This window comes from Pseudomonas sp. F220 (genome assembly GCF_057813935.1).
Window position 1 is genome coordinate 1 of the sequence record NZ_JBVASJ010000007.1, and the last position, 113945, is coordinate 113945.

The 113945-nt window shown below is 58.5% G+C and carries 103 protein-coding genes, 2 tRNA genes and 4 pseudogenes (1 of these 109 running past the window's edge); 55 read left to right on the forward strand and 54 right to left on the reverse strand.

The features are described 5' to 3' along the window. Window positions 1-540: 540 nt before the first annotated feature. Complete coding sequence (locus tag ACZYSM_RS08850) at window positions 541-3612, reverse strand: efflux RND transporter permease subunit (RefSeq protein WP_489070849.1); 3072 nt, start codon at window positions 3610-3612, stop codon at window positions 541-543. Between the two features lie 6 nt (window positions 3613-3618). Further along, the gene (locus ACZYSM_RS08855) at window positions 3619-4719 is read right to left on the reverse strand and encodes an efflux RND transporter periplasmic adaptor subunit (protein ID WP_489070850.1); all 1101 of its coding nucleotides are present in this window, start codon (window positions 4717-4719) and stop codon (window positions 3619-3621) included. Window positions 4720-4813: 94 nt separating this feature from the next. On the opposite strand from ACZYSM_RS08855, the gene ACZYSM_RS08860 reads away from it, so the two are divergent. After that, on the forward strand, window positions 4814-5458 hold the full coding sequence (locus ACZYSM_RS08860; protein WP_489070851.1) for a TetR/AcrR family transcriptional regulator: 645 nt from the start codon (window positions 4814-4816) through the stop codon (window positions 5456-5458). Window positions 5459-5593: 135 nt separating this feature from the next. Here ACZYSM_RS08860 and ACZYSM_RS08865 read toward each other — a convergent pair whose 3' ends face one another. Next, window positions 5594-6376: a class I SAM-dependent methyltransferase gene (locus tag ACZYSM_RS08865; protein ID WP_489070852.1), complete on the reverse strand. Its 783-nt coding sequence runs from the start codon at window positions 6374-6376 to the stop codon at window positions 5594-5596. A gap of 93 nt (window positions 6377-6469) precedes the next feature. Here ACZYSM_RS08865 and ACZYSM_RS08870 point away from each other — a divergent pair, with 93 nt between their 5' ends. Continuing rightward, window positions 6470-7090, forward strand: coding sequence for an energy transducer TonB (locus ACZYSM_RS08870; RefSeq protein ID WP_489070853.1), 621 nt, complete (start codon window positions 6470-6472; stop codon window positions 7088-7090). Window positions 7091-7140: 50 nt separating this feature from the next. Here ACZYSM_RS08870 and ACZYSM_RS08875 read toward each other — a convergent pair whose 3' ends face one another. From ACZYSM_RS08875 to ppc, 6 genes are all read right to left on the reverse strand, one after another. After that, the gene (locus ACZYSM_RS08875; RefSeq protein WP_489070854.1) at window positions 7141-7962 is read right to left on the reverse strand and encodes an isocitrate lyase/PEP mutase family protein; all 822 of its coding nucleotides are present in this window, start codon (window positions 7960-7962) and stop codon (window positions 7141-7143) included. Window positions 7963-7994: 32 nt separating this feature from the next. Beyond that, window positions 7995-8855, reverse strand: a complete 861-nt coding sequence (locus ACZYSM_RS08880) for a DUF72 domain-containing protein (protein WP_489070855.1) — start codon at window positions 8853-8855, stop codon at window positions 7995-7997. Then, window positions 8855-9160 (reverse strand): hypothetical protein, encoded by a 306-nt coding sequence (locus ACZYSM_RS08885; RefSeq protein ID WP_489070856.1) that lies wholly within the window; start codon window positions 9158-9160, stop codon window positions 8855-8857. Before ACZYSM_RS08885 ends, ACZYSM_RS08880 begins: the two co-directional genes overlap by 1 nt. 329 nt (window positions 9161-9489) lie before the next feature. Then, on the reverse strand, window positions 9490-10164 hold the full coding sequence (gene tsaB / locus ACZYSM_RS08890) for a tRNA (adenosine(37)-N6)-threonylcarbamoyltransferase complex dimerization subunit type 1 TsaB (protein ID WP_489070857.1): 675 nt from the start codon (window positions 10162-10164) through the stop codon (window positions 9490-9492). Window positions 10165-10254: 90 nt separating this feature from the next. After that, complete coding sequence (gene adk / locus ACZYSM_RS08895; RefSeq protein ID WP_489070858.1) at window positions 10255-10902, reverse strand: adenylate kinase; 648 nt, start codon at window positions 10900-10902, stop codon at window positions 10255-10257. A gap of 288 nt (window positions 10903-11190) precedes the next feature. Next, on the reverse strand, window positions 11191-13821 hold the full coding sequence (gene ppc / locus ACZYSM_RS08900; protein ID WP_489070859.1) for a phosphoenolpyruvate carboxylase: 2631 nt from the start codon (window positions 13819-13821) through the stop codon (window positions 11191-11193). A 202-nt stretch (window positions 13822-14023) separates the two neighbouring features. Here ppc and ACZYSM_RS08905 point away from each other — a divergent pair, with 202 nt between their 5' ends. Together ACZYSM_RS08905 and ACZYSM_RS08910 are read left to right on the forward strand one after the other, a co-directional pair. Continuing rightward, window positions 14024-14368, forward strand: a complete 345-nt coding sequence (locus tag ACZYSM_RS08905) for a pilin assembly protein (protein WP_489070860.1) — start codon at window positions 14024-14026, stop codon at window positions 14366-14368. A gap of 63 nt (window positions 14369-14431) precedes the next feature. Then, window positions 14432-14587, forward strand: a pseudogene (locus ACZYSM_RS08910) (OprD family outer membrane porin); the annotation flags it as partial. A 90-nt stretch (window positions 14588-14677) separates the two neighbouring features. On the opposite strand, the gene pcaC reads toward ACZYSM_RS08910, so the two are convergent. The 11 genes from pcaC to pcaR all read right to left on the reverse strand — a co-directional run bounded on the left by pcaC (window position 14678) and on the right by pcaR (window position 25691). Further along, window positions 14678-15067 carry a 4-carboxymuconolactone decarboxylase gene (pcaC, locus tag ACZYSM_RS08915; RefSeq protein WP_489070861.1) on the reverse strand — a complete coding sequence of 130 codons (390 nt, stop codon included), beginning with the start codon at window positions 15065-15067 and terminating at the stop codon, window positions 14678-14680. A 23-nt stretch (window positions 15068-15090) separates the two neighbouring features. Continuing rightward, entirely contained in the window at window positions 15091-15894 is an 804-nt protein-coding gene (gene pcaD / locus ACZYSM_RS08920) for a 3-oxoadipate enol-lactonase (RefSeq protein WP_489070862.1), read from the reverse strand. Between the two features lie 11 nt (window positions 15895-15905). After that, complete coding sequence (locus ACZYSM_RS08925; protein ID WP_489070863.1) at window positions 15906-17270, reverse strand: 3-carboxy-cis,cis-muconate cycloisomerase; 1365 nt, start codon at window positions 17268-17270, stop codon at window positions 15906-15908. A gap of 48 nt (window positions 17271-17318) precedes the next feature. Then, entirely contained in the window at window positions 17319-18614 is a 1296-nt protein-coding gene (locus ACZYSM_RS08930) for an MFS family transporter (RefSeq protein ID WP_489070864.1), read from the reverse strand. Between the two features lie 159 nt (window positions 18615-18773). After that, window positions 18774-19340 carry a protocatechuate 3,4-dioxygenase subunit alpha gene (gene pcaG / locus ACZYSM_RS08935; RefSeq protein WP_489070865.1) on the reverse strand — a complete coding sequence of 189 codons (567 nt, stop codon included), beginning with the start codon at window positions 19338-19340 and terminating at the stop codon, window positions 18774-18776. Between the two features lies 1 nt (window position 19341). Beyond that, window positions 19342-20046 carry a protocatechuate 3,4-dioxygenase subunit beta gene (gene pcaH / locus ACZYSM_RS08940; protein ID WP_489070866.1) on the reverse strand — a complete coding sequence of 235 codons (705 nt, stop codon included), beginning with the start codon at window positions 20044-20046 and terminating at the stop codon, window positions 19342-19344. Window positions 20047-20086: 40 nt separating this feature from the next. Further along, entirely contained in the window at window positions 20087-21292 is a 1206-nt protein-coding gene (gene pcaF / locus ACZYSM_RS08945; protein WP_489071151.1) for a 3-oxoadipyl-CoA thiolase, read from the reverse strand. Further along, a complete protein-coding gene (locus ACZYSM_RS08950) occupies window positions 21289-22071 on the reverse strand; it encodes a CoA-transferase subunit beta (protein WP_489071153.1) in 783 nt (260 codons plus the stop codon). Before ACZYSM_RS08950 ends, pcaF begins: the two co-directional genes overlap by 4 nt. Further along, window positions 22068-22925, reverse strand: coding sequence for a CoA transferase subunit A (locus ACZYSM_RS08955; RefSeq protein ID WP_489070867.1), 858 nt, complete (start codon window positions 22923-22925; stop codon window positions 22068-22070). The genes ACZYSM_RS08950 and ACZYSM_RS08955 overlap by 4 nt, the downstream gene beginning before the upstream one ends. A gap of 269 nt (window positions 22926-23194) precedes the next feature. After that, window positions 23195-24541, reverse strand: coding sequence for a 4-hydroxybenzoate transporter PcaK (gene pcaK / locus ACZYSM_RS08960; RefSeq protein ID WP_489070868.1), 1347 nt, complete (start codon window positions 24539-24541; stop codon window positions 23195-23197). 307 nt (window positions 24542-24848) lie between these two features. Further along, a complete protein-coding gene (gene pcaR, locus ACZYSM_RS08965; RefSeq protein ID WP_489070869.1) occupies window positions 24849-25691 on the reverse strand; it encodes a pca regulon transcriptional regulator PcaR in 843 nt (280 codons plus the stop codon). Window positions 25692-26398: 707 nt separating this feature from the next. On the opposite strand from pcaR, the gene ACZYSM_RS08970 reads away from it, so the two are divergent. Further along, the gene (locus ACZYSM_RS08970) at window positions 26399-26599 is read left to right on the forward strand and encodes a hypothetical protein (RefSeq protein ID WP_150641610.1); all 201 of its coding nucleotides are present in this window, start codon (window positions 26399-26401) and stop codon (window positions 26597-26599) included. Window positions 26600-26977: 378 nt separating this feature from the next. Then, on the forward strand, window positions 26978-28453 hold the full coding sequence (locus ACZYSM_RS08975) for an inorganic phosphate transporter (RefSeq protein ID WP_489070870.1): 1476 nt from the start codon (window positions 26978-26980) through the stop codon (window positions 28451-28453). 683 nt (window positions 28454-29136) lie between these two features. Here ACZYSM_RS08975 and ccoM read toward each other — a convergent pair. The 3 genes from ccoM to ACZYSM_RS08990 all read right to left on the reverse strand — a co-directional run bounded on the left by ccoM (window position 29137) and on the right by ACZYSM_RS08990 (window position 30036). Next, window positions 29137-29253, reverse strand: a complete 117-nt coding sequence (ccoM, locus tag ACZYSM_RS08980; RefSeq protein WP_007926603.1) for a cytochrome c oxidase subunit CcoM — start codon at window positions 29251-29253, stop codon at window positions 29137-29139. Window positions 29254-29397: 144 nt separating this feature from the next. Beyond that, a complete protein-coding gene (locus ACZYSM_RS08985) occupies window positions 29398-29559 on the reverse strand; it encodes a hypothetical protein (protein WP_392886021.1) in 162 nt (53 codons plus the stop codon). Between the two features lie 135 nt (window positions 29560-29694). Continuing rightward, a complete protein-coding gene (locus ACZYSM_RS08990; RefSeq protein WP_489070871.1) occupies window positions 29695-30036 on the reverse strand; it encodes an aspartate-semialdehyde dehydrogenase in 342 nt (113 codons plus the stop codon). Between the two features lie 221 nt (window positions 30037-30257). On the opposite strand from ACZYSM_RS08990, the gene rapA reads away from it, so the two are divergent. Then, the gene (gene rapA / locus ACZYSM_RS08995; protein WP_489070872.1) at window positions 30258-33104 is read left to right on the forward strand and encodes an RNA polymerase-associated protein RapA; all 2847 of its coding nucleotides are present in this window, start codon (window positions 30258-30260) and stop codon (window positions 33102-33104) included. Window positions 33105-33314: 210 nt separating this feature from the next. On the opposite strand, the gene ACZYSM_RS09000 is transcribed toward rapA, so the two are convergent. Next, window positions 33315-34661, reverse strand: a complete 1347-nt coding sequence (locus ACZYSM_RS09000) for a spinster family MFS transporter (protein WP_489070873.1) — start codon at window positions 34659-34661, stop codon at window positions 33315-33317. 296 nt (window positions 34662-34957) lie between these two features. Here ACZYSM_RS09000 and ACZYSM_RS09005 point away from each other — a divergent pair, with 296 nt between their 5' ends. Then, window positions 34958-37246 (forward strand): putative bifunctional diguanylate cyclase/phosphodiesterase, encoded by a 2289-nt coding sequence (locus ACZYSM_RS09005; RefSeq protein WP_489070874.1) that lies wholly within the window; start codon window positions 34958-34960, stop codon window positions 37244-37246. Here ACZYSM_RS09005 and ACZYSM_RS09010 read toward each other — a convergent pair. Beyond that, window positions 37137-38033: an NAD(P)-dependent oxidoreductase gene (locus ACZYSM_RS09010; RefSeq protein ID WP_489070876.1), complete on the reverse strand. Its 897-nt coding sequence runs from the start codon at window positions 38031-38033 to the stop codon at window positions 37137-37139. The two genes, ACZYSM_RS09005 and ACZYSM_RS09010, sit on opposite strands and share 110 nt — an antisense overlap. 198 nt (window positions 38034-38231) lie before the next feature. Between ACZYSM_RS09010 and ACZYSM_RS09015 the strand changes: the two genes are divergently transcribed. Next, complete coding sequence (locus ACZYSM_RS09015) at window positions 38232-40427, forward strand: hypothetical protein (protein ID WP_489070877.1); 2196 nt, start codon at window positions 38232-38234, stop codon at window positions 40425-40427. Window positions 40428-41018: 591 nt separating this feature from the next. On the opposite strand, the gene ACZYSM_RS09020 is transcribed toward ACZYSM_RS09015, so the two are convergent. Further along, the gene (locus tag ACZYSM_RS09020; RefSeq protein ID WP_489070878.1) at window positions 41019-41324 is read right to left on the reverse strand and encodes a DUF2288 domain-containing protein; all 306 of its coding nucleotides are present in this window, start codon (window positions 41322-41324) and stop codon (window positions 41019-41021) included. 339 nt (window positions 41325-41663) lie between these two features. On the opposite strand from ACZYSM_RS09020, the gene ACZYSM_RS09025 reads away from it, so the two are divergent. From ACZYSM_RS09025 to ACZYSM_RS09065, 9 genes are all read left to right on the forward strand, one after another. Beyond that, the gene (locus tag ACZYSM_RS09025; RefSeq protein WP_489070880.1) at window positions 41664-42791 is read left to right on the forward strand and encodes a branched-chain amino acid ABC transporter substrate-binding protein; all 1128 of its coding nucleotides are present in this window, start codon (window positions 41664-41666) and stop codon (window positions 42789-42791) included. Window positions 42792-43022: 231 nt separating this feature from the next. Beyond that, entirely contained in the window at window positions 43023-43946 is a 924-nt protein-coding gene (livH, locus tag ACZYSM_RS09030; RefSeq protein ID WP_489070882.1) for a high-affinity branched-chain amino acid ABC transporter permease LivH, read from the forward strand. Further along, window positions 43943-45199 (forward strand): high-affinity branched-chain amino acid ABC transporter permease LivM, encoded by a 1257-nt coding sequence (locus tag ACZYSM_RS09035; RefSeq protein WP_489070884.1) that lies wholly within the window; start codon window positions 43943-43945, stop codon window positions 45197-45199. The genes livH and ACZYSM_RS09035 overlap by 4 nt, the downstream gene beginning before the upstream one ends. Beyond that, window positions 45196-45963, forward strand: a complete 768-nt coding sequence (livG, locus tag ACZYSM_RS09040; RefSeq protein ID WP_489070886.1) for a high-affinity branched-chain amino acid ABC transporter ATP-binding protein LivG — start codon at window positions 45196-45198, stop codon at window positions 45961-45963. Before ACZYSM_RS09035 ends, livG begins: the two co-directional genes overlap by 4 nt. Then, window positions 45964-46665 carry an ABC transporter ATP-binding protein gene (locus ACZYSM_RS09045; protein ID WP_489070888.1) on the forward strand — a complete coding sequence of 234 codons (702 nt, stop codon included), beginning with the start codon at window positions 45964-45966 and terminating at the stop codon, window positions 46663-46665. It begins immediately after the preceding gene. A gap of 288 nt (window positions 46666-46953) precedes the next feature. Then, window positions 46954-47259 carry a BufA1 family periplasmic bufferin-type metallophore gene (locus ACZYSM_RS09050; protein WP_489070890.1) on the forward strand — a complete coding sequence of 102 codons (306 nt, stop codon included), beginning with the start codon at window positions 46954-46956 and terminating at the stop codon, window positions 47257-47259. Window positions 47260-47282: 23 nt separating this feature from the next. Next, complete coding sequence (bufB, locus tag ACZYSM_RS09055) at window positions 47283-48176, forward strand: MNIO family bufferin maturase (protein WP_489070892.1); 894 nt, start codon at window positions 47283-47285, stop codon at window positions 48174-48176. Further along, window positions 48173-48949, forward strand: coding sequence for an HvfC/BufC N-terminal domain-containing protein (locus ACZYSM_RS09060; protein ID WP_489070894.1), 777 nt, complete (start codon window positions 48173-48175; stop codon window positions 48947-48949). The genes bufB and ACZYSM_RS09060 overlap by 4 nt, the downstream gene beginning before the upstream one ends. Further along, the gene (locus tag ACZYSM_RS09065; RefSeq protein WP_489070896.1) at window positions 48946-49452 is read left to right on the forward strand and encodes a DoxX family protein; all 507 of its coding nucleotides are present in this window, start codon (window positions 48946-48948) and stop codon (window positions 49450-49452) included. The genes ACZYSM_RS09060 and ACZYSM_RS09065 overlap by 4 nt, the downstream gene beginning before the upstream one ends. Window positions 49453-49471: 19 nt before the next feature. On the opposite strand, the gene ACZYSM_RS09070 is transcribed toward ACZYSM_RS09065, so the two are convergent. After that, window positions 49472-50380, reverse strand: a complete 909-nt coding sequence (locus tag ACZYSM_RS09070; RefSeq protein WP_489070898.1) for a LysR family transcriptional regulator — start codon at window positions 50378-50380, stop codon at window positions 49472-49474. A 104-nt stretch (window positions 50381-50484) separates the two neighbouring features. Between ACZYSM_RS09070 and ACZYSM_RS09075 the strand changes: the two genes are divergently transcribed. The 3 genes from ACZYSM_RS09075 to ACZYSM_RS09085 all read left to right on the forward strand — a co-directional run bounded on the left by ACZYSM_RS09075 (window position 50485) and on the right by ACZYSM_RS09085 (window position 53770). Then, window positions 50485-51084 (forward strand): short chain dehydrogenase, encoded by a 600-nt coding sequence (locus ACZYSM_RS09075; protein ID WP_489070900.1) that lies wholly within the window; start codon window positions 50485-50487, stop codon window positions 51082-51084. Between the two features lie 290 nt (window positions 51085-51374). Then, entirely contained in the window at window positions 51375-52046 is a 672-nt protein-coding gene (locus tag ACZYSM_RS09080) for a COG3650 family protein (protein ID WP_489070902.1), read from the forward strand. 110 nt (window positions 52047-52156) lie between these two features. Continuing rightward, on the forward strand, window positions 52157-53770 hold the full coding sequence (locus ACZYSM_RS09085; RefSeq protein ID WP_489070903.1) for an NAD(P)/FAD-dependent oxidoreductase: 1614 nt from the start codon (window positions 52157-52159) through the stop codon (window positions 53768-53770). 121 nt (window positions 53771-53891) lie between these two features. Here ACZYSM_RS09085 and ACZYSM_RS09090 read toward each other — a convergent pair whose 3' ends face one another. Continuing rightward, window positions 53892-54986 (reverse strand): PLP-dependent cysteine synthase family protein, encoded by a 1095-nt coding sequence (locus ACZYSM_RS09090; protein WP_489070905.1) that lies wholly within the window; start codon window positions 54984-54986, stop codon window positions 53892-53894. Window positions 54987-55308: 322 nt separating this feature from the next. Here ACZYSM_RS09090 and nhaA point away from each other — a divergent pair, with 322 nt between their 5' ends. After that, a complete protein-coding gene (nhaA, locus tag ACZYSM_RS09095; RefSeq protein ID WP_489070907.1) occupies window positions 55309-56496 on the forward strand; it encodes a Na+/H+ antiporter NhaA in 1188 nt (395 codons plus the stop codon). A 78-nt stretch (window positions 56497-56574) separates the two neighbouring features. Here nhaA and ACZYSM_RS09100 read toward each other — a convergent pair whose 3' ends face one another. Further along, window positions 56575-57039, reverse strand: coding sequence for an outer membrane lipoprotein (locus ACZYSM_RS09100; RefSeq protein WP_489070909.1), 465 nt, complete (start codon window positions 57037-57039; stop codon window positions 56575-56577). 168 nt (window positions 57040-57207) lie between these two features. Here ACZYSM_RS09100 and ACZYSM_RS09105 point away from each other — a divergent pair, with 168 nt between their 5' ends. Then, window positions 57208-57444, forward strand: coding sequence for a hypothetical protein (locus ACZYSM_RS09105; protein WP_489070910.1), 237 nt, complete (start codon window positions 57208-57210; stop codon window positions 57442-57444). A 5-nt stretch (window positions 57445-57449) separates the two neighbouring features. On the opposite strand, the gene pdxH is transcribed toward ACZYSM_RS09105, so the two are convergent. From pdxH to dinG, 5 genes are all read right to left on the reverse strand, one after another. Beyond that, window positions 57450-58097 carry a pyridoxamine 5'-phosphate oxidase gene (pdxH, locus tag ACZYSM_RS09110; RefSeq protein WP_489070911.1) on the reverse strand — a complete coding sequence of 216 codons (648 nt, stop codon included), beginning with the start codon at window positions 58095-58097 and terminating at the stop codon, window positions 57450-57452. A gap of 23 nt (window positions 58098-58120) precedes the next feature. Continuing rightward, window positions 58121-59197, reverse strand: coding sequence for an OmpA family protein (locus ACZYSM_RS09115; protein WP_489070912.1), 1077 nt, complete (start codon window positions 59195-59197; stop codon window positions 58121-58123). A gap of 142 nt (window positions 59198-59339) precedes the next feature. Further along, window positions 59340-60485 carry a serine hydrolase domain-containing protein gene (locus ACZYSM_RS09120; RefSeq protein ID WP_489070914.1) on the reverse strand — a complete coding sequence of 382 codons (1146 nt, stop codon included), beginning with the start codon at window positions 60483-60485 and terminating at the stop codon, window positions 59340-59342. A 263-nt stretch (window positions 60486-60748) separates the two neighbouring features. Continuing rightward, window positions 60749-63172, reverse strand: a complete 2424-nt coding sequence (locus ACZYSM_RS09125; RefSeq protein ID WP_489070916.1) for a beta-agarase — start codon at window positions 63170-63172, stop codon at window positions 60749-60751. 94 nt (window positions 63173-63266) lie between these two features. Continuing rightward, a complete protein-coding gene (dinG, locus tag ACZYSM_RS09130) occupies window positions 63267-65411 on the reverse strand; it encodes an ATP-dependent DNA helicase DinG (protein ID WP_489070918.1) in 2145 nt (714 codons plus the stop codon). A gap of 98 nt (window positions 65412-65509) precedes the next feature. Between dinG and ACZYSM_RS09135 the strand changes: the two genes are divergently transcribed. Further along, on the forward strand, window positions 65510-65974 hold the full coding sequence (locus ACZYSM_RS09135; protein ID WP_489070920.1) for a CopD family protein: 465 nt from the start codon (window positions 65510-65512) through the stop codon (window positions 65972-65974). Between the two features lie 89 nt (window positions 65975-66063). Here the strand turns inward: ACZYSM_RS09135 and ACZYSM_RS09140 are convergent, their stop codons facing one another. The 3 genes and pseudogenes from ACZYSM_RS09140 to ACZYSM_RS09150 form a co-directional block, all read right to left on the reverse strand. Further along, a complete protein-coding gene (locus tag ACZYSM_RS09140; RefSeq protein ID WP_489070922.1) occupies window positions 66064-66822 on the reverse strand; it encodes a collagen-like protein in 759 nt (252 codons plus the stop codon). Beyond that, window positions 66815-67078: a DUF1145 domain-containing protein gene (locus ACZYSM_RS09145; RefSeq protein WP_489070924.1), complete on the reverse strand. Its 264-nt coding sequence runs from the start codon at window positions 67076-67078 to the stop codon at window positions 66815-66817. The genes ACZYSM_RS09140 and ACZYSM_RS09145 overlap by 8 nt, the downstream gene beginning before the upstream one ends. Continuing rightward, window positions 67075-67275: pseudogene (locus ACZYSM_RS09150) on the reverse strand (OmpA family protein); the annotation flags it as partial. The pseudogene ACZYSM_RS09150 and the gene ACZYSM_RS09145, both read right to left, overlap by 4 nt. A 132-nt stretch (window positions 67276-67407) precedes the next feature. On the opposite strand from ACZYSM_RS09150, the gene ACZYSM_RS09155 reads away from it, so the two are divergent. The 4 genes from ACZYSM_RS09155 (at window position 67408) to ACZYSM_RS09170 (ending at window position 69225) form a co-directional block, all read left to right on the forward strand. Then, window positions 67408-67905 (forward strand): DUF6231 family protein, encoded by a 498-nt coding sequence (locus ACZYSM_RS09155; RefSeq protein WP_489070926.1) that lies wholly within the window; start codon window positions 67408-67410, stop codon window positions 67903-67905. Between the two features lie 4 nt (window positions 67906-67909). Continuing rightward, window positions 67910-68386, forward strand: coding sequence for a YchJ family protein (locus ACZYSM_RS09160; RefSeq protein WP_489070928.1), 477 nt, complete (start codon window positions 67910-67912; stop codon window positions 68384-68386). 129 nt (window positions 68387-68515) lie between these two features. After that, window positions 68516-69001 carry an LEA/WHy family protein gene (locus tag ACZYSM_RS09165; RefSeq protein ID WP_489070930.1) on the forward strand — a complete coding sequence of 162 codons (486 nt, stop codon included), beginning with the start codon at window positions 68516-68518 and terminating at the stop codon, window positions 68999-69001. A 5-nt stretch (window positions 69002-69006) separates the two neighbouring features. After that, entirely contained in the window at window positions 69007-69225 is a 219-nt protein-coding gene (locus ACZYSM_RS09170; protein ID WP_489070932.1) for an SEC-C metal-binding domain-containing protein, read from the forward strand. Window positions 69226-69390: 165 nt separating this feature from the next. Here the strand turns inward: ACZYSM_RS09170 and ACZYSM_RS09175 are convergent, their stop codons facing one another. Continuing rightward, window positions 69391-69948: a cysteine hydrolase family protein gene (locus tag ACZYSM_RS09175; protein ID WP_489070934.1), complete on the reverse strand. Its 558-nt coding sequence runs from the start codon at window positions 69946-69948 to the stop codon at window positions 69391-69393. Window positions 69949-70223: 275 nt separating this feature from the next. On the opposite strand from ACZYSM_RS09175, the gene ACZYSM_RS09180 reads away from it, so the two are divergent. The 6 genes from ACZYSM_RS09180 (at window position 70224) to ACZYSM_RS09205 (ending at window position 77204) form a co-directional block, all read left to right on the forward strand. Further along, on the forward strand, window positions 70224-72674 hold the full coding sequence (locus ACZYSM_RS09180; RefSeq protein WP_489070936.1) for a penicillin acylase family protein: 2451 nt from the start codon (window positions 70224-70226) through the stop codon (window positions 72672-72674). Between the two features lie 335 nt (window positions 72675-73009). Continuing rightward, a complete protein-coding gene (locus ACZYSM_RS09185) occupies window positions 73010-73789 on the forward strand; it encodes a transporter substrate-binding domain-containing protein (RefSeq protein WP_489070938.1) in 780 nt (259 codons plus the stop codon). 57 nt (window positions 73790-73846) lie between these two features. Beyond that, window positions 73847-74575 carry an ABC transporter permease gene (locus ACZYSM_RS09190; RefSeq protein ID WP_489070940.1) on the forward strand — a complete coding sequence of 243 codons (729 nt, stop codon included), beginning with the start codon at window positions 73847-73849 and terminating at the stop codon, window positions 74573-74575. Then, a complete protein-coding gene (locus ACZYSM_RS09195) occupies window positions 74572-75282 on the forward strand; it encodes an ABC transporter permease (protein ID WP_489070942.1) in 711 nt (236 codons plus the stop codon). Before ACZYSM_RS09190 ends, ACZYSM_RS09195 begins: the two co-directional genes overlap by 4 nt. 24 nt (window positions 75283-75306) lie before the next feature. After that, window positions 75307-76425, forward strand: coding sequence for a succinylglutamate desuccinylase/aspartoacylase family protein (locus ACZYSM_RS09200; protein ID WP_489070944.1), 1119 nt, complete (start codon window positions 75307-75309; stop codon window positions 76423-76425). Window positions 76426-76439: 14 nt separating this feature from the next. Continuing rightward, entirely contained in the window at window positions 76440-77204 is a 765-nt protein-coding gene (locus ACZYSM_RS09205) for an ABC transporter ATP-binding protein (RefSeq protein ID WP_489070946.1), read from the forward strand. A gap of 206 nt (window positions 77205-77410) precedes the next feature. On the opposite strand, the gene ACZYSM_RS09210 is transcribed toward ACZYSM_RS09205, so the two are convergent. Both ACZYSM_RS09210 and dcd read right to left on the reverse strand, forming a co-directional pair. After that, window positions 77411-77620, reverse strand: a complete 210-nt coding sequence (locus ACZYSM_RS09210) for a hypothetical protein (RefSeq protein ID WP_489070948.1) — start codon at window positions 77618-77620, stop codon at window positions 77411-77413. Between the two features lie 107 nt (window positions 77621-77727). Then, window positions 77728-78294 (reverse strand): dCTP deaminase, encoded by a 567-nt coding sequence (dcd, locus tag ACZYSM_RS09215; protein WP_282376893.1) that lies wholly within the window; start codon window positions 78292-78294, stop codon window positions 77728-77730. A gap of 353 nt (window positions 78295-78647) precedes the next feature. On the opposite strand from dcd, the gene ACZYSM_RS09220 reads away from it, so the two are divergent. After that, the gene (locus tag ACZYSM_RS09220; protein WP_014336857.1) at window positions 78648-78857 is read left to right on the forward strand and encodes a cold-shock protein; all 210 of its coding nucleotides are present in this window, start codon (window positions 78648-78650) and stop codon (window positions 78855-78857) included. Window positions 78858-78989: 132 nt separating this feature from the next. Next, window positions 78990-80438 (forward strand): toxin-antitoxin system YwqK family antitoxin, encoded by a 1449-nt coding sequence (locus ACZYSM_RS09225; protein WP_489070951.1) that lies wholly within the window; start codon window positions 78990-78992, stop codon window positions 80436-80438. Window positions 80439-80511: 73 nt separating this feature from the next. On the opposite strand, the pseudogene ACZYSM_RS09230 reads toward ACZYSM_RS09225, so the two are convergent. After that, window positions 80512-81520, reverse strand: a pseudogene (locus tag ACZYSM_RS09230) (DUF481 domain-containing protein). A 202-nt stretch (window positions 81521-81722) separates the two neighbouring features. On the opposite strand from ACZYSM_RS09230, the gene ACZYSM_RS09235 reads away from it, so the two are divergent. From ACZYSM_RS09235 to ACZYSM_RS09250, 4 genes are all read left to right on the forward strand, one after another. Further along, on the forward strand, window positions 81723-82037 hold the full coding sequence (locus tag ACZYSM_RS09235; RefSeq protein ID WP_489071155.1) for an MGMT family protein: 315 nt from the start codon (window positions 81723-81725) through the stop codon (window positions 82035-82037). A gap of 42 nt (window positions 82038-82079) precedes the next feature. Continuing rightward, a complete protein-coding gene (locus ACZYSM_RS09240) occupies window positions 82080-83684 on the forward strand; it encodes an AmpG family muropeptide MFS transporter (protein WP_489070953.1) in 1605 nt (534 codons plus the stop codon). A gap of 128 nt (window positions 83685-83812) precedes the next feature. Next, window positions 83813-85528 (forward strand): proline--tRNA ligase, encoded by a 1716-nt coding sequence (locus tag ACZYSM_RS09245; protein ID WP_489070955.1) that lies wholly within the window; start codon window positions 83813-83815, stop codon window positions 85526-85528. A 19-nt stretch (window positions 85529-85547) separates the two neighbouring features. Next, a complete protein-coding gene (locus tag ACZYSM_RS09250) occupies window positions 85548-86498 on the forward strand; it encodes a hypothetical protein (protein ID WP_489070957.1) in 951 nt (316 codons plus the stop codon). Between the two features lie 82 nt (window positions 86499-86580). Here ACZYSM_RS09250 and dinB read toward each other — a convergent pair whose 3' ends face one another. Then, window positions 86581-87642 carry a DNA polymerase IV gene (gene dinB, locus ACZYSM_RS09255; RefSeq protein ID WP_489070959.1) on the reverse strand — a complete coding sequence of 354 codons (1062 nt, stop codon included), beginning with the start codon at window positions 87640-87642 and terminating at the stop codon, window positions 86581-86583. Window positions 87643-87941: 299 nt separating this feature from the next. On the opposite strand from dinB, the gene ACZYSM_RS09260 reads away from it, so the two are divergent. The 4 genes from ACZYSM_RS09260 (at window position 87942) to ACZYSM_RS09275 (ending at window position 92551) form a co-directional block, all read left to right on the forward strand. Then, window positions 87942-88018, forward strand: a tRNA-Met gene (locus ACZYSM_RS09260). A gap of 239 nt (window positions 88019-88257) precedes the next feature. Further along, window positions 88258-88334: transfer RNA gene (locus tag ACZYSM_RS09265), tRNA-Met, on the forward strand. Between the two features lie 279 nt (window positions 88335-88613). After that, on the forward strand, window positions 88614-91256 hold the full coding sequence (gene mprF, locus ACZYSM_RS09270; RefSeq protein ID WP_489070961.1) for a bifunctional lysylphosphatidylglycerol flippase/synthetase MprF: 2643 nt from the start codon (window positions 88614-88616) through the stop codon (window positions 91254-91256). Further along, window positions 91256-92551 carry a virulence factor family protein gene (locus ACZYSM_RS09275; protein ID WP_489070963.1) on the forward strand — a complete coding sequence of 432 codons (1296 nt, stop codon included), beginning with the start codon at window positions 91256-91258 and terminating at the stop codon, window positions 92549-92551. Before mprF ends, ACZYSM_RS09275 begins: the two co-directional genes overlap by 1 nt. 63 nt (window positions 92552-92614) lie before the next feature. Here the strand turns inward: ACZYSM_RS09275 and ACZYSM_RS09280 are convergent, their stop codons facing one another. Then, window positions 92615-94516 (reverse strand): potassium transporter Kup, encoded by a 1902-nt coding sequence (locus ACZYSM_RS09280; RefSeq protein WP_489070965.1) that lies wholly within the window; start codon window positions 94514-94516, stop codon window positions 92615-92617. 290 nt (window positions 94517-94806) lie between these two features. Here ACZYSM_RS09280 and rimO point away from each other — a divergent pair, with 290 nt between their 5' ends. The 6 genes from rimO to tsaA all read left to right on the forward strand — a co-directional run bounded on the left by rimO (window position 94807) and on the right by tsaA (window position 99891). Beyond that, window positions 94807-96141, forward strand: a complete 1335-nt coding sequence (gene rimO, locus ACZYSM_RS09285; RefSeq protein WP_489070967.1) for a 30S ribosomal protein S12 methylthiotransferase RimO — start codon at window positions 94807-94809, stop codon at window positions 96139-96141. A gap of 128 nt (window positions 96142-96269) precedes the next feature. Continuing rightward, window positions 96270-96743 (forward strand): GNAT family N-acetyltransferase, encoded by a 474-nt coding sequence (locus tag ACZYSM_RS09290; RefSeq protein WP_489070969.1) that lies wholly within the window; start codon window positions 96270-96272, stop codon window positions 96741-96743. A 114-nt stretch (window positions 96744-96857) separates the two neighbouring features. Continuing rightward, on the forward strand, window positions 96858-97568 hold the full coding sequence (locus tag ACZYSM_RS09295) for an rRNA pseudouridine synthase (protein WP_489070971.1): 711 nt from the start codon (window positions 96858-96860) through the stop codon (window positions 97566-97568). A gap of 76 nt (window positions 97569-97644) precedes the next feature. Further along, window positions 97645-98106 carry a YehS family protein gene (locus ACZYSM_RS09300; RefSeq protein WP_489070973.1) on the forward strand — a complete coding sequence of 154 codons (462 nt, stop codon included), beginning with the start codon at window positions 97645-97647 and terminating at the stop codon, window positions 98104-98106. Window positions 98107-98239: 133 nt separating this feature from the next. Further along, the gene (locus tag ACZYSM_RS09305) at window positions 98240-99010 is read left to right on the forward strand and encodes an SDR family oxidoreductase (RefSeq protein ID WP_489070975.1); all 771 of its coding nucleotides are present in this window, start codon (window positions 98240-98242) and stop codon (window positions 99008-99010) included. A 185-nt stretch (window positions 99011-99195) separates the two neighbouring features. Beyond that, window positions 99196-99891 carry a tRNA (N6-threonylcarbamoyladenosine(37)-N6)-methyltransferase TrmO gene (tsaA, locus tag ACZYSM_RS09310; protein WP_489070977.1) on the forward strand — a complete coding sequence of 232 codons (696 nt, stop codon included), beginning with the start codon at window positions 99196-99198 and terminating at the stop codon, window positions 99889-99891. Between the two features lie 174 nt (window positions 99892-100065). Here tsaA and fpr read toward each other — a convergent pair whose 3' ends face one another. Further along, on the reverse strand, window positions 100066-100845 hold the full coding sequence (gene fpr / locus ACZYSM_RS09315; RefSeq protein ID WP_003443014.1) for a ferredoxin-NADP reductase: 780 nt from the start codon (window positions 100843-100845) through the stop codon (window positions 100066-100068). Window positions 100846-100979: 134 nt separating this feature from the next. On the opposite strand from fpr, the gene ACZYSM_RS09320 reads away from it, so the two are divergent. Beyond that, window positions 100980-101906 carry a LysR family transcriptional regulator gene (locus tag ACZYSM_RS09320; protein ID WP_489070979.1) on the forward strand — a complete coding sequence of 309 codons (927 nt, stop codon included), beginning with the start codon at window positions 100980-100982 and terminating at the stop codon, window positions 101904-101906. A 7-nt stretch (window positions 101907-101913) separates the two neighbouring features. Here ACZYSM_RS09320 and ACZYSM_RS09325 read toward each other — a convergent pair whose 3' ends face one another. Beyond that, window positions 101914-102276 (reverse strand): diacylglycerol kinase, encoded by a 363-nt coding sequence (locus tag ACZYSM_RS09325; protein ID WP_489070981.1) that lies wholly within the window; start codon window positions 102274-102276, stop codon window positions 101914-101916. A 73-nt stretch (window positions 102277-102349) separates the two neighbouring features. After that, the gene (gene erdR / locus ACZYSM_RS09330) at window positions 102350-103000 is read right to left on the reverse strand and encodes a response regulator transcription factor ErdR (protein ID WP_489070983.1); all 651 of its coding nucleotides are present in this window, start codon (window positions 102998-103000) and stop codon (window positions 102350-102352) included. A 237-nt stretch (window positions 103001-103237) separates the two neighbouring features. Between erdR and ACZYSM_RS09335 the strand changes: the two genes are divergently transcribed. Beyond that, a complete protein-coding gene (locus tag ACZYSM_RS09335; RefSeq protein ID WP_489070985.1) occupies window positions 103238-104131 on the forward strand; it encodes a DMT family transporter in 894 nt (297 codons plus the stop codon). 4 nt (window positions 104132-104135) lie between these two features. On the opposite strand, the gene ACZYSM_RS09340 is transcribed toward ACZYSM_RS09335, so the two are convergent. After that, the gene (locus tag ACZYSM_RS09340; protein ID WP_489070987.1) at window positions 104136-104846 is read right to left on the reverse strand and encodes a tRNA-uridine aminocarboxypropyltransferase; all 711 of its coding nucleotides are present in this window, start codon (window positions 104844-104846) and stop codon (window positions 104136-104138) included. 189 nt (window positions 104847-105035) lie between these two features. On the opposite strand from ACZYSM_RS09340, the gene ACZYSM_RS09345 reads away from it, so the two are divergent. Continuing rightward, window positions 105036-105452, forward strand: a complete 417-nt coding sequence (locus ACZYSM_RS09345; RefSeq protein WP_489070989.1) for a quorum-sensing-regulated virulence factor family protein — start codon at window positions 105036-105038, stop codon at window positions 105450-105452. Here ACZYSM_RS09345 and ACZYSM_RS09350 read toward each other — a convergent pair whose 3' ends face one another. Further along, on the reverse strand, window positions 105453-105647 hold the full coding sequence (locus ACZYSM_RS09350; RefSeq protein ID WP_489070991.1) for a hypothetical protein: 195 nt from the start codon (window positions 105645-105647) through the stop codon (window positions 105453-105455). Between the two features lie 506 nt (window positions 105648-106153). Between ACZYSM_RS09350 and ACZYSM_RS09355 the strand changes: the two genes are divergently transcribed. Continuing rightward, window positions 106154-107272 carry an LOG family protein gene (locus ACZYSM_RS09355; protein ID WP_489070993.1) on the forward strand — a complete coding sequence of 373 codons (1119 nt, stop codon included), beginning with the start codon at window positions 106154-106156 and terminating at the stop codon, window positions 107270-107272. A gap of 71 nt (window positions 107273-107343) precedes the next feature. Here the strand turns inward: ACZYSM_RS09355 and recX are convergent, their stop codons facing one another. From recX to ACZYSM_RS09385, 6 genes and pseudogenes are all read right to left on the reverse strand, one after another. Beyond that, on the reverse strand, window positions 107344-107811 hold the full coding sequence (recX, locus tag ACZYSM_RS09360) for a recombination regulator RecX (protein ID WP_489070995.1): 468 nt from the start codon (window positions 107809-107811) through the stop codon (window positions 107344-107346). An 8-nt stretch (window positions 107812-107819) separates the two neighbouring features. Then, window positions 107820-108872, reverse strand: coding sequence for a recombinase RecA (recA, locus tag ACZYSM_RS09365; RefSeq protein WP_489070997.1), 1053 nt, complete (start codon window positions 108870-108872; stop codon window positions 107820-107822). An 83-nt stretch (window positions 108873-108955) separates the two neighbouring features. Then, window positions 108956-109456 carry a CinA family protein gene (locus ACZYSM_RS09370; RefSeq protein ID WP_489070999.1) on the reverse strand — a complete coding sequence of 167 codons (501 nt, stop codon included), beginning with the start codon at window positions 109454-109456 and terminating at the stop codon, window positions 108956-108958. Between the two features lie 81 nt (window positions 109457-109537). Next, window positions 109538-109677: pseudogene (locus tag ACZYSM_RS09375) on the reverse strand (lysis protein); the annotation flags it as partial. A gap of 121 nt (window positions 109678-109798) precedes the next feature. Beyond that, the gene (locus tag ACZYSM_RS09380) at window positions 109799-110146 is read right to left on the reverse strand and encodes a phage holin family protein (protein ID WP_489071001.1); all 348 of its coding nucleotides are present in this window, start codon (window positions 110144-110146) and stop codon (window positions 109799-109801) included. A gap of 293 nt (window positions 110147-110439) precedes the next feature. After that, on the reverse strand, window positions 110440-111183 hold the full coding sequence (locus tag ACZYSM_RS09385; protein ID WP_489071003.1) for an XRE family transcriptional regulator: 744 nt from the start codon (window positions 111181-111183) through the stop codon (window positions 110440-110442). Window positions 111184-111370: 187 nt separating this feature from the next. Between ACZYSM_RS09385 and mutS the strand changes: the two genes are divergently transcribed. Next, window positions 111371-113945: the 5' portion of a DNA mismatch repair protein MutS gene (mutS, locus tag ACZYSM_RS09390; protein ID WP_489071005.1), read on the forward strand. It continues 5 nt past the right edge of the window; only the first 2575 of its 2580 coding nucleotides appear in the window; it begins with the start codon at window positions 111371-111373; its stop codon lies off the right edge, out of view.

Genomic DNA, 113945 nt, shown 5'->3' on the forward strand with positions numbered 1-113945 from the left:
CTTACCGCAGCCAACCGGCCGATGGCCGGCCAGCTGCGCCAAGTTACTGATCGACAGCGTTCTGCCTCCGGGGCGCCAAGGCGCTCCAGCCCCTGCTAGAAAACATTGACCCCAGGTCAGACCGTCGCGGATCGATGCCTGCGCCCTTACCGGCCTTCGAGGCCTGAACGTAATCGGCATGCCGCGAGCTCAACCAATGTTGGCCAGAAGCCGAAGACAGCTTCCTCGAACAGGCCTTATACATAGATGCAACCGGGTAGCAGTGTTTGAAAAGCAGGTAGACCGTGGGGGCGAGTCCATACATAAGGGCGGAACCCTAAGTGGCCGTTACCGCAGGAATGGATATGTACACCAGCGAGAGCCAGGTCGGCTGTCAGGCCGCCATCGCGAGCAAGCTCGGCTCCTACAATGGATTTGGTACACCAGCAAGAGCCAGGCCGGCTGTAAGGCCCGCCTTCAGGCAGGCCCCACAATGGATCTGTGTACATCAGCAAGAGACAGGTGAGGGTCAGGACGATACCTACACCTGTACCCCCTTGATCAAACCTGCTCTTTCTTCACCCGGAACCACGCCGCGTACAGCGCCGGCAAAAACAGCAGCGTCAGCGCTGTTGCGACAATCAGCCCGCCCATGATCGCCACGGCCATCGGCCCGAAGAACACGCTGCGTGACAGCGGGATCATCGCCAATACGGCGGCCAGTGCGGTGAGTACGATGGGCCGAAAACGTCGCACTGTGGCCTCGATGATCGCTTGCCATGGCCGCAGCCCGGCAGCGATGTCCTGTTCGATCTGGTCCACCAGAATGACCGAGTTACGCATGATCATCCCGGACAGCGCGATGGTCCCGAGCATCGCCACGAAGCCGAACGGCTGGCGGAACACCATCAGGAACAACGTCACGCCGATCAGCCCCAGCGGCGCGGTGAGAAACACCATCACCGTGCGCGAGAAGCTGCGCAGTTGCAGCATCAGCAAGGTCAGCACGACCACGATGAACAACGGCACCCCGGCCTTGACCGAGTTCTGCCCCCGGGTCGAGTCCTCGACCGTGCCGCCGACATCCAACAAGTAGCCGTCAGGCAGTTCTGCGCGGATCGGCTCCAGGGTCGGCAGGATCTGCTGGACCAGACTCGCCGGTTGTTCCTGACCGTAAATGTCCGCGCGCACCGTCACGTTCGGCAGGCGATTGCGGTGCCAGATAATGCCTTCTTCAAAGCCATATTCCAGGGTCGCGATCTGTGACAGCGCCACGCTTTTGCCGTTATCGGTCGGCACCGCGAGGCTCGGTAACAAGGTCAGCTCAGTGCGCTCATGCATCGTTCCGCGCAGCAGAATCTCGATCAACTCGTTGTCTTCTCGGTACTGGCTGACGCTTACGCCTGTGAGCGAGCTTTGCAGGAACTTCGACAAACTCGCCGTGCTCACGCCCAACGCCCGCGCGCGGTCCTGATCAACGTTCAAGTAGACGACCTTGCTCGGCTCTTCCCAGTCCAGATGCACGTTGACCACATGGGGATTCTCACGCACCTTGGCCGCTACTTTGCGCGCCAGCGCACGGACTTCTTCGATGTGCTCGCCTGTGACCCGGAACTGCACCGGGTAGCCAACCGGTGGGCCGTTCTCCAGCCGCGTGACCCGCGAGCGCAGGGCCGGGAACTGTTCGTTAAGGGTTTCGATCAGCCAGGTGCGCAGGCTTTCACGGTCTTCAATGGTTTTAGCCAGCACGACAAACTGCGCAAAGCTCGCCGCCGGCAGTTGCTGGTCCAGCGGCAGATAGAAACGCGGCGAGCCGGTTCCGACATAGGCCACGTAGTTGTCGATGCCCGCGTGGTCTTTGAGCAACCCTTCCAGACGCTTGACCTGATCGGCGGTGTTACTCAGCGAGACACCTTCGGCCAGCTTCAGGTCGACCATCAATTCCAGTCGTCCGGACGCCGGGAAGAACTGTTGCGGGACGAAGCGAAACAGCACCACCGAGGCCACGAACAGGACGATGGTCAGGCCGATGACGGTTTTGCGCCGGCGCACGCACCATTCCACCAAACGCCGCACCCGCTGATAGAACGGCGTGCCATAAGGGTCTGGGTGACCGACGCCCGTACCGTGTTTGGCGGCATGAATCTTCGCCAGGTCCGGCAACAGTTTTTCGCCGAGATAAGGCACGAACACTACGGCCGCAATCCATGACGCCAGCAACGCGATGGTGACCACCTGAAAAATCGAACGGGTGTATTCGCCGGTGCCGGACTGCGCGGTGGCAATCGGCAGGAAGCCGGCGGCGGTAATCAGCGTACCGGTGAGCATCGGGAACGCGGTGCTGGTCCAGGCATAGCTGGCAGCCTTGAGCCGGTCGTAGCCCTGTTCCATTTTGATCGCCATCATTTCCACGGCGATGATCGCGTCGTCCACCAGCAAGCCCAACGCCAGTACCAGCGCGCCAAGGGAAATCTTGTGCAGGCCGATCCCCAGGTAATACATCGTGGCGAAGGTCATCGCCAGCACCAGCGGAATCGCCAGCGCCACGACCATGCCGGTGCGCACGCCAAGGGAGAAGAAGCTCACCAGTAACACAATCGCCAGCGCTTCGACCAACACCTGAACGAATTCACCGACCCCGGTTTTCACCGCTGCCGGTTGATCGGAGACTTTGCGCAACTCCATGCCGGCCGGGAGATTCTTCTGGATGCGGGCGAACTCGACTTCCAGCGCCTTACCCAACACCAGAATGTCGCCGCCGTCCTTCATCGCCACAGCGAGACCGATGGCGTCTTCGCCCATAAAGCGCATACGCGGCGCCGGAGGGTCATTGAAGCCACGGTGAACATCGGCCACATCGGAGATGCGGAAGGTGCGATCACCGACCCGGATCGGAAAGTTCTTGATCTCTCCTACTGTCTGAAAATTCCCCGAGACGCGCAGTTGCAAACGTTCGCTAGAGGTCTCGAAGAAGCCCGCAGTGGACACCGCGTTCTGTTCTTCAAGGGCTTGCTGTACCGCAGCCAACGGCAGCCCGAGGGTGGCCAGCTTGACGTTGGACAGCTCGATCCAGATCTTCTCGTCCTGCAGCCCCAGCAGATCGACCTTGCCGATATCCTTGACCCGTTGCAGCTGGATCTGGACGCGATCGGCGTAGTCCTTGAGCACCGCGTAGTCGAAACCGCTGCCGGTCAGCGCGTAGATATTGCCGAAGGTGGTGCCGAATTCATCGTTGAAAAACGGCCCCTGAATACCCGGAGGCAAGGTCTGGCGGATATCGCTGATCTTCTTGCGGACCTGATACCACAGCTCGGGAATCTGCGCGGAATGCATCGAGTCCCGGGCCATGAAGGTCACCTGGGATTCACCGGGGCGGGAGAACGAGACAATCCGCTCGTACTCGCCGGTTTCCATCAGCTTCTTTTCAATGCGCTCGGTGACTTGCCGCGACACTTCCTGAGCGGTAGCACCCGGCCAATTGGTGCGAATCACCATGGCTTTGAAGGTGAACGGCGGGTCTTCGCTTTGGCCCAGCTTGGTGTAGGACAGCGCGCCGACGACTGCCAACAACAGCATCAGGAACAGTACGATCTGGCGATTGCGTAGCGCCCATTCGGAAAGATTGAAACTCATCGGGGACTACTCCTTGACCGCCACATTGACCACGCGATTGGAGCGATCCACCGGACGCACTTGCTGGCCTTCGTGAAGCACGTGCACACCCGCAGCCACCACCCAATCACTGGCGCTCAAGCCTTCAAGGACCGGTACGGTTTTCTCGCCAAATGCACCGACGCGTACGGGGGCGCGCGTGAGGGTGTTGTTGGCACCGACGACCCAGACGTAGGTTGCGCCGTTTTCTGCGGTGAGTGCCGAGAGCGGTACCGACAGCGGCACGACACCTGCGGCTTGAATAAATACCCGAGCGCTCTGGCCGAGTTCGGCCGGAACTTTACCGGCGGCGAAGGTGACGCGGGCGGCGAAGGTCCGGGATTTTGGATCGGCGGCCGGTGACAGTTCTCGAATACGCCCGGCGAATTGCTGACCCGGTTGCGTCCACAGCTCTACCGAAACGTCCTGTCCGACCTTGAAGCGGCCAAAATTTTGCTCCGGCAGGCTGATCAGCACTTCCCGCTCGCCATCGGTGGCCAGGGTGAACACCGTCTGCCCGGCCGACACCACTTGCCCAACCTCGATCGCACGCTTGGCGACTACACCATCCTGCGGCGCACGCAGTACCGCGTAGCTGGCCTGATTGTTGGCAACATCAAACTCGGCCTTGATCTGCTTGAGCCGTGCTTCGCCTGCGCGGTACATGTTTTCTGAATTGTCGTACTGCGAACGGCTGACCATCTGCCGGTCCATCAAGGTCTTGTAGCGATCACGCTCGGCGCGCACCAGCCTGAGGTTGGCCTCGGCGGCCGCGACTTGGGCGCGGGTCGCTTCCAGTTGCAGGCGGACGTCCTGGGGGTCGAGCTCTGCCAATGGCTGGTTGGCCTTGACCCGCTCACCCTCTTCGACCAGTCGTCGGCTGACCTTGCCACCGATGCGAAACGCCAGATCCGGCTCATAACGCGCCCGGACTTCACCGGGATAGCTGTCCATCGCCTGGGCCGAAGGCTCTGGCTGAACCACCATGGCAGGACGCACGGTGATTTGCACCGGCTCGTCGTGACCGCACGCAGACAACAAAAAAGCCAGACCGACTGGCATCGCGAGGGACAAGGCATAGCGGAACATGGTGAAGGACCTTTCGCTAATGGTGCTTTGAATAATTATACTGACCGGTATGTTATTAATAGCAAACTCACCAGTCCAGTATTAAAAGCGAAGAATGTCGAACACTCTCTCTGCACCCAACGGTCCCGGCCGCCCCAAGGACCTGGCAAAACGTCAGGCTATCCTCGACGCGGCGAAAAATCTGTTTCTGAGCAATGGCTACGCCAGCACCAGCATGGATGCTGTCGCGTCTGAGGCTGGGGTATCGAAGCTGACGGTCTACAGCCACTTCAACGACAAGGAGACACTGTTCTGCGCCGCGGTGGTGGCCAAGTGCGAGGAGCAACTGCCGACGCTGTTCTTCGAGCTGCCGGACGGCATGCCGATCGAAAATGTGCTGCTGAACATCGCGCGCCGCTTTCACTTGCTGATCAACAGCGACGAATCCGTGAACCTGCACCGCTTGATCATGGCCCTGGGTAGCCAAGACCCGAAGCTATCGCAGATTTTTTTCGAGGCCGGACCGCAGCGCATGCTGCAGGGCATGGAGCGGCTATTGACGAAAATCGACCAGGTCGGGGCCTTGAGCATCGATAAACCACTGAATGCCGCCGAGCATTTCTTCTGCCTGCTCAAGGGCGCTGCGAACTTTCGCCTGCTCTACGGCTGCGGCGCCCCCCTGACCGGTGAAGCCGCCGAGGCGCATGTGCAGGAAGTGGTGGCGTTGTTTATGCGGGCCTATCGGCCGGAATCAGTCTGATAGATATTTAGCGCCCGGGCTGACTCCATCGCGAGCAAGCCCGCTCCCACACTGATTCTGAGGTGTACACACAATGTGTGATCACCATCAATCAAATGTGGGAGCGGGCTTGCTCGCGATGGAGTCAGCCCGGTCTTAAGGCTTGAGCGCTTTTTTCGGGTAGATGTCGTAACGGCTGGACTTGCCATCCAGCGCATGGCTTGGCTTGGGCCCTTCGATACACGGCGCCTTGCGCGGGCGTTTGACCACGACCCGGTGGCTGGCCAGCGCCAATGCGGCTTCAAGCAAGGCCGGAGCATCTGGATCATCGCCAACCAGCGGCCGGAACAGGCGCATTTCCTTCTTCACCAGCGCAGTTTTCTCACGATGCGGGAACATCGGGTCCAGATAGATTACCTGCGGCGGCTCCCCTTCCCAATTACGCATCACCTCAATCGAGTTGCCTTTGAGCAGGCGCATCCGCGAGACGATCGGCGCCACCTCAAAATCCTGAAGCCCACGGGCCAGACCGTCTTCCAGCAGCGCGCCGATCAGCGGCTGGCGCTCGATCAGACTCATTTCGCAACCCAGACTGGCCAGCACGAATGCATCCTTACCCAGCCCTGCCGTGGCATCCAACACTCGCGGACGTACGCCTTGAGCGACGCCGACCGCTTTGGCGATCATCTGGCCGCTGCCGCCGCCATACAGCCGCCGATGCGCAGCACCGCCCTCAACGAAGTCCACCCGCACCGGTCCCGGTGCATCCGGCCCGAGCTGTTGCAGCTGCAAACCCTGCTCCGTGACCTGTAAAGCGAACTCGGCATCGTCCATCAGCAAAGGCAAGCCGAGTCGCTCGGCCCATTGCTCCGCTTGCGCGGCAGACGCTCCGGCTAGCGCCTCGACTTTGATGCGGCAGGCCGCTGGTTGCTCAATCATGGGGAAACACGCTCAAAAAATTAATGATCGGCAAAAACGGCCGATAAAAGAACTATCAGGCATTTTGCCAGAGCTGAGCGTCGACCGAGAGAAATGTCAGACATTCAACGCACATCGATAGGCTATATCTCGCGTCACGGCGACTATGGTCTGCGCAATTCCCAAGCACTGAGCGGCGTCAGTCACCTGTGGCAGGATTTCTTTGCCCGGGCGTTGGCCGATCAGGGGGGCGATGCTGCGACTGCTCATGGCGAAAAAACCGCGGTTGCGGTCGATGGTCCGATCGAGCCAAACGGCGGCACTGACCTGCTCACGCAAATCGTCACGCAACGCCATTGCGATGTTCAAGACACCGAGATCCGCCCGCCAGAGCCGTTGTTCCTGCCGATTGCCGAGTTCGAAATGGACCTGGCGGATAAGCCGGCCATCCCGTTCCCGCCAGAAGAAATCGCTGCGCAACAGAAGCAGCAGAACTTCGAGAGCGGCTGGGTTCGCCCGATCGTGCTCAACGCGGGTCAACCACTGCCTGCGCCCGGCCCTGCACCGCAACCCCGTGCGCTGCATCTGCCAATTGCCAAGTTCGAACTCGACCTTCTGGACAAACCGGCAATCCCTTACCCGCCAGAAGAACTCGTCGAACAACAGAAACAATTCGACTTCGACAACGGCTGGGCACGCCCGCTGATTCTGCAAAACCTGCGCATCGCCGCCTGAGCCTCAAGCCTCAAGCCCCTGTCAGAAACCGCACGACAGCGCCTGGCTAATCAGCCTTTGAATAGCTGATTGATCTGCCCAAACGGCATGGCTTGGTCGGCAAAATCGAAGGTGCCTCGTCCGTGAACTTCCTGAGCTGCGCTATAGAGCGCACCATAAGCCGCACGCGCCATTGCAGAACCGACACTGATACGTTTGACGCCCATTTCGCTGAGTTCAGCCACCGTGAGATGTACGCCGCCCGACATCAACACATTGACCGGTTTGGGCGCCACGGCCCGGACCACTGCGAGGATTTCTTCTCGCGTGCGCAGCCCCGGGGCATACAGCACATCGGCTCCCGCTTCGGCGAATGCCTGCAAGCGGCGAATGGTGTCCGCCAGGTCAAGCTTGCCGTGCAGGAGATTCTCCGCCCGGGCCGTCAGCATGAACGGGAACGGCAGGCTGCGCGCAGCCTCTACCGAGGCCTCGATGCGCTCGACAGCCAGTGAAAACGGATAGACAGGATCGTCCGCGTGGCCCGTGGCGTCTTCAATCGAGCCGCCGACCACGCCGTCAGCCGCCGCACGCAAGAGATTTTCGGCGCAACCTTCAGGGCTGTTGGAGAAGCCGTTTTCCAGGTCAACTGCAACCGGAAGATTCGTTGCACCCACAATCGCCCGGACATTTTCGAGGGTATTCTCCAGCGACAACGCACCGTCCGGACGGCCTCGAGAAAAAGCAAAACCGGCACTGGTGGTCGCCAACGCCGCATAGCCAAGACTGGCGAGCATTTTTGCCGAACCGGCATCCCACGGATTGGGAATCACGAAAGCCGTGTCACGCTCATGGAGTGCCTTGAAGGCTTGGGCACGAAGGGTTTGCGCATCCATTTGCTCGCTCCTGAAGAAGGGATTGGCCCACCTCAGAGCAAGCCGAGTTGCTCCGCAGCAGGCTCTCTGTATAGCTCAGGCAGCGCTGGCAAGCCAGGCAAACGTGCCATCAACTTGGCGTGAAAACGCTGCGCCAGTTGGGCGGCAAGGCGATTATCGGCAGTGTGCAGAAAGATATAGGGCGTGCGTCCCTCTTCGATCCAGACCGCAATCTTTTCGACCCACGGCAGCAGAAACGGATCGTTGGCCTCAAGCTCGGGATGGCCGATAAAGCGCACTTGCGGGAACTGGGTGAAAGCCGCCGGGCGTGGCGGTACTTTGGGCTTTTTCGATTGTGCATGCAGCACCGACGGATCGGTCGAGGTGCAACTGAACAAGGCCCGCGGATCGAGGCAAATGCGCTCGACGCCACGGTCCAGCAATAGCCGATTGAGCATCCGCTCGGCATCGCCTTTGGTAAAGAATTCCCGGTGCCGCACCTCAACGGCCAGTGGTCGTTCCAGGCCATCGATAAAACCGGCCAACTCCGCCAGACGCTGAGGCGAAAAGGTTGCCGGTAATTGCAACCACAGCGGTGAGACCCGCGCACCCAGTGGTCTGAGCAATTGCAGGAAGGTCTCAGCAGCGGTCAACTGCTCGCGCAGGTCGCCACCGTGGCTGATGTCACCGGGAAATTTGGCAGTGAAGCGAAAGTGTTCGGGCATGATCTCGGCCCAGCGCTGTACCGTCGTTGCCGCAGGACGTGCGTAGAAGGTGGTGTTGCCTTCCACGGCGTTGAACACTTGGGAATACAGACCGAGAAACTCCGCCGGCCGCGCACTTTCCGGGTACAGGTACTCACGCCAGGCGTTTTCGCTCCAGGAAGGACAACCGAGGTAATAAGGGAGCAGCATCAGATGTGCAGATCGAGCCCCAGCACTTCCATGTCCCAATCGACAAAACTGGCAGTGGTCAGGTAGCTGGCCAGGGCATTAGCAGCGCTTTTGCTCATGGCACGATGGAAAATCATGTCTTGCTGACGGGCGGGGAGATTGCTGGTGCGACCAGCCGACGCTTGGGAGCGTGCGCTGAGCGGCGTATCGGACTGGATTTCAATCTCACCATCGACATCCTCAAGGGAGTCGTCCACCACTACATTGCCTTTGCGAGGCTTGCGCTTGATGGGGTAGGACTGAGAGGAAATGCCGTCTATACGCATAAGTACATGCTCGGTATCAATGATGGCAATTTAGCGGCACCTAACCGACTACGCAAATGCCCAAGTGATAACTAGAACACAGAATATGCAAAAGGTTTAAAAGCGGGCGAGAATTGGTAAGGAAACTGACGATTGGCAGGCTCACACATCCCCTGTAGCAGCTGCCGCCAGGCTGCATCCGGCCGCGCAACGGTCGTAAAATCCGACATCGCGTTTTTTCAGGTTAACCGTGGAAGCAGGATTTACGACCGCTGCGCGGCCGGACGCAGGCTCCGCCAGCTGCTACAGATTGCTTATTGCCCGCGAATGAAGCACCTCGGCATTGGGACTTACCGCGCTTTTGGCGTCGCCACTTTATCGCGCAGATACACCGGCTGCGCCTGGTCAGCGGGAATCGCTTCACCGCGTTCCCAGGCAAAACGCGCGAGGGTCAACAGGTCTTCGGCATGGGGTAACATACCCGCGTCCTGCCCCGTCAGGCTAACCGCAATCCGCTCGGCATAACCCCAACCGGTGCCCGCGCCAAACCACTCACCATTAGCATCGGCCGGCAAAGCAGCCACCTCGGGTGGCAACACCGCTTCAGCGCCGACCAGGCGCATTTCGCCGGCCGTTTCGCGGTAGCAGCCCCAATACACTTCATCCATCCGCGCATCGATGGCCGCAGCGACCTGGCTTGCACCGTGCTCGCGAAATGCCCGCTGAGCCAGCACTGCCAGATTGGACACCGGCAACACCGGACGCTCCAGAGCGAACGCCAAGCCCTGAACCACACCGATGGCGATCCGCACACCGGTAAACGCACCCGGCCCACGGCCGAAAGCAATCGCGTCGACCGCCTGCAAAGTGGTCCCCGCCTCGGCCAGCAGATCCTTGATCATCGGCAAAAGCTTCTGCGCATGCAGACGTGGGATCACCTCGTAATGGCTCGTGACCTTGCCGTCATGCAGCAAAGCAACGGAGCAAGCTTCAGTCGCGGTGTCCAGGGCCAGCAAGGTGCTCATCGGTGTTTCCGTCAGAGTGAAAAAAGTGCGCCAGTATAAACAACAACGGCCCGCAAGCGGGCCGTTGAACGTGAAGCATAATCAGACTTTTCAGCTCAGTGCTTCAAGCACCTTGCCGGTGATCGCTTCAACCGAGCCGACGCCAGCGATATGGCTGTACTTTGGCTTGCCCTGGCTAGCGGCCAGATTCTGGTAGAAAGCCACCAGCGGCTTGGTCTGGGAATGGTAGACCGACAGACGATGACGCACGGTTTCTTCTGTGTCGTCTTTACGCTGCACCAGGTCTTCGCCGGTAACGTCGTCTTTGCCGGCTACTTTCGGCGGATTGTAGACGGTGTGGTAAACGCGGCCGCTGGCCTCGTGTACACGACGACCGGCGATACGCTGAACGATTTCTTCGTCATCGACGGCGATTTCAACCACGCTGTCCAGCTCGACACCGGCCTTGACCAGCGCTTCGGCCTGCGGAATGGTGCGCGGGAAGCCATCGAACAGGAAACCGTTGGCACAGTCAGCCTGGCTGATGCGTTCTTTGACCAGGTTGATGATCAGGTCATCGGACACCAGGCCGCCGCTGTCCATCACGCTCTTGGCGATCAGGCCCAGCTCGGTGCCAGCCTTGACGGCAGCACGCAGCATGTCGCCGGTGGAGATTTGCGGAATGCCGAACTTTTCAGTGATGAACTTAGCCTGAGTACCTTTACCGGCCCCGGGAGCTCCCAGCAGAATTACGCGCATCGATGTGCTCCTCAATTTTTTATTTAGATAACGTCGGATTCGCCTCGTGGGGCCAATCTCAAAAATAGGGTCGTGGCCGCCCAAACGGCCAAAGGCTGATCAAGATACACAGCAGGCACGGACCACACAAGCCGCCGAAAGTAGCAGGAACCCGTGACAATGTTGCCCCTGCGACGAGGTACTCCAAGTCGCAACCCAATAACAAAGTGTCGCCTGGCAGCAGCGGCCGCCTCTCTCGAACCGACCGCCAGAGTGATGCGCCAAGTCACTGACACAGCCGAAAAGACCTTAGCCGGTATTGCGCAAACCGGCGGCAATCCCCGCCACAGACACCAGCAGCGCCTGTTCCAACGGGCTGCCCTGCACCGCGTCCTGTTGCCGCGAACGCGCCAGCAACTCGGCCTGTAATAGATGCAGCGGGTCCAGGTAGGTGTTGCGCAGACGGATGAACTCAAGGGTGTCAGGGCTATGTGCCATCAGCTGAGACTGGCCGGTCAAGCCCAACACCACGCAACAGGCCTGCGACAATAGGTCGCGTAAATGCGCACCCAAAGGCAACAAATCCGGCTCCACCAATCGCTCATCGTAGGACTGCGCGATATCCGCGTCCGCCTTGGCCAGGACCATTTCCAGCATATCAATGCGTGTGCGGAAGAACGGCCACTGTTCACGCATCTGCGCCAACAGCTCGCCCTCACCGCGTTCCAGCGCTTTGCTCAAGGCCGCTTCCCAACCCAGCCAGGCGGGAAGCATCAAGCGCGTCTGGGTCCAGCCGAAGATCCACGGGATCGCCCGCAAACTTTCGATGCCCCCGGCACGGCGTTTGGCCGGACGACTGCCCAGCGGTAAACGGCCCAACTCCTGCTCCGGCGTCGACTGGCGGAAATACTCGACGAACTGCGGATTGTCACGCACCACTGCGCGATAGGCCTTCACACCATCAGCCGCTAATTCGTCCATCAACACCCGCCAGGCCGGTTGTGGCGGCGGAGGCGGTAATAAGGTGGCTTCCAGTACCGCGGCCAGATACAGATTGAGGTTCTGCTCGGCAATATCTGGCAGGCCGAACTTGAAACGGATCATTTCACCCTGTTCTGTTGTGCGGAAACGCCCCGCAACCGACCCCGGCGGTTGCGACAGAATCGCTTCGTGGGCCGGACCACCGCCACGCCCCACCGTGCCGCCGCGACCATGGAACAACAGCAGTTCGACTTGCTGCTCGCGGCAGATGTCCACCAACCGTTCCTGGGCACGATATTGCGCCCAGGCCGCTGCCGTGGTGCCCGCATCCTTGGCCGAATCGGAGTAACCGATCATCACTTCCTGTGGCCCCTGTAACCGCGAGCGGTAGCCCGGCAAGAGCAACAGCTTCTCGATCACCGGGCCGGCGTTATCGAGGTCAACCAGGGTTTCGAATAACGGCACTACGCGCATCGGCCGCAACACCCCGGCCTCCTTGAGCAGCAGTTGCACCGCTAGCACGTCGGAAGCGGCGCCCGCCATGGAGATCACATAGGAGCCCAAAGACGCAGCCGGTGCCGCCGCGATTTCCCGGCAGGTTGCCAGCACTTCAGCCGTCTCGCCCGAGGGTTTGAAATGAGCCGGCAGCAATGGCCGCCGATTGCTCAGCTCACGCATCAGGAACGTGATCCGCTCCTCTTCGCTCCAGTCGCCATAGCGCCCCAGTCCGAGATAGTCGGTGATTTCGGTCATGGCGGCCGAATGCCGCGAGGAGTCCTGACGCACGTCCAGACGCACCAGGAATAACCCGAAAGTCACCGCACGGCGCAAGCAATCGAGCAGCGGACCATCGGCAATTACGCCCATGCCGCACTCATGCAACGACTGATAACAGAGCTCAAGTGGATCGAGCAGGTCACGGTTGTTTTGCAAAACGTCGGTGCCCGCCACTGACGCACCACTCAGGGACACGTGCGCCCAATTGCGGGTCGCACGCAGGCGCTCACGCAACTGTTTAAGCACAGCGCGATAGGGTTCTGCACTCTCCCCGGCCTTGGCGCGTAACTCGTCGTTGGCCTGCTGCATCGACAGCTCAGCGGCCAGCTGATCGATATCGCGCAGGTACAAATCTGCGGCCATCCAGCGTGCCAACAGCAGCACCTCGCGGGTGACCGGTGCCGTGACATTCGGGTTGCCGTCACGGTCGCCGCCCATCCAGGACGCGAAACGAATTGGCGCGGCTTCCAACGGTAAACGCAAGCCCGTGGCGGCATGCAACGCCTGGTCAGCCTTGCGCATGTAGTTGGGGATCGCCTGCCACAGCGAATGCTCGATCACCGCAAACCCCCACTTGGCCTCATCCACTGGCGTAGGTCGGGTGCGGCGGATTTCTTCGGTGTGCCAGGCTTCGGCGATCAATCGCTGCAAGCGCTGCTGAATCTGCTCGCGCTCGGCGGTGGTCAGATCACGGTGATCCTGCGCAGCCAGTTGGGCTGCGATGGCATCGTATTTCTGGATCAGGGTGCGGCGCGCCACTTCGGTCGGGTGCGCAGTGAGCACCAGCTCGATCTCCAGTCGCCCCAACTGCCGGGCCAGTGACTCGGCGCTATGCCCTTCAGCGCGCAAACGTGCGAGCAACTCTGGCAACACCCTCGACTCGAACGGCGCCGGTTGCGACTCGTCGCGCCGATGGATCAACTGATATTGCTCGGCAATATTGGCCAGGTTGAGAAACTGATTGAACGCGCGCGCCACCGGCAGCAGCTCGTCCTCGCTCAACTGGTTCAGGCTGGCGCTCAGTTCTGCGTCCGCCGAGCCACGGCGATCGGCCTTGGCGCCCTTGCGAATTTGCTCGATTTTGTCGAGAAAGCCCTCCCCGTACTGTTCACGGATAGTGTTGCCCAACAGTTCACCCAACAGGTGAACATCTTCGCGCAAGCGCGCATCAATATCGGTCATCTATGTGTTCTCCAGCAGACTCGGGGCGGCTCGGAAGGCTCAAGAGTGCCGCTCGCGCCACGTTCTTACAAGTGTGCGACGAATCGACTTTAAACCTTGGGCGATAAAGCTAGTCTCAATATATGCCCTACAATGGCTTATCACCGGCCCACGCCGGTCAGTCATCACTGCCTGCCACAAGCAGGTGATCATTGAGGTCGCTATGAAAATTCGTGAGCTCGCCCAACATTGGGAAGAAAACGCCAAGGGTCGCTTGACCAAGACCGGCTACACGATCCGTCTGGACGTAGAAGCCGCTGCACGCCTGGCGGCGATTACCGAGATGTACCCAAAACGGCATGCCGAAGAACTGCTCGGCGAACTGATCGGCGCCGCGCTGGAAGAGCTCGAAACGAGCTTTCCCTACGTCAAAGGCCCGCATATCGTCGCCACCGACGAAGAAGGTGATCCACTCTACGAAGACGTCGGCCCTACCCCGCGTTTCCTGGCGTTATCGCGACGCCATTTGCACGATTTGTCCGCTCAGTCAGACAAGCAAAAACACTGATTACGTCGTCCCTTCCCAGCCAAAAAATCCGGATTCCAATAAAGATTCCGGATTTTTTATGCCTACGGTCGCGAGAGCGAGCTGGCCTACACCGTACAGAGCGGTACCCTGAAAAACCTCAACCTCAGATGGCGCAACTCGACCATGCGTCGCGATTACAGCAGCAACGAGTTCGACGAGAACCGGGTAATTGTGAGCTACCCGATCAGTTTGTTGTAGGAGCGAGCTTGCTCGCGATGGACTAAAGAGCGGCGCGTTTATTCAGAAAGTACGCGTCATCGTTAACGTCCATCGCGAGCAAGCTCGCTCCTACAACGATTCAACCCCCAGCTCATCCCACACCGATTCGGCCAGGTGGAAAGTCGCATTCGCGGCTGGAATCCCGCAGTAGATGGCGCTCTGCATCAGCACTTCCTTGATCTCGGCGCGGGTCACACCGTTGCTCGCGGCAGCACGCAGATGCAGTTTGAGCTCTTCATTGCGGTTCATGCCGATCAGCATGGCGATGGTGATCAGGCTGCGGGTGTGCCGAGGCAGGCCCGGGCGGGTCCAGATATCACCCCAGGCGTGGCGGGTGATCATTTCCTGGAACTCTGAGTTGAACTCGGTGAGGGCATTCAGGCTGCGGTCGACATGAGCATCGCCGAGGACCGCGCGACGCACTTGCAGGCCGTCGTCATAACGTTGTTTCTCGTCCATATAGGGCTCCTCAGATTCCGTCTTCAACTAATAGAAAGTTCGGCTAATAGAAAGGCCAAAACCCGGTCACTGAACGCAGCGCCCGCCTGGACGTTGGACAGGTGCGCGGCATAGAACTCGGCGTATTCGGCGCCTTGCACGTGCTCTTGAATAAAGTGCCCGCCGGACGGCGGCGTGACCGCATCTTCAGTGCCGCAAATCACCAGCGTCGGCACCTTGATCGACGACAACTGCTCGCGGAAATCGGCATCACGCACCGCTGCGCAATTGGCGGCATAACCTTGCGGTGAGGTGGCGGCGAGCATGTCGGTGATCTGTTTCGCCTGTTGTGGATTGGCCTCGGCGAAGTCCGGGGTGAACCAGCGGGCAATCGAGGCATCACGCAGTGCAACCATCGCCGCAGGACCGTCGCGCAGCACAGTTTCGATCCGCGGGTTCCATACCGATGGCTCGCCTATTTTCGCCGCAGTGTTGCACACCACCAGTTTGCGCAGACGCTCACCGGCATTGATCCCCAGCCACTGGCCGATCAGCCCACCCATGGACAAACCACAGAAATGAGCACGCTCGATATGCAAGGCATCGAGCAGCGCCAGTACGTCACGGCCCAGTTGCTCGATGCTGTAAGGCCCCGGCGTCACCAGTGAACGACCGTGGCCGCGCGTGTCGAAACGCAGCACCCGAAAATGCTTGGTAAAGGCCGGGATCTGGAGGTCCCACATGTGCAGGTCAGTGCCCAGCGAGTTGGACAGCACCAGCACCGGCGCATCTTCCGGACCATCGAGTTGGTAGTTCAGTTCGCCATCGGCGAGTTGTACGAATCCCACAGCAGTCTCCTTCAGGCATTCAAAGCAAAATGTTCAGCCACCGCTCGCTCGACCCAGGTATGGGCCTGACCGAGGTAATGGGCAGGGTCCAGCAGACGATCGAGTTCATCGGCCGAGAGTTCGGCGGTCACCTGCGGCTCATCGCCGAGCACCGCGCGCAAGTGACGCTGCTCAGCGACAGCCCGCTTGCAGCATTGTTCGAGCAGATGATGAGCCGTATCTCGGCCCACTCGCTGGGCGAGGACGATACTCACCGCCTCGGCCAGCACCAGGCCCTGAGTCAGGTCGAGGTTTTTCGCCATGCGCTCGGCATCGACCTCCAAGCCGTCAGCCACCAGCAAGGCTTGTTGCAAGGCACCGGACACCAGGCAGCAAATCTCCGGCAGGGTTTCCCATTCTGCATGCCACAAACCCAGGCTGCGTTCATGTTCCTGGGGCATCGCGCTGAACAACGTCGCGAGCAAACCCGGCACCCGGGTCGCGGCGCCGATCAGCACCGCCGCGCCCACCGGATTGCGTTTGTGCGGCATGGTCGATGACCCGCCCTTGCCCGGTGCCGCGGGTTCGAAAACTTCCGCAGCCTCGGTCTGCATCAACAAACTGATATCGCGACCGAGCTTGCCCAGGCTGCCGGCGATCAGGCCCAGCACCGCACCGAATTCCACCAGGCGATCGCGCTGGGTGTGCCAAGGTTGTTCCGGTAGCGTGAGTTGCAGCTCCTGCGCGAGCGCCTCGGCAATCGGCATGGCCTGCTCACCGAGCGCCGCGAGGGTCCCGGAAGCGCCGCCGAATTGCAGCACCAATAAACGCGGTTTGAGCTCCCGCAGTCGTTGCCGACTGCGGGTCACGGCCCCTAGCCAACCGGCGATCTTCATGCCCAAGGTCACCGGCGTTGCATGTTGCAGCCAGGTTCGCCCGGCCAGCGGTGTGGCCACATAACGTTCGGCCTGGATCGCCAGGGTGTCGCCCAGTCGCGCCAGTTCACGGTCAATCAGGTGCAAGGCGCTGCGCAGTTGCAGCACCAGGCCGGTGTCCATCACATCCTGGCTGGTAGCGCCCAGATGCACATAACGTTCGGCGTTAGCGTCATGAGTGGCGATCTGTTTGCCCAGCGCCTTGACCAGTGGGATCGCCGAATTCCCTGCCGTGGCAATCGCCTCGCCCAGCGCGAAGAAGTCGTAATGCTCTGCCCTGCATGCCGCTTCAATCGGCGCGACAGCGGTCTGTGGAATCAACCCGACCCGCGCCTCGGCCCGCGCCAGCGCCGCTTCGAAATCAAGCATGGCCTGAACCCGGCCTTGATCGCAGAACACTTCACGCATATCGCGGGCAGTGAAATAGGCATCGAACAATTGATTGCTCGGTCGTTCACTCATAAACAATCCCTTCGAGGCGTGCGCCCGGAGCGGGCGCACGCGGGCAGATCAAAGTTCGTGATGCAGATAAGCCGCCTGCTTTGGCAGGCGCAAGCTGAACAGGAAGGCCACCGCCATCATCGCCGTGACATACCAGTAGAACGTGTTTTCCATGCCCAGTGTTTTCAACCCCAAGGCAACGTACTCTGCCGAACCGCCGAAAATCGCGTTCGCCACTGCATACGCCAGCCCTACTCCCAATGCCCGAACCTGGGTCGGGAACATTTCGGCTTTAACCAGTCCGCTGATGGAGGTGTAGAAACTGACAATCGCCAGCGCCAGCGTGATCAACACAAAAGCCAGGAACGGGCTGGTGACGGTTTTCAGGGTTAACAGAATCGGGACCACGCACAGTGTGCCCAGCGCGCCGAACCAGAGCATCGAGTTACGTCGGCCGATTTTGTCGGCGAGCATGCCGAAAAACGGCTGCATGCACATATAAAGGAAGAGTGCGCCGGTCATGATGTAACTGGCCGTCTTGACTTGCATGCCAGCGGTGTTGACCAGGTACTTCTGCATGTAGGTAGTGAAGGTGTAGAAAATCAGCGAGCCACCGGCGGTGAAACCCAGCACGGTAATAAAGGCCGCTTTGTGATCACGGAACAGCGCGGCGATGCTGCCGGCGTCCTTGTCTTCGCGCATTTCCTTGCTGGTGGTCTCTTTCAACGAGCGACGCAGGAATAGAGAAATCAGCGCCGCAATCGCACCGATCACGAACGGAATCCGCCAGCCGTAGGCGCGCAGTTCGTCTTCGTTGAGGATCTGCTGCAGGATCACCAGCACCGAGACCGCCAACAGTTGCCCGCCAATCAAGGTCACGTACTGAAACGAGGCGAAGAAGCCACGCTGCCCCTTGAGCGCGACTTCACTCATATAGGTCGCGGTGGTGCCGTATTCACCACCCACCGACAACCCCTGAAACAACCGAGCAACCAGCAGCAACGCTGGCGCCCAGGCACCGATCGAGTGGTAAGTCGGCAGAAAAGCGATAACCAATGAACCGGCGCACATCATCAGCACGGAGATCATCAGGGAATTCTTGCGCCCGTGCTTGTCAGCCACTCGACCGAACAGCCAGCCGCCAATAGGACGCATCAGGAACCCGGCGGCAAACACGCCAGCGGTGTTGAGTAATTGCACCGTGGGGTCGTCAGACGGGAAAAACGCTGGAGCGAAATAGATTGCACAGAAGGCGTAGACGTAAAAGTCGAACCATTCGACCAGGTTGCCGGAGGAGGCACCAACGATCGCAAAGATCCTTTTTCTGCGTTCTTCACCGGTGTAGTAGCTCGTTGTTGTTGTCATGGTTTTTCACTCTTTGGGGACAGTCTGAGTCTAGACATACTTTGCAACAGCCCCGTTCCGTATTGCCTGTGGCGACGCCATCGCGGGCAAGCCTCGCTCCTACAAGTCTGCGTAATCCATGTAGGAGCGAGGCTTGCCCGCGATCATTCTCGAGCGAACTCAGTAATCGAAAAACACTGTCTCGGCATCCGTCCCCTGCAGGATCACGTTCCATTGATACGTGCCCGACGCATCCGTCTTGGCCAGCAGCGTACTGCGGCGCTCTGCCGGGACACATTCCAACAGCGGGTCGGCTGCGTTGGCCGGTTCGCCGTCGAAGTAGATGCGCGTCAGCAGGTGCTTGACCAATCCGCGAGCGAATACCAGCACCACCAGATGTGGCGCCTGGGTCGTGCCTTTGAGGCCCGGCACCGTGCCCGGCTTGATGGTGGTGAAACGGAAGCGCCCTTCGGCGTCCACCGGCACCCGGCCAAAGCCTTCGAAGTTCGGGTCCAGCGCTTTGTCCTGATCGTCTTCGACATGGTCGTACTTGCCGGCAGCGTTGGCTTGCCAGACTTCCAGCATCGCGTCGTTGACGAAATCGCCGTTGCCATCGACGACCTGCCCGGTGATCGCCACCCGCTCGCCCAGTGTCTCGGGCGTCGTCAGGTCTTCACGGTTCAGCCAGGTCAGACCGATGTGGTAGTACGGGCCGACGGTGTGTGAAGTGGTCGCATTGAGCGTCATCTTATTTCTCCATCGGCGTGGCTTCGCGGCCACGCAAAACGATGTCCCAGCGATAACCGAGGGCATAGGAAGGGATGGTTTTTTCCAGGTCGAAGCTGGCGATCAAGCGCTCTTTGGCGCGGGTATCGGGTACGCAGTTGTAGATCGGGTCGTAGGCCAGCAACGGATCACCGGGGAAATACATCTGGGTCACCAAGCGCGTGAGGATGCTCGGGCCGAACAACGAAAAATGGATATGCGCCGGGCGCCACGCGTTGTGGTGGTTGCCCCATGGGTAGGCGCCAGGCTTGATGGTCTGGAACTGGTACCAGCCATCCGCATCAGTGACCGTGCGGCCGGTGCCAGTGAAGTTCGGGTCCAGCGGCGCGTCATGCAGGTCGCGGTCATGGTTGTAGCGACCGGCGGCGTTGGCCTGCCAGATCTCCACCAGAATCCCTGGCACCGGTAGGCCATCTTCATCCAGCACGCGGCCGTGAATGATAATCCGCTCACCGATCGGCTCGCCCAGGTGTTGGGCGGTCAGGTCGTTGTCCTTGTCTTGCAGGTGTTCGGCGCCGACGGTTGGCCCGGTGATTTCCGACAACGAATGGGGCAAAAACACCAACGGTTTAGACGGCGAGCGGAGGTTGGTGGATTTGTAGGCCGGGTGCAGATATTCCGGCTGAGTGCCCGCTTGCGGGCGACGGTAACCAGGCTTGTCAGTCATGGAGCATTCCTCTTTCCTTGTTAGTCAGCGCAACGATGCGTCAAACGCGCTCGATCGCCAAAGCCAGGCCCTGACCTACACCGACACACATGGTCGCCAGGCCTTTCTTGCCGCCAGTCTTTTCCAGATGGTGCAAAGCAGTCAGCACCAATCGCGCACCGCTCATGCCCAACGGATGGCCCAAGGCAATGGCGCCGCCGTTCGGGTTGACCTGCGCAGCATCATCGGCCAGGCCCAGTTCACGCAGCACCGCCAAGCCCTGGCTGGCGAAAGCTTCGTTGAGTTCGATCACATCGAAATCGCTGACGGCCAGCCCCAGGCGCTCGGTCAACTTGCGCACCGCCGGCACTGGGCCAATGCCCATGACCCGTGGTGCGACACCGGCACTGGCCATGCCCAGCACTCGGGCGCGGGCGGTCAGACCATGTTTCTTCACGGCGTCGGCCGAGGCCAGAATCAGCGCCGCCGCACCATCATTGACGCCCGAAGCGTTCCCGGCGGTGACGGTTTTATCCGGGCCATTCACCGGTTTGAGCTTGCTCAGGGTTTCCAGGGTCGTGTCGGCGCGCGGGTGCTCGTCCTGCTCGACCACACTCTCGCCCTTCTTGTGGGCAATACGCACCGGGACGATTTCTTCAGCGAAGAATCCGGCGGCTTGTGCGGCCGCAGTACGTTGCTGACTGCGCAAGGCGAAAGCGTCCTGATCGGCGCGGGAGACCTGGTAATCATCGGCGACGTTATCGGCGGTTTGTGGCATCGCATCGACGCCGTACCGGGCCTTCATCAACGGGTTGATAAAGCGCCAGCCGATGGTGGTGTCTTCCAGTTTCATGTTGCGTGAGAACGCCGCGTCAGCCTTGCCCATGACAAACGGGGCGCGCGACATCGACTCGACGCCGCCGGCGATTGCCAACTCCATCTCGCCGCTGGCAATTGCCCGAAAGGCTGTACCGATGGCGTCCATGCCCGAAGCGCAGAGACGGTTAAGGGTCACGCCGGGAATGCTCTCCGGCAAACCCGCCAGCAACAAGGCCATGCGCGCGACGTTGCGGTTGTCTTCGCCGGCCTGATTGGCGCAGCCGAAGAACACCTCGTCTACCGCGCTCCAGTCCACCGAGGGGTTGCGCTCCATCAGCGCCTTGATCGGCACGGCGGCCAGATCGTCCGCACGCACGCCCGCCAGACCACCGCCGAAACGGCCGATGGGGGTACGGATCGCATCACAGATAAAGACTTCGCGCATCAGGCTTCTCCCGGTGCTTGGCCGTGGGCCGCGGCGGTGCGCGCTTCGAGATCACGCAACGCGGTCAGTTCGACTTCGGTCGGTTCAGCGGTGTGCTCAACCTGATCGGCAAAACGAATGGCCCAACCGGTGGCCGCAATCACCTGCTCGCGGGTCACGCCCGGGTGCAGCGCGGTGACCACGAACTCGTGACTGACGGCTTCCGGCTCCATGATGCACAGGTCGGTAATGATCCCTACCGGCCCGGCGCCCGGCAGGCCGAGACGCTTGCGCGAATCGCCGCCTTCGCCATGGCCGACCGAAGTAATGAAGTCGAGTTTGTCGACAAACGAACGCGCCGATTGCTTGAGGATGATCAGCACGCTTTTCGCCGAACCGGCGATCTCTGGCGCGCCGCCGGCGCCGGGCAGGCGGACTTTCGGATGGTGATAGTCGCCCACCACGGTGGTGTTGATGTTGCCGAAACGGTCGACCTGCGCGGCACCGAGGAAGCCGACGTCGATGCGCCCGCCTTGCAGCCAGTAGCGAAAAATCTCACCGGTCGGCACGACGGTATCGGCGGTTTCCGCCAGTTCGCCGTCACCGATCGACAGCGGCAGCACGGTTGGTTTGGCGCCAATCGGGCCGGACTCGTAGATCAGCACCACGTCTGGCGAGGAGGTCAACCGCGCCAGGTTGGCCGCTTTGGAAGGCAGGCCGATGCCGACGAAGCACACCGAACCGTTCTTCAACCGGCGGGCGGCAGCGACGGTCATCATTTCATTAGTGGAGTAAGTCATTATTTGGCCTCCGAAGCGCGGGCCAACTTGGCCTGGAATTCACTGAAGTCAGCGCTGCCATGGATGTATTCGTTGATCCAGGCGGTGAAGGTTTCGCGGTCGCGGGCAATCGCGTCCCAGGCCTGGTAGAAACGGTTGTCACGCTCGGTGTAACCGTGGGCGTAGGACGGATGCGCGCCACCCGGTACGTGGCAGACAGCGCTCAAGGCCCAAGTCGGCAACACGCAAGCGTTCATCGGTGCCTTCAGGTCGTCGACGATTTCTTCGACGGTGACGATGCAGCGCTTGGCCGCCAGCGCCGCTTCTTTCTGTACGCCAAGGATGCCCCAGAGCAGCACGTTGCCTTTGCGGTCGGCTTTCTGAGCGTGAATCACTGTGATATCCGGGCGCACCGAAGGCACCGCCGCCAGCACTTCGCCAGTGAACGGGCAGGTCACGCTTTTGATCAGCGGGTTGACCTTCGGTAAGTCGGAACCGGCGTAGGCGCGCAACACCGCGAACGGCAGACCGGAGGCACCGGCAACGTAGGCATTGGCCAGGTCGGCGTGGCTGTGTTCCTCGATCTCCAACGGGTGCGGCCACTGCCGCTCGACCGCGTCACGCAGACGGTGCAAGGAACCGACGCCCGGGTTACCGCCCCAGGAGAAAATCAGCTTGCGAGCACAACCGGCACCGATCAATTGGTCGTAGACCAGGTCAGGTGTCATCCGCACCAGGGTCAGGTCTTTCTTGCCCTGGCGAATGATTTCATGACCCGCCGCTGTCGGGATCAAGTGAGTGAAGCCTTCGAGCGCGACGGTATCGCCGTCGTTGACGAATTGCTTCACCGCGTCGTGCAGCGAAAGTATTTCAGCCATGGAGTGGGCTCCCGATTTTCAGTAAACCGACGTGGAAGAAAAAGGCGCGATGATTGCGCCGGCAGTGACAGAAGATTAAGCCGAGGGAAAACGCCAAACAATCCGATAATCGACTAAGCGTTCGTTTATCGAACAGATTGTTGTCTAGCTATCGGTTGTGAGTTGCTCCCGAAAAGAATCGCGGGCAAGCCTCGCTCCTACGCAAGTCACGGGGATTTCTGTAGGAGCAGGGGGGACGCCTAGTTCTTGCCCGCGAAAAAATCTAACTGTCAGGTCGCGTCAGCATGGCTGACCATGCCCTTGATCAGCACCGCTGTGGTCGCCAGCGCCGCCGGAATCACCAGTGCCGTCAGCACTTGCTCGAAGTTCCAGCCCAGGCCCAACAACGTCGCCCCCATCCAGGCCCCGAGAATTGCGCCAAAACGACCGATCCCGAGCATCCACGACACACCGGTCGCCCGGCCTTGGGTTGGATAGAAGCGCGCTGCCAGCGACGGCATCGCCGATTGAGCACCGTTGACGCACATGCCGGCGACCAGCACCAGGGTCGCCAACAGCGTGATGTTGCCCAGGCTCTGCCCTACAGCGTAGGCAAAGACCCCGGCCAACAAGTAGAAAATGCCGATGACCTTGTGCGGATTAAACCGATCCATCGCCCAGCCCACTGCCACCGCGCTGAGTACTCCGCCGAACTGGAACAACGCACCGATGAACGCGGCCTGCTCCATGCTCGCGCCACTGTCACGCATCAGCGTCGGCAACCAACTGGTCAACAGATAGACGATGACCAGCCCCATGAAATAGGTCAGCCATAACAGCAAGGTCCCAGTGCTGTAGGTACCGGAGAAAATCACCGCGAACACGTTGCGGGCTTTTACGGTTTTCTGCTCGGGCACGCTGAAACTGGCGGCCTGGGCGACGGTACCCGGATCGATCGGTGCCAGCGCCTTACGGACTTTGTCGGTGCCACGATTGCGCACCACCAGATACCGGGCCGACTCCGGCAGCCAGCGCAACAACACCACGGACAGGATCAATGGCAGGATCCCGCCAATCATCAATAGGCTGTGCCAGCCGAACGCCGGAATCAGCTTGGCCGAAATGAAACCGCCACCGGCCATGCCCAGGTTGAACCCGCAAAACATGCTGGTGACCAGCAGCGACTTGTGCCGCTCAGGGGTGTATTCGGACAGTAGCGTTGTGGCATTCGGCATGCCTGCGCCCAATCCCAGTCCGGTCAAAAAGCGCAGCACCAACAGTTGATCAACGTTACTGCTGTAAGCCGATGCCAGGCTGAACGCGCCAAACAACAGCACCGCGCCTACCAGTACGACTTTGCGACCAAAGCGGTCGGCCAGCGGACCGGAGCCCAGAGCGCCGAAGACCATGCCGATCAGCGCCGCGCTCATCACCGGGCCGAGGCTGGCACGATCGATCCCCCAATCCTGCGACAGCGCCGGCGCGATGAAGCCCATGGCCGCGGTGTCCAGGCCGTCGAGAAAGACAATCAGAAAACACAGGATCACCACCCGCCACTGATAGCGGGACAGTGGTTGGGCGTTGATAAAGGACTGCACGTCGAGGCAGTTCCCTACAGCGGACTGAGGCTGATTCATTATTTTTATTCCACACAAGATGCGCAGGCGAACAGGTGCCGGCAATGGCCAGCGATTTCACACAAGGGGCAATGCCGGAGTCAGACGACTCGGGTTTGGAGGCAGAACCGGTGCAGGCAACGGCTGGCGGAGAAAGTGCTCATGGCGGGGTTGGCCTCTTCATTATTATTGGGTCGCCGTCCGGCTGATGTCAGATGACCAACATTGCCGGATGACGCTGCCGCGACATTAATGAAGCAAGGGAAACAACGTCAATTCACCAAACCCGTATCTGTGCGTTTACCGAACAGATACGGGTCTGTTGACCCTAGGCAAACAACTGCGCGCTCAGGTCGCGACTGGCGCTCAGCAGGCCGGGCAGAAAGCGCTGTTCAAGCTCATTGCGGCTCACGCGTCCGGCGTGGGTGCTGACGTTCAACGCCGCCAGCACTTGCCCGGAGGCGTCGTACACCGGTACGGCGATGGAACGCAGACCCTGCTCAAGTTCCTGATCGACAATGCACCAACCTTGCTGACGGACCTGTTGCAGGCATTCAAACAGCGCTTCGGGGGTGTGCAAGGTGCGACTGGTCTTGGCTTGCAGCTCTGCGTGATCGAGGTACTCGCGAAGGGAGGTATCGTCCAGCGCCGCCAGCAGGATCCGTCCCATGGAGGTGCAGTAGGCTGGCAAACGTCCACCCACCGACAGGTCAACGGAGATAAGTCGTTGAGTCGTCGCCGAGCGGGCGATGTATAAGATGTCATCGCCTTCCAGAGTGGCCATGTTGCAGGCCTCATGAAGTTGCTCGCTCATGCGGTCCAGATAAGGCTGAGCCGACACCGCCAGCGGCGTTGAGGACAGATAGGCATGACCTAGGGTCAGTACCTTGGGCAACAGCGAATAGGTGCGGCCATCGGTGGTCGCATAACCGAGCTTGATCAACGTATGCAGACAACGGCGCACCGCCGCCCGAGGAATTTCCGTGCGATGGCTGATCTGGGCAATGGTCAGATGGCGCTTGCGCTCCTGGAAGGCCTGTACCACAGCCAGACCTCGCGCCAGGGAGGTCATGAAATCCGGGTCTCCAGTGAATGCCTGGATCCGCTTGGCCGGCGAGGCAACGATTGGCGGGGCCACTGAAGCGAAAGAATTGCGCAATTGATCGTTCATTTCAGGTCCTTTTCACCCATATCGGCTTCTATTACAGGCTGCTACGTAGCGGATACACAAGCCACCAACAGTCAACGTTGGGCGATTATCGAACCATCAACCGATAATCGCAATTGCGCCCTCTCGCAGAGGCGACGGTTTTCTCCTCAAGCACATTCATGCCCGCAACCGCTGATTTACAAGAGCTCATACTTCCTGGATGAGCCCACATCCCCTTGGAAGTCAGCTTCCGCCCCTTACAACTTGTGCGTTTTATTGTCGCCAGAAAACAGACAGCAACACTGCGCCAGCAAAGAGTGCACTTGCTGATAAAACTTCACCGTAACAAAACCCTCATACAAAGTTGACGGCTTTTAACTTCTTGGTGATAGTGTTATTCAGATCGACCGCTATAATGCATCATGTGATGAGCGCGGTTTCTCTATACCGTCGGATCCAATCAGCAGGCTGCACACGTTTCAACGGCGCTTCCTGTAATAACCGCCTGGCGGCTTATTGAAATGTCAGCCGACGCGCTTGCAAAAAAAAAACTGTTTCACGGCAGCTGTTCTTCTCTGGTGCCGTGGCCGCATGCAACAAGGACGCTGTTTACCGAATCGCCCTCAACAGCCGAGACCTTTATTGGCTTGGCCTGTGACACGACTTGATAAACACCATTGTTGCACTGCGTATCACCAGGATTTATCTCAACTCAATTAGGTAACAATGTGACGAAAGACGAACTGCGCGCGGAACTTGAGCGCCAGGAACAACGTTACAAGGATGTTTACGGCGGGGAAATCACCACCTACGCCGCCCAGCCCGAACCAGAACGCAAACCTTGGCGTAAGCGCGCCAGCATTCTCGATCAGGCTTTTACTCAAGAGCTGCAGAAAATGGAAAAGGAACTCAAAGCCGAAGAGCCATGACCGCTCGGACTTGAATCCTTCAGGGCTGGTCACGTCTCTGCCAGATAAAAGCTGGCCGGATCGTCGCCCCTATACCGCTCGCTACAAGCAAGCGGCTGCCACCTCAGCCCAACCGGATGAGGCAAATGGTTCGCGGCTAGCCCTCCCGCTGAAATTTCATACACCTATTTCGGCGTTCCTCTGATTCGCAAAAAACCTCCAGCCGCTCGATCATCACCAACAAAATCAATAGTTTGCCTAACCCAGCAAAAACCGAGGGTTCAGGGCCTTCCTACAAACTAATTCGTTGAAGAATGTTGCCGATGAGCAGCAAGTGCATTGATTAGCAGTGTTTTCTGGCATAATCGCGCCCCCTTACGACCGGGTCAGAAAACCTTCATGATCGATTTATTCAGCGGACTAGATGCTTGGGTGCTTGTGAGCCTCTTCCTCGCCCTGGCCTTTGTCCTCGCCTTCGAGTTCATCAACGGCTTTCATGACACCGCTAACGCGGTAGCCACTGTTATCTACACCAAAGCCATGCCGCCCCATCTGGCCGTGTTCTTTTCCGGTGTGTTCAACTTCCTCGGCGTATTGCTGGGCGGGGTCGGCGTGGCCTATGCAATCGTCCACTTACTGCCGGTGGAGCTGCTGATCAATGTGAACACCGGCCACGGGTTGGCGATGGTGTTCTCGTTGCTCGCCGCCGCCATCACCTGGAACCTGGGCACCTGGTACTTCGGTATCCCGGCGTCCAGTTCGCATACCTTGATCGGCTCGATCCTCGGTGTGGGCCTGGCGAATGCACTGCTCAACGATATCCCGCTGGCGGATGGCGTGAACTGGCAGAAAGCGATCGATATCGGCTCGTCTCTGGTGTTCTCGCCCATCGCCGGTTTCATCGTGGCGGGTTTGGTGCTGGTGGCTCTGAAATGGTGGCGTCCGCTGTCCAAGATGCACAAGACCCCGGACCAACGCCGCAAGATCGATGACAAGAAGCATCCGCCGTTCTGGAATCGCATGGTACTGGTGGTTTCCGCAATGGCGGTGAGCTTCGTGCACGGTTCCAACGATGGTCAGAAAGGCATCGGCCTGATCATGCTGGTGTTGATCGGCATCGTTCCGAGCCAGTTCGTTCTCGACCTGAGCAGCACTACTTACCAGATCGAACGTACCCGTGACGCGACCTTGCACCTGAGCCAGTTCTATCAGCGCAACAGCGATTCTCTGGGTGAATTCCTGGCGCTGGGCAAACCCGTTACAGAGGACTTGCCGGGGCGATTCCGCTGCAACCCGCAACAAACCGAACCGACCATTTCCGCCCTCCTGAACACTCTCAAGGGCGTAGCTGACTATCACTCGCTGCCGGCCGAAAGCCGTATCGAAGTACGTCGCAACCTGCTTTGCCTGGATGACACGGCGAAGAAAGTCGGCAAACTGCCAGGCCTTGCAGCCCGGGAAAAGGCCGATCTGGACAAACTGCGTAAAGACCTGACCACCACCACCGAATACGCGCCTTTCTGGGTGATTCTCGCGGTAGCACTGGCCTTGGGCCTGGGCACCATGATCGGCTGGAAACGTGTGGTACTGACCATCGGCGAGAAAATCGGCAAGCAAGGCATGACCTATGCCCAGGGCATGTCGGCGCAAATCACCACGGCCTGCGCCATCGGCATGGCAAACATCTTCGCCTTACCGGTGTCGACCACCCATGTGCTGTCCTCGGGTGTTGCCGGGACCATGGTCGCTAATAAGAGCGGCCTGCAAAGCAGCATGGTGAAGACCATCCTGATGGCCTGGGTTCTGACCCTGCCGGCGACGATGGCCTTGTCGGCCGGCCTATTCTGGTTGGCCTCGAAAGTCCTCGGCAGCTGATTTTCAGCCAGCGACAAAAAAGGTGCGATCCGCTTGGGTCGCACCTTTTTTTTATGCCTGTGTCCCGTCCTGAATAAGGTTTACACCTGTTTCAGGACTAGACACTGTGAATTATGTTCATTCCTGCAAGGATCGCAGCCGGCAGCAGCTTCCAGGGGAAGCGCATACACCCAACAAACAGGCCGGCCGGTAGGCCGCCTCGCTTTTGATCTTGATGCACCGCCCCCTCGAGAGGCCGAGTGGAGGTTCTGCGCAGTGGGCAACCCGGCATGGATGCCGGGTTAGCCGCCCCCGGCCATGGATGGCCGATGGCGGCGGGCCCACGGAGCAGGACCGGAGCGAGGGCACCCTGAGCCTAGGCGAAGGGCCGAACGAAAGGGGCAAAAGCGCTTTGGTTACTTTGGCGCTTTTCCAAAGTGACGCGCCGTAAGGGCGGAACCCTAAGTGGCTGTTACCGCAGGAATGGATATGTACACCCTCAAGAGATAGGCCAGCTGTCAGGCCGCCTTCGCAGGCAAGCCAGCTCCCACAGTGGATCTGGGTACATCCGCAAGATATAGGTCGGCTGTAAGGCCGCTATCGCGAGCAAGCTCGGCTCCTACATTGATCGGTGTATCGCGCACCAAAAAAAAAGGCGACCGAAGTCGCCCAAAATGCCTTGCGTGCTCGTGTACCGGAAAGGCCTAAGGCTTTTTGCGCTTATGTGCGTCTTTCCAGATGAAAAATCCAAAACCTGCAAAAAACAGAACCATGAGGCCGACTGTCAGCACTCCGGCGATCACTACATTATCGAAAAACATGACTGGCCTCCTGCACTTGCCCTGTTGCGATAGGGCTAAGTTAACCAATCAGGCTTCGATATAAATTGACCGGGATCAATAGCGCCCGAAACAGGGCGTAAAGGAGGGGAAATAACTGACCTGCATCAATGGATGCAGGGTGTTTCAACGCTTTTTTGGTTTGTTTTTCGGCTTTTTCTTGGGTTTCCCCAACGGCATGGCCTGCTCAAATGCCTGGCGCACTTCGTTCAGGCGCTTTTCATTGAGGTCATGCACACGCTTGGCGCGTTCAGAGTTCAGGTCTATCAGTTTGTCGTCTTGGCTCATGGTATTGATTGCGTCATCTATGTCGGTCGAATTCAGCCGGAGCACATACCACCGCTCCGGCCGCCAGGTCCGTCAATAATGCGGTGTGATGCGGGCGCTGACCAGTCGAGTATTCAACAGCATCGTGCCTGGATACTAAACCTCGACATCCACCCACAAGCCTTGGCGCGGTTGATCTTCCATCAGCGGCACTACGGGGACGGTGTTGTCCGCGTTCAATTCGTCGCCGGGAACCGCCAGATGTTCTTCAGGATCTTCTTCGGCTTCACGGCGGCGTTTGTTTCGTTCTTGCTGGCGCTGCTGCTCTTCGCGCAATAACAAAGCTGAATGCTCGGCATCGCGCTTTTGCAGGTCGATGGTGCTTTCATTGGAGCTCGATTGCACTGACACGACAGGCGGAATATCCGGTCTGGGTCGGACAGGATCCTGCTGAGAGGTGATAGGCACGGCACTCAAGGGGAGCATCGGTGGCAGCATAATGATTAGTCTCCTGTCAGTAGGCTGTCGGCTGCCGGGGTCATGACTTGAGCCCTCGGTCGCAAACTTGTGACCCAGTCGTCAGCTACTCACGCCCTGCATCTCGACGAATGCCTTAATGCGCTACCTTCTAAGCTTATTAGTTTTTATGAGAGTCCTTTGGCTCTGAAGGCGTCGATCCGTTAAGATAGTCGGCTTTTTCAAGGCGGGAGTCAGGCAGCATGGCGCAGCAGTATCAACCGGGGCAACGCTGGATTAGTGACAGCGAAGCCGAGCTAGGTTTAGGCACCGTTCTGGCACAGGACGGTCGCTTGCTGACCGTGCTCTATCCGGCCACTGGCGACACTCGCCAGTATGCGCTACGGAATGCGCCCCTCACTCGCGTGAGGTTCTCGCCGGGTGACACGATCACTCACTTCGAAAGCTGGAAAATGACCGTGCGCGAAGTCGACGATGTCGACGGCCTGCTGGTCTACCACGGGCTTAATGCTCAGAACGAAGTGGTCACCCTGCCGGAAACCCAACTGTCGAACTTCATCCAGTTCCGCCTGGCCAGCGACCGTCTGTTCGCCGGGCAGATCGACCCGCTGGCGTGGTTCTCCCTGCGTTACCACACCCTCGAACACACCAGCCGCCAGTTGCAATCGTCGCTCTGGGGCCTGGGTGGCGTGCGTGCGCAACCGATCGCGCACCAACTGCACATTGCCCGCGAAGTTGCCGACCGTATCGCACCGCGGGTTCTACTGGCCGACGAAGTGGGCCTGGGCAAAACCATCGAAGCCGGTCTGGTGATCCATCGCCAACTGCTCTCGGGCCGCGCCAATCGCGTGCTGATCCTGGTTCCAGAAAACCTTCAGCACCAGTGGCTGGTGGAAATGCGTCGCCGCTTCAACCTGCAAGTTGCCCTGTTCGACGCCGAACGCTTTATCGAAAGCGATGCTGCCAACCCGTTCGAAGACACCCAGCTCGCGCTGGTAGCGCTGGAGTGGCTGGTCGAAGACGAGAAGGCCCAGGACGCGCTGTTCGCTGCCGGCTGGGACCTGATGGTAGTCGACGAAGCTCATCACTTGGTCTGGCATGAAGACCAGGTCAGCCCGCAGTACGCGCTGGTCGAGCAGTTGGCCGAAGTCATTCCCGGCGTACTGCTGCTGACCGCGACCCCGGAACAACTGGGTCAGGACAGCCACTTCGCTCGTCTGCGTCTGCTTGACCCGAACCGCTTCCATGACCTGCACGCCTTCCGCGCCGAAAGCGAAAACTATCGTCCGGTGGCCGAAGCCGTGCAGGAGCTGCTGGATCAGGGCCGCCTGTCCCCGGCAGCGCACAAAACCATTCAAGGCTTCCTCGGTGACGAAGGCGAAGCCCTGCTCACCGCGGTCAACGATGGCGACGCTGAAGCCAGCGCACGCCTGGTCCGTGAGTTGCTGGACCGCCACGGCACCGGCCGCGTACTGTTTCGCAACACCCGCGCCGCAGTGCAAGGCTTCCCGGAGCGCAAGCTGCATCCGTACCCACTGCCGTGCCCGGACGAATACCTCGAGCTGCCGCTGGGCGAACACGCCGAGCTGTACCCGGAAGTCAGCTTCCAGGCCCAGCCGGACGCCAACGAAGAAGAGCGCTGGTGGCGCTTCGACCCACGGGTCGAGTGGCTGATCGACACGCTGAAGATGCTCAAGCGCACCAAAGTACTGGTGATCTGCGCCCACGCCGAAACCGCAATGGACCTGGAAGACGCCCTGCGCGTGCGCTCCGGCATCCCGGCCACGGTCTTCCACGAAGGCATGAATATCCTTGAGCGTGACCGCGCTGCCGCCTACTTCGCCGATGAAGAGTTCGGCGCTCAGGTACTGATCTGCTCGGAAATCGGCAGTGAAGGCCGCAACTTCCAGTTCTCGCATCATCTAGTGTTGTTCGATCTGCCGTCCCACCCGGACCTGCTGGAACAGCGGATCGGCCGTCTGGACCGGATCGGCCAGAAGCATGTCATTGAGCTGCACGTGCCGTACCTGGAAACCAGCCCGCAACAGCGCTTGTTCCAGTGGTATCACGAAGCGCTGAATGCCTTCCTCAATACCTGCCCGACCGGCAACGCCCTGCAGCATCAGTTCGGCTCCCGCCTGCTGCCGCTGCTGGAAAACGCTGACGATGGCGAATGGCAAGCGCTGATCGACGAAGCGCGCACTGCACGTGAACAGCTGGAAAGCGAGCTGCACAGCGGTCGCGACCGCTTGCTGGAGCTCAATTCCGGCGGCGCAGGCGAAGGTGATGCGCTGGTCGAGGCGATCCACGAACAGGACGATCAGTTCGCCCTGCCGATCTACATGGAAACCTTGTTCGACGCCTTCGGCATCGACAGCGAAGACCATTCGGAAAACGCCCTGATCCTCAAACCGAGCGAAAAAATGCTCGACGCCAGCTTCCCGCTAGGCGACGACGAAGGCGTGACCATCACTTACGACCGCAATCAGGCGCTGTCTCGCGAAGACATGCAGTTCATTACCTGGGAACACCCGATGGTCCAGGGCGGTATGGATCTGGTGTTGTCCGGTTCGATGGGCAACACCGCCGTCGCGCTGATCAAGAACAAAGCGCTCAAACCAGGCACGGTATTGCTGGAACTGCTCTACGTCAGCGAAGTGGTTGCCCCACGCTCGCTGCAACTGGGCCGTTACCTGCCGCCGGCTGCCCTGCGCTGTCTGCTGGATGCCAATGGCAATGACTTGTCGACCCGGGTTTCCTTCGAGACCTTGAACGACCAGCTCGAAAGCGTGCCACGGGCCAGCGCCAACAAGTTTGTCCAGGCCCAGCGTGATCAACTGACTCCAAGGATTAACGCCGGTGAAGAGAAGATCACACCACGCCATGCCGAACGGGTTGCCGAAGCGCAACGTCGTCTAGCCGCTGATACCGACGAAGAGCTGGCGCGCCTGACCGCGTTGCAAGCGGTCAACCCGACCGTGCGCGACAGCGAACTGATCGCCCTGCGCCAGCAACGCGAGCAAGGCTTGGCCATGCTCGACAAAGCAGCTTTGCGTCTGGAAGCGATTCGGGTGTTGGTGGCGGGCTGATAGCTCTCTTCTACCCGTTAAAAAAACAGGCCCGCGCAATGCGGGCCTTTTGCTGCCAGCTCAACAGCTGCTGCGCCTGTCATGCCGCCATCGCGAGCAAGCCCGCTCCCACATTTTACCTATGGCGTTCACAAATTCTGTGTACTCAGAAGATCTAATGTGGGAGCGGGCTTGCTCGCGATGGGGGCGACGCGATATGCCAGACATCCCCTATGCAGTCACCGCCGGTATCTGCGGCTCAACCGGCACCAGCCCGTCCTTCATCCGCTGGGCATCGCGGATAAAGCAGCGCGAAGCCTGAAACAAGAACAGCATGGTCAAAAACAGCGCCACCGGAATCAGGTACATCGCGTCATGCAGGCCAACGGCTTTGAACGCCTCGGTCATCTGCTCGGCACCGGCCGACAGCATTGCCGTATGAGCAAAGTGGTCTGACAGACCGCCAACCACCACCGGTCCCAAACCACCGCCTAACAGATACAACCCCGCAAAGAACAACGCCATGGCAGTGGCCCGCAAACGTGGCTCGACCACGTCCTGAATCGCGGTGTAGACGCAGGTATAGAAGTTGTAAGCAAACAGCCAGCCGATGCTGAACACCGCGACAAACACCCCGATCTCGATCCGCCCCGCATGCAATGCCCAAGCGGTGGCCAGGGTCGAGATGATCAGGCTGCAGCCCGCAAACAGCAGTCGACCGTTGGCCACTCGCAGATGAATCTTGTCGGCAACCCAGCCGCCGAGAGTCAAACCAATCAGCCCGGTTACACCGACGATCACGCCGGTTGCCACAGCGGCATCCTGCAATGGCATCAGGAAGTAACGTTGCAGCATCGGCACCAGAAAGGAGTTGCAGGCATAGGTCGCGAAGTTGAACGTTAGCCCCGCCAACACCAGCCAAAGAAAGGTCGGGATCGCCAGCACCCGGCGAATCGGCCGATCAACGCGCTCTTGGGAGATCTGAACGGCTTCCGCCGCGCCGCGTTTCGGTTCCTTGATGAAGAACATGAACACCGCCAGCAGCAACCCCGGTACCGCCGCAATAAAAAACGGCGCACGCCAACTGTCGAACGCTTTGACCATCGCACCGATGGTGAAAAACGCCAGCAATAAGCCCAGCGGCAAACCGAGCATGAAAATCCCCATGGCCCGTGCCCGCCGATGGGCTGGAAATAGATCGCCGATCAGCGAATTGGCGGCCGGCGCGTAGCTTGCTTCACCGATACCTACTCCCATGCGCACCAACAAAAAACCCCAGAAACTGCCAACCAGGCCATTGATCGCGGTCAGTCCACTCCACACCGCCAGACCCCAGCCCATCAATTTACTACGCGAGCCAGTGTCGGCCATCCGCCCTAAAGGCAGGCCGGCGATGGCATAGACGATAGTGAACGCGGTACCGATGATACCGAGCTGGAAGTCGCTCAAATGCCATTCCATACGGATTGGCTCGATGATGATGGCCGGGATGGTGCGATCGAAGAAGTTGAACAGGTTAGCCAGAAACAGCAGGAACAGAATGCGCCAGGCATTCGGCGCTTGGTTCGAGTTCTGCATGGGGTCCGTCTCTTTATTGTTATTAAGGCTTCACTGCCAGCAGCATCTGAGCCCGGAATCAGCAATCTAGTCAGCCCTGTTCTACCTGTCTGTAATGATTCGTAAAGGTGATACCCATTTATGGAGGCCGCTGCAGGCCTTGTACTGGCTTATTTCAAAACGCTATTGAGTCCATCGCAAAAATAATTGACATTAATATGCCACTATCCCTTGCGGTCTTGGCATGGCCTCTATACTCCTGACATTCGCCAGCAGGTATGGCGCTCGCGGAGGATGACTCAGTGACGGGGCATGCTATGGATTGGCTTGGTTTGCATTTTATTACCGAGCTCCCAGAGGGTGGGCAGGTAGTACTCGATTGCAGTCATAACCCGTTGCTGGTGCTGTTGGCTTACGTAGTCGCTTGTACGGCCGGCTTCGCTGTACTGGATATGGCCGAGCGGGTCGGCCATGCGGAAAATCGTGTATCCCAACGGATCTGGTGCTGGGTCGGAGCGTGCTGTCTGGCTGGCGGTATCTGGGCCATGCACTTCATCAGCATGCTGGCGTTCCAGGCGCCGATTGAAATCCATTACGAGCTACCGATTACCCTCATTTCGCTGTTGATTGCCTTGACGGCCTCATTGCTGGCAATGAACACCCTCAGTCACGCGCACCTGCGTTTCTGGCAGTACCTGCAAGCGTCGGTGTGGATGGGCTTGGGAATTTCCATCATGCATTACGTCGGCATGGCCGCCATGCGCTCGAATGCCACGGCCTACTACCAACCCACGCTGTTTGGCTTATCCATAGTGATCGCCATTGGCGCAAGTCTCGCGGCCTTATTGCTGTCTCGCTATCTACGCAATGGCAGCGGTGTATTCCATCAACTGCTCAAATTCACCGCCAGCATGTTGCTCGGGGCCGGGATCGTCAGCATGCACTTCACCGGCATGTGGTCTCTGACCCTGGTGCTGCCCGCCGGGGGCCTTGCACAACTCCCCGTCGACAACAACTCTATGCAACTGGGTCTGACGGTCGCCGTCATCACCCTGCTGATCATCGGCAGCAGCATCAGCGCCGCACTGGCCGACAAAAAGCTGCAACACAAGGAGCACGACCTGCGTCGGGTCAACGAGCTGTTCAGCCAGCTGGATCAGGCACGCGCATCATTGCAGCAAGTGGCCCACTACGACGCCTTGACCAACCTGATCAATCGTCGCGGCTTCAATCAGATATTCGCCGAGAAGCTCATCGAGAAAAGCACCCACGGCGGCATGCTGGCGGTGATATTTCTGGATATCGATCACTTCAAGCGTATCAACGACAGCCTCGGTCATGACGCGGGCGATGAGTTGCTGAAAGTCCTGGCCAGTCACATCAAAAGCGCAACCCGCAGCCATGACGATGTGGTTGCGCGCTTTGGCGGTGACGAGTTCTGCATCCTGATCAACCTCCATGATCGCGATGAAGCACGGCACATGGCGCAACGCATCATGCAAAAAATGAAGGAGCCCATCGAGCTGGCCGGGCGGCGCATGGTGATGACCACCAGCATCGGCATCAGCGTGTTTCCCGACGACGGCAAGACCTGCGAGGAACTGCTAAAAAACGCTGACCTGGCGCTGTATCAATCCAAAGGCAGTGGTCGTAACGGACTGCACTTCTTCAGTCCCAACCTGAAAGCCAAGGCCATCCTCGAGTTGCAACTCGAAGAAGAATTGCGCAACGCCCTGCGCGATGAAACCGGTCTGATGCTCTATTATCAACCGATCCTTGATATGAAAAGCGGTCAGGTCACCAAGCTTGAAGCCTTGGTTCGCTGGCAACATCCGGTGCATGGTTTGCTGGTGCCCGATCGGTTCATCGGCATTGCCGAAGCCAACGGACTGATTGCGGAACTGGACAATTGGGTGCTGCGCAAAGCCTGCGAAGATCTGAGCGAGCTTTCCAGGCAGGGCTGTGAAGAGCTGAAAATTGCTGTGAACTGTTCGGCCCTCAACCTGGCGCGCGAAGAGCTCGCCGATGAAATCGAAAGTGCGCTGCGAAGCGCCGGCGTTGCACCGCAACGGCTGGAACTGGAGGTCACCGAAAACGTCCTGATGGACAACATCGCCAATACTCTAGTGCCACTACGACAGATTCGCGCTCTCGGTGTCTCGCTGTCGATCGACGACTTCGGCACCGGTTATTCGTCGCTGGCCTATCTCCAGCGCCTACCGCTGAACACCTTGAAAATCGACCGCTCATTCATCCGAGACATTCCCAAGTCAACCCAGGACATGGAGATCGTCCAGGCCATTATCGGCATGGCCCATACCCTGCATTTGCAGGTGGTCACCGAAGGTGTCGAAACCGTACAGCAATACGAACTCCTCAACCATTACGGTTGTGATTTCGTCCAGGGTTACCTACTAAGCTGTCCGGTTCCGCTGGATGAATTGCGCCCCGTACTGAACGAAATCAACCAGCGTAAACCCCACTGCCCGACAGTCATCAATCTTCTGAGCGGCGCTTGCGGTACAGATGGACTAACGTCGCGGGATCTTTTTCCAGATAGCCTTGACCACTATGCAGGCGCATCAGCTGCGCAGCCAGTCCGCTGATGGGTGTTGCCGAGCCCTGCTCGCGGGAAAATTTCACTGCCGTGTCCAGGTCTTTGAGCAACGTACGGACATGCCATTTCACCGGTTCGAAACGACTTTCAGCCATTTGTGGGGCAAGGATCTGCAGCGGTTTAGAGTCAGCAAAACCACCGGCCAGCGCCTCGGCGATCAACCTTGCATCGACACCTGAACGCTCTGCCAGAGCCACTACCTCAGCGATCACCAGCGCATTACACGCGACAATCATCTGATTGCAGGCCTTGGTCACTTGGCCCGCACCCACAGCGCCCATGTGAGTAACCCGCTGGCCCAGACTCAAGAGAATGGACCGGACACGTTCAACATCCGTCGCTTGCCCTCCCACCATGATCGCCAGGCTGCCCGACTCGGCCCCCGACGTACCGCCCGAGACAGGCGCATCCAGCCAGCTCATGCCCGTCTCACTCAGCAACTGCGCGGCCATTTCCCGGGTAGCAGTCGGCTCCAGACTGGAGAAATCCACCAGCAGTTTTCCGGCTACGGCACCCTGCGCCACGCCAGCCGTGCCAAATACCACCTCGCGCACCACGGCCGTATCGGCCAGGCACAGCATCACCACATCGGTCTGCTGGCACAGCTCAGCCGGTGTGGCCACTTGCCGCGCTCCAGCCTCGACCAGCGGCGCGCATTTTTGTGGATTGCGGTTCCACACCGTCAGCGGATATCCCGCTGCCAGCAGGCGTCGGCACATTGGCAAGCCCATCAATCCGATGCCGGCAAACGCTAAAGAAGGTAACGCAGCACTCATAAATCCCTCCTGCTGAATTAAAGAACTCCGAATATTGGCCGATTTATCATGACTCAGGAAAGGATTCCCCCTAGCGAACCCTAAGGTTAAACCCTATCGCGGGGGCCTTTATCGCACTGTAAAGTCGCGAAGTCCCAATCAATGATGGCTCGGTGACATCTCGTCGCCGAGTCGACCAGTCCAAGTACGTGGCGCTCAATGACTTCTAAAAACAACCCTGCCAACTTGATATCCGAACTGACGCTGACATCCCCGGATAAACCCTCAGGGTCGAAGCCATTGACCAGCCAGCGTTCCCTTGCGAGCCAACAGTACCTGTACTTCACTGAGACCAATACCGATCGCATCCTCGATAACCTCGATGGCCTGCGCGACATGGTGTTCCCGCGTGCACCGCACCTGGAGGGAGACGGCGAGCAGCACAGTGAGCAGGAGTTTCCGTCGGTGTGCTTGATCGGTCTCGGGCGCTGCGGTTCGAACATTGCGCTGGACGTCGCGGAACTGGTGTACAACGCGCGCAAGTTCTACCTGAACGAATTCAACAACGAAGACCGCCCCTACCCGGAAAAGAAGTACACCGACAAGGGCTACAGCCCTGCCCAATGGATCCGCAATAACCTGCGTCTGGGCTCGAACAAAGCTACCAAGCCGGTATTTTTGGTCGAGCCATTGGTGATGTTGGGTGATCTGGACAAAGACATTGCCGGGCGCATCCGCTTCTCTCGCAAAGGCGAAAAAAGCGGCTTCCTGCGCGACTACAGCAAAATGAAAATCATGGACCTATCGGAAGTCCATGCAGGGGGCGCCGGTAACGCGCCGATCCTCGGCCAGTACCTGGCGAAGATCATCCTCAACAAGGACACCCAGCGTTTTTCCAGCCCGGACTGGAAGATGATCCATTCCTACCTGATCGACTCTTGCGGGATCAAGGCCAACCAGTCGCGCCTGTACTTCTCGATCTTCAGCGCCGGCGGCGGTACGGGGTCGGGCATGGCCTCGGAGTTCGGTCTGGCCCAGCAATACTCGTACATGAACAAGACGTTCGACACCAAACCGATGGACGAGCATGACAGCAAGAGCGGCCACTCTTTCGTTTTCGAGCCGATCTTCACCAGCGGCATTTGCGTACTGCCGAACATATCCGACCACCGCAGCGAAATGTCCGAAGCGCTGCACATCAACGCCGGTCGTTTGCTCTGCAAATACCTGTCGGAAGAGTGGGACTTCTCCTACAACTTCGACAACGAAGACAGCAGCGAAGCCAGCGTCATGGGACGGATCCGTCCGTGGAACGCGATGATGCTGATCTCCAACGACATCATGCGTTACGCCGAGGAAAGCGATGACGGCAACATCCAGAACATTGATGTCAATGCCATGGAAAAACACGCCAACCAGTACATATCCCAGCAGATTTTCAACATTCTCACCGCTCAAGCCGTGACCACCGACTACGACCAGAACTACTTTCATCGTGCGGGCATCGACATCGGTGAAACCATTCGCCTGGACGCCAACGACCTGTTCATGAGCCTGGCTGGCCCAGTGGCGATTGCCTACGCGGAATCTGTCGTGCCGGAAACCCCTGCGCCGTCGAGCGACAAGTTCAAAGTCTTCGAGAAAGAACCGCAACGCCTGAACATCGACGACCTGTTCTTCCGCTCCATCGACCTGCCGCACTTCAACAAAGTAACCCAGGCCATCGAAGGCATCAGCCTGCTGCCGATCGAATCCAAACGCTATCGCGCGTCGCTGGAGCAGTACAAAAATTCGGGCTACGACGCCGCCGCCCTGCACGATCTGCACTTCTTCAAGAACTGCTCATCGGTGGTCTCGATCGTGTCCTTGCCCAAGGACTACAAACTGTCGTACATGGATCTGAACCGGTTGAAGACCCATCTCAACAGCCTGTTCCCCAACACCACGCTCAAGCGTTATGCCTTGGTAATCGGCGCATCGGCCAACCTGTCGCTGACCACATTGATTGCCAAGAGCCCGTGTCTCTCCGACGACTTCCTGACCTTGATCGTGGCTTTCATCAAGCGTTGTTTTGCGCGTAATCCGTACCGTTTCGATGACACGCTGGACAACTCGATCCTCGATTTCATCATCAATGAAGAGTTCGACGAAGATCTCATCGACGACTTGCTCAACGAGTTCGAAAATCCGGCGAAGATCCTCGATACCAACTGGTACGCGATCAAGCCGATGTACGAGAAAAAGTACCGTGAACTGATCAACGACAAGGACAAATTCGTCTCGATCAACGACATCCGTTTGTCTCGCGATTGCGTGAAAAAAGCCATCAAGTACCTGCGCGAGATCTATCGCCATCGCATCGGCAAGACCAAGATTATTTCGCTGAATAACCATACGGGCAAGACGGCTAACTGAAGTTCGCACGGGGCTAAACCTGTGGCGAGGGGGCTTGCTCGCGATGAGCGTTAACAATAACGCGTGTTTTCTGAATAAACGCGTCGCCCTTGAGTCCATCGCGAGCAATCGAGCGTCGACCGGCTGCTCCTACAGGGGCGCATTCGCTCGCCCTTTGGCCAAACCAGTCAACCAGATTGAGGGCTTTGACCATTGCCCCATTCACCGCCCAGAGCCAGTATTTACCGGCTTTTTCTACAGTCCGACCCAATAAAAACAAAGATAAAGACTGAGGGATTCTGGCGATGCGCGGCTATTTGACTGCACGTTCACACGTTGATCGACAACCGATCGATACAGCCCTTAAAGGCAATCTGACACTCACTGTCTGTGTTGAATGCTGCGACCGGTTTGCTTTGTCGGTTGCTCATACTCAGAAACAATTAAGCGCCCCTCGTTATGTCCGGCCAACTGTTCCGTCTTTGAGCACGCTTATCGCCACCCATCATCAAATGGGGCTTTTCTCTACGGCACCGTGCCATCACTCTGATCACGGTTACTCGCCTACACACTTTTACTTGCTAAACGACAGCACCAACTTGGTGCACTCATTCAAGCCTGCGCCCTTTCCTGGATCAAAATCCACGGCGAAACGACCACCGCCCACAACTCTGGATCACGTTCCAGAAGATCTTGCGCCCGCGACGCAGACACCTTGGCAAGCACATCACTGGTCAACCAGGCAGCCACTTTCTCAGCCTGGTTCTCGGCCACAGCCTCTGCGACCGCGATCAAATCCAGCGAGGTCTCGACCCACAATAGGGCACCCTTGGCAAAGAACGGTTCAAGCTCCTTCCAGGTAATAGATGCGGTTTCACCAAGCAGTTTGGCATAGAGGGTGCTAGGTTCTTGAGTCATGGGTCTCACCAGGAAAAAAATCGGCGCAATGATAACGCCGGTGACCTGGCAGAAAAACCCAGTTGCAAATGAGTGACTGATCGAAAAGTTCAGGAAAGCCAAGGATTGCCGCTCAACTCAGGCAAAACCCCCGCCGCAATTCTGTCTTTTTCTGTCAATTAAGCGACATACCCGGGTTTTGCCCCCAGCAGCCAGCTTTTCAAGCGATTGACCGGCGCTCTACACTGTACCGGTACAGTTGCCGGGGGGATTTCCGGAGAGATACTCAAACTATCTGATCCGGTTCTGCTGCTTTGGCCGCCAGGACTATAAAAACTACAACAGCAAGAGTGGAGCACTATGAATAAGGCTACTAAGCAGATTTCCAAACTGTTTGCCGCTATGGTTCTGGCCGGGGTTGCCAGCCATTCGTTCGCAGCTGACACCATCAAAATTGGTATCGCCGGCCCTAAAACCGGCCCTGTGACCCAGTACGGTGACATGCAGTTCACCGGCGCTAAAATGGCCATCGAGCAGATCAACGCCAAGGGCGGTGTCGACGGCAAGATGCTCGAAGCCAAAGAATACGATGACGCCTGCGACCCTAAACAGGCCGTAGCCGTTGCCAACAAAGTGGTCAACGACGGCGTCAAGTTCGTGGTCGGTCACCTCTGCTCCAGCTCCACTCAGCCAGCGTCCGACATCTACGAAGACGAAGGCGTGATCATGATCACCCCAGCCGCCACCAGCCCGGACATCACTAACCGTGGCTACAAAATGGTGTTCCGCACCATCGGCCTGGACAGCGCCCAAGGCCCTGCGGCCGGTAACTACATCGCCGATCACGTAAAACCGAAAATCGTTGCTGTTCTGCACGACAAACAGCAATACGGTGAAGGCATCGCCACTGCCGTCAAGAAAACCCTCGAAAGCAAAGGCGTCAAGGTTGCCGTGTTCGAAGGCCTGAACGCCGGCGACAAGGACTTCTCCTCGATCATCCAGAAACTCAAGCAAGCCAACGTCGACTTCGTCTACTACGGCGGCTACCACCCGGAACTGGGCCTGATCCTGCGTCAGTCCAAGGAAAAAGGCCTGAACGCCAAGTTCATGGGGCCGGAAGGCGTCGGCAACGACTCCATCTCGCAGATCGCCCAGGACGCTTCCGAAGGCCTGCTGGTGACCTTGCCGAAGTCTTTCGACCAGGACCCTGCCAACAAGGCACTGGTTGACGCGTTCGCCGCCAAGAAGCAGGACCCGACCGGTCCGTTCGTGTTCCCGGCCTACTCGGCAGTCGAAGTGATCGCTGAAGGCATCAAGGCAGCGAAGAGCGAAGACACCGCCAAAGTGGCCGCCGCTATCCGCGCCGGCACCTTCAAGACCCCGACCGGCGACCTGTCGTTCGACTCGAAGGGCGACCTGAAGAACTTCAAGTTCGTGGTCTACCAGTGGCACTTTGGCAAACCTAAAACCGAAGTTTCGCCTCAGTAAGGCGCTGCCTGACTGACTGCCAATAAAGCCCACGGCATGCCGTGGGCTTTGTTTTACGAGGTAATGGGCCGTGCCTCCGTGATCCGGAAGCCTCCCCACCTGAAAATCTCAAAACCGTCATCAGCGGTTCGCTGGCAAACCTCACGTTCGAAGTGGATGCAGATCCACGGAGCCTGAGCGGGAAAATGACTCCACCAGTGAAATGCGTATCAGGTTTTTAGGAGCGCTGTAATGCCTGAGATCTATCACTTTTTCCAACAGCTGGTTAATGGTCTGACCATTGGCAGCACGTATGCCCTGATCGCCATCGGCTATACGATGGTTTACGGCATCATTGGAATGATTAACTTCGCCCATGGCGAGGTCTACATGATCGGTTCCTACGTGGCCTTCATCGTCCTTGCCGGACTAGCCATGCTAGGTATCCATTCTCTGCCACTGTTGATGACCGCCGCATTCCTGGCGACCATCGTTGTAACCAGTGCCTACGGCTACAGTATTGAACGGATCGCCTACCGCCCTCTGCGGGGCAGTAACCGCCTGATCCCGCTGATCTCGGCCATCGGCATGTCGATCTTCCTGCAAAACACCGTACTGCTCTCGCAGGACTCCAAGGACAAATCGATCCCCAACCTGATTCCGGGCAGCTTTAGCTTCGGTTCGGGCGGAGCACAGGAAGTGCTGATCTCCTACATGCAAATCCTGGTGTTCGTGGTGACCCTGGTGGTGATGCTCTGCCTTACCCTGTTCATCTCGCGTTCACGTCTGGGACGTGCCTGCCGGGCCTGTGCCGAAGACATCAAGATGGCCAACCTGCTGGGCATCAACACCAACAACATCATCGCCCTGACCTTCGTCATCGGTGCAGCCCTGGCGGCCGTGGCGGCTGTACTGCTGAGCATGCAGTATGGCGTGATCAACCCGAATGCCGGATTCCTGGTGGGCCTCAAGGCCTTTACCGCGGCGGTTCTGGGCGGCATCGGCAGCATTCCGGGCGCCATGCTCGGTGGTCTGGTGCTGGGGGTGGCCGAAGCATTCGGCGCCGATATATTCGGTGACCAGTACAAGGACGTGGTGGCTTTCGGCCTTCTGGTTCTGGTGTTGTTATTCCGGCCAACCGGCCTGTTGGGCCGTCCGGAGGTTGAGAAAGTATGATCAGGAATCTTAAACAGGCGCTATTCAGCGCCCTGCTGGTCTGGGCCGTCGCCTATCCGGTACTCGGTCTGAAACTGTCCATCGCCGGCATCAACCTTGAAGTGCAAGGTGCCAGCACCTCCACGCTGATCATCATTACCGCCTGCTCGGTGCTGATGTTCCTGCGCGTGCTGTTCGACCGGCAATACACGGCTGCCATGCGCTCCGTGCCTAAAGGTAAATTGATCCCGGCCGGCACAAGCCAATTCCTGACACTGCCGAGCACTCAGCGCTGGGCTGTCATGGCGCTGATCGCTGTCGCTCTGGTCTGGCCGTTCTTCGGCTCGCGCGGTGCGGTGGATATCGCCACGCTGATTCTGATCTATGTGCTGCTCGGTCTGGGCCTGAACATCGTGGTCGGTCTGGCGGGTCTGCTCGACCTGGGCTACGTCGGTTTCTACGCGGTGGGCGCCTACAGCTATGCGCTGCTGTCGCACTACTACGGCCTGAGCTTCTGGATCTGCCTGCCAATTGCCGGCTTGATGTCGGCGACCTTCGGCTTCCTGCTGGGCTTCCCGGTGCTGCGTTTGCGCGGTGACTATCTGGCCATCGTGACGTTGGGCTTCGGTGAAATCATCCGCCTGTTCCTGCGTAACCTGACCGGCCTCACGGGTGGACCGAATGGCATCAGCAACATTCCAAAACCGACGCTGTTCGGCCTGAGCTTCGATAGAACGGCCGCCGAAGGCATGCAGACCTTCCACGAGTTCTTCGGCCTGACTTACAACCCGATCAGCAAGGTGGTTTTCCTCTACCTGGTGGCGCTGTTGCTGGCGCTGTTCGCACTGTTCGTGATCAACCGTCTGCTGCGCATGCCAATCGGCCGCGCCTGGGAAGCGCTGCGTGAAGACGAAATTGCCTGCCGTGCCCTGGGCCTGAACCCGACCATCATCAAGCTGTCGGCCTTCACCCTGGGTGCCTGCTTCGCCGGTTTTGCCGGCAGCTTCTTCGCCGCCCGTCAGGGTCTGGTGACGCCGGAGTCGTTCACCTTCATCGAGTCGGCCACTATCCTCGCCATCGTGGTACTGGGCGGCATGGGTTCGCAATTGGGCGTAGTCCTCGCGGCCGTCGTGATGATCCTGCTGCCCGAACTGATGCGTGACTTCAGCGAATACCGCATGTTGATGTTCGGCGCCTTGATGGTGCTGATGATGATCTGGCGCCCACAAGGTCTGCTGCCCATGCAACGTCCTCACATGGAGCTGCGTAAATGAGCAGAGAGATCCTGAAAGTAGATGGCTTGAGCATGCGCTTTGGCGGTTTGTTGGCGGTCAATAACGTTGCCCTGAGCGTGAAAGAGAAACAGGTGGTGTCGATGATCGGCCCTAACGGCGCCGGCAAGACCACCGTGTTCAACTGCCTGACCGGCTTCTACAAACCCACCGCCGGCACCATCCAGCTCAACGGTGAAGCGATCGAAGGCCTGCCCGGCCACAAGATCGCCGGTAAAGGCGTGGTGCGGACCTTCCAGAACGTGCGGTTGTTCAAGGAAATGACCGCCGTGGAAAACCTGCTGATTGCTCAGCACCGGCACCTGAATACCAACTTCCTGGCCGGTCTGTTCAAGACCCCAGCGTTTCGCCGCAGCGAACGCGAGGCCATGGAATACGCCGAGTTCTGGCTGGAAAAGGTCAACCTCAAGGAGTTCGCCAACCGTCCGGCCGGCACCCTGGCCTATGGTCAGCAGCGCCGCCTGGAAATCGCCCGCTGCATGATGACCCGTCCAAGTATTCTCATGCTCGACGAACCGGCTGCCGGCCTCAACCCACGGGAAACCGACGACCTCAAGGCGCTGATCGGCACCCTGCGTGAAGAGCATGGCGTAACCGTGCTGCTGATCGAACACGACATGAAACTGGTCATGAGCATCTCCGACCACATCTTCGTGATCAACCAGGGCACGCCTCTGGCCAACGGCACGCCGGATCAGATCCGCGACAATCCTGAAGTGATCAAAGCCTACCTGGGGGAAGCGTAAATGCTGCAATTCGAAAACGTTTCCACCTTCTACGGCAAGATCCAGGCGTTGCATAACGTCAACGTCGAAGTCCGTCAGGGCGAGATTGTGACCTTGATCGGTGCCAACGGCGCCGGCAAATCCACCCTGCTGATGACCCTGTGCGGTTCGCCGCAAGCCCATAGCGGCAGCATTCGCTACATGGGCGAAGAACTGGTCGGCCAGGACTCCGCGCGGATCATGCGTAAAAGCATCGCTGTGGTACCGGAAGGTCGTCGGGTGTTTGCCCGTCTGACCGTGGAAGAAAACCTCGCCATGGGCGGGTTCTTCACCGACAAGGGCGATTACCAGGAGCAAATGGACAAGGTCCTGGGCTTGTTCCCGCGACTCAAGGAACGCTTCATGCAACGCGGCGGCACCATGTCCGGCGGCGAACAGCAGATGCTCGCCATCGGCCGTGCGCTGATGAGCAAGCCCAAGCTGTTGCTGCTCGATGAACCGTCGCTGGGTCTGGCGCCGATCATCATTCAACAGATCTTCGACATCATCGAACAGCTGCGCCGCGATGGCGTGACGGTGTTCCTGGTGGAACAGAACGCCAACCAGGCGTTGAAGATCGCCGACCGCGCCTACGTACTGGAAAACGGTCGTGTGGTGATGCAGGGCAGCGGTGAAGAGTTGCTGACCGATCCAAAAGTGCGCGACGCCTATTTAGGCGGCTAAACACTCGTGTCAAAAAATAAAAACGGCCTGCGGGCCGTTTTTTTTGACCTGGGAAACCACATGCTTGAGGGTCAGCGTAGGAGCTGCCGCAGGTTCGGGCCGCGTTCGGACGATCTTTTAGGGCCACTGAAGATCAAGATCAAAAGATCGCAGGCTGCGCCAGCTCCAGGGGCACGCGTTTATTTTTGAAAAAATCGGAGTGGGTTGTAACGGATCGGGATGGCGTTTCTCTACTAGGGTAAGCAAGCACAAACGCTTACTTACCCACATCCACTCTGGAGAGACATCATGACCGCTACCACTCGCACCCTGTCCGCCGCAGCCCTCGCTCTGGCCCTTGGTTCTGCACTGAGCATTGCCGCCATGCCGATCACCGCACACGCTGCCGATGACATGGAAAAATGCTTTGGCGTCGCCATGAAAGGTAAAAACGATTGCGCCGCAGGTGCTGGCACCACCTGTGCCGGCACCTCGAAAGTCGACTATGAGAGCAACCACTTCAAGCTGGTGCCTAAAGGCACTTGCGAGAAGACTGCCAGCCCGACCTCGCCAACCGGCTTCGGTCAACTGGCCGCCTACAAAGCCAAGTCGTAACCCCCCTCTCTGCCTGAGTGTTGATGATGACCACTTCATCGCTGCACAGCGTACATCCCCACACTCAGGCTTCGGCGTCCGGGCTGCCGCGCCGCGCTGGGCTGGGGCTCAAGACCGAGCACTTTCGCGAAGTGCTCGGCAGCCAACCGGACCTCGGCTTCTTCGAAGTTCACGCTGAAAACTACATGGTCGCCGGCGGCCCGTTTCATCACTACCTGGGGTTGATCCGCGAACAGTATCCGCTGTCACTGCATGGCGTCGGCCTGTCGATAGGCGCTGAAGGTCCGCTGGATTGCGAACACCTTTCACGGCTCGTGCGGTTGATCGAGCGCTATCAACCTCAGTCCTTTTCCGAACACCTGGCCTGGTCCAGCCATGGCCCAATATTCCTCAATGACCTACTGCCCCTGGCCTATGACGTGCCGACGCTGAACCGTGTCTGTGAGCATATCGATCAGGTGCAAAACACCCTGAAACGCCCAATGCTGCTGGAGAATCCGGCCACTTACCTGGAATTCCAGCGCTCGAGCATGGATGAAGCGACATTCATCCGTGAAGTGATCCGCCGAACAGGCTGTGGCCTGCTGCTCGACGTGAACAATGTCTATGTGTCGAGCATCAATCATCTGCGTGATCCACTGGCCTATATCGATGCCTTGCCGCTGCACGCGGTAGGCGAGATCCATCTTGCAGGTTTTGCCGAAGACTCCGACAGCCTCGGCGACCGATTGCTGATCGACGACCACGGCGCGCCTGTTGATAACGCGGTGTGGGCACTGTATCTGCGGGTTCTGGAGCGCACTGGCCCGATCGCCACCCTGATCGAGCGAGATAATCATCTGCCCGCATTTTCCGTGCTGTACGCCGAAGCCCGTCAGGCGGATGAGTGGCTAAGCTGTGCAGAGGTACGGCCATGAGCACTCAAGCGACGTTCGCCGCCGCCCTGCTCGATCCGCAATGGACCTGCCCGTCAGGTATGTTCAGCGCTAACGGTGCCGATCCGGCCAGCCGTTTCGCGGTCTATCGCAATAACGTGCAGAGCTCGCTGATCAACGCCTTGGCCGACAGCTACCCGGTGGTTCTGCAATTGGTTGCAGAAGAGTTCTTCCGCGCCATGGCCCGGTTGTACATCCAACAGTTTCCCCCGCAAGGCCCATTGCTCAACGACTATGGCAACGATTTCGCCGACTTCATCGAGGGCTTCGCGCCAGCCGTCAGCGTGCCCTATCTGGCAGACATCGCCCGGCTGGAAAGTCTACGCGTGCAGGCTTATCACTCAGCCGATGCGCAGACCTTGAGCCACGAGCAGATCGCCGCGGTTCTCTCAGCCCCGCAAGCCTTTGGCGAACTACACATCCAGCTTCACCCCTCGGTCAGCACCCTGAACTCCGCCTATGCCGTGGTTGCACTGTGGGCTGCGCACCAGCAAGACGAAACGCTGGCCAACGTCGACCCACTGCACGGGCAAAATGCGCTGATTCTGCGTAATGGTCTGGAGGTCGAGGTATTCGCCGTCGACATTGGCTCGACGATGTTCGTCCGCAGCCTGCAAAACGGCCGGCCTCTGGAGCAGGCCGTGGCCTATAGCCTGGACGCCGCGCCAGAGTTCGACCTGAGCCAATGCCTGGCACTGTTGATTAGCCACAACGTCATCAGCCACTTACAACGACACGACAAGGTATCGCCATGAACGCCCGCCATGAGCCGCTAAATCCCGTCGCTCACCTGATTGAACGCATCATTCAATTGTTCGAGATGATTCCCCACAGCCTGATCGCGTTTGTCGCGCGCTTCTCCATCGCTGCGGTGTTCTGGAAGTCCGGGCAGACCAAGGTCGAGGGTTTTGCCATTGACCTCATCGAAGGCACGTTCCAAGTGGGCATACCGCGCCTCGCCGATTCCACCGTTCCGTTGTTCCAGAGCGAATATCACGTCCCGCTGTTGTCACCGGAACTGGCCGCACACATGGCGGCCTTCGCCGAGCATTTCTTTCCGTTTCTGATTCTGCTCGGCTTCGCCACCCGCTTCTCGGCGCTGGCGCTACTGGGCATGACGCTGACCATTCAGACCTTCGTCTATCCGGATGCCTACCCGACTCACGGCACTTGGGCGGCCATCCTGTTGTACCTGATGGCCAGAGGCCCGGGCTTCCTGTCGATCGATCACTTGATCGCCAAACGTTATCGCATGTAGTCGATGCCGCAGGTTGCGGCTACAGCCGATCCAGCGCCTCGCCGCTGCGTTTGAACCAGACGATCAGGTAATCGGCCAGCACTTGCGTACGCTTGGGCAGGCCACCCTGATATGGATGCACCAGGTACATCGGCATGCTGCGGGTCTGATAGTCGCGAAGTAGACAACGCAGACGGCCATCGGCCAACTCGCTATGCAGCACATAGGACGGCAGCCTGGCGATACCCGCACCGACCAGCGCGGCTTTCTTCAGCAGGTTGTAATGATTACTGGCAAACGGCCCGGATACCCGGACCCGGAGCAATTCGTGTTGCTGGTGGTAGAGCCATTCTTCACGGCCGCTGTAATGACTATTGAGCAGGCAACGGTGCCCGGCCAGATCCGCTGGCGTCTGCGGCTCGCCGTACTGTTCAAGGTACGCCGGGCTGGCGCACGTCATCTCGTGCCAGGCCAGCAGCGGTTTGGCCACCAGTCGCTCGTCGTTGGCCACTTCCGAGCGAATCGCCAAATCGAAACCGTCCCGGGACAAATCCCGGTAGCTGTTATTCAGCTCCAGCTCGATCTGCACTTCGGGATACTGCCGGGAAAACTCCAGCAATAAACCATCGAAGAACGTTTCGCCCAGGGAAACCGGGACGGTCATGCGCACCGGACCGGCCATGTCGTCCTTCAAACGGGCCAAGGCCTGACGTGCTCGCTCGACCTGAATCACCAGGGCCTGAGCTTGCGGCAACAGCGCTGCGCCCGCCGCCGTCAGACTCAAACGCCGCGTAGTGCGTTGCAGCAACACCACCGAAAATCGTGCCTCCAGCTGGCTGATGCGCTTGGACAACTGCCCCTTGCTGCAACCCAGTTGCTGCGCTGCCAGAGTAAAACTACCCGCCTCGATCAGCACTGCGAACGCCGCCAGATCATCCATTTCGCTCATGGATTGTTTCCATTTGAAAACCAAAGGTTGCCTATTAGCGCGCTTATCAATGGGAAAAACCACACTAAACTGAAACTTCGTCCAACTCTTTGAGGAACAGCACGATGAAAATTCTACTGATTGGCGCCAGCGGTACCGTGGGCTCAGCCATTGATCGCGAACTGGCACCGCGTCACGAAGTCATCCGCATCGGCCGTAAGAGCGGTGTTTTCCAGGTCGACATCAGTGACAGCGCATCAATCCACAAATTGTTCGAACAGACCGGCAACTTCGATGCGCTGATCTGTGCCGCCGGCAGCGTCAACTTCGTGCCGCTGGCCAACATGACCGAAAAAGACTTCGCCCTGGGTCTGCAAGACAAACTGATGGGCCAGGTCAACCTACTGCTGATCGGCCGGGATTTCGCCAATGACGGTGCGTCCTTCACATTCACCACCGGCATCCTCAGCCACGATCCGATTCGTACCGGCAGCTCGGCAGCAATGGTCAACGGTGCCCTCGACAGTTTCGTCCGCGCAGCGGCTATCGAATTGCCGCGTGGTCTGCGCATCAACTCGGTAAGCCCCAACGTACTGGTCGAAGCCATGGGCAGCTACGCACCGTACTTCCGCGGATTCAAACCGGTTCCGGCCGCCGACGTTGCGCTGGCCTACGCGAAAAGCGTGGAAGGCTTGCAGACTGGCCAGACTTATCGCGTGGGGTAATGGCCTCAAAAAGATCGCAGCCTCCGGCAGCGCCTACGTCGACCGCGTACGCCCAAGACTCATGGATGTGCATCGACCCTGTAGGAGCTGCCGGAGGCTGCGATCTTTTGACCTTCAGGCACCCCATAAGCAAAAACAAAGATCGTCCGAACGCGGTCCGAACCTTTGGTAATCCCTACAAGAGCCTGTATACCTACGGATTCGCGGGTGTATCGGACATCATGCCAAGCCAGGCTTGTGATGTGCGCTACGCCTAAGTACCGTGACGGCACTTGTCAGGAGACCATTCGATGCGTGCTGCCCGTTCCATAGCGATTTTTGCCCTGCTGCCGCTGTTCACCGGTTGCCAGATTTTTACCAGTCAACCGGACACCGTCTCCAAAGCAGGGCTGACCCGCATGCAGGGCGAACTCAGCGCAGTCGATGGCAAATTGCTGTTCCAGCCGTGCCAGGGCACTCGTCGCTATGTGGTGAATGACACCGGCGGCACTAGTGTCTTACAGGAAACAGCGAATCTGTCCGACCAGCCCGGCAAGATTTTCGCCGACCTGCGAGGCAAGATAACCAGCGCCACTGCCGGCACCGAAGACCAGGTTGATTTGCAGCAACTCTATCGCCTCGAACGTTCGAACACCGCCTGCGATGACCCGGAGTTCAAGCGCATGATCCTGCGTGCCAGTGGCCACAAGCCTGAATGGAGCCTCAAGGCCAGCGGTAAAGGCATGGTCCTGGAGCGCGAAGGCCAGCCCGCTCTGGCGGTGCCTTATCTGGAAGAACAATTGGGTGAAGGGCGCTTCAACCTCGCCACCGAAGCCAATGGCCAGCACGTCGAACTCTGGGCGGCGCCCCAGCGTTGCGTCGACAACGTCACCGGCAGCGTGCAACACATGAGCGCCGAACTGCGGGTCAACGGCCAGGTCCAGCGCGGTTGCGCCTCGTTCGGTGGCTCGCGCGACGACTGATTCGACGAGCTGCTGTTTTACCCTCACGATAAATAGGCATTGGGGCTTATAATCGCCGGTTTGTGTAAAGCTGCCGGCGCATTCCTCTGCTCCGCATACCGGATCCTGTCATGTTACGAATCACCGAACTCAAGCTGCCCATCGACCATCCCGAAGAAGACCTGCGGCCTGCCATCGTGCAGCGCCTGGGCATCGCCAGTGATGACCTGCTCGACGTCACCTTGTTCAAGCGCAGCTACGATGCGCGCAAGAAGTCTTCCGAACTCTGCTTCATCTACACCATCGACCTCAACGTACGCGATGAGGCGAAGCTCCTGCACACGTTCGCCGATGACCGTAACGTCAACCCGGCACCGGATGTCAGCTACAAAGTCGTTGGCCAGGCCCCGCAGGACCTAAGCGAGCGGCCGATCGTTGTGGGCTTCGGCCCGTGTGGAATTTTCGCCGGGCTACTGCTGGCGCAGATGGGTTTCAAACCGATTATCCTGGAACGCGGCACTGAAGTTCGCCAGCGCACCAAGGACACTTGGGGCCTGTGGCGCAAAAACGTGCTCAACCCAGAATCCAACGTGCAATTTGGTGAAGGCGGCGCGGGAACCTTCTCCGACGGCAAGCTTTACAGCCAGATCAAGGATCCGAAACACCACGGCCGCAAGGTCCTGCACGAGTTCGTCAAGGCCGGTGCACCGGAAGAAATCCTCTACGTCAGCAAACCGCATATCGGCACGTTCCGTCTGACGGGCGTGGTCGAAAACATGCGTCATCAGATCGAAGCCATGGGCGGTGAAATACGCTTCCAGCAGCGGGTTACCGATGTGCTGATCGAAGACGGCCAGCTCACTGGCGTGGAGCTGGCGAGTGGCGAACAAATCCATTCCCGACATGTGATCCTCGCCCTTGGCCACAGCGCCCGGGATACTTTCCGCATGCTTCACAGCCGCGGTGTATACATGGAGGCCAAGCCGTTCTCGGTGGGTTTTCGTATTGAGCATCCGCAATCACTGATCGACAGTGCACGTTTGGGCAAATACGCCGGTCACCCGAAACTTGGCGCCGCCGACTACAAACTGGTGCACCACGCCAAGAACGGGCGCTCGGTCTACAGCTTCTGCATGTGCCCGGGCGGTACGGTGGTGGCGGCAACGTCCGAGCCGAATCGAGTAGTTACCAACGGCATGAGCCAGTACTCACGCAACGAGCGCAACGCCAACTCCGGGATCGTGGTTGGCATCACCCCTGAGGTGGATTACCCGGGTGGCCCGCTGGCCGGTATCGAGTTGCAGGAGCGCCTGGAGTCCCATGCGTTCATCCTCGGCGGCAGCAACTACGAAGCTCCGGCGCAACTGGTCGGCGACTTCATCGCCGGCAAGCCGTCCACTGTTCTGGGTAGCGTTGAACCGTCTTACAAGCCGGGCGTGGCCCTGGGTGATCTGGCGCTGGCCTTGCCGGACTATGCCATCGAAGCCATTCGTGAAGCCTTGCAGGCGTTCGACAAACAGATCAAGGGCTACTCACTGCACGACGCCGTGCTGACCGGGATCGAGACCCGCACTTCATCGCCGCTGCGGATCACCCGTAACGAGTCGATGCAGAGCTTGAACGTCAAAGGTCTGTTCCCGGCCGGCGAAGGCGCAGGCTATGCCGGTGGAATTCTGTCGGCGGGCGTCGACGGGATCCGGATCGCTGAAGCGGTGGCGCGGGATATCCTCGGGATCGAGGCCTAAGCGTTATTCCTGTGGGAGCGGGCTTGCCCGCGATGAACGATAACGCTTTATATGATAGACCGCGTTGTCCCTATCGCGAGCAAGCCCGCTCCCACATTTGATCTGTGTCGCCTGGGCGATCTCAGATATTGGCGCGCAACACGCTGGCCGGCAACGCTTCACCACGCTCGGCACTCGCTGCAACCGCGTCGATCAAGCCGCTCAACTCATACCCCTGAGCCTTCAGCCAATCCTGATCGTAGTAAGTCGTCGCATAGCGCTCACCGCCATCACACAGAATCGCAACGATCGACCCCGACTCCCCCGCCTCGACCATTTGTTGCGCAGCCATTAAGGCACCAATCAGATTGGTACCGCTGGAACCGCCGACATGCCTCCCCAGACGCTGCGCCAGGTAATGCATGGCCGCCAGGGACAAGGCGTCTGGCACTTTGACCATCGCATCGATGACCTTTGGCAGGAACGACGCCTCGACCCGTGGCCGACCGATGCCTTCAATTCGCGAACCGCAGTCCAGACGCAGGCTGGCGTCGCCAGTCTGGTAATAGTCGAAAAACACCGAACGCTCGGCATCGGCGCAGAGTACGCGGGTGCAGTGTTGGCGATAACGCACATAGCGTCCGAGAGTCGCCGTCGTGCCGCCCGTGCCCGGGCTTGAAATCAGCCAGCTTGGCTCCGGGTAACGCTCAAAACGCAATTGCTGAAATATCGACTCGGCAATGTTGTTGTTCGCCCGCCAGTCAGTGGCACGCTCGGCGTAGGTGAACTGGTCGATGAAGTGGCCACCGCTCTCGCTGGCCAGGCGTTCGGACTCGGCGTAGATCTGCGTCGGATCCTGCACCAGATGGCTTTTGCCTCCGTAGAAGGCGATTTGCGCGATCTTTTCCTGAGAGGTGGTGGCAGGCATCACGGCAATAAACGGCAAACCCAGCAGTCGCGCGAAATACGCCTCGGAAATCGCCGTCGAACCACTGGACGCCTCGATCACCGGTGCGCCTGGCTTGAGCCAGCCGTTACACAACGCATACAGGAACAGCGACCGCGCCAGGCGATGCTTCAGGCTGCCGGTGGGGTGACTGGACTCATCCTTGAAGTACAGCTCAATGCCCGGAAAACCAGGTAGTGGTAAGGGGATCAAATGAGTATCGGCACTGCGTTGAAAGTCAGCCTCGATGATCCGGATGGCTTCGCGGGCCCACTGTCGGTTGTCGCTCATGGTCTTTTCTCGTTGGGTCTCGCACCATACACGGCGAAAGAAGATGTAGTGCACCCAGCTTAGATGATCGGGGGCATGGAAAACCTGGCGGTGACAACAGGTAACAGTCCAGGCCTTGCTGACGCCCGGTGGGCAGTCTTAGGAAATTTCCTGCATACCGCACAGATAGAGTCGTGACTCAATTAGATACACAACTGCTAGGCTCCAAGCCAACAAAGCCCTTGTCCGATGCATATAACAAAAAAGAATATAACTTTTGTTTTAACAACTAACCGTACGGGTTAGGGTGTCCCACCTTTTGAACTATTGATGGAGAGCGACCTTGCCTCTGCGTAGCACTTTCACGCGTTTCTTTCAGTTGGAAGCTGCCAGCGGTCTGTTATTGATTGCCGCGGCAGCCCTGGCGCTGATCATCAACAACTCACCGCTGTCCTGGCTTTATAACGGCCTGCTGGACACACCTGTGGTCGCCCAGATCGGCGCCTTGAAAATCGCCAAACCCTTGCTGCTGTGGATCAATGACGGCCTGATGGCGATGTTCTTCCTGCTGATTGGCCTGGAAGTCAAACGCGAAGTCCTCGAAGGCCACCTGTCGAAGCCTTCGCAGATCGTCCTGCCGGGCGCTGCGGCTATCGGCGGCATGGTCGTCCCGGCGCTGGTCTACTGGTTCCTCAACAAAGACAACCCGGCGGCGCTGGGCGGCTGGGCCATTCCGATGGCCACCGACATCGCCTTCGCCCTTGGTGTACTGGCCCTGTTGGGCAAACGCGTACCGGTCTCTCTAAAGCTGTTCCTGATGACCCTGGCGATCATCGACGACCTCGGGGCGATTATCGTCATCGCAATCTTCTACTCGGGCGCACTGTCCACTCTTTCACTGATGCTGGCTGCGGCTTGTCTGGTGGCGCTGGTGGCGATGAACCGACTCGGGGTGGTGAAACTCGGGCCGTACATGATCATCGGTCTGATCCTCTGGGTCTGCGTGCTCAAGAGCGGAGTCCACGCGACCCTGGCCGGGGTGACTCTGGCGTTCTGCATTCCGCTGCGCACCAAAAACGCCGAACCTTCACCGTTGCTGAGCCTGGAACACGCACTGCACCCCTGGGTCGCCTTCGGCATTCTGCCGCTGTTCGCTTTCGCCAACGCTGGGGTATCGCTGACAGGCGTTAATCTCGAAAGCTTCACCCACCATGTACCGATGGGCATCGCCGCAGGCTTGCTGCTGGGTAAAACCATCGGCGTCTTCGGCCTGACCTGGTTGGCGGTCAAGATCGGCATTGCGGCACTGCCAAACGAGGCGAACTGGGGCCAGGTGTTCGGCGTGGCGATTCTCTGCGGGATCGGCTTCACCATGAGTCTGTTCGTCGGCTCGCTGGCGTTCATTCCGGGCAGTAGCGATTACGCCGGGATGGACCGCATGGGCATCCTCACTGGTTCCATACTTGCGGCGTTGATCGGCTATGCCGTGACGGCCGCGGCCAGTCGCAAGAAGCCAGCGCTGCAATCATAAGCACCGACAGCCTCAAAGGCTGAAAACACAAAACCCCGACCAGTTGCCTGGCCGGGGTTTTGTTTTAAGCGCTTTCGCTTAGTGCGAAACGCGGCTGGTACCACCAACGGTCGAGATACGAACGCGCTCGCCGACCCGGAAAACCTCGTTTGCCTGAACCTGCTGCACGTAGGCACGCATGCTGCCGTCGTCTTCGCGAACGGTGATTTCCACGCCCTGAGTACGGGTCAGGCCTTCTTCAGTGGCCGACCCCAGCAGGCCACCGGCAACCGCACCGATCACCGCGGCTACGACGCTGCCTTTACCGCCGCCGACGGCACTACCGCCAACACCACCAACGACCGCACCGGCGGCAGCGCCGATCGGGGTCTTGGTGCCTTCGATTTTCACCGGCCGTAAGGATTCGATGGTACCCATGCGAATCGTCTGTACACGACGCGCTTCGTCACGGGAGTAAGAGTCACCGGTCAGGCTGGACTGGCAGCCACCGAGCAACATAGCCATCGTGCTGAAAGAAGCAACCAACAGAACAGACTTACGCATAGCATCAACTCCAAAGGACAGGTATCCATTAAACCCCGCAGCTTGACTCCTGTCACGGCATCGCCCGGATAAAGTTGTTTTCATTCAGGCACAGTACAGCCGTGCCAGATAACTCATCACACAGTAGCGTCAATTTTCAAAACGTGCGCCGCTGGCTAAAGGATTTCCATGGATTACTTCATTATTGTCGTCACCACCGTCGCCGGACTGTACTTCCACTGGTGGCTGTACGTGCGGATCAAACGCTGGATGGATCGCGACCTGGCGTTGGCTCTGGCGAACGGCGACGAGCAGAAAAAAGCCTTCATGCTGCAACAGTTGACCAGCGCCCAGGAGCAGAAAATCAAACGCCGGGATCTGCCGCGCTGGCTCCAGGCTGCCGAGGCCACCTATCCCGACCGGTAGACTGTTTAAGGCGCCAGACGCTCGCGTGCCCAATCGCTACCGTGCAAACGGTAGTTGAGCCGATCATGCAAGCGACTCGGACGACCTTGCCAGAACTCGATACGTTCCGGCAACAAACGATAACCGCCCCAATGCTCCGGGCAATGGGGTTGAGTGTCGCTGAAGCGCTGTTCTGTGGTCTTGAGCAACCCTTCCAGCTCCTCGCGACCGGCAATCACCCGACTCTGCGGTGAAGCCCAGGCGCCGAGACGGCTGCCCAGCGGACGCACCTGATAGTACGCATCGGATTCCTCAGGGGTGACCTTGACCACCCGCCCCTCGATGCGCACCTGGCGCTCCAGCGTCGGCCAGAAAAAGGTCATGGCGGCGAACGGACGCGCCACCAATTGCTGCCCTTTGGCACTCTCGTAGTTGGTGAAGAAGGTAAAGCCCTGCTCATCAAGTCCCTTGAGCAGGAGAATACGGCAATGCGGGCGACCGTCCTGATCGACGGTGGCCAGAGTCATCGCGTTCGCCTCGACCGGCGGCTGTTCGGTTTTCACCGCCTCAGCGAACCACTGATGGAACAGCGCGAAAGGCTCAACCGGAGCCTGGGCTTCGGTCAAACCATCGCGGGTATAGTCGCGGCGCATATCAGCCAGACTTTGGGTCATGGCGCTTTCCTTCTGCTTAAGAATCAGTTCTTGGTCTGATCAGACGGTGTGGCGGCCTTCGTCGGGGCAGTGTCTTTGGCCGGGGCCGCCTTTTTCGCGGATCCTTTCTTGGCGACTGGTTTCTTCGCCGATGCGGCCTTTTTGGACGCTGCGGACTTCTTCGATTTCGATGTAGCGGCTTTTTTTGCGGCAACGGCTGGAACCGCAGGCTTCACATCCGACACAACCGCCATTTCTGCCGCAGGAGGGGTCGGCTGGCTGTACTTGCTCACCAACGCCAACATCGTGGTGCGTTGCGTAAGCACGATTTCCATACGACGGTTCAAGGCGCGGCCCTGGGCACTGTCATTGGCAGCACGCGGCATCAGCCCCCCCATGCCACGCAACATCAGGCGATCGCGCTGCAAACCACTGAGGCTGAAAATCGACGCAATGGATTGCGCACGTTCCTTGCTCAGTTGCTGACTTTCCGGAGCCGCGCTAGTAGTATCTCCATGACCAAGAACCAGTACGGAGGTCTTTGGATCACCTTCAACCAGTTTGGCGACCCGGGTGAACGGGCCAAGGGTTACCGGCAACAACATGGCAGGACGTTTAGGGTTGAAGGCCCCGTCAACGGGAACAATCACCACCAGCACATTCTCGCGGCGCTCCACTTGCAGGTTACTGTCCTTAATCGCGACACGCAGGCGCGGCTCATAATCGTCCAGCCAGGCCTGAGTGATTTTAGGATCCGGCATCGGGACGTCTTTCACCTCTGCCTTGCTGACTTCTTTAGGATGATCGCCAAACGGCCACCACCAGTGACTGTCGGTCTCAGCCTTGGCGACTGGCGTCGGGGCGGTAGCTGGCGTTGAAGCCGCTGCTGTCGCCGCTTTGGTCTTGGCGGCTGTCGCAGCAGCTGCCGGGGTGGTGGCTGGGGTTGGAGCCGCAGCTGTCACCGTTTTGATTTCTGGCTTGCCAGCGTCTTTATTCGCGACCTTGTCGGAACCTGAACCGAATGACCACCAATGGCCACCATCTGCATCATTTTGTGGGGTTTGTGCACAACCGGTAATGCTGAGGCACAGAGCCAGGGCGAAAGTTTTGTTCGATGACATCGGGATATCCACAAAATGAGATAAAAAGCTGTTGGTCTCTACGACCCGTTTAAGCAGACGCTTTGAAACTAAAAAAGCCACAGGGTTCCGTTCTGCAGCTTTTCAGGCATGTTTTATCAAACAAATGCCATACAGCAACCCTTTACAGGCAATCCGCCAAAACCCGCACAAGCTTTTGCGCGCGCGGGTCCATCAATACGTAGGGCCCTAGGGTATTTGTCACAAAGCCAAAGGCCACATCGTGTTCAGGGTCAGCAAAACCGATGGAGCCTCCAGCGCCCGGATGGCCGAACGCTCGTGGCCCGAGGCCGTAGGTCGCGTTGGGTACATCCGGTTGATCGAGCATGCAGCCCAGACCAAAACGGGTCTGGGTCAATAATGTTTTGTCTGGCCCGATGCTGTGCTCGCGGGTCAATTCGTTGAGCATTTCGGCCTCCAGCAGGCTGCCGTCGAGCAAACCGCTGTAGAACCCCGCCAGGCTACGGGCATTGCCATGGCCATTGGCTGCGGGTTGCTGCATACGTCGCCATTCCGGCTTGTTGGTGCTGGTCATGATCGACGGCGGGTTGGTGAAGGCCCGCGTAGTCATAACCGTCGGCTCACGCAGGGTCACTTGTAGCAAGCGCTGAGCCGCGGCGTCGCCGACATTACCTTTTCCACGAGCAATATGCGCAACGCGATGGAATTCTTCATCTGCCAGACCGACATGAAAGTCCAGCCCCAACGGCCGCGCAACCCGCGCCACTATGGACTCTCCCGGGCCACGTCCGTCAGCGCGACGCAGCAACTCACCGACCAACCAGCCGTAGGTGATCGCCGCATAACCATGGCCTTCTCCTGGCGTCCACCAAGGTGCTTCGGCGGCTAAGGCATCGACCATGGTTTGCCAGTTGTAAAGGGCTTCGGGCGCTAGCAGCTCGCGCAACGCCGGCAAGCCAGCTTGATGGCAGAGCAGTTGACGCAGGGTGATCGACTCTTTGCCAGCAGCAGCGAACTCGGGCCAGTACTTGGCGACCGGTGCATCCAATTGCAACTTGCCTTCGGCCACCAATTGCAACGCGGTGACGGCGGTAAAGGTCTTGGTGCAGGAGAACAGGTTAGCGATGGTGTCGCTGTGCCAAGCCTCAGTGCCATCCTTGTCCGCGGTACCCGCCCATAGGTCGACCACGGTTTCCCCGCCGATCTGAATGCACAGCGCGGCACCGCGCTCCTGGGGATCATCGAAGAGTGCAGTAAACGCTTCGCGCACGGCTTCGAACTTAAGCTCGTAATGACCCTGAATCTGCACCCGCAACTCCTTCAGACAATCGTTTACAAAGTGGTACGCATTGTTCCAGCCCTTGAGGGATTTTGGAACTGGCTTGGGCTGGGCGGTCGCCTATGCGCGGGCTGGATCCGAAATCTGGTGCCAGTCAGGACGCCATCGCGAGCAAGCCCGCTCCCACATCGAGATATGTGTCAGCCCACAATAGCGTGATCAGAGCAGAACTAATGTGGGAGCGGGCTTGCTCGCGATGAACGATGACGCGGTATTTCGGTAGACCTCAGCCTTTAATGGCCGTTACCCGAATGCCCACCCGTGTGCCCGCCCTGCCCCGCGCCCTTGCCCTGATTACCTTTCTTGCTGCCTTCGCCTTCGTGGGACGCCGCTTTATCGGCATCGGCTTTGGCCTTCTCGGCCTCTTTGCCCAGTTGATCGACCGCCAGCAGGTTGCTCTTGCGCACGCTGTCGACAAAGCCCTGAAACGGCAAATCGGTAATGCCCACCAACCCGAAATGGCCGTTTTCGCCATCCTGCAGGCGACCGGTCACCGGTTGATCGAGGTACTGGAACCAGTGCACACCGACAATCGATGGCTCGGACACAGCTTGTTTGAGGAAGTTGGCATAAGCCGGTCCACGATCCTCTTCCTTCTTCAGTTCCGTCACACCGCCCCAGAACGGACCGCGATCCCGCGAACCAAAGTTGAACTCGGTGATCAGCACTGGCTTGTCCAGATCGCGCAATCTGGCGAAGTCATAGCCGTCCTGCGGTTGCAGCGTGTACATGTTGAAACTCAACACGTCGCAATACTGCGCACAGGATTCGACGGCTTCAGGTGTGCTGACGGCATAACGCCCTCCCAGCAACAGATGATTCGGTGCATGCCACTTCAGCGAATCGGAAATAGTTTTGAAGTAGGTGTCAGCGAAGGCTTTCTGGAAGTATTTGAAGTCAGCTTCGATTTCCGGGTGTTCCGGACTTGGCAGCGGCGGCTCAAAGCCCGGGTCTTCCATCAACTCCCAAGCCGGCAGATCAATGCCCCAGGCTTTCGACAAACCTGCCTGGTTGCGGTACTTGTCGCGCAACTGCTTGAGGAACGCACGTTTGGCCGGCACGTCGGTGGTCATGCGCAAAGTGCCGTAAGCCAACGCGTAACGGGATTTCGGATCATCGCCGGGACCGGCCCAGGCCAGCTCATTGTCGGCAAAATAGCCGATCAGCCACGGATCATCCCGGTGGTCGCGGGCGGCGATGGCCACAGCACGTTCGGTGGCCATGGCGAAACGCGGGTCGAACGGGTCGGGCATTCCGCCCCACCAATCGGTGCCAGTACTGATACTGGCGTAGTCGCCAACAATCGACAGTGGCAAGGTGTAGGGCACGCGATCATTGAGGCCCAGCGCCGGGGCACTCCAGTTGCCGATGGTGTTGAAACCCCATGCCTGCAGACGATCAAGGGTGTGACTGGCCCAGCGTTTCTCGTCAATGGTTTGGGCCGCGCACGGCACGGCGGCCGGTTTCTCAGCGATTTTCTCGGCGGTGTTTTCTACGGCATCCGCTTTGGCGGCTGCCGCGACCCCGGCCTTGGTCTCATGGGTGGCCGCGCAGGGTTGACCGTAAGTACGCTGGAGATTGGCGCCATAGAAGTCATACCAGCGACCGGCATTGAAACCACGGCCCTTGTCGGCACCGTTACCCCCACGGTTATTACCTTCACCGTAGTAGCTGGCCAATGGATCATCGGTCTTGGGCAGCGCGCCGAACATCCATTCACGTCCGGCGACATAGGTCTGGTGGGTATCGGCGGTGACCGTGTTGACCCCCAAGGAATAGAACGGATGACCTTCCGGGGTCACCAGATACCAGCGTCCATCACGTTTTTCTGTGCGAAAGAAGCCGCTCGCCTTGAACGCAGGGCCCTTGTTCCAACCACCGAATTTATCCAGGGAGGAGCGCTCGCGCTCGGCAAGCCAGGTTTTCAACTGCTGTTGCTCTTTGCCGGCAGCAGCTTTCAATTGCTCATCGCTGCTGACTTTCTCCGGCCATTTAGCCCGAGTGAACTGACCATAAGCATCGACCAGCGAGCCATAGGCCGCCTTCACCACCGCATCGCCGTCCTGCACACCGAAGCGCTCAAGCATGATGCTCTGCGCCACTTTCGGCTTATCCATCGATATCGTGACCGACACCACCTGGCTGCGATCCAGTTCGCCTTCGCTGCTGGCGAGCAAGACCCGCTGGCCATCGACCGTCATCGGCATCGGAGGCCCGGCTTTCATGCCTTGGCTCAGCGGTGTACTGGCCTGCAATGGCACCAACAGGGTCTGCGCCGGACCGGCCGGCAGGTCAATGCGGCTGATCAGCGTTTTGCCGTCGTTACTCTGAATGTTCACGTAAAGAGTCAGCGCCCAGTTCATAGCGCTCTGGATCCGCAAGCTCATAACGCTCGACTGCGACCAGTCCCAGACACCGGTTTGTGGCGTCAGGCGCAGGCTCGGCTGGGTTGCCGGGTTGAAGGTTACCCTGCGCAGCACTTCGCCTTCGGCCGTTTGCTCCGCGTTAGACTGCGGCAGGCTGGCATCTTCAGTCGCCACCTTGACCACATCGGCAGGGCGGACAAAGTTGAACAGTGTCTGTTGTCCGGCGGGCGCAGCCAGTAGCGGCGCGGCGAACAGCAGAGCAAAAACAGCGGGCAGCGAACGGCGAATCATAGGAACGAGGTTCTCCCTAACGACCAGTGAACGGTCTGTGTGGAATCGGTGACATGAGGTAGACCACGCGGTGGGCATATTTGCCCACCGGGTCTCAAGAAATTTCGCGACGGAACGGCGGTAACGCATTGAGAATGGCTTTACCGTAGCGTTGCGTGACCAGGCGCCGATCGAGCAAGGTGATGGTGCCGCGATCCTCCTCGGTACGCAGCAGCCTCCCGCAGGCCTGGACCAACTTCAGCGAGGCGTCCGGCACGGAGATTTCCATGAACGGATTGCCGCCACGGGCTTCGATCCATTCGGCCAGCGCCGCTTCGACCGGATCATCCGGCACCGAGAACGGGATCTTGGCGATCACCACGTGCTCGCAATAGGCGCCGGGTAAATCCACGCCCTCGGCGAAACTCGCCAGGCCGAACAGCACACTGGAGTCGCCGCCATCAACCCGCGCCTTGTGCTTGTTCAGGGTTTCCTGTTTCGACAGATTGCCTTGAATGAACACTTGTTTGCGCCAGTCGCGGTCCAGGCCGTCGAACACATCCTGCATCTGTTTACGCGATGAGAACAGCACCAAGGTGCCGCGCGAGCCTTCGACCAGCCCCGGTAGATCGCGAATGATCGCCGCCGTGTGTGCGGGGGCGTCCCGAGGGTCGGCGCGCAGGTCAGGAACCCGTAGCACACCAGCGTCAGCATGATGGAAGGGGCTTGGCACCACCGCCGTCACAGCTTTTTTCGGCAGACCGGCGCGCATGCGAAAACGATCGAAAGTGCCCAACGCGGTCAAGGTGGCCGACGTCACCAGCGCGCCATAGGCGACGTTCCACAGGTTACGGCGGAGCATTTCTGCCGCAAGGATCGGGCTGGCGTTGACCTCGATATCGAACAGCGAGCCGCTTTCGGCCAGGGTCAACCAACGGGCCATCGGCGGGTTGTCTTCAGGGTCTTCGGCAGTGAAGGCGGTCCACAGCTCCCAGTTACCTTGGGATCGAGACAGCAAACTGCCGAACAACGGATACCACTCTTCCGCCTGATTGCTGGCGATGCCAATGTTGACCTCGCCATCCATGCCTTCCTTGAGCAGCTCGGTGAGCCGGGTGAAGACGTCGGTCAGGCGCGAAAAGCCCTTCTTCAGCTCGATGCCCATTTCACGCATGTGCTCGGGGATCACCCCGCCGACGAAACGATGGCGAGGCCGTTCGCGGCCTTCCACGTCTTCGCCGGGCTTGAAGTCGGCCACTTGCTCGCAGGCAGTGAACATGAACTGTTGCTGAGCCTTGATCTCGCGCGCCAATTCCGGCACCTGCTCGATCAACTTGCCCAAGTCGCCAGGCAGCGGATGCTGGGCCAACAGTTTGGTGAGATTCTTGGCTGTCTGCTCCAGCCAGTCAGCCGTGGAGCGCAGACGGGTGTAATGGGCGAAGTGGCCGATGGCCTTATCTGGCAGGTGGTGACCTTCGTCGAACACGTAGAGCGTGTCGCGCGGATCCGGCAGCACTGCACCCCCGCCCAGCGCCAGGTCGGCCAGCACCATGTCGTGGTTGGTGACGATCACGTCAACCTTACCCATGCCTTCGCGGGCCTTGTAAAAGGCGCACTGGCCAAAGTTCGGGCAATGACGGTTGGTGCACTGGCTGTGATCGGTGGTCAGGCGCGCCCAGTCCTGGTCTTCCAGGGCCGTGGACCAACTGTCGCGGTCGCCATCCCATTTATTACCGGCGAGTTTTTCAATCATGCTGGTAAACAGCTTCTGACTGGCCTCATCGACCTCGATCTTGAAGCCTTCTTCTTCGAAAAGCTGGGAGGTGGCGGTTTGCGCATGGCCTTCCTGCAGCAACATGTCGAGCTTGGACAGGCACATATAGCGGCCCCGCCCCTTGGCCAGGGCGAAGGTGAAGTTCAGCCCGCTGTTGCGCATCAGGTCCGGCAAATCCTTGTAGACGATCTGCTCTTGCAACGCGACGGTCGCGGTGGCGATCACCAGGCGTTTGCCAGCGGCCTTGGCGACAGGAATCGCGGCCAGGCTGTAGGCCACGGTTTTCCCGGTACCGGTGCCTGCCTCAACGGCCACTACTGCGGGGTCGCCACTGCGCCGGCCTTCGTCATCGGTATCGATGTCACCGAGGACTTTGGCAATTTCGGCGATCATCAGGCGTTGGCCGTAACGAGGCTTGAGGCTCTTGGCTTCGAGAAAACGCGAGTAAGCGCCCTGGATCTGGGATTTGAGTTCGGTGCTGATCATGGTCTTCGGGCGCGAAAAACGCTGGATAAATTTTCAGTGGTTCGAATCGGCCGCTATCATAACCCGCTAATTCATCCCGCGCAGAACGGAGTACCCCAATGACACCCTTTGCCCTTGTCTACACCCTGCATGTACTGGCAGCCCTGGTCTGGGTTGGCGGCATGTTTTTCGCCTGGATGGTCCTGCGTCCCGCCGCAATGGCGACACTCGAAGGCCCGGCGCGGTTGAAGCTGTGGATAGAAGTGTTTCAACGTTTTTTTGTGTGGGTCTGGGTCGCCGTGGTGCTTTTGCCGATCAGCGGTGTTGGCCTGATCCATTTGCGCTTCAACGGCTTTGAAACCGCACCGCGTTATGTGCAGGTGATGATGGGTTTGTACCTGGTGATGACGGCGCTGTTTATCCGCATTCAGGCATTACAACTGCCGGAATTGCGTAAAGCGGTGTTGGCTGAAGATTGGCCGACGGGGGCTGCGACTCTAGGGAGGATTCGGCGTTTGGTGGGGATTAATCTGCTGTTGGGCATGTTGTTGGTGGCCGTGGCTTCGGCTCGACCAGGCTTCTGAAGCGTCTGGACTGACGCCTCGTGGGCAAGGGACGCCTAGTCCTTGCCCACGATGACGGTCTGTCAGACACCACACATTTCTGAATCTGCTTACAACCGCTGCACTGTCACCGATCCCGCATCACCGGCAGGCCCGGGCTGGCCTTCAGCGCCCGGCTTCCCGCTCTTGCCGCCATTGGCGCGGTAAACGAAACAGCCTTTGGACTTGCCGCCAGCGCCTGGTTTGCCAGCGGCTCCGGCCAATCCGCCCGCGCCACCGTCGACCCAGATCTTGATCTGCGCGCCTGGGTAGTCTCGCGGCAATTCCACACGTACTTGCGCACCGGCAGCCCCGGGATGACCATCGCCGCCGTTATCGCCATCAGCACCGTGACCGGCCTGACCCCAGGTACAACCGGGGGCCTGACCATTGGCGCCATCCAGACCGACATAACCCGGCCCACCGGCACCGCCGCGCGCATCGACTGACAACTCTTGAGCGTTCAGCGAGTTGATTCGCAGGTTGAGGTTACGCCCAGGCTTGGCTGCCTTAAGGTAAGTACCCGGTGCACCTCGAGACGTAATCTGACTGCCGCTGCCCAATTGAGCATGGCTAACCTTCAATTGCAGACTTTGCTCACCGGGTACGATAGCGATTCGTGCTTCACGCCCCAGATGCAGTTCGCCGACCGTCACTTCGGTCACGTTGGAGGGAATCAGCAGGGTCCCGTAATCGGCGACTTCCAGCCGTTCAAGTTGCAAGGCACTGGCGGTATTGGGCAAACGCATCAAGGAATTGGTTTCGACCGTTACCACCTGGGCATAGGCCAAAGGGCTACACAAAGCGGCCAGCAGACAGAGCTCACGCATGATTAGTCTCCCGGATAGCTTGCAGATGAAAAATACCAACCAGCAGAATCTGTAAGCGATCACGCCATGGATGGACACGACCTTTCAGGCTGCCTTTGAGCAGCATCAGCTCCATGAGATGCGTCAGCAGCAATAGGCTACCGGCGAGATTGACCAATAGATGGAACGGATTGATTAGCGGGTTGAGCAGATTGACCACTACCACTAACCAGAACAGCAAAGTCAAAAACTTCCCCAGCCCCCAAAACACCTTCATACGCTCCCCCGTTGAGAATTATTATTTGCACGCACAGTACCGACTTCCACGAAGGATAAGCCAGAGGGCGGTAAAAATTCTTCTTCAACGGAAAAGGTAGCCGCCGGATGAGTCTCGCCGGCACCGACTACCGAGACGAAGCTACTGCGTGGCACGCCCAAGCTGATCAGGTAGTCCTTCACCGAGTGCGCACGTTTTAATCTGCGCCAGTGATAGGCCACCCCGGTTTCGTCCCGTATTCACGGGAGATTCCGGTATTTCGCGAAAACCTGCTCTAGGCCCGGACGTTCGGGCACGCTAGTCTTCGCAGTTCTGATTGAGGATCTTCGATGACCGCAGGTATTTCTTCGCGCACACCCCAGCAAGCCCTTGCCGCTTTGCTCGATCGCTATGCGCCGCAGCGTCTGTTGCTGATCGGTGCCAGCGACTTCCCGGCACTCGAAGCGTTCAAGCAGGCGCACCCGGACACTTGTGTGGCACAAGCCGCACCCGGCCCTCTGCCGGCAGAGCTGGCGGCGCGCCGCTTCGACCTGGCACTGGCAGTCGATTGCCTGGAGCATTTGCCCAAGCGCGATGGCCTGAACTTGCTTGGCGGGATTCGCAACCTCAATGCCAGCCGTATCGCCGTGCTGGCGGATCTTTCGGCTTGTGGCTGGCAGGAGACCGATTTTTTCTCCCTGGCGCTGCAAGCCAGCGAGCGCTTCCAACGCGACGAGCAGGAGCTGACCCTGTTTACCTACGATCTGCTTGAATACAAACAAGTGCCCGACTGGCTAAATGCCCGGTTCTGGGCCAACCCGGAAAACTTCGGCAAGTATTGGTGGTAATGCGATGAGTACCTCGATTTGTCCCTGCGGTAGCGGCAATCTGCTGGACGCTTGTTGCGGCCACTACCATGCCGGCCATCCGGCTCCCTGCGCCGAAGCCTTGATGCGCTCGCGCTACAGCGCTTATGTGCTGGGCCTGGTGGATTATCTGGTAGCGACCACCCTGCCCGCGCAACAGGCAAGCCTGGATCGTCAATCGATCAGTGACTGGAGTGCCCAAAGCACCTGGCTGGGTTTGGAAGTGGAGAGCTCCGAGGTATTTGGCGGCCAGCCCGAACACGCCTTCGTGACCTTCACCGCGCGCTGGCACGACAGCGCGGGTGAACACAGCCACCGCGAGCGCTCCTCGTTCGTGCAGAACAGCGGCCACTGGTACTTCATCGACCCCACCGTGCAGCTCAAGGCCGGGCGCAACGACGCCTGTCCCTGTGCCAGCGGTCAGAAATTCAAGAAGTGCTGCTCGAGCTATTTTCTCTCTTGAGGTGATCCCAAAAGATCGCAGCCTCCGGCAGCGCCTACGTTAGATCGGCGTACATCCTGTAGGAGCTGCCGGAGGCTGCGATCTTTTAAGCGCTAGCGCTAGACTGGGGTTCAAGGGAGAAACACGACCATGATCACCCGACGGCTCTCATTACATTTGCTCACCCTGCTCATGGTGCTGACGCTTTCCGGCTGCGCGTCCTGGTTTAGTGACGACACGCCGGATCCTCAGGTGTATCTGGTCAAGGTCGAGGTGGTCCGGGCCAAACTGCTGGAGCAGAAATTCCTGCTGCACTTTCGTGTCGACAACCCCAACGACAGCGACCTGACCGTTCGTAGCCTGGAGTACCGCATCCACCTGGGGAGCATGCTGCTGACCGAAGGCGAGCACGAGCATTGGTTCACGGTCGGCCCCAACCGCAGCGCCTATTTCAAGGTGCCTATCCGCACCAACCTGTGGCCCCGGGTGCGGGATCTGGTGAAACTGCTGAAAAAACCCGATCAACCCATTCCCTATCGTCTGGAAGGTGAGCTGGAAACCGGTTTATTCATCGCGCACTACGTGCACCTGGCGCGCAATGGCGTGATAATCCCCGCCGATTTAATTCCGGAGTGACCCCGATGACCCAAGAACCTCATGTCCATGGCCCTGACTGCACCCACGATCATGACCATCAAGAACACCATGAACACCATGAACACGACCATGGCCATGTTCACGGCCCCAATTGCGGCCACGCCCACCAGGAACCAGTGCGCAACGCCCTGAAAGATGTCGGTCGCAACGACCCTTGCCCATGCGGCAACGGCAAGAAATTCAAGAAGTGCCACGGCGCTTGATGCTCCGGGCGAATACTTTCTTCGCCTGTTGAATCGCCATCGCGAGCAAGCCCGCTCCCACATTTAATCTGCGTCAGCCTACGATGGTGTGAGCGGCGCAAATGTAGTGTGGGAGCGAGCTTGCTCGCGATGGTGGCGACTCGGTACCACTGACGCCTCCCGGATTCAGCCTTTCTTCAGAATCTCGGCCGTCGTCACCACCGTGGCGTACTCGCCGTGCAAGTTACCCAGCGACATCCCATGCACCTCTTGGGCTAAATGGGTGTTGCCAAAATAATCCGCCTTGTCGAAGGTAAAACACGCGTCCTCCGCAACCCAGGTATCAAACCCCAGATTTCCGGCCGTTCGCGCCGTAGATTCCACCGAGTTATTCGTCGCCACACCGACGATGATCAACTGATCGATCCCGGCCTCTCGCAAACTCGTCTCCAGCCCCGTAGCGCAAAACGCATCCGGCACCTGTTTCTGAATCAGCTGTTCGCCGGCCAACGGCTGGAACCGCGCCTGAAACTCCACCCCCGATTGCTGTGGCCAGAACACCGAGTCCGGTGAACGTGAGAGGTGTTGCACATGAATCACCGGCCGTTCGGTTCGACGCCAATGACCCAACAATTCCAGCATACGTTCCTCCGCCTGCGGGTTGTTCCGGCGACCGAGCCTGGGGTGCAGGATGCCTTTTTGTTGGTCGATGATGATCAGCGCCGCGTTTGCCTTGAGCTCCATGCCGGGTTTTCTCTTGCTGGGTCATTGAATGTCCCGCACTTCAACATTACCTCTTTCAACAGGCAAGCCATCGAAAGCAAGCAGGACGACCTGACGCCGGAGTTTGCTGTCCGTGCACAAAGACACCCCTCACCTAGAGAACTCCATGCCAATTCATGAGTGATGTAAGGTTTATCAGACAAATCTTGAAATAAGATCCGCCCCCTTCTTGCGCGGCATCCTCCTGCTCACTAACGTAGCGCCTTTATCAGCACTACCCCCGCAGGAGCTTTGCCATGGCCTCGCCAGCCTTCACACATTTTCTTCCCCGGTTCGGCGTTGCCGCAGCAGTGGCCGGTGCTCTGAGTCTGACCGGTTGTCAGACCTGGGACACTCAAGACACCCTGCCACCCACTTCCGGCGTGCAGCCACTCAAAGGGTTGGCGCAGAACGTATCGGTGCGCCGCAATGCCATGGGCATGCCGCTGATCGAGAGCAACAGTTTCCACGACGCGCTGTTCACCCTGGGTTACGTGCACGCCAGTGATCGCATCACCCAGATGGTCACCATGCGCTTGCTGGCTCAGGGCCGTCTGGCCGAGATGTCCGGCTCCGACGTGCTGGAAGCCGACCGTTTCATGCGTGCGGTCAATCTAAAGAAAAGTGCCGGCGAGCTCTATAACGCCGCTTCGCCGCGCCTCAAGCGCTTTTTCGAAGTCTACGCGCGCGGTGTCAACGCCTACCTGTTCCGCTACCGCGACAAGCTGCCGCCTGACCTGGCCGCCTCTGGCTACAAGCCCGAATACTGGAAACCGGAAGATTCGGCACTGATCTTTTGCCTGCTGAGCTTCAGCCAATCGGCAAACCTGCAGGAAGAAATCTCCTCGCTGGTACTGGCGCAGAAAGTCGGTGCCGACAAGCTCGCCTGGCTGATCCCGTCCTATCCGGATGAACCGCTGCCCTTCGCCGAAGCCGAAAAGCTCAAGGGTCTGAACCTCAACGGACAAATTCCAGGCCTGGCCGACATCACCAAAGTCACCGCTCAACTCTCCGACCTGAACCTGCTGAGCGTCGCGACTTCGAACAACTGGGCCATTGCGCCACAACGCAGCCGCAGTGGCAAAAGCCTGCTCGCCAGCGACAGCCATCTGCCGATGGCCGCGCCGTCGCTGTGGAATTACGTGCAGCTACGCGCGCCGAAATACCAGGCCGCTGGCGTGTCAGTCGCCGGGATCCCGGCCATCGTCGCTGGTTTCAACGGCAAGGTCGCGTGGAGCATGACCATGGTCATGGGCGACAATCAGGACCTGTTCCTCGAAAAACTCAAACGCCAGGGTAATGCGCTTTACTACGAAGTCGGAGGCAAGTGGCAGCCGGCTATCGTTCGTAACGAAACCTACTTCGTCAAAGGTCAGCGACCGATTCGCGAAGTCGTGTACGAAACCCGCCACGGTCCGCTGCTCAACAGCGCGCTAGGCGAGACGCTTAGCAGTGGTTATGGCCTGGCGTTGCAAATGCCGGACCTCAAGGACGACAAGAGCCTGGATGCGTTCTTTGATCTGTCCCGTGCGCAGAATGTCGAAAAAGCCTCTGACGCCAGCCGCGAGATCCGCGCCATCGCCTTGAATATGGTGTTCGCCGACGCGAGCAATATCGGCTGGCAAGTCACCGGCCGCTTCCCGAACCGCCGCGAAGGTGAAGGCTTGCTGCCATCGCCGGGCTGGGAAGGTCGCTACGATTGGGACGGTTATGCCGACCCGATGCTGCACCCCTATGACCAGGACCCGGCTCAAGGCTGGCTCGGCACCGCCAACCAACGGATCATTCCTCATGGCTATGGCATGCAGTTGTCCAACTCCTGGTACTACCCGGAACGCGGCGAGCGCATCGCCGAACTGGCAGGTGTTGGCAAGCACGACACCCGCAGCATGATCGCCATGCAATACGACCAGACCACCACCTTCGCCGCCAAGCTGAAGAAGATGTTCGAGGCACCGGGCATGTCCCAGCCACTCAAGCAGGCCATCGACGCCCTGCCCGAAGCTGAACGTAGCAAGGCCCGCGAGGCCTACAGCCGCTTGATGGCGTTCGACGGCAAACTCAGCCCGACCTCGGCCGATGCGGCGATCTACGAGCTGTTCCTGCAAGAAAGCACCAAGCAGATCTTCCTTGACGAATTGGGCCCGGAATCCAGCCCGGCCTGGAAAGCCTTCGTCGCCAACGGCAATCTGTCCTACTCGGCTCAAGCCGACCACCTGCTCGGTCGCGAGGACAGTCCGTTTTGGGACGACACCCGCACGCCGCAAAAGGAAGACAAACCGACCATCCTCGCCCGCAGCCTTGCGGCGGCGATTACCGCCGGTGACAGCCAGATGGGCACCGATCACAAAGCCTGGCAGTGGGGCAAACTGCACCGCTACGAGTGGAAAAACGCCAGCGGCCAAACCGTGCGCGGTCCGATGCCCGCGGGTGGCGATCACACCACGTTGAACGCTGCCGCTTACCATTGGGGGCAGGATTTCAATACCACGTTGATACCGGCCATGCGCTTCATCGTCGACTTCGGTCAGGCAGAACCGATGATAGGCCTCAACAGCACCGGCCAATCCGGTAACCCGGCCAGCCCGCATTACATCGATGGCATAGATCCTTGGCTCAAGGGTCAATACATGAGTTTCCCGATGCAGCCGCAGAATTTTGAAAAGGTCTACGGCAAGACGCGGTTGACGCTGGTGCCGGGTAAGTAATCGCCTATGTCCTGTGATCATTCTCACGCTGGCGCGTGGGAATGCCTCACTTAACGCTCTGCGTGCGCTTGTGACGCGCAGTGTCACGGGCTACATTTCCACGCAGACGCGTTCGACGCCCCGACGTGGGAACGAGCCGAAGCCTTATCTTGGTGCAGTAATCTATCCATGCCCGTTTTCGGGCACGCCACAGCAATATCTCTTTCGAAAACTACCTTTTAAAACACTTGTTCGGGACTATGGTTCGGAAATTGCTACTTTTATTAGGTCTTACGCTTTCCAGTAACAATAATTCTGCGCCACAAGCGCTCGTATTGGTTTTTAGGGATTGAATAATGAAAAAAGCATTGCTGACCCTTTCTGCACTGGCGTTGTGCATGGCTGCTGGCTCCGCGCTGGCCAAGGAGTATAAAGAACTGCGTTTTGGGGTTGACCCATCCTACGCACCGTTCGAGTCCAAAGCGGCTGACGGCAGCCTGGTGGGCTTCGATATCGATCTGGGTAATGCGATCTGCGCCGAACTGAAGGTCAAGTGCAAATGGGTCGAAAGCGATTTCGACGGCATGATTCCAGGCCTTAAAGCCAATAAATTCGATGGTGTGATCTCGTCGATGACCGTTACCGAGGCCCGCGAGAAAGTCATCGACTTCTCCAGCGAGCTGTTCTCAGGCCCAACCGCACTGGTGTACAAGAAAGGCTCCGGCATCTCTGACGTGGCCTCGCTCAAGGGTAAAAAGGTTGGCTACGAGCAAGGCACCATTCAGGAAGCCTACGCCAAAGCCGTGCTGGACAAGGCTGGCGTCACCACTCAAGCCTATGCCAACCAGGACCAGGTCTATACCGACTTGACCTCCGGCCGTCTCGATGCCTCGATCCAGGATATGTTGCAGGCCCAGCTGGGCTTCCTGAAGTCGCCACAAGGTGCTAGCTACGAAGTCAGCAAGCCAGTCAACGACCCTCTGCTGCCAGCCAAAACTGCGGTAGGTATCTCGAAAGGTAACAAAGACCTCAAGGCCCTACTCGATAAAGGTATCAAAGCGTTACACGATGATGGCACTTACGCCACCATTCAGAAGAAACACTTTGGCGATCTGAATCTCTACAGCGGCAAATAATGCCCGGCGCCCACCTTGAAAAGGTGGGCGCTTTTCTGACTGTCAAAGGCTGGATCCATGTTTGAAGAACTGTTGCAAACCCTGGGGCTTTCCGCCTTCAGCTTGAAGGGTTTCGGCCCCTTGCTGTTGCAAGGCACCTGGATGACCATCAAATTGTCGGTGTTGTCGCTGCTGGTGAGCGTTCTGCTCGGCCTGATCGGCGCCAGTGCCAAGCTTTCAAGCGTCAAGCTGTTACGTGTTCCGGCGCAGTGCTACACCACGCTGATTCGCGGGGTGCCGGATCTGGTGCTGATGCTGCTGATTTTCTACAGCCTGCAAACCTGGTTGACCAGTCTCACCGTGGCGCTGGACTGGGAATACATCGAGATCAACCCGTTCAGCGCCGGGGTCATTACTCTGGGCTTTATTTATGGTGCGTACTTCACTGAGACCTTCCGCGGCGCGATTCTCGCCGTGCCGCGCGGGCAGATGGAAGCCGCAACAGCCTACGGTTTGAAACGCGGCCAGCGTTTTCGCTTCGTGGTGTTCCCGCAAATGATGCGCTTCGCCCTACCCGGCATTGGCAATAACTGGATGGTGATGCTCAAGGCCACCGCACTGGTGTCGATCATCGGTCTGGCCGACCTGGTCAAGGCCGCTCAGGACGCCGGCAAAAGCACCTATCAGCTGTTTTACTTCCTGGTAGTCGCGGCACTGATTTATCTGCTGATTACCAGTGCTTCGAACGTCGTCCTGCGCTGGCTCGAACGGCGTTATGCGGCGGGCTCCCGGGAGGCCGTGCGATGATCGAACTCCTGCAGGATTACTGGAGACCCTTCCTCTATAGCGACGGTTACCACATCACCGGCCTGGCAATGACGATGTGGTTGCTCAGCGCCTCGATCTTCATTGGTTTTCTGGTGTCGATCCCACTGTCCATCGCCCGGGTTTCACCCAAGCTTTACGTACGCTGGCCGGTGCAGTTCTACACCTACCTGTTCCGTGGTACGCCGCTCTATATCCAGTTGCTGATCTGCTACACCGGGATCTACAGCCTCGCCGCAGTGCGCGCGCAGCCAGTGCTCGACGCGTTCTTTCGCGATGCGATGAATTGCACCATCCTGGCCTTCGCCCTGAACACCTGCGCCTACACCACGGAAATTTTTGCCGGGGCGATTCGCAGCATGGCCCACGGTGAAGTCGAAGCGGCAAAAGCCTATGGTCTGACCGGCTGGAAATTGTATGCCTATGTGATCATGCCCTCGGCCCTGCGCCGTTCGCTGCCGTACTACAGCAACGAAGTGATCCTGATGCTGCACTCGACCACCGTGGCCTTTACCGCGACCATCCCGGATGTATTGAAAGTCGCACGGGATGCCAACTCAGCGACCTTTTTGACCTTCCAATCGTTCGGCATTGCCGCGCTGATCTACCTGACCGTCACCTTTGCGCTGGTCGGTTTGTTCCGCCTCGCCGAACGTCGATGGCTGGCCTTCCTCGGGCCGACCCACTAGGACTTCTGCTTCAGGAAACAAGAGATGCGCCATCAGATTCATGACTTACTTGCCCCGCTACCGGGCACTGCACGACACATTCACAGTTTCCACTTCGGCCCGCAGCAGGCCGAAAGCAAGATCTACATTCAATCGTCACTGCACGCGGACGAATTGCCAGGCATGCTGGTGGCCTGGCACCTCAAGCTGCGCCTGGCCGAGCTGGAGGCTCAAGGCCGTCTGCGCAGTGAGATCGTGCTGGTGCCAGTGGCCAATCCGGTCGGCCTGGAACAAGTGCTGATGGACGTACCGTTGGGCCGCTACGAGCTGGAAAGCGGGCAGAACTTCAATCGTTGGTTCGTCGACCTGAGTGAAGAGGTCGGTAACCAAATCGAAGGTCAGCTCAGCGATGATCCTCAACATAACCTCAAGCTGATTCGCACCAGTCTGCACAACGCGTTGGCCCGGCAAACGGCCAACACTCAACTGCAATCCCAACGCCTGACCCTGCAACGGCTGGCTTGCGATGCCGACATGGTGCTGGACCTGCATTGCGATTTCGAAGCCGTCGCCCACCTGTACACCACCCCTGAAGCCTGGCCGCAGGTCGAACCTTTGGCGCGCTATATCGGTGCCGAGGCCAGCCTGCTGGCCACCGATTCGGGCGGACAGTCCTTCGATGAATGTTTCACCTTGCTCTGGTGGCAGTTGAAAGAGCGCTTCGGTGAGTGTTTCGAGATTCCGCTGGGCAGTTTTTCGGTCACCGTCGAGCTGCGCGGTCAGGGTGACGTCAATCACGGGCTGGCCAGCCTGGACTGTCAGGCACTGATTGATTACCTGACACGATTCGGCGCCATTGCCGGCGAAGCGGCGCCCCTGCCGGAGCTGCCCTACCCGGCCACACCGCTGGCGGGCGTTGAGCCGGTTGCGACGCCCGTCGGTGGTCTGCTGGTGTTTGCCGCGCTCCCCGGGGAATACCTTGAGGCAGGGCAACTGGTCGCCGAAGTCATCGATCCAATCAACGACCGCGTCACCCCCATTCATTGCAACAACGCCGGGCTGCTTTACGCCCGCTCGCTGCGGCGCATGGCCACCGCCGGCATGGTAATCGCCCATGTCGCTGGCCGCGAAGCCTATCGCAGCGGCTACCTACTTTCGCCTTGAGGATGCATGCCCCCATGTACAAACTGACCATTGAAGGCCTGCATAAATGCTACGGCGACAATGAAGTGCTCAAAGGCGTTTCGCTCAAAGCCAAGACCGGCGACGTGATCAGTCTGATCGGCGCCAGCGGCTCGGGGAAAAGTACCTTTTTGCGCTGCATCAACTTTCTCGAACAGCCCAATGACGGCGCGATGAGCCTCGACAACAAGCCGATCCGCATGATCAAAGACCGGCATGGCATGCGCGTAGCCGATGAGGCGGAACTGCAACGAATCCGCACTCGCCTGGCGATGGTGTTCCAGCACTTCAACCTCTGGAGCCACATGACGGTGCTGGAAAACATCACCATGGCGCCACGTCGGGTGCTGGGTTGCAGCAAAAAAGACGCTGAAGACCGTGCCCGTCGTTACCTGGACAAAGTCGGCCTGGCGGCCCGGGTCGCCGATCAATACCCGGCGTTTCTCTCTGGAGGTCAACAGCAACGCGTGGCCATCGCCCGGGCATTGGCGATGGAACCGGAAGTCATGCTGTTCGACGAACCAACCTCAGCCCTCGACCCGGAACTGGTGGGCGAAGTGCTCAAGGTCATTCAGGGGCTGGCCGAAGAAGGCCGGACGATGATCATGGTCACCCACGAAATGAGCTTCGCTCGCAAGGTGTCCAGCCAGGTGCTGTTTCTTCACCAAGGGCTGGTGGAGGAAGAAGGCACGCCGGATGAAGTGCTGGGCAATCCGAAGAGCGAACGGCTCAAGCAGTTTCTCAGCGGAAACCTGAAATAACCAACCCGCCAAATCACGCCTTTACGCGGCCCGTAGCAGCTGGCGAAGCCTGCGTCCGGCTCGGGCCGCGTTCGGACGCAGCAGTCGTAAAATCAGGCACTGTGGTTTTACAGGTTAACCGTGGTGGCAGGATTTACGACTGCTGCGCAGCCGAACGCAGCCTCGCAGGCTCGGCAGCTGCTACGGGAGGAATGTACGGCCTTGCATCAGGCAACAGGGGCGGGAGGCGGTTCATCCGGCAGGGTTGGCTCACCGGGTTCGGAAGGTTGTTCATTCGGGGTGTCCGGGTCGGGCTGACCAGGAATGCCGCCCGCCATGTTGACCGACGGATGCGCCAGCAATGACCAGGCAAGCATCCCGACCTGATTGGGCTCAAGCCTCGCCAGTTCAGCACTTATTCGCGGATCGATTTTCATAGGGTGCTCCTGAGCGATAGCCCGACCCGCGTTGCGCGAACCGGAGCAGTACTCTCAATAGAGTACCTGCTCGCTCAAGAATTCCAACTGTTCGTCAGATGCCTGAATCAGGTACGCGGCAGGGTGACGCCACGCTGGCCCTGGTACTTGCCGCCACGGTCTTTATAAGAGACTTCGCACTCTTCGTCGGACTCGAAGAACAGCATCTGTGCCACACCTTCATTGGCGTAGATCTTTGCCGGCAGCGTTGTGGTGTTGGAGAATTCCAGGGTCACATGGCCTTCCCACTCTGGCTCGAGCGGGGTGACGTTGACGATGATGCCGCAACGGGCATAGGTGCTTTTGCCCAGGCAGATCGTCAGTACATTGCGTGGAATACGGAAGAACTCAACGGTGCGGGCCAGCGCGAAGGAGTTCGGCGGGATGATGCACACGTCGCTTTTGACGTCGACGAAGCTCTTCTCATCGAAGTTTTTCGGATCAACGGTCGCCGAGTTGATGTTGGTGAACACCTTGAATTCATCCGCGCAACGCACGTCGTAGCCGTAGCTCGATACGCCGTAGGAGATCACCCGGTCAGCGCCTTCGCCGCGCACCTGACGCTCAACAAAGGGCTCGATCATGCCGTGCTCTTGCGCCATGCGGCGAATCCACTTGTCCGATTTGATGCTCATGGCGGGTGTCCTGAATAGCGAGGTGGAAAAATTCTGTCCGGCATCTTACCGGGGCGCGCCGCCGGGTTCAAAGTCTGGGGCGCTTTTCTCGCTGATCCCCGCAATAGTTGAGGCTCGGAGCTTGTGCACTGCACCGTCAGTCACGAAAATAGAGAAACCTTCACAAAGACCATTGGCACGTTCCGGAAAAAGGGTTAAGGTGGCGCCACTGTGCTGCTTGTGTCACTGAGAATCTCTACACGATATGTTGAATTTCGATCCAACCATCTCCAAGAATTTTTCCTGCTCTTTGCACTCAGTCTCGGCCAGGGCTTTTCCTGAGTCGCAGTTAACTTTGTCCAAGGAGATACACCATGTCTAATCGCCAAACTGGTACCGTTAAGTGGTTCAACGATGAAAAAGGCTTCGGCTTCATCACTCCACAATCCGGTGACGACCTGTTCGTTCACTTCAAAGCTATCCAATCTGACGGCTTCAAAAGCCTGAAAGAAGGCCAACAGGTCTCTTTCGTCGCTACCCGCGGCCAGAAAGGCATGCAAGCTGAAGAAGTTCAAGTTATCTAACTTGTACTGATACAGCAAAAGCCCCGCCCTCAAAAGCGGGGCTTTTTTGTGTCCGGTTATTTTTGCCCGACCTCATCCCGGCTTCACCTCTATATGATTTGCACCCTTGGAAAATCACATGGAAGAAGCAGGATGCAGTTCAACCCCAGGAAATCGCTGAGCACGCTACTGCTCATACTCTCAATTCCACTCACCACCTACGCAGAGTCGCGCCCCGACCACCCGACAGTAATCGTTGGAATGAACACTCGCGCTACCTACTTGGCGAAGGGCCCAGAGATTCAGGGCCGCTCCCAGATGCAGCTGAGAGCGGCGGTACGCCTGACACTTTCCACCCCGCACGCTTGCGGGAGCAACGAGGTTTACCTCACCCCGGAATCCGCAGGCATTCCCAACGAGTCATTTCGCCGAGCTCTCGACGAAGTCCAGCAATTGATCGATCAGAAAATCCCGCTTTTACTTACACTTTCGGCCTGCGAACGCAAACAAGCTTTTTTCGAGAAGGTGCGCCCCTGCACTCCGGAAGAATGCGGCGAACTGACAGCTTCCTTGGTGGATGGCAAACTTTATCTGGATGAGCATTTTGCCCCGACAGATAAAGGCCTGGCGTCTTACTACCTGAATATGCCGATGCCCTACGACAGCAAACGCAAGGCATGGAAGGCACAAGTTTTCTACGTTGATACCCAAATCCTGCGCCGCGACTATTTCATCAACACCAAGGACTTTGTTTCAGGTCGTCCTGTCCTCGCCTCCAAAGCCTATTACCCAAGCGGAAAACTCAGCGAAAGCTATCAGTACGACGCCACCGGCCTGCGCCAAGGCGAGGCATTGACCTACTCCGAAAGCGGCATAGTCATTGAACGTGCGAACTACCTGAACGACGAACTGGAAGGATGGCAAACCACTTATCACGGGAACGGCAAGGTCGCCGAATCCTATAGATGGCATCAAGGCAAGCGAGCAGATGGCGAATACCTGGAATACGACGAAAACGGCGCACTGATAGGCCGAACCAACTATCGAGCCGATGTGTGGGATGGCCCTGCCCTGAGTTACTACCCTAACGGACAGCTAAAGAGCAGCACTATTTTCGTCGCTGGCAAAGCTCAGGGCCCAAGCCCTCACTACTTTGAAAACGGCGCCGTACGGAGTACTCGAAACGATCTTGACGGCAAACCTGACGGTTGGCTGATCAGTTACTTCATCAGTGGCAAAGTGGAAGAAAAGCAACTCTATCAGCACGGAGTGCAGCGCAGCTATGCACGCTGGAACGAGCAAGGCGTACAAACCGTGCAATGGCAATGGGACGAAAAGCACCAGAACCAGGGTGACTTCAAGGAATGGTACGAAGATGGTCAGCTCAAGGACCACAGAATTTACAAGGACGGCAAACTACAGGGCCCCGCCATCACCTGGCACGAAAACGGTCAGATGCGCTCCTCCACCGATTATGTTGACGATGTCGCACATGGCTCGATGCGCTTCTGGATGGGAGACGGCAGGCTGCTCAGCGAATGCCAATACCAAATAGGCATCAAGCAAGGAAAATGTACTTATCCAGGGCATACAGGCGGGTAGATAGAGCGCATAAAAATGCCCCGCAACCGATGAGTTGCGGGGCATTTTTATGGAAAAACCTGACTCGACCGTGTTACCAGGCCACACCAAATCCAGCAGGGTAGCGGGTCTTGCCGAGGTCACTATTTTCAGTGCCACTGATCACGTCCCGCTCGGCTTTCAGATTGAGCGATGCCCACTCCGTCACCTTGTAACGCAACCCGACTTCCGCATCGAGGGCGTAATCCGCCACACCCGACAACGGCTTGCCGGCCTCCCCCGTAGCGAACAACTCCACCGTCTTGCCGATCAGGTAGCGGTTGTAATCCCACTTCATTGCCAGGGAATAGAAGTTGTCTGCACCGCCTCCCTTGTACTCATAGTCAGTACGGTTGAGCAGCGAGCCCAGAGAGAACGCACCCAACTCATCGTCCCAGAATTGATAGCCCGGGCCGGTACCGACCGTGCGCTGCCGGGACAACTCTTCAACCTTGTCGCGTTTGTAGGTCAAACGCCCCTCCCGGAACCACTTTTCGGTGATAAAGCAGTCGAGAGCGTATTCAGCACGCCAATTGTCAGTGGTGACCACATCGTTCTGGAATTCGCGGTTGTACTCACCCTCGGCGGGTATGACGCCACTTGCCATGACGGGCGGAGGTTTTGAAATCGATGCCGTAATCATCGGTGTTCTTTTCCGCTCGCTGATAATCCAGCGCCATATCGACATTGCCTTTCCGCACCATGTCTTCGATGACCGGCTTGGGCTTGATGATCTGCTGAATACTCGCCAGTTCGACAGTTTTCGGCGCATCACCATTGGCGAGAGTCACCTTGCCATCTTCGGCAGCCCGTAGTGATTTGGCTTTTTCACCGGTGTAGGCATCCTGTTTGACCAGCAACTCCTGATCACTCTCCAGCGTTTTGACCTGTTTCCAGTCAATCGAGATCTGGCCTGCATATTCGGTCTGAATCAACAGTTTTCCACCGTCGAACACCTTGATCTTGCCACTCAGGCGGTCACCGTTTTTCAACCAGACTGTATCGGCTAGCAAGGGCGTGGAAGCACTGATAACGGCAAGGCACAACAGGGTTCTGGACAACATAAACAATGGCAAAGCTCAGGTTTTCGAAAAAGGGGCGGCATTATCCCTTTCGCAAAGCCTTGGCAAGGACTGCCCCGGGTATTTGTGTTGAGCTCATTTCTCATACGCTCATTGAAGATTTACTCTAGAGGGAGCATCAGAACCTCCACCAGGAAGCGGCAACGTGACTGACCCCAACAGCGAAACCGAAACCCCGGCACAGATGCGCCGAACTACGCTTTATCTGACCCTGGCCCAAGTCCCGGAAGGCAAAGTGGTGAGTTACGGTCAGCTCTCCGAACTGGCAGGCCTGGGGCGGGCCGCGCGCTGGGTGGGCCGCACACTGAGTCAGTTGCCCGGCGATACCAAACTGCCCTGGCACCGCGTTCTCGGTGCCGGCGGGCGCATTAGCTTGCCAGCTGGAAGCGCTTCTGGGGATGAACAGCGTGCGCGTTTACGCATGGAAGGCATCAGTATCCTGAACAATCGTGTTGATATTCAGCGTCATGGCTGGCGTCCGATAGAGCACAGCGGTTAGAGTGCGCGCTTTGTTTCCGCAATCTGAGGCAGACTCCAGCCCATGCCCCCTAAAACCTGGCGCGCCGCACTCGCCGCCTATGCCAGCCCTTCGACGCTCGTGCTATTGCTGCTTGGTTTCGCCGCCGGCATGCCTTACATGCTGGTGTTTTCGACGCTTTCGGTCTGGCTGCGCGAAGCTGGTGTAGCCCGTGAAACCATTGGATACGCAAGCCTGATCGGTTTGGCCTATGCCTTTAAATGGGTATGGTCGCCGCTGCTCGATCAATGGCGCCTACCGCTGCTCGGCAAACTCGGGCGTCGTCGCTCCTGGCTGGTCCTTGCTCAATCACTGGTCATCCTCGGGCTGATCGGCATGGGCTTCTGCGACCCGCAAAAGCATCTATCCTGGCTGATAGCCATTGCGGTGATCGTCGCCTTCGCCTCCGCTACCCAAGATATTGCGATCGACGCCTATCGCCTGGAAATTGCCGAAGACAGCCGCCAGGCTGCACTGGCCGCTGCTTACATGTCTGGTTATCGGGTCGCAGCACTGCTGGCAACTGCCGGAGCCTTGTTCTTCGCCGAAGGTTTCGGCTCGACCGGCTTCAACTACAAACACTCGGCCTGGACCGGCACCTACGTCCTGTTCGGGGCATTGATGGTCCCGGCACTGCTCACCACGCTCCTCATGCGTGAACCACCCGTACCGCTGCGCACCCAACTCTCGGCCGGGCGCTATAGCTTTGTGCATCAGTTGGTGTCGGTATTTGTGCTGATTGTGCTGCTGATTTCCGTACCGGCGATGTTTACCCAGCTTTACAACACCGATTTCGCCGGCGTGCTGTTCAACGGTGTCAGCCTGATGGACTTGCTTTTGGAGGATCGCGCCTTCCTGCGAGCCATCCTCTACATCATCCTGACCAGTCTGTGCCTCTCGGCCGTGGGACGACGCGGTCTGGCGCCGGTGCTGACACCGGTCAACGACTTTATCCTGCGCTACCGCTGGCAGGCCTTCCTGCTACTGGGGCTGATCGCCACCTACCGGATGTCCGACACGGTCATGGGCGTAATGGCCAACGTGTTCTACATCGACCTGGGGTTCACCAAAGATCAGATCGCCGGAGTCAGCAAGGTTTTCGGCCTGATCATGACCCTGGTCGGCGCCGGGATGGGCGGTTTGCTGATCGTGCGCTTCGGGATTCTGCCGATCCTGCTCATCGGCGGCGTAGCTTCGGCAGCCACCAACCTGCTGTTCTTGATGCTCGCCGACATGGGCGCCAACCTGCAGATGCTGATCTTCACCATCTCGCTGGACAACTTCAGTTCAGGCATGGCCACCTCAGCATTTGTCGCTTACCTGTCGAGCCTGACCAACCTGAAATTCTCCGCCACTCAGTACGCCCTGCTCAGCTCAATCATGCTCTTGCTGCCACGCCTGATTGGCGGCTACTCCGGAGTGATGGTGGAGAAGTTCGGTTATCACCACTTTTTCCTGATCACCGCCCTGCTGGGTATTCCGACCGTATTACTGATCGCCTTGCATTGGTTTCAGGAAACCCGCCGCGCCCGCGTGAACGCCGCAGCGGCTAGCGAAGTCAGCCCAGCCAGCCCAGCCAGCGAAACTAGCAAAGTCAGCGAAATCAACGAAATCAGCAAAGAATCTTAGGAACCCCCGGGGTTGCTGGCTTTCGCCACCCTACCCCGGCACGCCCGGCTGCAAACCTGTACGCAAACAGATCTCGCCCGTACAATGCTCCATCATTTCTAGTCATCAGCAACCGACAACGGCCAACCATGCGCACCAGTCAATATTTGCTCGCCACACAGAAAGAAACGCCTTCCGATGCGGTCGTCATCAGCCATCAGCTGATGCTGCGCGCCGGCATGATCCGCAAACTCGCCTCTGGCCTGTACACCTGGCTGCCGATGGGCTTGCGAGTGATGCGCAAGGTCGAAGCCATCGTTCGTGAAGAAATGAACGCCGCAGGGTCTCTTGAAGTGTTGATGCCGAGCACGCAACCGGCTGAGCTGTGGCAGGAATCCGGTCGCTGGGAAGAATACGGCCCGGAATTGCTGCGCTTCAAGGATCGCCACGGTCGCGACTTCTGCGCCGGTCCGACCCACGAAGAAGTGATCACCGACCTGATGCGCAACGAGTTGAGCAGCTACAAACAGCTGCCGATCAACCTGTATCAGATCCAGACCAAATTCCGTGACGAAATCCGCCCACGCTTCGGCCTGATGCGCGGCCGCGAATTCATCATGAAGGACGCCTACTCCTTCCATGCCGACCAGCCTTCGCTGCAGGTCACTTACGACCGCATGTACCAGGCGTACTGCAACGTCTTCACCCGTCTGGGCCTGAAGTTCCGTGCGGTCGAAGCCGATAACGGCTCCATCGGCGGCGCCGGGTCCCACGAGTTCCACGTGCTGGCCGAATCCGGCGAAGACGACATCGTCTTCAGCAACGGTTCCGACTACGCGGCAAACATCGAGAAAGCCGAAGCCGTGCCGCGGGAAACTTCCCGTGCAGCACCAGCGGAAGAGCTGCGCCTGGTCGACACGCCGAACGCCAAGACCATCGCGCAACTGGTCGAAGGCTTCAACCTGCCGATCGAGAAGACCATCAAGACCCTGGTGGTTCACGCTGAAGAAGCCGGCAAGCTGATCGCACTGATCATTCGCGGTGACCACGAGCTCAACGAAATCAAGGCCGCCAACCAGCCAGGCGTTGCCAGCCCGCTGGTGATGGCGTCCGAAGCCGAACTGCGCGACGCCATTGGCGCCGGTGCCGGCTCCCTCGGTCCGCTGAACCTGCCGCTGCCAATCATCATCGACCGCTCGGTCGAGCTAATGAGCGACTTCGGCATCGGCGCCAACATCGACGACAAGCACTACTTCGGCGTGAACTGGCAGCGTGACCTGCCGGTACCGGCCGTGGCCGACCTGCGTAACGTCGTGGCCGGCGACCCAAGCGCGGATGGCAAGGGCACCCTGGAAATCAAGCGCGGCATCGAAGTCGGGCACATTTTCCAGCTGGGCAACAAGTACAGCAAAGCGATGAAGTGCGAAGTGCTGGGCGAAAACGGCAAGCCTGTCACCCTGGAAATGGGCTGCTACGGCATTGGCGTGTCCCGTGTGGTGGCCGCGGCCATCGAGCAGAACAACGACGCAAACGGCATTATCTGGAGCGACACCCTGGCCCCCTTCCAGGTCGCCCTGGTACCACTGCGCTACGAAACCGAACAGGTTCGCGAAGCCACCGACAAGCTGTATGCAGAACTGACTGCAGCCGGTTTCGAAGTGTTGCTGGACGACCGTGACAAGAAAACCAGCCCGGGCATCAAGTTCGCAGACATGGAACTGATCGGCATTCCACACCGGATCGTGGTCAGTGACCGCGGCCTCGCCGAAGGCAACCTGGAATACAAGAGCCGCACCGAGGCCGAGGCGCAAGCGCTTCCGGTTGCCGAAGTACTGCCCTTCCTCCAAGCCCGTATCCGTCGCTGAAACCAGATCAAGAGAAGTCATGTTCAAGCGAAACACCTTAAGCCTCGGTGGTGCCGCCCTGTGCGGCACCCTGCTGGTCAGCGGCTGTGCCAATCAGATGTCACAACGCAGCGAGCACGAGGAACGCATCGAGCGCAAACTGCTCGAGCACAGCCTGCAGATCGATGTCGGTGAGCCTAAGGTGCTTGAGCTTCCGCAACGCCGAGTGCGAATTCATGAGCAGAAGACCTTCGAAGTCACCGAGTTCGAAGTCACTCGTCGCTATGATCGCTACACGCCTTACCAGCCTTGGCGGGAGATCTATGAGATCCCGCTGGGCGCAGTGGCGGTGGTCGCCGGTATCGGTGCGAATATTGTCAACGTGTTCGCCTTGGGCAACCTGCCAGACACCGTGACCAAAGACTGGATCAGCTACGGCATTGCCGGGCTCAACCCGTTTATGAACGTGCAATCCCATGGTCGCGCACAACAAAACCTGGCCAGAATCGACGAAACCCAGCGTGATAAACACCTGGAATATTCGAGCCTGCCGTGGAGCGAGCGTCCGGTTGAGGTCAAGGCCGGTAATCAAACCTTTGAGCTGAGTACTGATCGTAACGGCGTACTGCGCCTGAACTTGCTGGACAGCCCGTTCTCCGAACAGGACCTGAACCACATCAGCAAGCTGCAGATCAGTGTCGAAGATACTCAGGATGACGTGCGTTCCGACTCAACCCTGGCTATCAGCAGCACCCTGCGCGGCAAGATGCTGGAAGCTCACAACCTGATCTACGATGACCTCGAAGATGACGAAGTCAGCCAGTGGGTACACCGGGTAAAACGTCTGTCGGAGTTGGGCCTGGAAGAAGAAGCCAGCGAGCTGGAACAGAGCCTGATCGAGTTGACCCGCAACGATCCTGAATTGCAGCGTGAATTCCTCAAGTCACTGACCAAGGATGCCGGGCGACTGGTGGCAGATCCCGGGGTTTGATTGACGCTGAAGCGACCCCTGTCGCAACTGGCGAAGCCTGCGTTCGACAGCTGCTACAAAGGCCTTCATCGCCTGATAAACCCTAACGACTAAACAACTCCAGCTGCTCGTGCCCACCACGCAGATCCTGCAAGCGCACGCCAATCCCCAATAACCGCACCGGCTTTGCGCCCCGTTTGAAGGCTTGGGTCAGTAGTTGCTGATACCCCTCCAGATCCCGCCCCGCCCCCGTCTGCTCCAGAGTGGTTTGGGTAAAGTCATGGAACTTCACTTTGACGAACGGTTTGCCTGGCCGATAACTGCTGTCAATCCTCGCCATGCGACCGGTCAGGATTTCCAGCAACTCGGGTAACTTTTCCAGGCAGCTGGCCAGATCGGGCAGGTCCACATCATAGGTATTCTCGACACTGACGGACTGACGCCGGCTATCGTTCTGCACCAGCCGATCATCGATCCCACGAGCCAGCCCCCACAGTCGCTCACCAAAACTGCCAAATTCGCGCACCAACGCCAACTTGCTCCAGTCTCGAAGCTCCAGGCAATTGACGATGCCTAGCCTTCCCAGCTTGTCCGCCGTAACTTTCCCCACCCCATGCAGTTTGCTGACCGGCAACGCGGAAACAAAATCCTCGACCTGATCCGGGGTAATCACAAACAAGCCGTTGGGCTTTTTCCAGTCGCTGGCGATCTTGGCGAGAAATTTGTTCGGCGCCACACCAGCCGAGACCGTGATGTGCAACTGGTTGGAGACACGTCGGCGGATATCTTGCGCAATACGTGTGGCGCTACCGGCGAAGTGCGGGCTATCGGAAACATCGAGGTAGGCCTCATCCAGCGATAACGGCTCGATCAGGTCGGTGTAATCGCGAAAGATCGTCTGAATCTCTTTCGACGCTTCTTTATAAGCATCCATACGCGGCTTGACGATCACCAGATCCGGGCACAGCTTCAAGGCATGCCGGGAAGACATGGCCGAGCGCACCCCGTAGGCCCGCGCCTCGTAGTTACAGGTGGCAATCACCCCACGCCGCTCCGCCGAACCACCAACAGCCAGCGGCTTACTGGCCAGGCGCGGGTCGTCGCGCATCTCGATAGCGGCATAGAAACAATCACAGTCGACGTGGATGATTTTGCGCTGCGTCATATAAGACAGTGTTCATTGAGGACAAAAGAGGTAAAGGTGAAACGAATCGGCAGTATCTCACCGACACCTGTATATAGCACCAGTGCTTTAAATCTTCGCCTGTATACGTAGGAAAAACCTCCAATAGATTTATTTTATCAATCACAACAAGATCATCAATAGAGCCAAACCCCTTACGTAGCGGGCCCTCAAGGCTTGCCTGCCTCCCCTTTCGATAAGCTAAGCAATTGAACAGGAACAGTTTTTTAAGGTTACACATTGACAACCCAGCGATCCGCTGTAGAATACCGACACACAGACGCGGGATGGAGCAGTCTGGTAGCTCGTCGGGCTCATAACCCGAAGGTCGTCGGTTCAAATCCGGCTCCCGCAACCAAACATCAAAAAAGGCTACTCGAAAGAGTGGCCTTTTTTGTGCGCGCCGACTTTTACAGTCACACCCTCTGGCAACCTCCCCTCACGTCAGCGGCCGAAATAGCACAAAAGAAAATCCCTTGTGCTTCTGGCACTTAACCCGCCCAGCCGACCGTTCGCCACTTATTTGCACTTATTTGACCCAGTAGACCATTAACGGTTGACACTCAAGCGTTCGCCTGTAGAATGCCGCCACACAGACGCGGGATGGAGCAGTCTGGTAGCTCGTCGGGCTCATAACCCGAAGGTCGTCGGTTCAAATCCGGCTCCCGCAACCAAACATCAAAAAAGGCTGCTCGAAAGAGTGGCCTTTTTTGTATCTGTCGAAAATGTCTTTTCGCAACAATGACCTGGCAATATGCGCCGAATTGTCGACCGTCAATCGGAATCACCTCAGTGCAGGCTATGCTGAGTCGCAGGCAACACCCTCTATTACTGATTGCGCGTGTCGTCGAATTACGATGAGACGCGTTAATATTCGAAATTATTTTTTCCATAGGGATTGGTAACTTGGCCGGATACCCCCATCCTGTCGCGCACAATCCAAGAGGTGATTGATGCGCGCCAACTCGTCTGATTCACAAGACACCGTCACAGCGACCCAACCGATCACAGCCACTCGCCTGCGCTGGCTGGACCTGTTGAGTAAATACCGTCAACCCATCGGTCTGGCGATCACTCTGCTGTTATTCGCTATCGCGCTGATTGCCTGTCGCCACCTGCTGAGCGAACTCGATCTGTATGCCCTGCATGACTCAATCCTGGAAGTGCCAAAGCCGGCCTTGCTCGGTGCATTAGGGGCAACCATCGTTGGCTTCATCATTCTGTTGGGCTATGAGTGGTCAGCCAGCCGTTATGCCGGCGTGAAATTGCCGCCGCGCACATTAGCCCTGGGGGGGTTCACCGCTTTCGCTATCGGCAATGCCATTGGTCTTTCGCTACTGTCCGGCGGTTCGGTGCGTTACCGCTTATATGCACGCTTTGGCCTAGGGGCCTCTGACGTCGCCCACATGACACTGTTTGCCAGTCTGTCGCTGGGTTGCGCCCTACCACCATTGGCAGCCCTGGCCACCCTCAGCGACCTGCCAGCTGCTGCTGCTGCGCTGAACCTGTCCGAAACCCTGCTGGGTGCGATTGCCGTCACCGTACTGCTTCTCGGGGCGATGCTGGCGATAGGCATCTACCGCCGCCGTCTGCCGGAACAACCGCTCCCGGACAACTTGCTGGTCCGTGTCGGACGCCGGACCCTGCGCCTGCCAGGCCGCCGCCTGACCTTCCTGCAGCTTGTGATCACGGCGCTGGATGTGGCCGCTGCCGCCACCGTGCTTTATCTATTACTGCCTGAAGCGCCACCCTTCGGTGCCTTCATATTGGTCTATCTGTTGGCGCTGGCTGCCGGTGTACTCAGCCATGTGCCCGGCGGTGTCGGGGTGTTTGAAGCCATTCTGCTGGCGGCCTTCGCCGACAAACTCGGTGCCGCGCCACTGGCGGCAGCCCTGCTACTGTATCGCCTGATCTACGTGGTTCTGCCGCTGCTGGTGGCTTGCCTGTTACTGCTGGTCAACGAAGCACAACGGCTGTTCCAGTCTCGCCAATCGCTGCGAGTAGCCTCGGGCCTTGCCGCGCCGATCCTGGCGGTACTGGTGTTCCTGTCCGGTATGGTCCTGCTGTTTTCCGGTGCTACACCGGAAATCGATACCCGCCTCGAAGCCATCGACTTCCTTGTCCCGGACCGTTTGATCGACGCCTCGCATTTTGGTGCAAGCCTGATCGGCGTACTGTGCCTGCTCCTGGCACAGGGGCTGCGGCGCCGCCTGTCCGCAGCATGGATGCTGACCATGGTGTTGTTGCTGGTGGGTGCCCTGCTTTCATTGCTCAAAGGCTTCGATTGGGAAGAAGCCTGCCTTCTGACACTGATCGCCTGCCTGCTCAGCGTGTTCAGGCGCTCGTTCTATCGCCCGAGCCGCCTGACCGAATTACCGTTTTCACCCCTTTATCTGGTCGCCAGCCTCTGTGTCCTTGGCGCATCGGCCTGGCTGCTGCTGTTTGCTTACCAGGACGTGCCCTACAGCCATCAACTCTGGTGGCAGTTCACCCTCGACGCCGATGCTCCGCGCGGCTTGCGCTCGCTACTCGGCGCTGCGGTGTTGCTGGTGGTAGTGTCGTTGACCTGGCTGCTACGCACCGCGCGCCCGGTGATCCATCTACCAAACGCCGAAGAGCTCGACAAGGCGGTAAAGATTCTCATGGCCTCGACCCAACCGGACGGCGGCCTGGCCTTGACCGGTGACAAGGCGTTGCTGTTTCATCCCAACGACGACGCGTTCCTGATGTACGCCCGTCGCGGTCGCAGCCTGGTAGCGCTGTATGACCCGATTGGCCCGACCCAGCAACGGGCCGAGATGATCTGGCAATTCCGCGACCTCTGCGACCTCCATCACGCCCGGCCAGTGTTCTATCAAGTACGTGCCGAAAACCTGCCGTACTACATGGACATCGGTCTGACCGCAATCAAACTCGGTGAAGAAGCACGGGTCGATCTGCAGCGCTTTGATCTCGAAGCCAAAGGCAAAGAGATGAAGGACCTGCGTTACACCTGGAACCGTGGCACGCGGGACGGCCTGTCGCTGGAAATCCATGAACCGGGTCACGCACCAATGGATGAGCTGAAGGCCATCTCCGATGCCTGGCTGACGGGCAAGAACGTACGCGAGAAAGGCTTCTCCCTTGGCCGTTTCAGCGATGATTACATCAAGCATTTTCGCGTTGCGATTATTCGTTTCGAAGGGCGCCCGGTGGCGTTTTCCAACCTGCTTGAGACCTACGGCCATGAACTGGCCAGCCTCGACCTGATGCGCGCCCATCCTGACGCGCCCAAACTGACCATGGAGTTCATGATGGTCGGTCTGATTCAACATTATAAAAATCATGGATATGCACGTTTTAGCCTGGGCATGGTGCCGTTGTCGGGTCTACAACCGCGTCGTGGCGCACCGCTGACCCAACGCCTCGGCTCGATGGTGTTCAGCCGCGGCGAGCAACTCTACAATTTCCAAGGCTTGCGCCGCTTCAAAGACAAGTTCCAGCCTGACTGGGAACCCCGTTACATGGCCGTGCCCGCCGGACTTGATCCGCTGGTGGCACTGGCCGATACCGCCGCCCTGATTGCGGGCGGCTTGACTGGATTGGTGAAACGCTGATGATTCAACGCTCCTGGCGGTATTTACTGGCCACTCTGGTGGTGCTTGCCCTGTTCCTCGGTGGCGGCTATTGGTTCTGGAACCGCCCAGCGCCAGAGCCGACGCTTGAACACCTGACACAAGCCGATGGCTCGACAACGACTCGCGTCATTCCCGGCACCACTGCGCGCGCGCAAGTGGTCGTGGCTGTGACGGATGATCAAAAGCTCAACGACAAACAACTGCTGACACTTAGCCAAGGTGGCGCTGCGCAGATCGTTCAAGTGATCCTGCCCGCCGATTGCACATTGCAGGGGGACGCACTGCAGTCGGCCCTGAAACAACTAAACGGTCCAGCCACCCTGGTCAGCGGTATCGGCCCTGGGGCAATCCTGGCCTGGCGCTGGCTATCCGAGCAAACCAATGACAAGGCCCAGGCCGTGTCCGTGGACCTTGCACTGGAAAAACCCGGCTGCACCCACCTGCTGCCCAAAACCGCCGCTCACGGTCACTGGCTGGTGGCCTGGAATGACAACCCCGACGACACAAGCGCAGGCTTTGTCCGCGATCAACCCAACGCCGAAACCAGCATCAGCGACTACGACATCCACTTGCCGCAAGTCTTGAACAATGAGTTGCGCAAGATCCTTGTCGGTTCCGACAAGGGGAATGGTGGCCTGAACATCCCGGTGGTCGAAGTACCCGCCGGCCAGGCCAAAGACACGGTAACCCTGTTCCTGTCGGGCGACGGCGGCTGGCGCGACCTGGACCGTGATGTAGCCGGCGAAATGGCCAAGATCGGCTACCCCGTGGTCGGCATCGATACCCTGCGCTACTACTGGCAACACAAGAGCCCGGAGCAAAGCGCCACCGACCTCGCCGAACTGATGCAGCACTATCGGCAGAAATGGGGCACCAAACGCTTCGTGCTGACCGGCTACTCCTTTGGCGCCGACGTATTGCCGGCCATCTACAACCGCCTGCCAGAAGCCGAGCAGCAAAGGGTCGACGCCATTATCCTGCTGGCCTTCGCTCGCACCGGCAGTTTCGAAATCCAGGTCGAAGGCTGGCTGGGCAATGCCGGCAAAGAAGCCGCCACCGGCCCGGAAATGGCCAAGCTGCCAGCGGACAAAGTCGTATGCATCTATGGCGCAGAAGAAGTCGACGAAAGCGGTTGCACCGAGAAGACCGCAGTCGGTGAGGCCATGAAGCTGCCCGGTGGTCACCACTTCGACGAGAACTACCCGGCCCTGGCTCAACGCCTGGTCGATGCAATCGAGAAGCGCCAGGGCAAGACCAAGGTCGCTGAACAGTGATCTGAGCGTCACCTACAAAAAAGCCCCCGCTGCCGCAAGGCAACGGGGGCTTTTTCATATTGCTTACATTTCGACCTGAGTACCCAGTTCAATCACCCGGTTCACCGGCAACTTGAAGAACCGCAGGTTACCGTTTGCGTTCTTCAGCATGAAAGCGAACAACGCTTCACGCCAACGGGCCATGCCTTCGAGTTTGGAAGCGATTACCGTCTCGCGACTGAGGAAGTAGGTAGTGCGCATCGGGCTGAAATCCAGCTCATCGAGATGGCACAGCTTCAGGGCTTCTGGCACATCCGGTTCATCGATAAAGCCGAAGTGCAGGATCACCCGGAAGAACCCCTGACCATAAGACTCCACCTCGAAACGCCGTTGCGCAGGAACTCGCGGGGTGTCCTCGTTCAGCACAGTCAGCAACACCACCTGCTCATGCAGCACCTGGTTATGCAACAGGTTATGCAGTAAGGCATGAGGTACGGCATCCGCCCGGGCCGTGAGGAAAACCGCCGTACCTTGCACGCGATGGGGCGGCTGCACGCTAATACTGCTGATAAATATCGGCAACGGCAGTCCACCTTCGTCCAGGCGATCTACCAGCAACTGCTTACCGCGCTTCCAGGTGGTCATCAGGATGAACAGCACAATCCCCGCCAATACCGGAAAGGCACCGCCCTGAACGATTTTCGGCACGTTGGCGGCGAAGAACAAGCCGTCCACCAGCAGGAAGCCGATCAGGATCGGTACCGTCAGGATCGGCGGCCATTTCCACAGCAACAGCATCACCGCCGCGACCAGGATACTGGTAATTAGCATGGTCCCGGTCACCGCCACGCCGTAGGCCGAAGCCAGCGCACTGGAAGACTCAAAGCCGATCACCAGCAGGATCACCCCGACCATCAGCGCCCAGTTCACCGCACCGATGTAGATCTGGCCTTTTTCAGCACTGGAGGTGTACTGGATGTGCATGCGCGGTATGTAACCCAGCTGGATCGCCTGAAGGGTCAGGGAGAACGCGCCGGAAATAACCGCCTGGGAAGCAATCACCGTGGCCAGAGTCGACAGGATCACCAACGGAATCAACGCCCAACTCGGCGCCAGCAGGTAGAACGGGTTACGCGCCGCTTCCGGATTTTCCAGCAGCAATGCGCCCTGGCCGAAGTAATTCAGCACCAGCGCCGGCAGCACGAGGGCGAACCAGGCGCGAGCGATCGGCTTACGACCGAAGTGGCCCATGTCCGCATACAAGGCTTCAGCGCCGGTCAGGGCCAGTACCACCGCCCCCAGAATCGCCACACCCATGCCCGGATGAACGACGAAGAAGCGCACGCCCCAAGCCGGATTGAGCGCATGGAGCACTTCGGGATGCTGGACGATGCCATGAATCCCCAACACTCCCAATATCACGAACCACAACACCATCACCGGCCCGAACATCTTGCCGATACGGTCCGTACCGTGCTTCTGGATCAGGAACAACGCGACCAATACGATCAGTGACAGCGGCACGACCCAGCGTTCGAGCCCATCGAATGCCAGCTCCAGACCTTCGACTGCTGACAATACCGAGATCGCCGGGGTGATCATGCTGTCGCCGTAGAACAGCGAGGCGCCGATCAGGCCGAGTATCACCAGCACCACCCGCAACCGCGGATAGGGCGCCGCCGCACGCCGGGCCAGCGCAGTAAGGGCCATAATCCCACCCTCGCCCTGGTTGTCAGCCCGCAGAATAAACAGCACGTATTTGATCGAGACCACCCAGATGAGCGACCAGAAAATCAGCGCCAGAATCCCGAATACACCGTCTTGGTTGACTTGCACCCCATAGCTGCCGGAGAACACCTCTTTAAGGGTGTACAAGGGGCTGGTGCCGATATCGCCATAAACCACCCCGACCGCCGCCACCAGCATTCCCAAGGGCCTTGTCCCGGAATGCCCAGAGCCCACTGCCTGACTACTTGCCTGACCCATCAACCACTCCTACTACTCAGACCCAGACTTCTTTAAAAGAAGCACTATGCTTTGCCGTGCAGCATGCGCTGTTTTTCTTACCGTTACAGACGATTTGTCGTCCGTAATAATTCGGTATGGCGCAACGCGGCGAAGCATAGCGCAGCACTCGTCGTATTTCCCTGCATAAAGCTGGTCAAGTGCGCTGCCCATCGCTAGAATTGCGCACTTTTTGATCAGAGGCGCGCCAAGCGCCCCTCCGTCGCCTTGCCGCCAGCGGCTTGAGGCGTCACAAAACACCGAGGTTAGCTATGTCCACCGCCACTCCGGCCGCCCCAAAGGTCGGCTTCGTTTCACTGGGTTGCCCAAAAGCACTGGTCGACTCCGAGCGCATCCTTACGCAACTGCGTATGGAAGGCTACGAAGTCGTGTCCACCTATCAGGACGCCGACGTCGTGGTGGTCAACACCTGCGGGTTTATCGACAGCGCCAAGGCTGAGTCCCTGGAAGTGATCGGCGAAGCCATCAAGGAAAACGGCAAGGTCATCGTCACCGGCTGCATGGGCGTAGAAGAGAGCGCCATCCGCAAGGTTCACCCGAGCGTGCTCGCGGTAACCGGCCCGCAGCAGTACGAGCAAGTGGTCAACGCCGTACACCAGGTCGTGCCGCCAAACCTCAATCACAACCCGCTGATCGACCTGGTGCCGCCGCAAGGCATCAAGCTGACCCCGCGCCACTACGCTTACTTGAAAATTTCCGAAGGCTGCAACCATAGCTGCAGCTTCTGCATCATCCCTTCAATGCGCGGCAAACTGGTCAGCCGTCCGGTTGGCGATGTGCTCGACGAAGCCCAGCGCCTGGTCAAGTCTGGCGTCAAAGAGCTGCTGGTCATTTCCCAGGACACCAGCGCCTATGGCGTCGACGTCAAATACCGCACCGGTTTCTGGAACGGCGCGCCGGTAAAAACCCGCATGACCGAACTCTGCGAAGCCTTGAGCAGCCTCGGCGTCTGGGTTCGCCTGCACTACGTCTACCCGTATCCGCACGTCGATGAGCTGATCCCGTTGATGGCTGCCGGGAAAATCCTGCCGTACTTGGATATCCCGTTCCAGCACGCCAGCCCGAAAGTCCTCAAGGCCATGAAACGTCCGGCCTTCGAAGACAAGACCCTGGCACGAATCAAGAACTGGCGCGTCATCTGCCCGGACCTGATCATCCGCTCGACCTTCATCGTCGGTTTCCCCGGCGAAACCGAAGAAGACTTCCAGTACCTGCTCAACTGGCTGACCGAAGCCCAGCTCGACCGCGTGGGCTGCTTCCAGTACTCGCCAGTCGAAGGCGCTCCGGCCAATGATCTGGATCTGGAAGTTGTGCCAGACGACGTCAAACAAGACCGTTGGGACCGCTTCATGGCGCACCAACAGGCCATCAGTTCGGCTCGCCTGCAACTGCGCATCGGTAAGGAAATCGAAGTACTGATCGACGAAGTCGACGAGCAAGGCGCCGTTGGCCGCTGCTTCTTCGACGCTCCGGAAATCGACGGTAACGTCTTCATCGACGACGCCAGTGATCTCAAACCAGGCGACAAAGTCTGGTGCCGAGTGACCGACGCCGACGAGTACGACCTGTGGGCTGAAAAGCGCTAAGGTGTAAAAAATTGAAAAGCCCCGCTCTCTCGACAAGATGCGGGGCTTTTTTACGGCTATTGTTCAGTCAATAAAAGGATTTAGCGCCCAAGGCATTAACGCCCCAACCCGTATAAGGAGCAGGTGGCATGCGCCATCACTCGGTCATCCAGACACCGAAGCAAAGCGACTATCAGGAGCTCACCCGGATCTGGGAAGCTTCGGTACGCGCCACCCACGATTTCCTGCCGGACAGCTACATCGAACTGCTGAAGAACCTGGTGCTGACCCGTTACCTGGATGCGGTCATGCTGATCTGCACCAAGGATCATCGCCAGCGCATCACCGGCTTTGCTGGCATCGCCGCGGGCAAGGTCGAAATGCTCTTTATCGACCCAGGCCACCGTGGTCAGGGCCTGGGCAAACAATTGCTCCGGTACGCCATCGAACATTTGAATGCCGATGAGCTGGACGTCAATGAACAGAACCCGCAGGCCTTGGGCTTCTATTACAAACAGGGGTTCGAAGTGATCGGCCGTTCGGAGCACGATGGCATGGGTCAGCCCTATCCGTTACTGCATATGCGTTTGAAACAGGCGCAGCAAAGGGCTCAACGTGGCTAAAAACGCATAGCTGAACATAACAAAGATCGAAAAAACCACAGTCTTCAAATGGACCCGCGATTAACCGGCGCCAGGCAGGTACAATGGGCGCCCTCTTTTGTTACGGCCCCTGTCATGACTGACCCGATTCGTCTCTCCAAACGCCTCATCGAACTCGTCGGCTGTTCCCGTCGGGAGGCTGAGCTGTTCATCGAGGGCGGCTGGGTCACGGTGGACGGCGAGGTCATCGATGAACCGCAGTTCAAAGTTGACACGCAAAAAGTCGAGCTCGATCCCGAAGCCAAGGCTACTGCACCGGAGCCGGTGACCATCCTGCTGCACGCGCCAGCAGGTATGAATGCCGAAAGCGCCATGCAATTGATCGGCCCTGAAACCCTGAGCGAAGAGCACCGCTACAGCAAGCGTCCGCTCAAGGGGCATTTCCTGCGCCTGACCGCCAGTTCGGACCTGCAAGCCAACGCCAGCGGCCTGTTGGTATTCACCCAGGATTGGAAGATTCTGCGCAAACTGACTGCCGACTCCAACAAGATCGAGCAGGAGTATGTGGTCGAGGTCTCCGGAGACATGGTCGCCCACGGTCTCAACCGCCTGAACCACGGCCTGACCTACAAAGGCAAGGAACTGCCGGCAGTCAAAGCCAGCTGGCAGAACGAAAACCGCCTACGCTTTGCGATGAAAAACCCACAACCGGGCGTGATCGCCCTGTTCTGCGAAGCCGTCGGCCTCAAGGTCGTTGCCGTTCGTCGCATCCGTATCGGGGGGGTCTCCATCGGCAAAGTACCGGTTGGCCAATGGCGCTACCTGTCCAGCAAAGAGAAGTTCTAACGCTCTGCGCTGCCACACATTTCGACGCCGCACGCTTCTCTGCGGCGCTCACAGCTGATTGATCAGGACTGCAAACATGATTCATAACGATGTACTGCGCAGCGTGCGCTACATGCTCGACATCAGTGACAACAAAGTCGTCGAACTCATCAAGCTCGGCGGTTTGGAAGTGACCAAGGAAGACGTCCTCACTTACCTGAAAAAAGACGAGGAAGAAGGCTTCGTGTTCTGCCCGGACGACGTCATGGCGCATTTCCTCGACGGCCTGGTGATCTTCAAGCGCGGCAAGGACGAAAGCCGTCCGCCGTTGCCGGTTGAGCTTCCGGTGACCAACAACATCATTCTGAAGAAACTGCGGGTTGCCTTCGAACTGAAGGAAGACGACATGCACGCGATCCTCAAGGCCGCCGAGTTCCCAGTGTCCAAGCCTGAGCTGAGCGCACTGTTCCGCAAGTTCGGCCACACCAACTACCGCACCTGCGGCGATCAATTGCTGCGCAACTTCCTCAAGGGCCTGACCCTGCGCGTTCGCACCTGATTGCCCTGGTTTCAGGTGGCGATTCTCAGCCACCTGAAACCTTATGCTTGCTCATTGCGCTGCATAATAATGGCTCCGCTTTTCGCGCCTGACGACTAGGGTATTCACTTACCCTTAGCCCTCAGGACTCGCCATGCACCCTTACTTTTCCCTGCAAGGCCGCACCGCCCTGGTGACCGGCGGCACCCGTGGTATCGGCAAAATGATCGCCAAGGCTTTCGTTGAGGCTGGGGCTACGGTGTATGTCTGTGCCCGCGATGCCGAAGCCTGCCAGCAGACCGCTGAAGAATTGAGCACCTTGGGCCGCTGCCACGCCCTGGCCGTCAATCTCGCCAACGAAGAGGGTGTGCAGCAACTGGCGGCACGTCTGGGTGAACAGATCAGCCAGTTGGACATTCTGGTAAACAATGCCGGCACCACTTGGGGCGCGCCACTGGAGAGCTACCCGGTCAAAGGCTGGGAAAAGGTCATGCAGTTGAATGTGACCTCGGTATTCAATTGCATCCAGCAGTTCTTGCCACTATTGCGCAAGGCCGGGTCAGCGGCGAACCCGGCGCGGATCATCAATATCGGTTCGGTGGCCGGGATCTCCTCGTTCGGCGAACAGGCGTATGCCTATGGCCCGAGCAAAGCGGCCCTGCATCAACTGTCGCGGATTCTCGCTCGCGAGCTGGTCAGCCAACACATCAACGTCAACGTCATCGCCCCCGGACGCTTCCCGAGCAAAATGACTCAGCACATCGGCAACGATGAACAGGCGCTGGCCGAAGACACCGCACTGATCCCGATGAAGCGCTGGGGCCGTGAGGAGGAAATGGCCGCACTGGCGATCAGCCTGGCGAGCACCGCCGGGGCTTACATGACCGGGAATATCATTCCGCTGGATGGTGGGTTTAGTCTCTGACATCGGCGGTGAGGCTATCGCGAGCAAGCTCGGCTCCTACAAGATCAAGGGCGAGCCCGCCGTCATGGGGCGCCGCGATCAACTGTAGGAGCCGAGCTTGCTCGCGATGGCGATCTGTCAGTCACCACCGATCCAACGGTCGCTCGGGTTATGATGCCCGCCCTCACCCCGCTTCGACCCAGACCATGACCTATAGCGTTTCCCCCATCGGTTTTGTGCGCTCCTGCTTCAAGGAGAAATTCGCCATTCCGCGCCAACCGCAACTGGCGCCGGCCGCGCGTGGCGTTCTGGAGCTGGTCGCGCCATTTGATCAGGGCGATGCCGTGCAAGGGCTTGAGCAGGTCAGTCATGTCTGGTTACTGTTCCTGTTCCATCAGGCTCTGGAAGACAAACCACGACTCAAGGTCCGCCCGCCCCGCCTGGGCGGTAATAAATCCATGGGCGTATTCGCCACCCGCGCCACCCATCGTCCGAACGGCATCGGCCAATCAGTGGTCAAGCTCGACAAAGTCGAAGCCGATCGCCTGTGGATCTCCGGTATCGACTTGCTGGATGGCACACCGATTCTCGACATCAAACCCTACGTGCCTTATGCGGACATCGTCGATACAGCGTCCAACAGCATCGCCAGCGCCGCGCCAGATCTGATTCCGGTGCATTGGACGGGCTCTGCCCTGCAACAGGCTCACGAGCACGCTCAGCGCCTGCAGGAGCCGTTGGTGGAGCTGATCGAGCAGTGTCTGGCCCAAGACCCACGCCCGGCTTACCAGATTCCTACAGCGGAACGCGAATATGGCGCACAGTTTTGGGATCTGGACGTGCGCTGGCATTACCCCGAGCCCGGCCTGATCCGCGTGCTGGAAGTCATCCCCGTCGAATAAATCGTCAGAAACGAAAAAGCCCGCGCTGCCTTCTCAGGCAACGCGGGCTTTTGCTTTTATGTGGGAGCGAGCCTGCTCGCGATTACAGTCAGACATTCAGCATCAATGTCGACTGATACATCGCCATCGCGAGCAGGCTCGCTCCCACAAAAGCCCTATCCCAAAGGAAAAGGCTTACTTCTCGACGAAGGCGCGCTCGATCAGGTAGTCACCCGGTTCACGCATGCGTGGAGAAACCTTCAGACCGAAGCTGTTGAGCACTTCGCTGGTTTCGTCGAGCATGCTCGGGCTACCGCACAGCATCGCACGGTCGTCCTGCGGGTTGATCGGCGGCAGGCCGATATCACTGAACAGCTTGCCGCTGCGCATCAGATCAGTCAGACGGCCTTCATTCTCGAACGGCTCGCGGGTCACGGTTGGGTAGTAGATCAACTTGTCACGCAGCGCTTCGCCGAAGAATTCGTTCTGCGGCAGGTGCTCGGTAATGAACTCGCGATAAGCGACTTCGTTGACGTAACGCACGCCGTGGCACAGGATCACTTTTTCGAAACGCTCGTAGGTTTCCGGGTCCTGGATGACGCTCATGAACGGCGCCAGACCGGTACCGGTGCTGAGCAGGTACAAATGCTTACCAGGCTTCAAATCGTCCAGCACCAGGGTGCCAGTCGGTTTTTTGCTGATAATGATCTCGTCGCCTTCCTTCAAGTGCTGCAACTGGGAAGTCAGCGGACCATCTGGAACCTTGATGCTGAAGAACTCGAGATGCTCTTCCCAGTTCGGGCTGGCAATCGAGTAAGCGCGCATAAGCGGGCGGCCGTTGGGCTGTTGCAGGCCGATCATCACGAACTGACCGTTCTCGAAGCGCAGGCCCGGATCGCGGGTGCACTTGAAGCTGAACAGAGTGTCGTTCCAGTGATGAACACTGAGGACACGCTCGTGGTTCATGTTGCTCATGTACGGGGACTCCTGGGAATTTGTCTGCGCATGCTCTGCGCCAAGTGAGCTGAGCGCAATTGCATAACATTCTAATGGCGGCGACAATATCTGTTAAATGGATTATTAAGATAAGGGTTATCGGTTATATAGATATGCGATTTACTCTCCGTCAACTTCAAGTATTCGTCGCCGTCGCCCAGCAGGAAAGCGTGTCCCGTGCTGCGGGTTTGCTGGCGCTTTCTCAATCGGCCGCCAGCACCTCAATCACCGAGCTTGAGCGCCAATCCAGCTGCCAGCTTTTTGATCGCGCTGGCAAACGCCTGAGCCTCAATGCTCTGGGCCGACAACTGCTGCCACAGGCCGTAGCCCTGCTGGATCAAGCCAAAGAGATCGAGGACCTGCTCAACGGCAAGTCCGGCTTCGGCTCACTGGCGGTCGGCGCCACGCTGACCATCGGTAACTATCTGGCGACCTTGCTGATCGGCAGCTTCATGCAGCGCCATCCCGAAAGCCAGGTGAAGCTCCATGTGCAAAACACTGCGAATATCGTGCAACAGGTTGCCCACTATGAAATTGATCTGGGTCTAATCGAAGGCGATTGCAGCCACCCGGATATCGAGGTGCAAAGCTGGGTTGAAGATGAGTTGGTGGTATTTTGCGCCCCCCAGCACCCCTTGGCCAAGCGTGGCCAGGCGAGCATGGAAGAACTAACGCACGAGGCCTGGATTCTGCGCGAACAAGGCTCGGGAACCCGCCTGACCTTCGACCAGGCCATGCGTCATCACCGCAGCGGGCTGAACATCCGCCTCGAGCTCGAACACACCGAGGCGATCAAGCGCGCGGTGGAATCAGGGCTGGGGATTGGCTGCATTTCGCGACTTGCACTGCGTGATGCGTTCCGTCGCGGCAGCCTGGTGGCGGTAGAAACGCCGGATCTTGACCTGGCGCGGCAGTTCTACTTCATCTGGCACAAACAGAAGTACCAGACCTCGGCCATGCGCGAGTTTCTCGAACTGTGCCGTGCCTTCACTGCCGGGGTGCAGCGCAGTGATGAAATAGTCCTGCCAACAATCGCTTAAGCGGCCGTTAAATCAGAATCACCGCCCACACCACGGCGATAATGCTCAAGGCGATGAACTGGGCGGCGCTACCCATGTCCTTGGCATTTTTCGACAAGGGGTGCAGGTCAAGGGAAATCCGGTCGATCGCCGCTTCCACTGCCGAATTGAGCAGCTCGACAATCAATGCCAGCAGACACACGGCGATTAGCACCGCCCGCTCAACGCGGCTGACGTTGAACAGGAAGCTCAACGGAATCAGGATGACGTTGAGCAACACCAATTGACGAAAGGCCGCCTCACCCGTAAAGGCAGCACGCAAGCCGTCGAGAGAGTAGCCGGCGGCGTTGAGTATGCGTTTAAGACCGGTTTGACCTTTGAAAGGTGACATAAAGTAGGCAACTGAAAAAATGAGAGGGAAAACTAGTTTAACGAAAGTCAAAAAAGCGTGAAAAAACAGGCTATTAGTGAGTCGAAATTGACTCAAGTTGTTGCAATAGCAAAGCCGCCTGAGTCCGGGTGCGCACACCCAGTTTGCGGAATATCGCCGTGACGTGGGCTTTGATGGTCGCTTCCGAAACGCTCAGCTCGTAGGCAATCTGCTTGTTCAGTAAACCCTCACAGACCATGGTCAGTACGCGGAACTGCTGGGGGGTCAGACTGGCCAGCCCAGCGCTCGCGGCCTTGGCTTCTGCTGAAACGCTGATTTCCTCGAAGGCTTGCGGCGGCCACCAGACGTCGCCGTCCAAAACGCTACGAACCGCCTTCTGAATCACTTCCAGTGAACTGGATTTGGGAATGAAACCGCTCGCACCAAATTCACGGGAACGCACCATAATCGACGCCTCTTCCTGTGCCGAAACCATCACCACCGGGATCTGCGGATACTGGCCGCGCAACAACACCAATCCGGAAAAACCGTAAGCACCCGGCATGTTCAGATCCAGCAGTACCAGATCCCAGTCAGCCTTTTCAGTCAGCCGGACTTCCAGCTCCGCAATACTCGCAACCTCCACCAGACGAACCTCAGGACCAAGGCCCAGGGTCACCGCCTGATGCAGTGCGCTGCGGAATAACGGGTGGTCATCGGCAATCAGGATTTCGTATGTGGCCATTTTTCAAATGATCCTGTTTTTACGGGAGGTCTGATGAATTCAGTCCTCGCCAACGCAACACAAGGTGGCAGCCAAAAATGCTGTACCCACAGGCGCGTTCAACGCCAAGAGTCCAGAAAACCGGCGTTTAAAACTTCAGTTGCGCCCTAATCGGCGCCAAGCATGCCCAGCGAAGCCGGGGTGGTCAAGCTGGATGCTTTGCGGCAAAGTCATCGGCTAACTAATAAGAGTGCCATCATGCGAAGCCAAGTCTTGCGTGCCGATGTACTGATGCTCGTGACCGCCATGATCTGGGGATCAGGATTTGTCGCACAAACCTCCGGGATGGATCATATCGGTCCTTACCTGTATTCCGGCCTGCGCTTTGCCCTTGGCTCGCTCTGCCTGCTACCGTTGGTGTTACGTGGCAACCGCCATCACACCAAACCAGAGCCTTTGCTTACTCGCGGACTGCTGATGGGTGGGGGGCTGATGGGCCTGGCGCTGGCCCTCGGGATTAACCTCCAGCAAGTCGGCTTGTTATTCACCAGCGTGACCAATGCCGGTTTCATCACCGGCCTCTACGTCATTGTAGTGCCACTATTGGGCCTGATTATTGGCCACAAGACGGGGCCGGGCACCTGGCTCGGTGCAATATTGGCGGTAGCCGGGATGTTTCTGCTCAGCGTCGGCGAGAACTTTCATGTCGCCTCGGGGGACTGGCTACAGCTCATCGGAGCCTTTGTCTGGGGCGGACATGTGGTGTTGGTCGGGGTTTTCGCCAGCCGTCATGACCCGATTCGTCTGGCCTTCCTGCAATTCGCCATGTGCTCAATGGTCAGCCTGATACTGGCGTTTTGCTTTGAGACCTTCCAGTGGAGCGCAATTATCGCTGCCGGCCCGGCCATTCTGTATGGCGGCATCGTTGCAGTGGGCATCGGCTACACACTGCAAGTAATTGCACAAAAGGATGCGATCGCCTCACACGCGGCGATCATCTTTTCGCTGGAAGCTGTCTTCGCAGCCGTTGCCGGTGCCTGGTTGCTCGATGAGTCTTTGCAACTGCGCGGCTATTTCGGTTGTGCATTGATGCTGACGGGTATGCTGGTGGCGCAGCTCTGGCCGAGAAAACCAGCGCTGGTGATTGCCTGATCACTTAGAGAAAAGGTTTCAGACGCGTGTGGGTTTCGTCGTCCGGGTCGATCGCCTGTTGGTACTTCGCCGCCAGATAATGCGTGCTGAACACATCCAGATAAGCGTCCAGCACTTCACTGGCCGGTTGATCCTCGGCCAGCTCCAGGCATAAAGCAGCCACTTCAGCGGTACAGAAGTGATCGTCGCGCTTGGAGCGCCGCAGCTTGTAGCGCGAGAGCTGCTCCGGCTCCAGGCTGAGTACCGGCAAGTGTTCCAGATAAGGACTCTTGCGGAACATCTTGCGCGCTTCACTCCAGGTCGCGTCCAGCAGAATGAATAGCGGACGCTTACCCTCCTCCAGCTTGACCTCGGTCACTACACGCTCCGGCGCGACAAACTCACCTGGAAATACGATGTAGGGCTGCCACTGCGGGTCAGCAATCAGCGCCAGCAACCCCGGTTCGACTTCCGTACGCGACCACGGGAAGGCGCTGGTGTCAGCAATCACATCGGCAATCAGCCAACCGGTATTGCTCGGTTTCAGTGGTTCAACATCATGCATCACCAGGCACATCGCCGATTTGGCCGTCACTTGCGGCCGCCACGCGCACATGCAATGACTGGGAATCACCCGACACCCTGGGCAACGCTCCGCTCGCGAACCACGTGCGACAAAGGGTTTGACTGCACGGGCGAGACGTTGGGCGCGCAAGCGGGAAACGGCGTGGCTCATGACAGACGAAGATGGCAAGGGGAAAGAATCGGCACGAAAAAAACTCGTTTGGGCAAAAAGTCGTCGCAGTTTATCAGAGCGGCCGGCGCAAGCCTGTACCGTCCACACCGGCTCACCTATAATTCGCCGCCACTGAACGCACAGTCGCGTGGCTGGTCGAAGCACCAGTCACTGAACCAGGAGAGTTTCATGCTGCGCTTTATCGTTCCCACCGTTGCCCTTCTGCTGGCGTTGCCATTCAGTGCCCAGGCTGCGTCCAAGCAAGACTTTGAACTGAGCAAGATGCTGGAAAAGGTTGCCGCGGAAAGCAGCGTTGGCACTCCACGCGCCATCAACGAGGACATTCTCGATCAGGGCTATACCGTTGAAGGCAAAGAGCTGATCAACCACCTCAGCGTGCAGGCAAGCCATGCAGAAAAAATGCGCGCAAATCCGCAAGCGGTGTATTTCCAGTTAGGCGCTACCGTCTGCCGTAACGAGAGCTATCGAAAGTTGATGGCCAAGGGGGCGATCATGCGCTACGAATTTACTGAATATAAAACCAACCGCCCGGTAGCCTCTGAGCGTTTCAAAGAATCTGACTGCCTACAGCAGAAGAAAAAGTAATCACTGCTCAGCTGCGCGTCGCTGTTGATCATCGGCGCGCAGCTCTGCCACCAACGCCTGCAAATACTGTGAGCGCCGCTCGGCACCTTCCAGACGTCGACGGCACTCATCGTCAAAGCTCAGATGATTGGCCTCAGCCGCCGATTGCAACAGCCGATACAACTGCGTATCAATTTCCAGAATTACTCTGGTCATTTCAAGCCTCTTTGCATCCGCTGGTTTGCCAATAATTACGCGATCAAATCCTCAGCCCTAATGCCTTGCGTCCTACCCTTGACGCAAAGATGTATTACTGCGGCTGTAACTTAGTAAATCAGAGCCAGCGCAGCCCTGCGCAGGTTCTGACGAGCGGTGAAACTCCGTTGTAAGTCGGCAATAAGCTATTGCCAGCCAAGACTTTCCAGGCCCATGATCAAGTCAGCACAAATCGCCGAGAGGGTCTAGATTCAGAATATTCCTGTTAATTTTTCAGGGCAAAAATGGGGGTTGCCCAACAGCGTCTTGCAGTGCGAATGTTCCTTTCATCCAAGGAATAAACAGAACCTGTATGGATGACTCGATCGCCACATCAGTGCTTCAGGTCCTGTCGGGTCAGGTGTAGTGCTCAGGCGATAATCTGGGCTGACAGCGATGCATGCAGTGTCGTGGCGCTGGCGAATATCTCGCCCGTGCGAAGGGTTCTGTGCAGAAGGAGAAGTTGAATGCCTTACGAACCGAATGACCTCCTAAGCCGTCATTTTCAAAGCAACGGCAGCGACCTCACCAGCAAGGTCGAAGAGCAACTCAACCTGGTTGCACCCAATAGCCCGAACATCCCGATTTACCGCGACATGATGTTGACTGTCTTGCGCATGGCCCAGGAAGACCACAATCGCTGGAATGCCAAGATCACCCTACAAGCCCTGCGCGAACTAGAGCACGCCTTCCGTGTGTTGGAGCAGTTCAAAGGTCGGCGCAAGGTCACGGTCTTTGGCTCGGCACGTACGCCGATCGAACACCCCCTCTACGGTCTGGCCCGGGAACTCGGTGCGACATTGGCTCGCTCGAACCTGATGGTCATCACGGGCGCAGGCGGAGGCATCATGGCCGCCGCTCATGAAGGCGCTGGTCTCGAACACAGCCTTGGATTCAATATCACTCTGCCATTCGAGCAGCATGCGAATCCAACCGTCGAAGGCACAGCCAACCTGCTGCCTTTCCACTTTTTCTTTACCCGCAAGCTGTTTTTCGTCAAAGAGGCCGACGCTCTAGTGCTTTGCCCTGGCGGCTTTGGCACGCTGGACGAAGCGTTGGAAGTACTGACGCTGATCCAGACCGGCAAAAGCCCGTTGGTACCCGTAGTGCTGTTGGACGCGCCGGGCGGTAGTTTCTGGCAAGGCGCTCTGGACTTTATTCGCAATCAACTGGAGGACAATCGCTACATTCTTCCCAGCGATATGAAACTGATTCGCCTGGTGTATAGCGCCGATGAAGCAGTGCAGGAAATCAACCAGTTCTACAGCAACTTCCACTCCAGCCGCTGGCTGAAGCATCAGTTTGTGATCCGCATGAACTACAAACTAAGCGAACAGGCGCTTGAGCACATGCAAAAGGCCTTTGCCGACCTTTGCCTGAGCGATCACTTTCATCAACACGCTTACAGTGGAGAGGAACACGACGAAGCACAGTTCAGCCACCTGGCGCGACTCTCGTTCACCTTCAACGCCCGCGATCACGGTCGTCTGCGTGAACTGGTCGACTTCATCAACCTGCCGGAAAACTGGGCCAAGACTCAGACCAAGACGCAACAACGCGTACGGGAACCCATCAAGGTCACTTGATCGACAAGCAATTCAGTGGTTCGCGCCCTCTAAAGTTCTCTAGATACAGGCAGTGGGGCGAGCCACAACAGTCAGTCATCCATCCCACGGCCGCTCAACAAGCGGCCGATCATTTCCATTGAATAACCCCGATAACTCAGAAAACGGCCTTGTTTGGCACGCTCGCGGACGTCTATCGGCAAATGCCCGGCAAACTTGCGACGCCAGGTATCTTCCAGTTGCTCTTGCCAACTGATACCGCACTCACGCAAGGCGAGCTCAATATCGGCACGCTGCAGGCCGCGCTGGCTCAACTCTTCGCGAATGCGCAAAGGGCCATAACCGGAACGGGCACGGTAGGAAACAAAGCTTTCGAGGTAACGGGATTCGGACAGCAGGCCCTCTTCCGTCAGACGGTCAAGTGCAGTGTCGATCATTTCAGGAGAAGCGCCGCGCTGACGCAGCTTACGCGTCAGCTCGACTCGACCGTGCTCGCGTCGCGCGAGCAGGTCCATTGCGGTTCGCCGCACCGCGACGAGTGTATCGAGTACGACGGTCATCGGATCAATCAGATATCAGCGTCGGCCAGATCATCAACAGTCTCGCGGGTCGCATTGGCTTTCACGTCCGGCGCTGGGGTCAGCAACTTGTCGCGGATCTGCTTTTCAAGGGCTGTGGCAATGTCCGGATTGTCCTGCAGGAACTTGGCCGAGTTGGCCTTGCCCTGACCGATCTTGCTGCCATTGTAGGCATACCAGGCTCCGGATTTTTCCACGAAACCATGCAGTACGCCGAGGTCGATCATCTCGCCGTTCAGGTAGATACCCTTGCCGTAGAGAATCTGGAACTCTGCCTGACGGAACGGCGGAGCCACTTTGTTCTTGACGACTTTGACGCGAGTTTCGCTACCGACGACTTCGTCACCTTCTTTCACCGCGCCAGTACGACGGATGTCCAAACGAACCGAAGCATAGAACTTCAGCGCGTTACCACCGGTGGTGGTTTCCGGGCTGCCGAACATCACGCCGATTTTCATACGGATCTGGTTGATGAAGATAACCAGGCAGTTGGCGTTCTTGATGTTACCGGTGATTTTACGCAGCGCCTGGGACATCAGACGGGCTTGCAGGCCCACGTGCATGTCGCCCATTTCGCCTTCGATCTCGGCTTTTGGCACCAGTGCTGCCACGGAGTCGATGACGATCACGTCGATGGCGTTGGAGCGCACCAGCATGTCGGTGATTTCCAGCGCTTGCTCACCGGTGTCCGGTTGGGAAACCAGCAGGTCGTCAACGTTGACGCCCAGTTTGCCGGCGTATTCCGGGTCCAGTGCGTGCTCGGCGTCGACGAAGGCGCACGTGGCGCCCATCTTCTGTGCCTGAGCAATCACGGAGAGAGTCAGGGTGGTTTTACCAGAAGATTCCGGACCGTAGATTTCAACGATACGGCCTTTTGGCAGACCGCCAATGCCGAGTGCGATGTCCAGACCCAGAGAGCCAGTGGAGATAGCCGGGATCGCCTGACGGTCGTGATCGCCCATACGCATTACGGCACCCTTGCCGAATTGACGTTCGATCTGACCCAGGGCCGCAGCCAAGGCTTTCTTCTTGTTGTCGTCCATTAAAGTCCTCACGTAATCAATAAGGCCTGACGGCCAACACCTGTATAAGTAGCCAGTATTATTCCACAGCGTTTGAGGATCGCCTACCCCTGATTTGAGATTTCTCCCGCGGCATGCTGCAGCAGCCCCTCTAGCGCGGCCTTCACCGTTTGTCGGCGGACTTCATCGCGGCTGCCGGGGAAGTACCGGCATTCGGTATTGACCGCCTCGCCCACCCCCCAGGCCAGCCACACAGTACCCACCGGCTTCTGCGGCGAGCCGCCGTCCGGCCCCGCCACACCGCTGACGGCCACTACGAAATGTGCGCGGCTTTTGTCTTGTGCACCACGAACCATGGCCTCGACCACTTCACGACTGACCGCACCCACTTGAGCGAACAACTCAGTGGGTACATTCAATAGCTGGGTTTTCTGACGATTGGAGTAGGTGACATAACCGGCTTCGAACCAGGCCGAGCTGCCCGGAATGCGGGTAATGGCCTCGGCGATTCCGCCACCAGTGCAGGACTCGGCGGTGCTGACATGCGCATTCAGAACCTGCAATCGCCTGCCAAGTTCAGCGGCAAGCTGGGTGATTTCGTCCATGGTCCTCTCCTGATCTGGCTGACGTGAGGCCTACCGTACACGAGCGTATCGCGCTTGCAAGACGCTTGCTCGGTCAAAATGTTAACGGACGATGGCTCTGACATAAGCCTGACAGCCCTTCAAGGCAATCAGTCTCTGATCGTCTGCGTCGGTGATGCCGATAATTCGTTGAGCATGTCCAGGGGCAAGTAGGGCTCGCGCGCCCCATGAACCACGCTGCCGGTGGTGGCGCTCGGGGGCGGTTAAATAAAGGGGGGATTGCCGTCAATAGCCCGCATCCTTGCGGGCCGGGATCATTGCCCCAAGACTGCCCATCCGTTGGTCCTGGATCCTGAAAGCTATCTAGTGATCCTGACTGGAATCACGCGGTGGCACTTCGCACACACCGAGCTTCCTCACGGCCCACCGCTCATACAGCCCAATGGCCACATCGGCGCCGGCCATGGCGGTGAGGCAACCGAATGCACACGCGGTCCAGATCGACACACCGGCGGCGTACAACAGCATGACCGCCGAGACGCCGCAGACCATGCAGGCCCCGGAGCGCAATGCCAGACGCCGAACCAGTGACCAGCCGCGGGCGCCCTCCTTGTCGGCGCGCCACATCTCGCCGGACACCCCACCGACCAGCGCCAGGACGATGACCAGCCAGATCGGCATGTCCAGCAACGCTTGGTGCTCGTTTGTCATGTCACGCCTCCTGAATTGAATAGAGTCAACGGGTTGGTTGGGTGATGAGTCGAATGGTTGAGGCCAGCTCATCACTGCCTTTACCGTGGTACTAAAGAGCATCGCTGCTAGCCGCTGCTGGGCGGCTAAGACAAAGAATATACATGGATGCATATACAGTCAATGCATAAGTGCAATTATTTACGCACCATAAAATGCACCAGCGCATAGACACCACACAAGCAAAGGCTGAGGCTGTTTTCTGCGGGCGAAAAAAAGCCCGCTCGGTGGCGGGCTATCTGACAGAGGCAAGGTTAACGGGCGTACATGCCCCACCAGAAGACGTGACCAAGGATGGTGATCTGCTCTTCCTGGATTTCCTGGAAGGTGTAGTCCTCGTCGGGGTGCTCGTCGCGGTTGAAGCTGCGCAAACGAATCCCGGAAGGTAGGCGGTAGAGCTGCTTCACTCGCAGCTGGCCGTTATGGTTGATCGCATAAAGGTCGCCGTCGACTATATCGCCGATCCCGCACTTGCCCGCGTTGACCCCGACCGTGGCACCGTCACGCAGCACCGGCAGCATGCTGTTACCGCGAACAGTCACGCACTTGGCCTGGTCAAACTGCACACCGTTATGCCGCAGGCTTCGTTTGCCGAAGCGCAGGCTGGCCTTCTCGCTTTCCTCGATGACGAATCTTCCTGATCCAGCAGCCAATTCAACCTCGCGAAGAAAGGGGATCGACACCTCGTCGTCATCGACGGGGGTATCGTCATCCCACAGGCTTATATCCTTGAGTTCCGAATGCACCTCGTCGCGTGCCTCCCCTTTGGCCGACGCAACATCCGCGCGCCCGCGCAATTGATCGGTGCTCATACGGAAGTACTCGGCGATCCGCGAGATGTGCTTATCCGAAGGATCGACGATCTTGCCGCTGAGAATGCGCGAGAGAGTGGATTGAGGCACGCCGGTTCGACGGTGAAGCTCCGTGGGGGAGATCCCGTCGCGATCGAGCAGCTCTCTTAAGACAGTAGAAACATTGCGTTTTTGCATAACGCGCATATTGAAGGCTCTTTGTGTCGATGACAAATGCCGTTTTGCATAATTTATGCATAAATATTCAGAAATGACTTACCGCTTCATGCCTGCGGAGGGCGGACCGCCCATGGTAACCTTGCGCCCATCGCGAAAAAGCTGGGCCCCATGGTCCCTTTGCCTCACCACTTTCAACGAATCCGCCTGATACCCAATGAGTAAAAATACCTCCGACCTGTCCTCCCACACGCCAATGATGCAACAGTACTGGCGCCTGAAGAACCAGCACCCTGATCAGTTGATGTTCTACCGCATGGGTGACTTCTACGAGATCTTCTACGAAGACGCGAAGAAAGCCGCCAAGTTGCTGGACATCACGCTGACCGCGCGCGGGCAGTCGGCAGGACAGGCGATTCCGATGTGTGGGATTCCTTACCACGCAGCCGAAGGCTACCTGGCGAAACTGGTGAAGCTCGGCGAGTCGGTGGTGATCTGTGAGCAAGTCGGCGACCCGGCGACCAGCAAAGGCCCGGTGGACCGGCAGGTGGTGCGTATCATTACTCCGGGTACGGTCAGTGATGAAGCGCTGCTCGACGAGCGTCGAGACAACCTGATTGCGGCGGTACTGGGCGACGAGCGTCTGTTCGGCTTGGCTGTGCTGGACATCACCAGCGGCAACTTCACCGTTGTGGAAATCAAAGGCTGGGAGAACCTGCTCGCAGAGCTGGAGCGCGTCAACCCGGTTGAACTGATGATCCCGGATGATTGGCCAAAGGATCTCCCGGCCGAGAAGCGCCGTGGCGTACGTCGCCGTGCGCCGTGGGATTTCGAGCGGGATTCGGCGCTCAAAAGCCTCTGCCAACAATTTTCCACCCAAGACCTGAAAGGCTTCGGTTGCGAGAACCTGACCCTGGCGATTGGTGCCGCAGGTTGTCTGCTCAGCTACGCCAAAGAAACCCAGCGCACCGCCCTGCCACACTTGCGCAGCCTGCGCCACGAACGCCTTGACGACACAGTGGTGCTGGACGGCGCGAGCCGCCGCAATCTGGAGCTGGACACCAATCTCGCCGGCGGACGCGACAATACCCTGCAATCGGTGGTCGACCGTTGCCAGACAGCCATGGGCAGCCGCCTGTTGACGCGCTGGCTGAATCGTCCGCTGCGTGACTTGCAAGTACTGCAGGCACGGCAGACCTCGATCACCTGCCTGCTGGATAGTTATCGCTTTGAAAAGCTGCAACCGCAGCTGAAAGAAATCGGCGATATCGAACGAATTCTCGCCCGTATCGGCCTGCGCAACGCCCGTCCACGAGACCTTGCGCGCCTGCGCGATGCGCTGGGTGCGTTGCCGGAACTGCAAGTGGCCATGACCGAGCTCGAGGCCCCCCACCTCAACCAACTGGCAGGGACCACCAGCACTTATCCTGAGCTCGCAGCCCTGCTGGCAAAAGCCATAATCGACAACCCGCCTGCGGTGATCCGCGACGGTGGTGTATTGAAAACCGGTTACGACGCCGAGCTGGATGACCTGCAATCGCTGAGCGAAAACGCCGGGCAGTTCCTGATCGACCTCGAAGCACGGGAAAAAGCCCGTACCGGGCTGGCCAACCTGAAAGTCGGTTACAACCGGATTCACGGCTATTTCATCGAATTGCCGAGCAAGCAGGCTGAACAGGCACCAGCGGACTACATCCGCCGCCAGACCCTCAAAGGTGCCGAGCGCTTTATCACCCCGGAGCTCAAGGCCTTCGAAGACAAAGCCTTGTCCGCCAAGAGCCGCGCACTGGCTCGCGAGAAGATGCTCTATGAAGCCCTGCTCGAGAACCTGATCGGCCACCTGCCGCCGCTGCAAGATACTGCTGCGGCATTGGCCGAGCTGGATGTGCTGAGCAACCTGGCTGAGCGTGCACTGAACCTGGACCTGAACTGCCCACGCTTCGTCAGCGAGCCTTGCATGCGCATCACTCAGGGTCGTCACCCGGTGGTCGAGCAAGTACTGACCACGCCATTCGTGGCCAACGATTTGAGCCTGGATGACAACACCCGGATGCTGGTGATCACCGGTCCGAACATGGGCGGTAAATCCACTTACATGCGACAAACTGCGTTGATCGTGTTGTTGGCGCATATTGGCAGTTTCGTACCGGCCGCCAGTTGCGAGCTGTCCCTGGTTGATCGCATCTTCACCCGTATCGGCTCCAGCGATGACCTGGCCGGTGGACGTTCGACCTTCATGGTCGAAATGAGCGAAACCGCGAATATCCTGCACAACGCCACCGAGCGTAGTCTGGTGCTGATGGACGAAGTCGGTCGCGGTACCAGCACCTTTGACGGCCTGTCCCTGGCGTGGGCTGCAGCCGAGCAATTGGCACATCTGCGGGCCTACACGCTGTTCGCCACCCACTACTTCGAACTGACGGTGCTGCCAGAAAGCGAACCATTGGTGGCCAACGTTCACCTCAATGCCACCGAGCACAACGAACGGATCGTCTTCCTGCACCACGTTCTGCCTGGGCCAGCCAGTCAAAGCTACGGCCTGGCAGTAGCGCAACTGGCCGGCGTGCCGACGGACGTGATCGTGCGGGCTCGTGAGCATCTGAGCCGCCTGGAAACCACTAGTCTGCCCCATGAAGTTCCACGTCCTGTAAAGGGCAAGCAATCCGCCCCACAGCAAAGCGATATGTTCGCCAGCCTGCCCCATCCAGTGCTGGATGAACTGGCCAAGCTCGATCTGGATGACTTGACTCCGCGCAGAGCGCTAGAAATGCTCTATACATTGAAGACACGGA

Excerpts from the sequence above, each read along its gene's own strand:
- ACZYSM_RS09105 (WP_489070910.1), top strand. The coding sequence starts at position 57,208 with ATGGATTACTTCATTATTGTCGTCACCACCGTCGCCGGACTGTACTTC.
- pcaC (WP_489070861.1), bottom strand. The coding sequence starts at position 15,067 with ATGGACGAGAAACAACGTTATGACGACGGCCTGCAAGTGCGTCGCGCG.
- livH (WP_489070882.1), top strand. The coding sequence starts at position 43,023 with ATGCCTGAGATCTATCACTTTTTCCAACAGCTGGTTAATGGTCTGACC.
- ACZYSM_RS08930 (WP_489070864.1), bottom strand. The coding sequence starts at position 18,614 with ATGACAACAACAACGAGCTACTACACCGGTGAAGAACGCAGAAAAAGG.
- ACZYSM_RS09010 (WP_489070876.1), bottom strand. The coding sequence starts at position 38,033 with ATGAGTGCTGCGTTACCTTCTTTAGCGTTTGCCGGCATCGGATTGATG.
- ACZYSM_RS09090 (WP_489070905.1), bottom strand. The coding sequence starts at position 54,986 with ATGAGCGACAACCGACAGTGGGCCCGCGAAGCCATCCGGATCATCGAG.
- ACZYSM_RS09025 (WP_489070880.1), top strand. The coding sequence starts at position 41,664 with ATGAATAAGGCTACTAAGCAGATTTCCAAACTGTTTGCCGCTATGGTT.
- bufB (WP_489070892.1), top strand. The coding sequence starts at position 47,283 with ATGATGACCACTTCATCGCTGCACAGCGTACATCCCCACACTCAGGCT.
- ACZYSM_RS09085 (WP_489070903.1), top strand. The coding sequence starts at position 52,157 with ATGTTACGAATCACCGAACTCAAGCTGCCCATCGACCATCCCGAAGAA.
- pcaG (WP_489070865.1), bottom strand. The coding sequence starts at position 19,340 with ATGACGCTCAATGCGACCACTTCACACACCGTCGGCCCGTACTACCAC.
- ACZYSM_RS09250 (WP_489070957.1), top strand. The coding sequence starts at position 85,548 with ATGTTCAAGCGAAACACCTTAAGCCTCGGTGGTGCCGCCCTGTGCGGC.
- ACZYSM_RS09205 (WP_489070946.1), top strand. The coding sequence starts at position 76,440 with ATGTACAAACTGACCATTGAAGGCCTGCATAAATGCTACGGCGACAAT.
- ACZYSM_RS09370 (WP_489070999.1), bottom strand. The coding sequence starts at position 109,456 with ATGGACGAAATCACCCAGCTTGCCGCTGAACTTGGCAGGCGATTGCAG.
- ACZYSM_RS09225 (WP_489070951.1), top strand. The coding sequence starts at position 78,990 with ATGCAGTTCAACCCCAGGAAATCGCTGAGCACGCTACTGCTCATACTC.
- ACZYSM_RS09185 (WP_489070938.1), top strand. The coding sequence starts at position 73,010 with ATGAAAAAAGCATTGCTGACCCTTTCTGCACTGGCGTTGTGCATGGCT.
- ACZYSM_RS09210 (WP_489070948.1), bottom strand. The coding sequence starts at position 77,620 with ATGAAAATCGATCCGCGAATAAGTGCTGAACTGGCGAGGCTTGAGCCC.
- rimO (WP_489070967.1), top strand. The coding sequence starts at position 94,807 with ATGTCCACCGCCACTCCGGCCGCCCCAAAGGTCGGCTTCGTTTCACTG.
- ACZYSM_RS09135 (WP_489070920.1), top strand. The coding sequence starts at position 65,510 with ATGACACCCTTTGCCCTTGTCTACACCCTGCATGTACTGGCAGCCCTG.
- ACZYSM_RS09340 (WP_489070987.1), bottom strand. The coding sequence starts at position 104,846 with ATGAGCCACGCCGTTTCCCGCTTGCGCGCCCAACGTCTCGCCCGTGCA.
- ACZYSM_RS08955 (WP_489070867.1), bottom strand. The coding sequence starts at position 22,925 with ATGGCTGAAATACTTTCGCTGCACGACGCGGTGAAGCAATTCGTCAAC.
- tsaA (WP_489070977.1), top strand. The coding sequence starts at position 99,196 with ATGACCTATAGCGTTTCCCCCATCGGTTTTGTGCGCTCCTGCTTCAAG.
- dinB (WP_489070959.1), bottom strand. The coding sequence starts at position 87,642 with ATGACGCAGCGCAAAATCATCCACGTCGACTGTGATTGTTTCTATGCC.
- ACZYSM_RS09380 (WP_489071001.1), bottom strand. The coding sequence starts at position 110,146 with ATGACAAACGAGCACCAAGCGTTGCTGGACATGCCGATCTGGCTGGTC.
- ACZYSM_RS09080 (WP_489070902.1), top strand. The coding sequence starts at position 51,375 with ATGCGTGCTGCCCGTTCCATAGCGATTTTTGCCCTGCTGCCGCTGTTC.
- ACZYSM_RS09335 (WP_489070985.1), top strand. The coding sequence starts at position 103,238 with ATGCGAAGCCAAGTCTTGCGTGCCGATGTACTGATGCTCGTGACCGCC.
- ACZYSM_RS08860 (WP_489070851.1), top strand. The coding sequence starts at position 4,814 with ATGTCGAACACTCTCTCTGCACCCAACGGTCCCGGCCGCCCCAAGGAC.
- ACZYSM_RS09350 (WP_489070991.1), bottom strand. The coding sequence starts at position 105,647 with ATGACCAGAGTAATTCTGGAAATTGATACGCAGTTGTATCGGCTGTTG.
- ACZYSM_RS09140 (WP_489070922.1), bottom strand. The coding sequence starts at position 66,822 with ATGCGTGAGCTCTGTCTGCTGGCCGCTTTGTGTAGCCCTTTGGCCTAT.
- ACZYSM_RS08855 (WP_489070850.1), bottom strand. The coding sequence starts at position 4,719 with ATGTTCCGCTATGCCTTGTCCCTCGCGATGCCAGTCGGTCTGGCTTTT.
- ACZYSM_RS09240 (WP_489070953.1), top strand. The coding sequence starts at position 82,080 with ATGCCCCCTAAAACCTGGCGCGCCGCACTCGCCGCCTATGCCAGCCCT.
- ACZYSM_RS09170 (WP_489070932.1), top strand. The coding sequence starts at position 69,007 with ATGACCCAAGAACCTCATGTCCATGGCCCTGACTGCACCCACGATCAT.
- ACZYSM_RS08975 (WP_489070870.1), top strand. The coding sequence starts at position 26,978 with ATGATCGATTTATTCAGCGGACTAGATGCTTGGGTGCTTGTGAGCCTC.
- ACZYSM_RS09070 (WP_489070898.1), bottom strand. The coding sequence starts at position 50,380 with ATGAGCGAAATGGATGATCTGGCGGCGTTCGCAGTGCTGATCGAGGCG.
- ACZYSM_RS08865 (WP_489070852.1), bottom strand. The coding sequence starts at position 6,376 with ATGATTGAGCAACCAGCGGCCTGCCGCATCAAAGTCGAGGCGCTAGCC.
- ACZYSM_RS09050 (WP_489070890.1), top strand. The coding sequence starts at position 46,954 with ATGACCGCTACCACTCGCACCCTGTCCGCCGCAGCCCTCGCTCTGGCC.
- ACZYSM_RS09075 (WP_489070900.1), top strand. The coding sequence starts at position 50,485 with ATGAAAATTCTACTGATTGGCGCCAGCGGTACCGTGGGCTCAGCCATT.
- ACZYSM_RS09125 (WP_489070916.1), bottom strand. The coding sequence starts at position 63,172 with ATGATTCGCCGTTCGCTGCCCGCTGTTTTTGCTCTGCTGTTCGCCGCG.
- ACZYSM_RS09325 (WP_489070981.1), bottom strand. The coding sequence starts at position 102,276 with ATGTCACCTTTCAAAGGTCAAACCGGTCTTAAACGCATACTCAACGCC.
- mprF (WP_489070961.1), top strand. The coding sequence starts at position 88,614 with ATGCGCGCCAACTCGTCTGATTCACAAGACACCGTCACAGCGACCCAA.
- ACZYSM_RS09345 (WP_489070989.1), top strand. The coding sequence starts at position 105,036 with ATGCTGCGCTTTATCGTTCCCACCGTTGCCCTTCTGCTGGCGTTGCCA.
- pcaH (WP_489070866.1), bottom strand. The coding sequence starts at position 20,046 with ATGACTGACAAGCCTGGTTACCGTCGCCCGCAAGCGGGCACTCAGCCG.
- dcd (WP_282376893.1), bottom strand. The coding sequence starts at position 78,294 with ATGAGCATCAAATCGGACAAGTGGATTCGCCGCATGGCGCAAGAGCAC.
- ACZYSM_RS09245 (WP_489070955.1), top strand. The coding sequence starts at position 83,813 with ATGCGCACCAGTCAATATTTGCTCGCCACACAGAAAGAAACGCCTTCC.
- ACZYSM_RS09145 (WP_489070924.1), bottom strand. The coding sequence starts at position 67,078 with ATGAAGGTGTTTTGGGGGCTGGGGAAGTTTTTGACTTTGCTGTTCTGG.
- erdR (WP_489070983.1), bottom strand. The coding sequence starts at position 103,000 with ATGGCCACATACGAAATCCTGATTGCCGATGACCACCCGTTATTCCGC.
- ACZYSM_RS09385 (WP_489071003.1), bottom strand. The coding sequence starts at position 111,183 with ATGCGCGTTATGCAAAAACGCAATGTTTCTACTGTCTTAAGAGAGCTG.
- ACZYSM_RS09275 (WP_489070963.1), top strand. The coding sequence starts at position 91,256 with ATGATTCAACGCTCCTGGCGGTATTTACTGGCCACTCTGGTGGTGCTT.
- ACZYSM_RS09155 (WP_489070926.1), top strand. The coding sequence starts at position 67,408 with ATGACCGCAGGTATTTCTTCGCGCACACCCCAGCAAGCCCTTGCCGCT.
- ACZYSM_RS09015 (WP_489070877.1), top strand. The coding sequence starts at position 38,232 with ATGACTTCTAAAAACAACCCTGCCAACTTGATATCCGAACTGACGCTG.
- ACZYSM_RS09295 (WP_489070971.1), top strand. The coding sequence starts at position 96,858 with ATGACTGACCCGATTCGTCTCTCCAAACGCCTCATCGAACTCGTCGGC.
- ACZYSM_RS09045 (WP_489070888.1), top strand. The coding sequence starts at position 45,964 with ATGCTGCAATTCGAAAACGTTTCCACCTTCTACGGCAAGATCCAGGCG.
- ACZYSM_RS09290 (WP_489070969.1), top strand. The coding sequence starts at position 96,270 with ATGCGCCATCACTCGGTCATCCAGACACCGAAGCAAAGCGACTATCAG.
- ACZYSM_RS09300 (WP_489070973.1), top strand. The coding sequence starts at position 97,645 with ATGATTCATAACGATGTACTGCGCAGCGTGCGCTACATGCTCGACATC.
- ACZYSM_RS09280 (WP_489070965.1), bottom strand. The coding sequence starts at position 94,516 with ATGGGTCAGGCAAGTAGTCAGGCAGTGGGCTCTGGGCATTCCGGGACA.
- ACZYSM_RS09305 (WP_489070975.1), top strand. The coding sequence starts at position 98,240 with ATGCACCCTTACTTTTCCCTGCAAGGCCGCACCGCCCTGGTGACCGGC.
- ACZYSM_RS09195 (WP_489070942.1), top strand. The coding sequence starts at position 74,572 with ATGATCGAACTCCTGCAGGATTACTGGAGACCCTTCCTCTATAGCGAC.
- ccoM (WP_007926603.1), bottom strand. The coding sequence starts at position 29,253 with ATGTTTTTCGATAATGTAGTGATCGCCGGAGTGCTGACAGTCGGCCTC.
- recX (WP_489070995.1), bottom strand. The coding sequence starts at position 107,811 with ATGACCGTCGTACTCGATACACTCGTCGCGGTGCGGCGAACCGCAATG.
- ACZYSM_RS09000 (WP_489070873.1), bottom strand. The coding sequence starts at position 34,661 with ATGCAGAACTCGAACCAAGCGCCGAATGCCTGGCGCATTCTGTTCCTG.
- pdxH (WP_489070911.1), bottom strand. The coding sequence starts at position 58,097 with ATGACCCAAAGTCTGGCTGATATGCGCCGCGACTATACCCGCGATGGT.
- ACZYSM_RS09190 (WP_489070940.1), top strand. The coding sequence starts at position 73,847 with ATGTTTGAAGAACTGTTGCAAACCCTGGGGCTTTCCGCCTTCAGCTTG.
- ACZYSM_RS09160 (WP_489070928.1), top strand. The coding sequence starts at position 67,910 with ATGAGTACCTCGATTTGTCCCTGCGGTAGCGGCAATCTGCTGGACGCT.
- ACZYSM_RS08990 (WP_489070871.1), bottom strand. The coding sequence starts at position 30,036 with ATGCTGCCACCGATGCTCCCCTTGAGTGCCGTGCCTATCACCTCTCAG.
- rapA (WP_489070872.1), top strand. The coding sequence starts at position 30,258 with ATGGCGCAGCAGTATCAACCGGGGCAACGCTGGATTAGTGACAGCGAA.
- dinG (WP_489070918.1), bottom strand. The coding sequence starts at position 65,411 with ATGATCAGCACCGAACTCAAATCCCAGATCCAGGGCGCTTACTCGCGT.
- adk (WP_489070858.1), bottom strand. The coding sequence starts at position 10,902 with ATGCGCGTAATTCTGCTGGGAGCTCCCGGGGCCGGTAAAGGTACTCAG.
- fpr (WP_003443014.1), bottom strand. The coding sequence starts at position 100,845 with ATGAGCAACATGAACCACGAGCGTGTCCTCAGTGTTCATCACTGGAAC.
- ACZYSM_RS09005 (WP_489070874.1), top strand. The coding sequence starts at position 34,958 with ATGGATTGGCTTGGTTTGCATTTTATTACCGAGCTCCCAGAGGGTGGG.
- ACZYSM_RS09115 (WP_489070912.1), bottom strand. The coding sequence starts at position 59,197 with ATGTCATCGAACAAAACTTTCGCCCTGGCTCTGTGCCTCAGCATTACC.
- ACZYSM_RS09220 (WP_014336857.1), top strand. The coding sequence starts at position 78,648 with ATGTCTAATCGCCAAACTGGTACCGTTAAGTGGTTCAACGATGAAAAA.
- ACZYSM_RS09165 (WP_489070930.1), top strand. The coding sequence starts at position 68,516 with ATGATCACCCGACGGCTCTCATTACATTTGCTCACCCTGCTCATGGTG.
- ACZYSM_RS09180 (WP_489070936.1), top strand. The coding sequence starts at position 70,224 with ATGGCCTCGCCAGCCTTCACACATTTTCTTCCCCGGTTCGGCGTTGCC.
- ACZYSM_RS08905 (WP_489070860.1), top strand. The coding sequence starts at position 14,024 with ATGAAAATTCGTGAGCTCGCCCAACATTGGGAAGAAAACGCCAAGGGT.
- ACZYSM_RS09320 (WP_489070979.1), top strand. The coding sequence starts at position 100,980 with ATGCGATTTACTCTCCGTCAACTTCAAGTATTCGTCGCCGTCGCCCAG.
- ACZYSM_RS09065 (WP_489070896.1), top strand. The coding sequence starts at position 48,946 with ATGAACGCCCGCCATGAGCCGCTAAATCCCGTCGCTCACCTGATTGAA.
- ACZYSM_RS08850 (WP_489070849.1), bottom strand. The coding sequence starts at position 3,612 with ATGAGTTTCAATCTTTCCGAATGGGCGCTACGCAATCGCCAGATCGTA.
- ACZYSM_RS09200 (WP_489070944.1), top strand. The coding sequence starts at position 75,307 with ATGCGCCATCAGATTCATGACTTACTTGCCCCGCTACCGGGCACTGCA.
- ACZYSM_RS08875 (WP_489070854.1), bottom strand. The coding sequence starts at position 7,962 with ATGGATGCGCAAACCCTTCGTGCCCAAGCCTTCAAGGCACTCCATGAG.
- ACZYSM_RS09235 (WP_489071155.1), top strand. The coding sequence starts at position 81,723 with ATGCGCCGAACTACGCTTTATCTGACCCTGGCCCAAGTCCCGGAAGGC.
- ACZYSM_RS08885 (WP_489070856.1), bottom strand. The coding sequence starts at position 9,160 with ATGCGTATAGACGGCATTTCCTCTCAGTCCTACCCCATCAAGCGCAAG.
- pcaK (WP_489070868.1), bottom strand. The coding sequence starts at position 24,541 with ATGAATCAGCCTCAGTCCGCTGTAGGGAACTGCCTCGACGTGCAGTCC.
- ACZYSM_RS08880 (WP_489070855.1), bottom strand. The coding sequence starts at position 8,855 with ATGCTGCTCCCTTATTACCTCGGTTGTCCTTCCTGGAGCGAAAACGCC.
- livG (WP_489070886.1), top strand. The coding sequence starts at position 45,196 with ATGAGCAGAGAGATCCTGAAAGTAGATGGCTTGAGCATGCGCTTTGGC.
- ACZYSM_RS09060 (WP_489070894.1), top strand. The coding sequence starts at position 48,173 with ATGAGCACTCAAGCGACGTTCGCCGCCGCCCTGCTCGATCCGCAATGG.
- ACZYSM_RS09020 (WP_489070878.1), bottom strand. The coding sequence starts at position 41,324 with ATGACTCAAGAACCTAGCACCCTCTATGCCAAACTGCTTGGTGAAACC.
- ACZYSM_RS08870 (WP_489070853.1), top strand. The coding sequence starts at position 6,470 with ATGTCAGACATTCAACGCACATCGATAGGCTATATCTCGCGTCACGGC.
- ACZYSM_RS09100 (WP_489070909.1), bottom strand. The coding sequence starts at position 57,039 with ATGCGTAAGTCTGTTCTGTTGGTTGCTTCTTTCAGCACGATGGCTATG.
- ACZYSM_RS09355 (WP_489070993.1), top strand. The coding sequence starts at position 106,154 with ATGCCTTACGAACCGAATGACCTCCTAAGCCGTCATTTTCAAAGCAAC.
- pcaR (WP_489070869.1), bottom strand. The coding sequence starts at position 25,691 with ATGAACGATCAATTGCGCAATTCTTTCGCTTCAGTGGCCCCGCCAATC.
- ppc (WP_489070859.1), bottom strand. The coding sequence starts at position 13,821 with ATGACCGATATTGATGCGCGCTTGCGCGAAGATGTTCACCTGTTGGGT.
- ACZYSM_RS08985 (WP_392886021.1), bottom strand. The coding sequence starts at position 29,559 with ATGAGCCAAGACGACAAACTGATAGACCTGAACTCTGAACGCGCCAAG.
- tsaB (WP_489070857.1), bottom strand. The coding sequence starts at position 10,164 with ATGAGCACCTTGCTGGCCCTGGACACCGCGACTGAAGCTTGCTCCGTT.
- ACZYSM_RS09175 (WP_489070934.1), bottom strand. The coding sequence starts at position 69,948 with ATGGAGCTCAAGGCAAACGCGGCGCTGATCATCATCGACCAACAAAAA.
- ACZYSM_RS09035 (WP_489070884.1), top strand. The coding sequence starts at position 43,943 with ATGATCAGGAATCTTAAACAGGCGCTATTCAGCGCCCTGCTGGTCTGG.
- recA (WP_489070997.1), bottom strand. The coding sequence starts at position 108,872 with ATGGACGACAACAAGAAGAAAGCCTTGGCTGCGGCCCTGGGTCAGATC.
- ACZYSM_RS08925 (WP_489070863.1), bottom strand. The coding sequence starts at position 17,270 with ATGAGTGAACGACCGAGCAATCAATTGTTCGATGCCTATTTCACTGCC.